The organism is Acinetobacter sp. ANC_7504 (assembly GCF_056779995.1).
In genome coordinates, this window is record NZ_JBWYIZ010000003.1 from 1 (window position 1) to 115,343 (window position 115,343).

At 38.3% G+C, this 115,343-nt stretch carries 104 protein-coding genes, 8 tRNA genes and 2 other RNA genes (1 of these 114 running past the window's edge); 52 read left to right on the forward strand and 62 right to left on the reverse strand.

Annotated elements, in window-relative coordinates:
• Positions 1 to 237: 237 nt before the first annotated feature.
• The 7 genes from AC1M9F_RS05140 to cxpE all read right to left on the reverse strand — a co-directional run bounded on the left by AC1M9F_RS05140 (position 238) and on the right by cxpE (position 9,566).
• Entirely contained in the window at positions 238 to 1,158 is a 921-nt protein-coding gene (locus AC1M9F_RS05140) for a hypothetical protein (RefSeq protein ID WP_481588962.1), read from the reverse strand.
• Positions 1,159 to 1,175: 17 nt separating this feature from the next.
• On the reverse strand, positions 1,176 to 2,306 hold the full coding sequence (locus AC1M9F_RS05145) for a toxic anion resistance protein (RefSeq protein WP_092766783.1): 1,131 nt from the start codon (positions 2,304 to 2,306) through the stop codon (positions 1,176 to 1,178).
• Between the two features lie 8 nt (positions 2,307 to 2,314).
• Positions 2,315 to 3,097, reverse strand: coding sequence for a tellurium resistance protein (locus AC1M9F_RS05150; protein ID WP_180027900.1), 783 nt, complete (start codon positions 3,095 to 3,097; stop codon positions 2,315 to 2,317).
• Between the two features lie 128 nt (positions 3,098 to 3,225).
• Entirely contained in the window at positions 3,226 to 5,637 is a 2,412-nt protein-coding gene (locus tag AC1M9F_RS05155; RefSeq protein ID WP_481597224.1) for a CSLREA domain-containing protein, read from the reverse strand.
• A 12-nt stretch (positions 5,638 to 5,649) separates the two neighbouring features.
• Positions 5,650 to 7,440 (reverse strand): rhombotarget A, encoded by a 1,791-nt coding sequence (rbtA, locus tag AC1M9F_RS05160; protein WP_481597225.1) that lies wholly within the window; start codon positions 7,438 to 7,440, stop codon positions 5,650 to 5,652.
• Positions 7,441 to 7,619: 179 nt separating this feature from the next.
• Entirely contained in the window at positions 7,620 to 8,327 is a 708-nt protein-coding gene (gene hda / locus AC1M9F_RS05165; protein WP_035266869.1) for a DnaA regulatory inactivator Hda, read from the reverse strand.
• A gap of 15 nt (positions 8,328 to 8,342) precedes the next feature.
• The gene (gene cxpE / locus AC1M9F_RS05170) at positions 8,343 to 9,566 is read right to left on the reverse strand and encodes a chloramphenicol efflux transporter CxpE (protein ID WP_092766788.1); all 1,224 of its coding nucleotides are present in this window, start codon (positions 9,564 to 9,566) and stop codon (positions 8,343 to 8,345) included.
• A gap of 135 nt (positions 9,567 to 9,701) precedes the next feature.
• Here cxpE and purM point away from each other — a divergent pair, with 135 nt between their 5' ends.
• Positions 9,702 to 10,772, forward strand: coding sequence for a phosphoribosylformylglycinamidine cyclo-ligase (gene purM, locus AC1M9F_RS05175; RefSeq protein ID WP_035266866.1), 1,071 nt, complete (start codon positions 9,702 to 9,704; stop codon positions 10,770 to 10,772).
• 18 nt (positions 10,773 to 10,790) lie between these two features.
• On the forward strand, positions 10,791 to 11,420 hold the full coding sequence (gene purN / locus AC1M9F_RS05180; protein WP_481597226.1) for a phosphoribosylglycinamide formyltransferase: 630 nt from the start codon (positions 10,791 to 10,793) through the stop codon (positions 11,418 to 11,420).
• Positions 11,421 to 11,435: 15 nt separating this feature from the next.
• Here the strand turns inward: purN and AC1M9F_RS05185 are convergent, their stop codons facing one another.
• Both AC1M9F_RS05185 and sppA read right to left on the reverse strand, forming a co-directional pair.
• Complete coding sequence (locus tag AC1M9F_RS05185; RefSeq protein ID WP_481591826.1) at positions 11,436 to 12,245, reverse strand: alpha/beta fold hydrolase; 810 nt, start codon at positions 12,243 to 12,245, stop codon at positions 11,436 to 11,438.
• The gene (sppA, locus tag AC1M9F_RS05190) at positions 12,242 to 13,255 is read right to left on the reverse strand and encodes a signal peptide peptidase SppA (protein WP_481597227.1); all 1,014 of its coding nucleotides are present in this window, start codon (positions 13,253 to 13,255) and stop codon (positions 12,242 to 12,244) included. Before sppA ends, AC1M9F_RS05185 begins: the two co-directional genes overlap by 4 nt.
• Before the next feature lie 131 nt (positions 13,256 to 13,386).
• On the opposite strand from sppA, the gene AC1M9F_RS05195 reads away from it, so the two are divergent.
• A complete protein-coding gene (locus AC1M9F_RS05195; RefSeq protein ID WP_035266859.1) occupies positions 13,387 to 14,322 on the forward strand; it encodes a lysophospholipid acyltransferase family protein in 936 nt (311 codons plus the stop codon).
• On the opposite strand, the gene AC1M9F_RS05200 is transcribed toward AC1M9F_RS05195, so the two are convergent.
• The 3 genes from AC1M9F_RS05200 to AC1M9F_RS05210 all read right to left on the reverse strand — a co-directional run bounded on the left by AC1M9F_RS05200 (position 14,319) and on the right by AC1M9F_RS05210 (position 18,796).
• On the reverse strand, positions 14,319 to 16,808 hold the full coding sequence (locus AC1M9F_RS05200; protein ID WP_481597228.1) for a DNA internalization-related competence protein ComEC/Rec2: 2,490 nt from the start codon (positions 16,806 to 16,808) through the stop codon (positions 14,319 to 14,321). The two genes, AC1M9F_RS05195 and AC1M9F_RS05200, sit on opposite strands and share 4 nt — an antisense overlap.
• An 82-nt stretch (positions 16,809 to 16,890) precedes the next feature.
• On the reverse strand, positions 16,891 to 17,568 hold the full coding sequence (lolD, locus tag AC1M9F_RS05205) for a lipoprotein-releasing ABC transporter ATP-binding protein LolD (RefSeq protein ID WP_035266856.1): 678 nt from the start codon (positions 17,566 to 17,568) through the stop codon (positions 16,891 to 16,893).
• Positions 17,561 to 18,796, reverse strand: coding sequence for a lipoprotein-releasing ABC transporter permease subunit (locus AC1M9F_RS05210; protein WP_035266853.1), 1,236 nt, complete (start codon positions 18,794 to 18,796; stop codon positions 17,561 to 17,563). Before AC1M9F_RS05210 ends, lolD begins: the two co-directional genes overlap by 8 nt.
• Before the next feature lie 23 nt (positions 18,797 to 18,819).
• On the opposite strand from AC1M9F_RS05210, the gene AC1M9F_RS05215 reads away from it, so the two are divergent.
• Positions 18,820 to 19,395, forward strand: a complete 576-nt coding sequence (locus AC1M9F_RS05215; protein ID WP_092766795.1) for a PilZ domain-containing protein — start codon at positions 18,820 to 18,822, stop codon at positions 19,393 to 19,395.
• 9 nt (positions 19,396 to 19,404) lie between these two features.
• Here the strand turns inward: AC1M9F_RS05215 and AC1M9F_RS05220 are convergent, their stop codons facing one another.
• Together AC1M9F_RS05220 and AC1M9F_RS05225 are read right to left on the reverse strand one after the other, a co-directional pair.
• A complete protein-coding gene (locus tag AC1M9F_RS05220; RefSeq protein WP_481597229.1) occupies positions 19,405 to 20,313 on the reverse strand; it encodes a DMT family transporter in 909 nt (302 codons plus the stop codon).
• Positions 20,314 to 20,336: 23 nt separating this feature from the next.
• Positions 20,337 to 20,804, reverse strand: a complete 468-nt coding sequence (locus AC1M9F_RS05225; RefSeq protein ID WP_035266848.1) for a YaiI/YqxD family protein — start codon at positions 20,802 to 20,804, stop codon at positions 20,337 to 20,339.
• Positions 20,805 to 21,073: 269 nt separating this feature from the next.
• Between AC1M9F_RS05225 and AC1M9F_RS05230 the strand changes: the two genes are divergently transcribed.
• The 6 genes from AC1M9F_RS05230 to AC1M9F_RS05255 all read left to right on the forward strand — a co-directional run bounded on the left by AC1M9F_RS05230 (position 21,074) and on the right by AC1M9F_RS05255 (position 24,743).
• Positions 21,074 to 21,149 (forward strand) — tRNA-Glu (locus AC1M9F_RS05230).
• Between the two features lie 108 nt (positions 21,150 to 21,257).
• Positions 21,258 to 22,670, forward strand: a complete 1,413-nt coding sequence (locus tag AC1M9F_RS05235) for an amino acid permease (protein ID WP_481591822.1) — start codon at positions 21,258 to 21,260, stop codon at positions 22,668 to 22,670.
• A gap of 214 nt (positions 22,671 to 22,884) precedes the next feature.
• Positions 22,885 to 22,960, forward strand: a tRNA-Glu gene (locus AC1M9F_RS05240).
• Positions 22,961 to 22,985: 25 nt separating this feature from the next.
• Positions 22,986 to 23,061: transfer RNA gene (locus AC1M9F_RS05245), tRNA-Glu, on the forward strand.
• 45 nt (positions 23,062 to 23,106) lie between these two features.
• Positions 23,107 to 23,182: transfer RNA gene (locus AC1M9F_RS05250), tRNA-Glu, on the forward strand.
• A gap of 157 nt (positions 23,183 to 23,339) precedes the next feature.
• Positions 23,340 to 24,743: an iron-containing redox enzyme family protein gene (locus AC1M9F_RS05255; RefSeq protein ID WP_481591821.1), complete on the forward strand. Its 1,404-nt coding sequence runs from the start codon at positions 23,340 to 23,342 to the stop codon at positions 24,741 to 24,743.
• Positions 24,744 to 24,800: 57 nt separating this feature from the next.
• Here AC1M9F_RS05255 and AC1M9F_RS05260 read toward each other — a convergent pair whose 3' ends face one another.
• The 6 genes from AC1M9F_RS05260 to AC1M9F_RS05285 all read right to left on the reverse strand — a co-directional run bounded on the left by AC1M9F_RS05260 (position 24,801) and on the right by AC1M9F_RS05285 (position 34,897).
• A complete protein-coding gene (locus AC1M9F_RS05260) occupies positions 24,801 to 26,045 on the reverse strand; it encodes an NADH:flavin oxidoreductase/NADH oxidase family protein (RefSeq protein ID WP_481591820.1) in 1,245 nt (414 codons plus the stop codon).
• Positions 26,046 to 26,147: 102 nt separating this feature from the next.
• Entirely contained in the window at positions 26,148 to 27,725 is a 1,578-nt protein-coding gene (locus AC1M9F_RS05265) for a dipeptide ABC transporter ATP-binding protein (RefSeq protein ID WP_481591819.1), read from the reverse strand.
• The gene (locus AC1M9F_RS05270) at positions 27,703 to 28,713 is read right to left on the reverse strand and encodes an ABC transporter permease (protein ID WP_481597230.1); all 1,011 of its coding nucleotides are present in this window, start codon (positions 28,711 to 28,713) and stop codon (positions 27,703 to 27,705) included. The genes AC1M9F_RS05265 and AC1M9F_RS05270 overlap by 23 nt, the downstream gene beginning before the upstream one ends.
• 2 nt (positions 28,714 to 28,715) lie before the next feature.
• A complete protein-coding gene (locus tag AC1M9F_RS05275) occupies positions 28,716 to 29,786 on the reverse strand; it encodes a microcin C ABC transporter permease YejB (protein ID WP_481597231.1) in 1,071 nt (356 codons plus the stop codon).
• Between the two features lie 11 nt (positions 29,787 to 29,797).
• The gene (locus tag AC1M9F_RS05280) at positions 29,798 to 31,651 is read right to left on the reverse strand and encodes an extracellular solute-binding protein (protein WP_481597232.1); all 1,854 of its coding nucleotides are present in this window, start codon (positions 31,649 to 31,651) and stop codon (positions 29,798 to 29,800) included.
• A gap of 33 nt (positions 31,652 to 31,684) precedes the next feature.
• Positions 31,685 to 34,897 (reverse strand): lytic transglycosylase, encoded by a 3,213-nt coding sequence (locus AC1M9F_RS05285; RefSeq protein ID WP_481597233.1) that lies wholly within the window; start codon positions 34,895 to 34,897, stop codon positions 31,685 to 31,687.
• Between the two features lie 215 nt (positions 34,898 to 35,112).
• Here AC1M9F_RS05285 and dnaQ point away from each other — a divergent pair, with 215 nt between their 5' ends.
• The 3 genes from dnaQ (at position 35,113) to nudC (ending at position 39,058) form a co-directional block, all read left to right on the forward strand.
• Positions 35,113 to 36,540 carry a DNA polymerase III subunit epsilon gene (gene dnaQ, locus AC1M9F_RS05290; protein WP_481593053.1) on the forward strand — a complete coding sequence of 476 codons (1,428 nt, stop codon included), beginning with the start codon at positions 35,113 to 35,115 and terminating at the stop codon, positions 36,538 to 36,540.
• 119 nt (positions 36,541 to 36,659) lie between these two features.
• Positions 36,660 to 38,300 carry a chemotaxis protein gene (locus tag AC1M9F_RS05295; protein WP_481597234.1) on the forward strand — a complete coding sequence of 547 codons (1,641 nt, stop codon included), beginning with the start codon at positions 36,660 to 36,662 and terminating at the stop codon, positions 38,298 to 38,300.
• Entirely contained in the window at positions 38,300 to 39,058 is a 759-nt protein-coding gene (gene nudC, locus AC1M9F_RS05300) for an NAD(+) diphosphatase (RefSeq protein ID WP_481597235.1), read from the forward strand. The genes AC1M9F_RS05295 and nudC overlap by 1 nt, the downstream gene beginning before the upstream one ends.
• Positions 39,059 to 39,081: 23 nt before the next feature.
• Here the strand turns inward: nudC and AC1M9F_RS05305 are convergent, their stop codons facing one another.
• The 4 genes from AC1M9F_RS05305 to AC1M9F_RS05320 form a co-directional block, all read right to left on the reverse strand.
• On the reverse strand, positions 39,082 to 39,963 hold the full coding sequence (locus tag AC1M9F_RS05305) for an alpha/beta hydrolase (protein ID WP_481593055.1): 882 nt from the start codon (positions 39,961 to 39,963) through the stop codon (positions 39,082 to 39,084).
• On the reverse strand, positions 39,963 to 40,655 hold the full coding sequence (locus AC1M9F_RS05310; RefSeq protein ID WP_481597236.1) for a BON domain-containing protein: 693 nt from the start codon (positions 40,653 to 40,655) through the stop codon (positions 39,963 to 39,965). The genes AC1M9F_RS05305 and AC1M9F_RS05310 overlap by 1 nt, the downstream gene beginning before the upstream one ends.
• A gap of 64 nt (positions 40,656 to 40,719) precedes the next feature.
• Positions 40,720 to 41,136, reverse strand: a complete 417-nt coding sequence (locus AC1M9F_RS05315; RefSeq protein WP_481597237.1) for a YraN family protein — start codon at positions 41,134 to 41,136, stop codon at positions 40,720 to 40,722.
• Positions 41,137 to 41,150: 14 nt separating this feature from the next.
• The gene (locus tag AC1M9F_RS05320) at positions 41,151 to 42,080 is read right to left on the reverse strand and encodes a penicillin-binding protein activator (RefSeq protein ID WP_481597238.1); all 930 of its coding nucleotides are present in this window, start codon (positions 42,078 to 42,080) and stop codon (positions 41,151 to 41,153) included.
• Between the two features lie 11 nt (positions 42,081 to 42,091).
• Between AC1M9F_RS05320 and rsmI the strand changes: the two genes are divergently transcribed.
• The gene (gene rsmI / locus AC1M9F_RS05325) at positions 42,092 to 42,934 is read left to right on the forward strand and encodes a 16S rRNA (cytidine(1402)-2'-O)-methyltransferase (protein WP_481588939.1); all 843 of its coding nucleotides are present in this window, start codon (positions 42,092 to 42,094) and stop codon (positions 42,932 to 42,934) included.
• A gap of 40 nt (positions 42,935 to 42,974) precedes the next feature.
• Here the strand turns inward: rsmI and AC1M9F_RS05330 are convergent, their stop codons facing one another.
• From AC1M9F_RS05330 to AC1M9F_RS05350, 5 genes are all read right to left on the reverse strand, one after another.
• On the reverse strand, positions 42,975 to 43,223 hold the full coding sequence (locus AC1M9F_RS05330; protein ID WP_481597239.1) for a hypothetical protein: 249 nt from the start codon (positions 43,221 to 43,223) through the stop codon (positions 42,975 to 42,977).
• A 170-nt stretch (positions 43,224 to 43,393) separates the two neighbouring features.
• Positions 43,394 to 44,632, reverse strand: a complete 1,239-nt coding sequence (locus AC1M9F_RS05335) for an FAD-dependent monooxygenase (RefSeq protein ID WP_180027927.1) — start codon at positions 44,630 to 44,632, stop codon at positions 43,394 to 43,396.
• Complete coding sequence (locus tag AC1M9F_RS05340; RefSeq protein WP_481597240.1) at positions 44,629 to 45,837, reverse strand: FAD-dependent monooxygenase; 1,209 nt, start codon at positions 45,835 to 45,837, stop codon at positions 44,629 to 44,631. Before AC1M9F_RS05340 ends, AC1M9F_RS05335 begins: the two co-directional genes overlap by 4 nt.
• Before the next feature lie 195 nt (positions 45,838 to 46,032).
• Positions 46,033 to 47,352 (reverse strand): Xaa-Pro aminopeptidase, encoded by a 1,320-nt coding sequence (pepP, locus tag AC1M9F_RS05345; protein WP_481597241.1) that lies wholly within the window; start codon positions 47,350 to 47,352, stop codon positions 46,033 to 46,035.
• A gap of 82 nt (positions 47,353 to 47,434) precedes the next feature.
• A complete protein-coding gene (locus AC1M9F_RS05350) occupies positions 47,435 to 48,055 on the reverse strand; it encodes a UPF0149 family protein (RefSeq protein ID WP_481597242.1) in 621 nt (206 codons plus the stop codon).
• 65 nt (positions 48,056 to 48,120) lie between these two features.
• On the opposite strand from AC1M9F_RS05350, the gene AC1M9F_RS05355 reads away from it, so the two are divergent.
• The 4 genes from AC1M9F_RS05355 to AC1M9F_RS05370 all read left to right on the forward strand — a co-directional run bounded on the left by AC1M9F_RS05355 (position 48,121) and on the right by AC1M9F_RS05370 (position 50,629).
• Positions 48,121 to 48,672, forward strand: coding sequence for a hypothetical protein (locus AC1M9F_RS05355; RefSeq protein WP_481588935.1), 552 nt, complete (start codon positions 48,121 to 48,123; stop codon positions 48,670 to 48,672).
• A 2-nt stretch (positions 48,673 to 48,674) separates the two neighbouring features.
• Positions 48,675 to 48,959 (forward strand): cell division protein ZapA, encoded by a 285-nt coding sequence (locus AC1M9F_RS05360; RefSeq protein ID WP_481597243.1) that lies wholly within the window; start codon positions 48,675 to 48,677, stop codon positions 48,957 to 48,959.
• A gap of 101 nt (positions 48,960 to 49,060) precedes the next feature.
• A non-coding RNA gene (gene ssrS, locus AC1M9F_RS05365) (6S RNA) lies at positions 49,061 to 49,244 on the forward strand.
• Between the two features lie 401 nt (positions 49,245 to 49,645).
• Positions 49,646 to 50,629, forward strand: a complete 984-nt coding sequence (locus AC1M9F_RS05370; RefSeq protein ID WP_481597244.1) for a hypothetical protein — start codon at positions 49,646 to 49,648, stop codon at positions 50,627 to 50,629.
• Positions 50,630 to 50,655: 26 nt separating this feature from the next.
• Here AC1M9F_RS05370 and AC1M9F_RS05375 read toward each other — a convergent pair whose 3' ends face one another.
• A complete protein-coding gene (locus AC1M9F_RS05375) occupies positions 50,656 to 50,778 on the reverse strand; it encodes a hypothetical protein (protein ID WP_481597245.1) in 123 nt (40 codons plus the stop codon).
• Between the two features lie 104 nt (positions 50,779 to 50,882).
• Positions 50,883 to 52,139: a putative solute-binding protein gene (locus AC1M9F_RS05380; protein ID WP_481597246.1), complete on the reverse strand. Its 1,257-nt coding sequence runs from the start codon at positions 52,137 to 52,139 to the stop codon at positions 50,883 to 50,885.
• A 224-nt stretch (positions 52,140 to 52,363) separates the two neighbouring features.
• On the opposite strand from AC1M9F_RS05380, the gene AC1M9F_RS05385 reads away from it, so the two are divergent.
• From AC1M9F_RS05385 to AC1M9F_RS05405, 5 genes are all read left to right on the forward strand, one after another.
• The gene (locus AC1M9F_RS05385; RefSeq protein WP_481597247.1) at positions 52,364 to 52,978 is read left to right on the forward strand and encodes a 5-formyltetrahydrofolate cyclo-ligase; all 615 of its coding nucleotides are present in this window, start codon (positions 52,364 to 52,366) and stop codon (positions 52,976 to 52,978) included.
• A 116-nt stretch (positions 52,979 to 53,094) separates the two neighbouring features.
• The gene (gene lon, locus AC1M9F_RS05390) at positions 53,095 to 55,521 is read left to right on the forward strand and encodes an endopeptidase La (RefSeq protein WP_481597248.1); all 2,427 of its coding nucleotides are present in this window, start codon (positions 53,095 to 53,097) and stop codon (positions 55,519 to 55,521) included.
• 155 nt (positions 55,522 to 55,676) lie between these two features.
• Positions 55,677 to 56,159 carry a 23S rRNA (pseudouridine(1915)-N(3))-methyltransferase RlmH gene (gene rlmH, locus AC1M9F_RS05395; RefSeq protein ID WP_035268469.1) on the forward strand — a complete coding sequence of 161 codons (483 nt, stop codon included), beginning with the start codon at positions 55,677 to 55,679 and terminating at the stop codon, positions 56,157 to 56,159.
• 100 nt (positions 56,160 to 56,259) lie between these two features.
• Entirely contained in the window at positions 56,260 to 57,036 is a 777-nt protein-coding gene (locus tag AC1M9F_RS05400) for a DODA-type extradiol aromatic ring-opening family dioxygenase (protein WP_180027936.1), read from the forward strand.
• Between the two features lie 153 nt (positions 57,037 to 57,189).
• The gene (locus tag AC1M9F_RS05405) at positions 57,190 to 57,966 is read left to right on the forward strand and encodes a DUF4377 domain-containing protein (protein ID WP_481597249.1); all 777 of its coding nucleotides are present in this window, start codon (positions 57,190 to 57,192) and stop codon (positions 57,964 to 57,966) included.
• 51 nt (positions 57,967 to 58,017) lie between these two features.
• On the opposite strand, the gene gdhA is transcribed toward AC1M9F_RS05405, so the two are convergent.
• The gene (gene gdhA, locus AC1M9F_RS05410) at positions 58,018 to 59,361 is read right to left on the reverse strand and encodes an NADP-specific glutamate dehydrogenase (RefSeq protein ID WP_035268479.1); all 1,344 of its coding nucleotides are present in this window, start codon (positions 59,359 to 59,361) and stop codon (positions 58,018 to 58,020) included.
• A gap of 336 nt (positions 59,362 to 59,697) precedes the next feature.
• Here gdhA and AC1M9F_RS05415 point away from each other — a divergent pair, with 336 nt between their 5' ends.
• Both AC1M9F_RS05415 and nth read left to right on the forward strand, forming a co-directional pair.
• Positions 59,698 to 60,489, forward strand: coding sequence for an RnfABCDGE type electron transport complex subunit B (locus tag AC1M9F_RS05415; protein WP_481597250.1), 792 nt, complete (start codon positions 59,698 to 59,700; stop codon positions 60,487 to 60,489).
• Positions 60,490 to 61,191, forward strand: coding sequence for an endonuclease III (gene nth / locus AC1M9F_RS05420; protein ID WP_481597251.1), 702 nt, complete (start codon positions 60,490 to 60,492; stop codon positions 61,189 to 61,191).
• Here nth and AC1M9F_RS05425 read toward each other — a convergent pair.
• The 4 genes from AC1M9F_RS05425 to AC1M9F_RS05440 form a co-directional block, all read right to left on the reverse strand.
• Positions 61,188 to 61,340 carry a hypothetical protein gene (locus tag AC1M9F_RS05425; protein ID WP_171076785.1) on the reverse strand — a complete coding sequence of 51 codons (153 nt, stop codon included), beginning with the start codon at positions 61,338 to 61,340 and terminating at the stop codon, positions 61,188 to 61,190. The two genes, nth and AC1M9F_RS05425, sit on opposite strands and share 4 nt — an antisense overlap.
• Positions 61,341 to 61,415: 75 nt before the next feature.
• Positions 61,416 to 62,075 (reverse strand): adenylate kinase, encoded by a 660-nt coding sequence (gene adk / locus AC1M9F_RS05430; protein WP_035268488.1) that lies wholly within the window; start codon positions 62,073 to 62,075, stop codon positions 61,416 to 61,418.
• Between the two features lie 75 nt (positions 62,076 to 62,150).
• On the reverse strand, positions 62,151 to 63,467 hold the full coding sequence (locus AC1M9F_RS05435) for a DUF445 domain-containing protein (RefSeq protein WP_035268489.1): 1,317 nt from the start codon (positions 63,465 to 63,467) through the stop codon (positions 62,151 to 62,153).
• Positions 63,468 to 63,531: 64 nt separating this feature from the next.
• Entirely contained in the window at positions 63,532 to 64,047 is a 516-nt protein-coding gene (locus AC1M9F_RS05440) for a hypothetical protein (RefSeq protein WP_035268492.1), read from the reverse strand.
• A 236-nt stretch (positions 64,048 to 64,283) separates the two neighbouring features.
• Here AC1M9F_RS05440 and mrdA point away from each other — a divergent pair, with 236 nt between their 5' ends.
• Positions 64,284 to 66,392: a penicillin-binding protein 2 gene (gene mrdA / locus AC1M9F_RS05445; RefSeq protein WP_481597252.1), complete on the forward strand. Its 2,109-nt coding sequence runs from the start codon at positions 64,284 to 64,286 to the stop codon at positions 66,390 to 66,392.
• On the forward strand, positions 66,393 to 66,944 hold the full coding sequence (gene rsmD, locus AC1M9F_RS05450; protein WP_481597253.1) for a 16S rRNA (guanine(966)-N(2))-methyltransferase RsmD: 552 nt from the start codon (positions 66,393 to 66,395) through the stop codon (positions 66,942 to 66,944).
• Between the two features lie 4 nt (positions 66,945 to 66,948).
• Here the strand turns inward: rsmD and AC1M9F_RS05455 are convergent, their stop codons facing one another.
• The 10 genes from AC1M9F_RS05455 to sdhC form a co-directional block, all read right to left on the reverse strand.
• Positions 66,949 to 67,428 carry a hypothetical protein gene (locus AC1M9F_RS05455; protein ID WP_481597254.1) on the reverse strand — a complete coding sequence of 160 codons (480 nt, stop codon included), beginning with the start codon at positions 67,426 to 67,428 and terminating at the stop codon, positions 66,949 to 66,951.
• Positions 67,429 to 67,505: 77 nt separating this feature from the next.
• Positions 67,506 to 68,396: a succinate--CoA ligase subunit alpha gene (gene sucD, locus AC1M9F_RS05460; protein ID WP_035268498.1), complete on the reverse strand. Its 891-nt coding sequence runs from the start codon at positions 68,394 to 68,396 to the stop codon at positions 67,506 to 67,508.
• Positions 68,397 to 68,408: 12 nt separating this feature from the next.
• Positions 68,409 to 69,575, reverse strand: coding sequence for an ADP-forming succinate--CoA ligase subunit beta (gene sucC / locus AC1M9F_RS05465; RefSeq protein ID WP_035268500.1), 1,167 nt, complete (start codon positions 69,573 to 69,575; stop codon positions 68,409 to 68,411).
• Between the two features lie 167 nt (positions 69,576 to 69,742).
• Positions 69,743 to 71,176, reverse strand: coding sequence for a dihydrolipoyl dehydrogenase (gene lpdA / locus AC1M9F_RS05470; RefSeq protein WP_035268502.1), 1,434 nt, complete (start codon positions 71,174 to 71,176; stop codon positions 69,743 to 69,745).
• Positions 71,177 to 71,236: 60 nt separating this feature from the next.
• The gene (odhB, locus tag AC1M9F_RS05475) at positions 71,237 to 72,457 is read right to left on the reverse strand and encodes a 2-oxoglutarate dehydrogenase complex dihydrolipoyllysine-residue succinyltransferase (RefSeq protein ID WP_035268505.1); all 1,221 of its coding nucleotides are present in this window, start codon (positions 72,455 to 72,457) and stop codon (positions 71,237 to 71,239) included.
• Between the two features lie 17 nt (positions 72,458 to 72,474).
• Positions 72,475 to 75,297 carry a 2-oxoglutarate dehydrogenase E1 component gene (locus AC1M9F_RS05480; RefSeq protein ID WP_035268518.1) on the reverse strand — a complete coding sequence of 941 codons (2,823 nt, stop codon included), beginning with the start codon at positions 75,295 to 75,297 and terminating at the stop codon, positions 72,475 to 72,477.
• A 738-nt stretch (positions 75,298 to 76,035) separates the two neighbouring features.
• The gene (locus AC1M9F_RS05485; protein WP_035268507.1) at positions 76,036 to 76,746 is read right to left on the reverse strand and encodes a succinate dehydrogenase iron-sulfur subunit; all 711 of its coding nucleotides are present in this window, start codon (positions 76,744 to 76,746) and stop codon (positions 76,036 to 76,038) included.
• A 14-nt stretch (positions 76,747 to 76,760) separates the two neighbouring features.
• Positions 76,761 to 78,659 (reverse strand): succinate dehydrogenase flavoprotein subunit, encoded by a 1,899-nt coding sequence (gene sdhA, locus AC1M9F_RS05490; RefSeq protein WP_035268510.1) that lies wholly within the window; start codon positions 78,657 to 78,659, stop codon positions 76,761 to 76,763.
• Positions 78,660 to 78,671: 12 nt separating this feature from the next.
• On the reverse strand, positions 78,672 to 79,037 hold the full coding sequence (gene sdhD / locus AC1M9F_RS05495) for a succinate dehydrogenase, hydrophobic membrane anchor protein (protein WP_035268511.1): 366 nt from the start codon (positions 79,035 to 79,037) through the stop codon (positions 78,672 to 78,674).
• Complete coding sequence (gene sdhC / locus AC1M9F_RS05500) at positions 79,037 to 79,435, reverse strand: succinate dehydrogenase, cytochrome b556 subunit (RefSeq protein ID WP_179997761.1); 399 nt, start codon at positions 79,433 to 79,435, stop codon at positions 79,037 to 79,039. Before sdhC ends, sdhD begins: the two co-directional genes overlap by 1 nt.
• A 1,041-nt stretch (positions 79,436 to 80,476) precedes the next feature.
• Here sdhC and gltA point away from each other — a divergent pair.
• Positions 80,477 to 81,751 (forward strand): citrate synthase, encoded by a 1,275-nt coding sequence (gltA, locus tag AC1M9F_RS05505; RefSeq protein ID WP_035269948.1) that lies wholly within the window; start codon positions 80,477 to 80,479, stop codon positions 81,749 to 81,751.
• 158 nt (positions 81,752 to 81,909) lie between these two features.
• On the opposite strand, the gene AC1M9F_RS05510 is transcribed toward gltA, so the two are convergent.
• The 3 genes from AC1M9F_RS05510 to AC1M9F_RS05520 are packed head-to-tail and all read right to left on the reverse strand — an operon-like array spanning position 81,910 to position 85,317.
• Positions 81,910 to 83,487, reverse strand: coding sequence for a flavin-containing monooxygenase (locus AC1M9F_RS05510; protein ID WP_481594374.1), 1,578 nt, complete (start codon positions 83,485 to 83,487; stop codon positions 81,910 to 81,912).
• A gap of 15 nt (positions 83,488 to 83,502) precedes the next feature.
• The gene (locus AC1M9F_RS05515; RefSeq protein ID WP_180027941.1) at positions 83,503 to 84,348 is read right to left on the reverse strand and encodes an SDR family NAD(P)-dependent oxidoreductase; all 846 of its coding nucleotides are present in this window, start codon (positions 84,346 to 84,348) and stop codon (positions 83,503 to 83,505) included.
• Between the two features lie 15 nt (positions 84,349 to 84,363).
• Positions 84,364 to 85,317 (reverse strand): metal-dependent hydrolase, encoded by a 954-nt coding sequence (locus AC1M9F_RS05520; protein WP_481590217.1) that lies wholly within the window; start codon positions 85,315 to 85,317, stop codon positions 84,364 to 84,366.
• 282 nt (positions 85,318 to 85,599) lie between these two features.
• On the opposite strand from AC1M9F_RS05520, the gene AC1M9F_RS05525 reads away from it, so the two are divergent.
• From AC1M9F_RS05525 to AC1M9F_RS05535, 3 genes are all read left to right on the forward strand, one after another.
• Positions 85,600 to 86,088 (forward strand): hypothetical protein, encoded by a 489-nt coding sequence (locus tag AC1M9F_RS05525; RefSeq protein ID WP_092766833.1) that lies wholly within the window; start codon positions 85,600 to 85,602, stop codon positions 86,086 to 86,088.
• Between the two features lie 341 nt (positions 86,089 to 86,429).
• A complete protein-coding gene (locus AC1M9F_RS05530) occupies positions 86,430 to 88,055 on the forward strand; it encodes an NAD+ synthase (RefSeq protein ID WP_481597255.1) in 1,626 nt (541 codons plus the stop codon).
• Positions 88,048 to 89,067 (forward strand): hypothetical protein, encoded by a 1,020-nt coding sequence (locus AC1M9F_RS05535; protein WP_481597256.1) that lies wholly within the window; start codon positions 88,048 to 88,050, stop codon positions 89,065 to 89,067. Before AC1M9F_RS05530 ends, AC1M9F_RS05535 begins: the two co-directional genes overlap by 8 nt.
• Before the next feature lie 35 nt (positions 89,068 to 89,102).
• Here AC1M9F_RS05535 and AC1M9F_RS05540 read toward each other — a convergent pair.
• Positions 89,103 to 89,179: transfer RNA gene (locus AC1M9F_RS05540), tRNA-Met, on the reverse strand.
• 256 nt (positions 89,180 to 89,435) lie between these two features.
• Here AC1M9F_RS05540 and AC1M9F_RS05545 point away from each other — a divergent pair.
• Positions 89,436 to 89,744 carry a hypothetical protein gene (locus tag AC1M9F_RS05545; protein ID WP_481597257.1) on the forward strand — a complete coding sequence of 103 codons (309 nt, stop codon included), beginning with the start codon at positions 89,436 to 89,438 and terminating at the stop codon, positions 89,742 to 89,744.
• Positions 89,745 to 89,801: 57 nt separating this feature from the next.
• Here AC1M9F_RS05545 and AC1M9F_RS05550 read toward each other — a convergent pair.
• The 4 genes from AC1M9F_RS05550 to coaD form a co-directional block, all read right to left on the reverse strand.
• Positions 89,802 to 89,878: transfer RNA gene (locus AC1M9F_RS05550), tRNA-Met, on the reverse strand.
• 72 nt (positions 89,879 to 89,950) lie between these two features.
• Positions 89,951 to 90,332, reverse strand: an RNA gene (gene rnpB, locus AC1M9F_RS05555) — RNase P RNA component class A.
• A gap of 28 nt (positions 90,333 to 90,360) precedes the next feature.
• The gene (locus AC1M9F_RS05560; protein WP_180027945.1) at positions 90,361 to 90,624 is read right to left on the reverse strand and encodes a YfhL family 4Fe-4S dicluster ferredoxin; all 264 of its coding nucleotides are present in this window, start codon (positions 90,622 to 90,624) and stop codon (positions 90,361 to 90,363) included.
• A 1-nt stretch (position 90,625) separates the two neighbouring features.
• Positions 90,626 to 91,117, reverse strand: a complete 492-nt coding sequence (coaD, locus tag AC1M9F_RS05565) for a pantetheine-phosphate adenylyltransferase (RefSeq protein ID WP_035269911.1) — start codon at positions 91,115 to 91,117, stop codon at positions 90,626 to 90,628.
• A 139-nt stretch (positions 91,118 to 91,256) separates the two neighbouring features.
• On the opposite strand from coaD, the gene smpB reads away from it, so the two are divergent.
• Positions 91,257 to 91,733: an SsrA-binding protein SmpB gene (smpB, locus tag AC1M9F_RS05570; protein WP_035269908.1), complete on the forward strand. Its 477-nt coding sequence runs from the start codon at positions 91,257 to 91,259 to the stop codon at positions 91,731 to 91,733.
• Between the two features lie 29 nt (positions 91,734 to 91,762).
• On the opposite strand, the gene AC1M9F_RS05575 is transcribed toward smpB, so the two are convergent.
• From AC1M9F_RS05575 to rluD, 4 genes are all read right to left on the reverse strand, one after another.
• Positions 91,763 to 93,082 carry a hypothetical protein gene (locus AC1M9F_RS05575; protein ID WP_481597258.1) on the reverse strand — a complete coding sequence of 440 codons (1,320 nt, stop codon included), beginning with the start codon at positions 93,080 to 93,082 and terminating at the stop codon, positions 91,763 to 91,765.
• A 236-nt stretch (positions 93,083 to 93,318) separates the two neighbouring features.
• A complete protein-coding gene (locus tag AC1M9F_RS05580; protein WP_481597259.1) occupies positions 93,319 to 94,614 on the reverse strand; it encodes a hypothetical protein in 1,296 nt (431 codons plus the stop codon).
• A 332-nt stretch (positions 94,615 to 94,946) separates the two neighbouring features.
• On the reverse strand, positions 94,947 to 95,687 hold the full coding sequence (pgeF, locus tag AC1M9F_RS05585; RefSeq protein WP_481597260.1) for a peptidoglycan editing factor PgeF: 741 nt from the start codon (positions 95,685 to 95,687) through the stop codon (positions 94,947 to 94,949).
• 17 nt (positions 95,688 to 95,704) lie between these two features.
• Positions 95,705 to 96,757: a 23S rRNA pseudouridine(1911/1915/1917) synthase RluD gene (gene rluD, locus AC1M9F_RS05590; RefSeq protein WP_035269298.1), complete on the reverse strand. Its 1,053-nt coding sequence runs from the start codon at positions 96,755 to 96,757 to the stop codon at positions 95,705 to 95,707.
• Positions 96,758 to 96,828: 71 nt separating this feature from the next.
• Between rluD and AC1M9F_RS05595 the strand changes: the two genes are divergently transcribed.
• Both AC1M9F_RS05595 and AC1M9F_RS05600 read left to right on the forward strand, forming a co-directional pair.
• Positions 96,829 to 97,845, forward strand: coding sequence for an outer membrane protein assembly factor BamD (locus AC1M9F_RS05595; protein ID WP_180027950.1), 1,017 nt, complete (start codon positions 96,829 to 96,831; stop codon positions 97,843 to 97,845).
• A 129-nt stretch (positions 97,846 to 97,974) separates the two neighbouring features.
• Complete coding sequence (locus tag AC1M9F_RS05600; protein WP_481597261.1) at positions 97,975 to 99,870, forward strand: DNA primase; 1,896 nt, start codon at positions 97,975 to 97,977, stop codon at positions 99,868 to 99,870.
• A gap of 23 nt (positions 99,871 to 99,893) precedes the next feature.
• Here AC1M9F_RS05600 and hemA read toward each other — a convergent pair whose 3' ends face one another.
• On the reverse strand, positions 99,894 to 101,177 hold the full coding sequence (gene hemA, locus AC1M9F_RS05605; protein ID WP_481597262.1) for a glutamyl-tRNA reductase: 1,284 nt from the start codon (positions 101,175 to 101,177) through the stop codon (positions 99,894 to 99,896).
• Between the two features lie 76 nt (positions 101,178 to 101,253).
• Here hemA and AC1M9F_RS05610 point away from each other — a divergent pair, with 76 nt between their 5' ends.
• From AC1M9F_RS05610 to panD, 9 genes are all read left to right on the forward strand, one after another.
• Entirely contained in the window at positions 101,254 to 102,966 is a 1,713-nt protein-coding gene (locus AC1M9F_RS05610) for a tetratricopeptide repeat protein (protein ID WP_481597263.1), read from the forward strand.
• A gap of 6 nt (positions 102,967 to 102,972) precedes the next feature.
• Positions 102,973 to 103,557, forward strand: a complete 585-nt coding sequence (gene lolB, locus AC1M9F_RS05615; RefSeq protein ID WP_481597264.1) for a lipoprotein insertase outer membrane protein LolB — start codon at positions 102,973 to 102,975, stop codon at positions 103,555 to 103,557.
• 12 nt (positions 103,558 to 103,569) lie between these two features.
• Positions 103,570 to 104,400 (forward strand): 4-(cytidine 5'-diphospho)-2-C-methyl-D-erythritol kinase, encoded by an 831-nt coding sequence (gene ispE, locus AC1M9F_RS05620; protein WP_035269285.1) that lies wholly within the window; start codon positions 103,570 to 103,572, stop codon positions 104,398 to 104,400.
• A gap of 5 nt (positions 104,401 to 104,405) precedes the next feature.
• Positions 104,406 to 104,480, forward strand: a tRNA-Gln gene (locus tag AC1M9F_RS05625).
• Positions 104,481 to 104,571: 91 nt separating this feature from the next.
• Positions 104,572 to 104,646: transfer RNA gene (locus AC1M9F_RS05630), tRNA-Gln, on the forward strand.
• 36 nt (positions 104,647 to 104,682) lie between these two features.
• Positions 104,683 to 105,636: a ribose-phosphate pyrophosphokinase gene (locus AC1M9F_RS05635; RefSeq protein ID WP_035269283.1), complete on the forward strand. Its 954-nt coding sequence runs from the start codon at positions 104,683 to 104,685 to the stop codon at positions 105,634 to 105,636.
• Positions 105,637 to 105,734: 98 nt separating this feature from the next.
• Complete coding sequence (rplY, locus tag AC1M9F_RS05640; RefSeq protein WP_035269282.1) at positions 105,735 to 106,031, forward strand: 50S ribosomal protein L25; 297 nt, start codon at positions 105,735 to 105,737, stop codon at positions 106,029 to 106,031.
• A 19-nt stretch (positions 106,032 to 106,050) separates the two neighbouring features.
• Positions 106,051 to 106,629 (forward strand): aminoacyl-tRNA hydrolase, encoded by a 579-nt coding sequence (gene pth, locus AC1M9F_RS05645; RefSeq protein WP_481597265.1) that lies wholly within the window; start codon positions 106,051 to 106,053, stop codon positions 106,627 to 106,629.
• Between the two features lie 147 nt (positions 106,630 to 106,776).
• Positions 106,777 to 107,157, forward strand: coding sequence for an aspartate 1-decarboxylase (gene panD / locus AC1M9F_RS05650; protein WP_035269276.1), 381 nt, complete (start codon positions 106,777 to 106,779; stop codon positions 107,155 to 107,157).
• Positions 107,158 to 107,215: 58 nt separating this feature from the next.
• Here the strand turns inward: panD and AC1M9F_RS05655 are convergent, their stop codons facing one another.
• The gene (locus tag AC1M9F_RS05655; protein ID WP_481597266.1) at positions 107,216 to 107,722 is read right to left on the reverse strand and encodes a DUF1289 domain-containing protein; all 507 of its coding nucleotides are present in this window, start codon (positions 107,720 to 107,722) and stop codon (positions 107,216 to 107,218) included.
• 91 nt (positions 107,723 to 107,813) lie between these two features.
• Here AC1M9F_RS05655 and trhO point away from each other — a divergent pair, with 91 nt between their 5' ends.
• From trhO to AC1M9F_RS05670, 3 genes are all read left to right on the forward strand, one after another.
• Positions 107,814 to 108,746, forward strand: a complete 933-nt coding sequence (trhO, locus tag AC1M9F_RS05660; protein ID WP_035270894.1) for an oxygen-dependent tRNA uridine(34) hydroxylase TrhO — start codon at positions 107,814 to 107,816, stop codon at positions 108,744 to 108,746.
• Between the two features lie 195 nt (positions 108,747 to 108,941).
• Positions 108,942 to 109,283 (forward strand): hypothetical protein, encoded by a 342-nt coding sequence (locus AC1M9F_RS05665; RefSeq protein ID WP_481597267.1) that lies wholly within the window; start codon positions 108,942 to 108,944, stop codon positions 109,281 to 109,283.
• 67 nt (positions 109,284 to 109,350) lie between these two features.
• A complete protein-coding gene (locus AC1M9F_RS05670; RefSeq protein ID WP_481597268.1) occupies positions 109,351 to 109,959 on the forward strand; it encodes a DedA family protein in 609 nt (202 codons plus the stop codon).
• Positions 109,960 to 109,985: 26 nt separating this feature from the next.
• On the opposite strand, the gene AC1M9F_RS05675 is transcribed toward AC1M9F_RS05670, so the two are convergent.
• Positions 109,986 to 110,510 carry a YecA/YgfB family protein gene (locus AC1M9F_RS05675; protein ID WP_179997742.1) on the reverse strand — a complete coding sequence of 175 codons (525 nt, stop codon included), beginning with the start codon at positions 110,508 to 110,510 and terminating at the stop codon, positions 109,986 to 109,988.
• A 66-nt stretch (positions 110,511 to 110,576) separates the two neighbouring features.
• Positions 110,577 to 110,783 carry a PA3496 family putative envelope integrity protein gene (locus AC1M9F_RS05680; RefSeq protein WP_092766845.1) on the reverse strand — a complete coding sequence of 69 codons (207 nt, stop codon included), beginning with the start codon at positions 110,781 to 110,783 and terminating at the stop codon, positions 110,577 to 110,579.
• 297 nt (positions 110,784 to 111,080) lie between these two features.
• On the opposite strand from AC1M9F_RS05680, the gene rpoD reads away from it, so the two are divergent.
• From rpoD to AC1M9F_RS05705, 5 genes are all read left to right on the forward strand, one after another.
• Positions 111,081 to 113,018, forward strand: coding sequence for an RNA polymerase sigma factor RpoD (rpoD, locus tag AC1M9F_RS05685; protein ID WP_481597269.1), 1,938 nt, complete (start codon positions 111,081 to 111,083; stop codon positions 113,016 to 113,018).
• 127 nt (positions 113,019 to 113,145) lie between these two features.
• Complete coding sequence (locus AC1M9F_RS05690; RefSeq protein ID WP_481597326.1) at positions 113,146 to 113,433, forward strand: YbeD family protein; 288 nt, start codon at positions 113,146 to 113,148, stop codon at positions 113,431 to 113,433.
• Between the two features lie 129 nt (positions 113,434 to 113,562).
• Positions 113,563 to 114,219 (forward strand): lipoyl(octanoyl) transferase LipB, encoded by a 657-nt coding sequence (gene lipB, locus AC1M9F_RS05695; protein WP_481597270.1) that lies wholly within the window; start codon positions 113,563 to 113,565, stop codon positions 114,217 to 114,219.
• A gap of 77 nt (positions 114,220 to 114,296) precedes the next feature.
• On the forward strand, positions 114,297 to 114,830 hold the full coding sequence (locus AC1M9F_RS05700) for a hypothetical protein (RefSeq protein ID WP_035267888.1): 534 nt from the start codon (positions 114,297 to 114,299) through the stop codon (positions 114,828 to 114,830).
• Positions 114,831 to 114,832: 2 nt separating this feature from the next.
• Positions 114,833 to 115,343, forward strand: the beginning of a protein-coding gene (locus AC1M9F_RS05705; protein ID WP_180027957.1) for an iron-containing alcohol dehydrogenase. It continues 674 nt past the right edge of the window; only the first 511 of its 1,185 coding nucleotides appear in the window; the start codon lies at positions 114,833 to 114,835; its stop codon lies off the right edge, out of view.

Here is a 115,343-nt window from a genome sequence, read left to right on the forward strand (position 1 = left end):
TTCGATTGGACCTTCAAGGCGTTCTAAAAGCGTTTTTAATTGAGCTGAAGTATTTTGATCTAACATTGCTAACGTCTCCAAAGGAGTAATATTTATTTGATAAAGCTATATTAGAAGAAATACAAAAATAGGTAAAACAGTTAATTTACATAAAGACTATCGAAAAATTGAATTAAAAAATCATCCAATTAAGAATGAATGATTCTTTTATGATGATCTTAACAGTACAAACTTTAACTATATCTCCAAACGTTGAGTGATCGTTTGAATTCTGCTTTTAAAACTACGAGCTAATCCAAAGAAAATAAGCATTAACAATAACATGATGGCTGAGAACACCATTAATATCATCTTGACGACTTCTGAAATTTGTCGTGCCTGATTTGCCCGATGATCTATCGCTTTTGCCCAAGGAGTAATAGATTGACCATAAACTTGTTGCTGCATTGACCATAACTGCTCTGCATTAAAACCATATTCGACAAACTGTTTTTCATTTCTTTCAGCTTGCGCAAGTCGAGCTAAATATGCAGTTGCTAGCTTGGTATCTTCAGGTTTGTGAATCAAAGCCACTTGCGCAAGGACGTAGGCTTGTATAATTGGATTGACCTGTTGTTCAGTCATGATGACAGCAATCTGACTTTCGTGAATCGATTTATCATAATGACTTAATTGATATTGTTGTTCCAACGACTCATCATTCAAGTCATATTGAACATAGGTCAAACCTGACCAAATTAAGATGACAGCAATGAACCAACCAACAAACTTAAGTACAAATGATTGAAAGCGCACATAGAAAAAACGTATTTTCTTTAAAAAATGAACGATAAAAAAAGCACCAATGACTGAGCTAAATACTTTTAGAATGAACCAACCTAACCAAGATATCAAATTAAAAAAATAGTCAGGCTGATGTTGGTACACGTTTACGACTTCATCTAAACTATGTGGCAAATGAAGCTGCTGAACAGTTTCACTCATACCCATAAAACCATAAATCATGTCCTGATGAATAAAAAGCGACACAACTGAAATAATGAGTACACTGGTACTCAAAAATCCCCATAAATTAAGTATGCGATTTCGTTTGTACAATTCAGGCAATCTTTTCTGAATCTCAGTCTGCGCCACAAGATATTCATTGGTTTTATTCAAATTTAAACCTCAAGAAATTAGTGTTTTGGCTGATTTTGACTCGAATCCAAAACAAGTTGTTGAAGATTTCCTTGCAAAGCCTTAATACGGATTGATGCCTCTTCACGTTTTTGCATCCCTTCTTTCTGAATACTAATAACATCATTCACTGTTTTAATGAGGGTATTTTGAACATGTTCAAGTGTTTCAATGTCAATCACTGAGCGTTGATTTGCTCGAGCAGTATCGACTGAATTCTGGTGTAATAAATCTGCATTTCGTTTAAGTAACTCATTCGTCGCATCATCAATAGTATTAGCCAATTGGACGCTATTTTTTTGTTCCTGTAATGAAATCGCTAAACTAATTTGATTTTTCCAGGCAGGAAGCGTGATATTTTTTATCGCATAAAACTTATCAACCAACATTGAATTATTTGATTGAATAATTCGAATCATCGGTAATGTCTGCATCGCAGATTGTTGCAATACCTGTAAATCACTCACTCTTTTTTCCAAGTTGTTTGCTAAGTGATTTAAGTCGTAGATTTTTTGATTAGTTTGCGCATCTTGTTCTAGCGTACTTAATTCAGCTATTTGCTCCTGAACTTCTTGTTGTTTAATTTTCCCTGCAGCAATATAAACCCCTAATTGTTTATATTCGTCCTGCACACCATCAAACATACGATCCAATGTATTTACACGGTCTTTTAACCCTTGTTGAGAGGTTTCAATTTCTTTAACTAAAGCATCTATTTGTTCTTTAGTGGTATTGAACTTTTGATCAAAACTCTGTTTAGCACCCTTAAATCGATTTAAGATACTACCCAAGAAGCCTGAACTTTTAGCAGGACTTAAAATACTGTTTGTATTGAGCTGTTGAGCCACTGTAACGACTTCATTTAACTTTTGACCTGTTGCATCCAAATCTTTATTTTTAACTAGATCCAGTAATTCATCCGTATAAGTCGCTGTTTTAGTCGCGATATTTTTCCCATATTCAGCAACCGTAGCATGATTCATATCAGCTAGTTCTTGGTGAACTGATTCGACTGCTGCAAGGTCTGACGTCGTCAACCCAATTTCTTTTAAATCTAACTTGGAAAACTTTTCCTCCGTAGAGATTAAGCTTAAGGATTCATTTTTCTTTTGAATTGGAAAATCAGACATAACACACCTTATTCTTTAATTAGTGATTTTTTTAGAGATCGAATCAGTTGTTCGCGACTTTGATCTAACTTTTCAATATCGACTGCGCCATTTTTAATTTGAGTTTGCTCAAGATGATATTGCCAAGCTGGGATTAATACTTGCTGCGCTTCACGAAAACGATCCGTCAGAGTTAATGAAAGTTGTTGAGTCAATTGCATTTGCATGAGAGAAATATCATTGTTTGCTTGTACCGACTCTAATGTTTGTATTTTTTTAGCCAATCGCTCCTCAAAGTTATCGAGTGGATGGCGATGATGAGAAAAATCTGTGTATTCTGTTAAAAATTGTCTTGCTGCTTGAATGTAGCGCGCCATTTGCTCTCTTAAACCAACTGCTTGCTGAAATCGAGAACTAGACTTTTGGATTTCAATGTGAATACGTTGGGACAGCTGATCAGCATCTAGAATGAGTCTATCTAAATCACGAATATAAGAAATTTGACCCGCACCGAACTCCAAATCCAGACCTAACCACTTTTGGAGAGCATTAAATTTTTTTTGTTTTAATTTCTTTTTGGATTGATTCAATTTTTGAATAATATCTGAAATTGTTTCGCTTAATTTTTTATTTAAAGTGGGGTCTATACCTACCAATAGAGCATTTTGTGCCTGCACAATATGTTCAGCATATAAATTAAGTTTAGACGAATCAGTCAATAAAGGAACAAGATCATGCCTCTTAATTGAGAGCAAATCCGAAGGATTAACTTCAATTTGATTTAAGGGTATAAGCTCATTAAAAGATGACATTGGTGTAATTTAAGAAAGTAATCAGCAATCTTCAAATGTAGCAATAAACTGTTCAAAATATACTAATTTTTTGCAAAATATTACACAAAATCAAACACAAAAAAAGCCAGCAAATGCTGGCTTTTTTATTAATGAGGTTTAGATTTTCTCATTCTAAGCCAACTTAAACCAATGAGTCCTAAAAGCCCAAACCCACCTAGGCTACCCCCTCCACTCGTACGAGAACTTCCAGGCCCTGTTTCCGTATTTAGAACAGCTAATGTTCCCTCACCTGATGAAGCGCCGTCTGCGTCCAATACTGAGTACTTAAGATCATAGGAAAAGACATCCAAATTATTGTTCAACTGAACTCGAATGTTTCCACCATAGCACTTTTTAAAACGGTCATTAGCACATGGCTCTACCCGATCTGCGATAATTGAAACGGGATTCGGTACTCTTGCAAAATAAATTGATACCTCATCCCCATTAGCATTATGGTAAAACTCCTTTTTATTTGGAGGATTGATTGCATTTCTGTTGCCATCACCAGCATCACTCGCTTCAGCCAGTAAATTTACACTGATTTGAGTCGATTTTTTTGGATTGATTGTATATTCCACACGTTCAGGAACAGTTGGCACGATATTGATAAAATTACCAATTAAATATGCACTTGATGTTTTTTTACTGTCGCTTTTTGAAGTAAGCGTATATGTACAGAATTCAGAGTCTCCACTCGGTGTTATGCGACCATCTGTTCTATACATGACTATTTGCTTAAGCTGCGGTTTCCACTCACATTTCAACCGCTCATCAAACTTACCTAAGAACGTTTTATCGATATCTAATTTCCCAACTCCCACAACCTCAACTTTGACATCATAATTATCAACATTAAGATGCTCAATTTTTCGCACCGTACCATCAGGAGAAACAATTTCATCCGGTAAATTCAATTTAAATGGATCGAACAAAATTGGACGATATTGATTAAGATTATTTAACTCATTCAAAAATGCTTTTTGATCGGTGAGCTCCTTATTATAATAATCAATCACTTCTTCTTTGGTTTCAGGATCGGCAATAGCATCTTCGAATGCTTTAATTCTATTCTCAGTTGATTTCTTTATCTGAACCAGTGATTCATTTGCTTTACTTAAATTGGAAACAGTCAACTTTAAGGTTTCTATTGCACCAATATCGCAAGTATTGGGAGTCGCATCTAAACTGTTGAGCGAGTCTAATCCAATCCGATTAATACCTCGTTGATCAAGCAGCGAACAACCATCAGTACCAAAATCAACTAAATCTGTACCACTCGAATTAATCTTCGGAAAAAAGACAGGATGAAAGTTAGTATTCTCATCATTAACTGGTAACGATGTTGAAAACAGATCATTGATACTCAATTGACTAACATCAAGACTATTTTTTTGTGCATTTTCTGACGCTTTTGCTGGTAGATCACAGTCTATAGATGGATTACTCAGTGGAATAGCATTTGCCAATAATTCAATACCTGCTGACTCAACTTGGCTCACATCACCGTGACTATATATACAGGCTTTAGCCTGATTAAAACCTATCACATTATGATTTAAGGCTTTTGCACCTGTATTTCCATACCAAAGCACAGATCGCGCGGTATTCGCGATAATCGTATTACTATCGAGCTTCAAAATAGAATTGGGACTCAAATTTATTTGACCCCCATCTATTAAACGATCACTAAATTGAAAAATTTGACCTTGTGTAGTATTTAATACATTGGAAGATATTGTATTTGCTTGCAATTGAGTTGTAGGTTCACCACAAAATGAGAATAAACTGTTTGAAGCTGTATTTCCATTTTCGGTAATAGACATACGGGATAAATCAATCTTACGACGTGTGAACACAAGATTATCCAAACAAGACATCGCTATAACAGCGCCTTGCTGAGCTGTATTACCACTCACCCACCCGACCGAATAACTTAAAGAGCTATCACTGTCATTCAAAAATATCGCTCCACCTCTTAATGCAGAAGAGCTAGTGATATTTACATTATATAAATCAGTCTCGCCTCCCAATAGCAAAGCGCCACCGTTGGTAGATGATTTACCATTTCTCAGCTCTATATTTCTTAAACTCAAACTCGGTCGATTTAGATTGGTCGTATTAAAAATGCGATATGTATTTTGACCATTAATTATAGTTTGAATTTTAGTTTGCGCAGGATAACTATTTGAAATGACATTCGGTTTGGAATAATCGACAGGCTCTTTACCCCTAATAATCACTGAAGAAGTTGGCTGAAGCTCTGCATTCAAGCTATAGGTACCAGCTTCAAGCTGAATAATGTCAGTTTGTACTCGATCCGTATTACCTTTAGCACAACCTCCATAAGCTCGATTAGTCGAAGCAGCCGTCAACGCTTCTCTGAGTGAACACTTTGCATCATTAGTACCGTCTTCATCATCAAAGGTAGTGACATAAATTATTGTATCTTCAGCAGCCATCAATGACATTGCAGAAAGGACTGCTAAGGTCAAAAAAGCTTTTCTACTTTTCAACATACGGTTACCTTATTATTTTTTTCTACGTATCGCGATTAAAGTCATCAGACCTAATACGGAGATTAGACCTAGCCCCCCACCAGAAGTTTTTACTTTATCGCTTGTATAAGTATCTCTGGGGTCTTGTTTAATGACAGTTGGAATTTCGATATAAGGATTCATTGACTCATTTAACTGACGTGTAGATACAACGACCAAAACTTTAAAATCATCAGTTCCGTGCCAATTCCCTTGAGGTGTATACGTAAACTCTCCATTTTGGAGTAGTTCAGCTTTACCTTTACTAGGAGAGTTATTTTGTTGGATGATCATACAGCCCGCTTGCCATTCTTCTTTTTTCGGATGAGGTCCGACTAAGGCATCACATTGACTAGCAGGTATTAGCTCACCATCTCCTAGAAAATCATTAATATTTAACTTAACAATCTCTCCGTAAAAGATATCCTTGCCAAATCTGCCTGAAGACGTACTTGACTGAATAAGTTCGATTGCGCCTCGATCACACAAAATACGATCCTTACGTGCGTTGCCACGCTGATCAACTGTTTCACATGATGTACCATTTGAATCTGGTCCACGATTAATGATCGGAGAATCTGTCAATTGTCGATAACTAGGCAACACTCTTGGACGGAAATATCCTAAAGCATAGCCAGAATAGACTTTGAACGGACATAAAATGCCAGATGAATTAACATCACATTCACCTTCTACATCAGTCCCAGCTAATAATGTGCGCTCGCCCAGTTTTTCTGAAGCTGTGCCCTCACAACCAAAACCATATAAATTATTGTTTAAATTTGATTGATCGATTGCAGTCTCTACACGGCAGTCTCGATTGCCATTTTTTGCAATTATATTGTTAGTAAGCGATGCCTTCTTAAACGGTGCATTAAAAACCAAGCCAAAATCATTAAAGACCAGCGTATTGTTATTAAGCGCAATACCATCCTTCACATTGATAATATAGCCCTTATTATTAAAAATTGTTGAATTAGTCACTTTGGCATAATTGAGATTGGTCACCTTAGTTTCGTCTTCACTCAACACTTTATGGCTATAGATTGCGAAACCTTCTGAATCTGTTGTTTTATTACCTTTAATAACAGAAGCACTAATGTCAAAATCAGGATATTCACTATACAAAACAGCACCTTGTTGTGCTTGATTGTTTTCCAATAACGAATTAACTAAATTCACTCGCGCGGAACGAATTTTGCTGGTTTCGGATTCAATAAATGATTCAACATTATAAATCGCACCGCCAAAATTCGCTTTGCCATTGATAAGATGGCTTTTATCAAATTTTAGCCGTTCATAATTGAGAATTAACCCACCTTTGTCTTTGCATACTGTTGCGGCACAACCTTGCAAGGTAATTTCGTAAAATTCCACACCAATTGCAGCATCTCTAATTTCATCATCAGCTTTAGGACGAATTCGCTCAATATGGAAAATTCTATCAGTACCCTTCATTGTTATGACGGCATTTTTTGTACCAGGAATATCGTCGACAATGGTAGTTTCATACTGCGTTCTAAAAACCATCGGTTTAGAGATGCGAACTTGCTCGTTTAGGAGATATTCTTTCGTAGATAAGATAATATTATCTGTGGCATCTTTACCACCACAGCCATTGAGACCTGCTTCAGGTTTACCCTGATTAATATATTCAATTGCTTCACGCAACGAACATTGATCATCATTTTTGGTGATATCTTCAGTGGTCGTAACCACAATATCTGCACTGAATACATGCCCTGTTGCACACAACAATACAAGACCTAAGCCCCGTCTGAGCATTACCATCTCCTTAATTTTTCTTTATTTTTTTAAGTAGCGAACTTTAATTATGTAGCGCTATTTGTCCATTTTGACTAATCTGTCACAAATTTTTAGAATTCTCAATTATTTTTAAGTAAAAAATTGCCGAGTTCAGATAAAGTCTACATTTTGAGTTTTGAATAACATTTAAAAAGCATTTAAGCACTATACTGATCGATGAGCGCGTAGATTTGCTTAAGGGTTGCGTTGGATAGCTTAACTTTTTCACCCTGTAGTAACTTTGATAATTGATCAACCGTTTGTAATAAGGTACTGGTCTGTATCGGGCCATTGGTCAGCAGATAATCAATAATTAAAGGATCAAAATGCACACCTTTACGATCTAACACAGAATGTAATAAGGCATAGCGGTCAGCATAGGATTGACCTGTTGGCACTTTAACACTCACCGCTTGAGTTAATCTCGACTGAAGATCTGGTAATTCAAGTTTCAGTTCAATTGGCGCAGATCTAGATGAAAAGACTAGTTGTCCTCCACCATCATTATTATTATTTATTAAGTGAAATACCGCTTTTTGCCAATGCGGTACACCACTGATCGCTTCAATATCATCTAGTGCGACCAAATCATAACGATCCAATGAAGTAATCGCCTCAATTGGAGCATCGAGCAATTCTAGCAATGACACTTTAATTGCAGATTTCCCCACATCTAGATATGAGTCACATATTGCAGTTAATAAGTGACTCTTACCTGTGCCCGCCCCGCCATAAAGATAAAATCGATTCATTAATCCAGCATGAAGTTGGCGAACTGCATCAATGACGGGTCCCCAACCTGGGCCGGAAAAATCACTGATCCGTGCATCAAGTTGAGGTTCTATATCAAGTTGCAGTTGCCGCATAAATGCTTGGTCACCTTAAGGTTCTTTATTTTGTTTCTGCACATCGATTTTTTCAGATGTTGCAATATCTTGTTGATTATTGATTGATTGTGGTTTGAGATCAAGCTCAATATCAACCTGATCGGTTTGGATTGTAATTTCACCACCACCATGATCAGCTACGGCAACAGGTGGCGTACCATAAATTGTACTCCTTTCATAAGTGTCACGTGCATGTCGGAGCAGTACCACGATTACAGCTGCAACAGGTAATGCAATCAACATACCCAAGAAACCAGCCAATTGTGCACCAGCCAATACAGCGAATACGACCGCTACTGGAGAAAGACCAATTTTATCTCCCAATAAGAATGGCTGAAGCACATAACCTTCAACAGCTTGCCCTACCATGAACACCACTGCAACTAAAAGGAGTTGAGTCCAATCCATACCAAATTGGAAGAAAGTTGCTATCACAGCAGCAATAATTCCTACTGCAAATCCTAAATATGGGATGATACTTGCCAAGCCTGCAATCATGCCAATAATCAAACCAACTTCCAGACCAATCAGTTGTAAACCAACGGCATAAACAATCCCCAAAAGGATCATCACGAGGAATTGTCCTTTTACAAATGCGCCTAGTACGCTATGGCATTCACCTACGATTTCAAGCGTTGAAGCTTCATAAGGACGTGGAATGAGTCGACGCAAACTATTGAGCATTCGATCCCAATCTAAGAGGAAATAAAATGCAATAATTGGAATCAGTACAATTGTCCCACCAATCTGAATAAAATTCAGACCAGATTGTGCCAATTTGAGTGCCATCGCTTGGATACTGTCAGCACTATAATTGGTTTGAACATACTCCATTACAGCTGCTGAAATCTGATCTACATCTAATTCTAGTGGCACTATATTGAAAGTATCTGATAACCACGGTAAGAAGCTAAAATTTACCCAATGAACTACTTTCGGGATACTGGATTTAGCATACATCAGCTGTTCCCAAATTAATGGAACCAAATACCACATTGCCCATGTGATCACGACACCAATACCAATAAACACCAAACTGATAGACAACCAACGAGGTAAACCTATCTTATGCAATCGATCAACCAATGGACTGAAAAGATAAGCTATTAAAAATGCACCAATAAATGGGATTACGACCGGTTTTAATAAGTATAAAATCCAGAGAAATAAAGCTATCCCTGCAAGGATAAAAACACGGCGTAGGGTACGATCTACCATAGAAACTCGCCTTTTTTAAGATTATTCGTTATGTAAAGGAAAATATTTTAGTAAAGATAACATTTTAGTGCATAAATAACATAAGAGTTTCGTATATTCGGGTTATAATCCCCGCGCGAATGCGGAGACTTCAATATGAGCAACTCAACTTCTACCCCAAACACTGGTTTAAGCTACAAAGATGCAGGTGTCGACATTGAGGCGGGCGACGCGTTAGTCGATCGTATCAAATCTGTCGCTAAACGCACGACTCGTCCTGAAGTAATGGGCGGTCTTGGTGGCTTCGGTGCACTTTGTAAAATTCCTAAAGGTTATGAAGAACCTGTTCTCGTATCTGGCACAGACGGTGTTGGTACAAAATTACGTTTAGCATTGAATTTAAACCGTCATGACACAATTGGTCAGGATTTGGTTGCAATGTGTGTGAACGATTTACTTGTCTGTGGTGCTGAACCACTCTTCTTCCTTGATTACTACGCAACTGGTCACCTCAATGTTGATGTCGCAGCAAATGTAGTGACAGGTATCGGTCAAGGTTGTGAGCTTGCTGGATGTGCATTGGTCGGTGGTGAAACTGCTGAAATGCCAGGCATGTATGAAGGTGAAGATTACGATTTAGCTGGTTTCTGTGTAGGTGTTGTAGAACAAAGTAAAATTATTGATGGCTCTAAAGTTAAAGCTGGTGATGTATTAGTTGGTGTTGCTTCAAGCGGCGCACACTCTAATGGCTACTCTCTTCTTCGTAAAATTTTAGATGTAAAAAATGTTGATTTAACTCAAATTGTTGATGGTCGTCCACTTGCTGATGTCGCAATGGAGCCAACTCGTATCTACGTTAAACCAATTCTAGAGCTTCTCAAACAGGTTGATGTTCACGCGATGGCACACATCACAGGTGGCGGTTTACCAGGTAACTTACCTCGCGTATTACCAAATGGTGCTCAAGCTGTAGTAAACGAATCTTCTTGGGAATGGCCTGAACTGTTCAAACTTCTTCAACGTGAAGGTGGTGTAGAACAATTTGAAATGTACCGTACATTCAACTGTGGCGTAGGTATGGTTCTAGTTGTTGATGCTGCTGAAGCTGATAAAACAGTTGAAATCTTAAATCAACTCGGCGAAAAAGCATGGACAATGGGCCACATTGTTGACAATGCTGAATCTGTCGAAGGTGCAGACGAAAAAATTCGTGTGATCTTCGCTTAATCAGTTTATTGTTAAAACATGATTAAAATTGCTGTTTTAGTATCAGGTAACGGATCAAACCTACAAGCATTAATCGATGCAAACCTTTCAGGTCAAATTGTCGGTGTGATCTCGAATAAACCTGCTGCTTACGCACTTGAGCGTGCTGCTCATGCCAACATTGCAACTGCAGTGATTGAACATAAAAACTTCCCAGATCGTGAAGCGTTTGATGATATTCTGCACCAGCAACTGCTCGACTGGGAAGCTGATCTTGTGGTTTTAGCGGGCTTTATGCGCATTTTAAGTGCTAAGTTCGTTAAAGCATGGGAGGGTAAAATGATCAATATCCATCCCTCTCTGCTGCCCAATTACAAAGGAATGCATACACATCAACGTGTATTGAATACTGGTGATCTATGGCATGGTTGTACAGTACATTATGTCACTGCAGAACTAGATGCAGGTCAAGCACTAGCTCAAGGCGTACTCAAAGTTTCTCACCATGATAATGTTGAATCTTTAGCAGATCGTGTACATCAACTTGAACATTTAATTTATCCTCAAGTTGTAGAATGGATTTGTAATCAAACCATTCAAGTCACATCCGAAGGCGTGCACTATAAAAATCAAATTTTGAAAGGTCCAATACAGTTCTGTCATATTTGATTTAAAAAACGCAGCTTAGGCTGCGTTTTTTTGTGGCGTCAAAATAGTTTTTAAATGCGCAGCCAATTGCTCAGGATGTTCAAGTGGGAACATGTGTCCACCTTCAAAAATACTAAAAGGCACACCAAACTTTTTCCTCACTTTATGAGGGAATTTACGTGCTAAGAATGGACCTTGAGAAGCAACAATTAATTGACTTGGAACTTTGAGCTTAGGTTGAGGCAGCCACCATAATGAAGGATTGGTTCTAAAAATATCCACTTCAATAGATTTTGGAATCGCCAACTCAACGCCGCCACGCGTTGGATCTTCAACTAATGCAAATTGAATATAGTCATTAAAACATTGCTCATCAAATGCTGCATATAGGGCTTTTGGTCGAAGTAATGTTGCAGCTTGCTCTCGACTATCCCAATGATCACGTCGACGTTTAGACAATGCCGCTGGCGACATTTGATCCACTGCTTTTAACTTCAAAGACTTTGCAATATGCATAGCAAATGATTCTAGCCCCATAATAAGAGGTGGATCGAGAAGAATAGTTTGACTAAAAAGTTCTGGGCATTTCAAAGCAGCTTTGAACGTCAAAACTCCTCCTAAGGAGTGCCCGATACCAATCACTTTACGACCATGGGATTTCTGAACAATATTATCAATCACTTGCTGTGTCATACTTTCCCAGTGTTGATCTACAGGATAACGTTGATCAACACCAAGATTGGTCGTATAAATCACATCGAATTGATCAGACAAAGCATCAAAAAATTTTTGATAAACTTTCGATGGAACCCCGTTGGCATGAGCAAAATGGATCAATGGTTTCATTGGATTCGATTCACCTGCTCAGATTGAATCTGCTTGGAAATTGAAGAAGCAAAACCTTGACCAAATTCACTTCCAAGTCGTCCAATCACAGAATCAAAGGGGCTATGTTGAATAGTATAATCTACCGTTTTTTCGACTTTTAATTCGCGTTTCAGTGTGTGAATACTGCCAATCCGATCTGCGATACCGAGCTTCACAGCCTGCTCACCAGTCCAAAACAAACCTGAAAATATAGCAGGATCTTGCGATTTCAATTTATTGCCACGACCTTTTTTAACTGCATCAATAAAATGTTGATGAACATTATCCAATACACCTTGTACGTGTGCACGTTGTGCAGGATCAACTGGTTGTGTCATCGACAATAATGCTTTGTTCTCACCTGAAGTCATGGTGCGATCTTCAACGCCAAGTTTTTGCATCAAACCACTCACTCCATAGTTTGGCATAATGACGCCAATTGAGCCGACTAAACTTGATGGATTAACAATAATTTCATCCGCTGCAGAAGCTATGTAATAAGCACCTGAAGCACCTGTGTCACCAATTAATGCATAAAGTTTTTTATCTTTATAAACCGACTTTAAATATTGGATCTCTTGCCAAATTTCATCAGACTGAACTGGAGATCCACCCGGAGAGTTAATATTTAAAACAACAGCTTGCGATTGCTTGCTTTCAAATGCTTTTTTCAAACCTTTGATCGTATCTGCACTATTCACACTTTGCTGGTCTGCAGCAATCGTTCCTACAATATCGACTGTAGCAATATGCTGTGATGACACCGCACTATCAGTGGAAGTCGTTGAACAACTTTTCCCCATGACCAAAACTATAAACAACAGATATGCGAAAGTAAGAAATTTAAAAAAGATTCCCCAACGTCTTGCACGTCTCTGTTCTTCTACAGATGCGAGAACAGCTTTTTCTAAAATTTGCCATTCTTTTCCGTTCGGTTGGTTATTTGGTTTTTGATTTTCATTTTGTGGTTCAGGCGGCCAAGCGGACATACATACCATCCAAATTAAATTTAAGCTGACATTATATACAAGGAATGAGGTCAAACTATTTATAAGTCAAGATTTAACATATAATAAACCCAAATCACAATATTCTATGAACTTACCAAATTTTGAATCTAATGCCTGAAACCAAAACATCGACCACAACCCGCCTGTTAAATTTCTTCAGTCGCCGTCCGATTCGTTTTTCTCGTTTTTTTGCAAAAATGCTTGCAGGGCTGATTAATACGCTAAAAATTACAAAAACTACGAATACCATCCGCCTCAATATCGACATTTGCTTACCGCATCTTTCTGATGAAGAAAAACATTTAGTGACTCGTGCAGCGGTAAGAAACGAACTTCAATCTTATATGGAATTTTTTAGTATTTGGGGAAGCTCAAACGAAACCAATATTTCACGAATACGCAATGTCACTGGTGCTGAATATTTTCATGAAGCAATGGCTGAAAAGAAAGGTATTATTTTACTCGCACCACATTTTGGTACATGGGAAGTCATGAATGCGTGGTTCGCACAATATACTAAGATGACCATCATGTATAAACCCATCAAGAATGAAGAAGCAGATCAATTTGTGCGCCAGGCTCGTAGTCGAGAACAAGCAACTTTAGTCCCTACAGATGAGAGTGGTATAAGACAAATTTTTAAAGCCCTTAAATTAGGGGGGACAACTGTGATTCTTCCAGATCACAATCCTAAACACGGTGGTGAAATGATCGATTATTTCGGCATACCACTCGAGTCCAGTAATTTAAGTGCCAAACTCATCCAAAAAACTAAAGCCAAAGGCCTTTTGGTCTATGCAATTCGCAATGAAACTGAAGATTTTGATGTATTTATTGAACCAATGGATGCTTCGATTTATGAAGGCACTCCCGCTGATGGAACGTTAGTAATTCACCGTGCAATAGAAAGCCTGATTCATCGTTATCCTGAACATGCTCATTGGAGCTACAAACGTTTCCGTGCAAATCCTGATCTACATAACATTTATCGTATCCCTGCAGAACAAGCCAGAGCAAAAATAGAACAAGTCAGAAAAGCAAGTTAATCTATGGGGATATTCCGAGTTAACCACGCTTTTTGATCTCGATGATATCGAAATTGTACATCTCCGTTTTTATCGAAGGTCATTCGAATGCTGCCCTTCGATTGGGTATCGAGTAGCGGAATATTAAGCGCTTTTAAACGCTCTTTGACAACAGGATGTGGATGATTATAGCGGTTATCAAAACCAGCCGATGCAATGGCAATTTTAGGTTTGGTATTTTTTAAAAAGTCGTAAGATGAACTATGTCGACTGCCATGGTGTCCTAAGATTAAAATATCTACTCTAAGTTCAGGATACTGCTTTAAAATACGATACTCTGTCTCCCACCCTGCATCCCCCATAATCAGAATATGCTTAAAATCGTTAGCATAGGGTAATGTCAGATATATTACGCAAGAGAGCTCATTACGATTTTGACTGACAAAATTTAATTGTGATTCAACTGGTGAAAGAAATTGTATATTGATCTTACCCAATTGTACCTGTTGATGCTGTCGACAATAATCAAATTCAACATACTGAAACCTATCATCTTTTTCATTTGAGATAACTTGATCAATTTGTATATGTTTTCCAATAGTGCGGTATGCTCCAGCATGATCTTGATCAAGATGACTGATAAAAACTTGATCTAATTTTGATATGCCACGTTGAATTAAGAAAGGGACAACTACATTTTCTCCGATACTAAATGTATTCTCATCAAAGCTCCCGCCTGTATCAACTAAAGCAGTTTTCCCTGATGACTGTAAGAGTATGGACTGCCCCTGCCCTATGTCCAAAATTTCAATGATATCGTATCCATCATCACGTTTAGGCATCAGCAATGCCACACCTAATACGGGTATCCATAATCGAGGGATTACATTCTTTGGCATAAAGAACATGAATACTGCCAAAACGAGCAATAACATTTGTGCTTTCGTTAACGCTACCCATTTCAATGGATTGTCTAATATTGCTCCCAGCTTAGTCAGTAGCACCAAAAGAACCGATATCAATACATCAGCCAGATGAAATAAAAATTGACCAACAAAAGGAATATAGCTAAGACAATAGCCCAGTACTTCCAATGGCACGATCAAGGTCCCAATCATTGGAACAGCAACTAAATTAGCAAATGGCGCAAGTAAAGAAATCTGTTGAAATATCAGTAAAGTGAGTGGTATCAGTGCAATAAATATTTTCCATTGGGATTGCAAAAGTATTTTAAGATACATTTTTGCTTTATCTAGAAAATGATATTTGTTGATTAAAGCAGTGTTTTGCTGTTCATTAGCGATCGTTTGATATACACGAATCAAAATCAAACATGCGCCGTAAGAAAGCCAAAATGCAGCAGATAAAATACTAAAAGGGTCTAAATAGAGCATTAAGCTCGCACTTATAAGTAATAGCACAAAAGGCTTAATCTTAAATTTGAATAAAATAGCGATACTAATTAGACAAACTGACAATGTAGTTCTTAGTGCAGGAATTTCGAGCCCTGAAAAAAAACTATAAATAATTACCCCACATACGAAAGGGATTAAAAGTAAATATGTTTTGGGAACTTTTAGAAAAATATGAGGACGAAAAATTGATACAAGATACCCCATGAACCACGATAATAAGCCAGCAAAAATTAGAACATGTGGACCTGAAATAGCCAATAAATGCGTAATGCCTAGTTTTTTAAATAATTCTTCTTGTTGCTCCGTCAGTAGACTCTTATCACCTGTGAGTAACGCGACTAGCAAACCCTTATTCCTGAATACTCCCTGTTCGATATCATCCCTAAAAGCTAAACGTGCTTTTTCAATGCTCAGGCTCAATCGTGCGATAAGGCTCCGATGCACATCGGTTGAAGATAAATAACCTTCAGAATATAACACCGCTTCACTTACAGGTACGATCCAATCTACACGCATTGTTCCAGCTATATTTTGCTGCAACAACCATTTCTCTTGATCAAAGACCCCATCTACTGCATAACTATGTGCGGGTCTTAATTTTCCCGTAACTTTATAATAGCGCCCAAGTTCTAATGTCGTATCAAGTTTTGACTCTCGCAAATATAATAATAGCGTTTGAGATTGTCCTTGCTTCTTGTCGATCACCTGCGCACGCTGCTGTATTGATCGACCTTCCTGATCCATTTTCAGCTGATTAATTTTATTGATATAAACAACTATTTCTTTTTCTTCAATATATTGAACACGTTTATCTAAACAATCGTGTAAGGCTGTTTTTGCATGTTGATGCCCCAAAACAAATGTGATCAGACAAATTCCCGTTAGCACAAGCATTCTTGATGATGACTGGACAATACTTGAGGTGTGAGGATAAATGAATCGATCAGGTTGCCTTATTAATCGTAAAAAGTAACCCATGATCAAAATGATACTTGCCATACCCAGCAAGAGAGTTGAATATTCAGCTTCACCCTGAAAGCTGATCGTAGCAACACCAATGATCCAAAAGATGAGAATAAATATTAAAAACATCTAACTTTTATGTTTATTTTTCTTAAATAGATTAAAGCCCACCTAAGTGGGCTTTAACAAGACTGTTAATCGGATTTTGAGCCTATACCCACAATCCATCTTGCATATGCAAAATCTTATCAGCAGTTTGTGCGAGCTGTTCATCATGGGTCACGATGAGCATTGCCATATTAAATTCTTTACGCAGATCGGAAAGCAATTCAAAAATTGTGACGGCAGTTTTACGATCTAAATTTCCAGTAGGCTCATCTGCCATCATCAATTTAGGTTGAGCCACTAAAGCTCGTGCAAGCGCAACGCGTTGTCGCTCACCGCCAGATAACTCACCTGGTTTATGCGTTAAACGATGTGATAAACCCACTTTATTCAACAAATATTCTGCACGTTCTTTTACTTCTTTAAAATTTGCATCTTTACGTAACATCAGCGGCATTGATACATTTTCTAAAGCCGTAAACTCAGGAAGTAAATGGTGAAATTGATACACAAATCCGAGGTGTTCATTACGTAGGAAACCGCGTTCAGCTTCGCCTAAAGTGTCAAAACGCTGCCCATTAAGCATCACTACACCTTCGGACGGACGATCAAGCCCCCCTAATACATGTAACAGCGTACTCTTACCCGAACCACTTGATCCAACAATTGAAACAAATTGTCCTTGCTCAACAACTAAATCCAATCCCTTAATCACTTCAACAGTTGATTTACCATCTGTAAAATGTTTATGAATATTTTTGGCTTCTAAGACAATATTACTCATAGCGTAAAGCCTCTGCTGGTTGAACTTTAGCAGCACGCAGCGCTGGATAAATTGTTGCAAGGAAACTTAGCGCTAGTGATAAGCTAACAATCACCACCACATCTTGCCAACGTAGATACGATGGTAAATAGTTAATGAAATATGCATCGAATAAATTTAGTCCAAAAGCGGTGTTCAGCCAGCCAATAAATCCACTGATGCTCGTTGCAAAGATGATACCTAGTGCTGCTCCTGCCAGTGTTCCTACAACACCAATCACCGTACCCTGTACCATAAAAATCTTAGTGATCGTTGCTGGTGAAGCACCTAAGGTTCTTAAAATAGCAATGTCGGATTTTTTATCAGTAACCACCATCACCAATGAAGATACAATATTAAATGCTGCAACCAAGACAATCAGGAAAAGTAAAAGGCTGACCATTGCTTTTTCCATCTGAATGGCACTAAAGAGATTGCCGTGCGTATAAGTCCAATTTGATGGATAGAAATTGCCTGGTAAATCCATAACAACTTCTTCAGCGACTTGTGGTGCTTTGAAGATATCATCTAGCTTCATACGGATACCTTGTGCACCATCCGGCAGTCTCAACAGTGTCGAAGCATCATTTAGCGCGATGTAACCCATCATCGAGTCCACTTCCGCACCAATACTAAAAATACCGACAATTTTAAAACGTTTAAATCGTGGAACAACGCCAGCGGGTGATGGTGTCGCTTCAGGTAATACCAATGTTACATTGTCATTGAGACTTAAACCTAAAGCATCCGTCATCTGCTTGCCCAAAACAATCCCGAACTCACCTTTCTTTAATGAGTTGATGTCGCCTTGAACCATATGATTTTGAATAATAGATACATTTTTTTCATAGTCAGGCTCAATACCCGTGACCATTATCCCTGCAACCTGTCCTTGGGCTGTTAACATCCCCTGCAACTGTGTAAAAGGTGCAACACCCGTCACATGTTCATGTTGGTCTATTTTCTTTGCAAGCTCAGGCCAGTCTGTTAGAATTTGTGTAGAGGAAACAGTCGCTTGAGGTACCATTCCCAAGACACGGTTTTTTAATTCACGATCGAAACCGTTCATTACAGATAACACAGTAATGAGAACAGCGACGCCCAAAGTCAGACCGATCATGGAAACTAAAGCAATAAAAGAAATAAAGTGATTACTTCGCCGTGCGCGAGTGTATCTCAACCCTATATACAGCGAGATCGGTTTAAACATACCATCTAGTCCGAGGTGTTTTAATGGAAAATCTTCAGCATCAAAGTGGCAATATTGAAAGACGCGTCATGTCACGTATTGATGCTGCCTTAAGAATAAATTATCAGATCATCACTAAAGATGTCGCTTTGAATGATCCCTATGATTCAAATTTTGTACTACCGCGCTATTTTCTCTTACTTGCAGAATTAGATCAATTTGATCATGCGCTTATGTACGAATTAGAACAATTAAATCAAAAAGATCAACAAATTGCTCGGATATTATCCTTATTTAATCAAAAATTAAACCTCATTACGGGCTCACTTTACGACTCTATTGTACAAACCATGTTACCAGTACCTACTCAAGTCAATTTGTCTGAAACGGGTTTTAGTTTTTATGCTGAGCAACATATCCCTGAACAAACCTATATACACATCACATTGAGTCACCCTGAAAATGATTTTCATATCGCTGCAACTGCACAAGTTGTCTACAGCAATCAAGAAGAAAATGGGCTGTTTAGAACCGGTGCATATTTTCTAACGTTACATCCCCAAGACAAAGTAAAGTTAACAGAAGCCTTGAAGCATTTAAAAAACTCACAGAATCACTGAGCATTAAACTTAAGGTTTTAATACTTTTTGTTTAAATTTCCGATTGGCTTCTATATCCCGATAAAAATACATAAACAAACCCAGAAGTAGGATCATTGCTCCCATTATCATACCTAGCGTTAATTTCTCATGATTAAACGCGGCACCTATACCAAGCGCTAGAACTGGAGTCATTACATTTGTCAGTGATAATGTCGTGGGTTGGATTTTTTTGACCAAGTAAAAATAGCAAAACATAGCGACTAATGAAGCCATAACAATAGAATATATGATGGCAAGTAATGACTTCATTGAAGGTAATTCAGTAGGTAAATATTTCCATATAAATGGCACAATTAAACATGCAACAAAGGTAGAAACCAGTATTGAACCTGTCGCCTGTGCCATCGGTGCTACATCAGCATTTATTTTTTTTACCCAAAAAATTGACATTGCGTATGAAAAAACGCTAAGCAACATTAAACCAATTCCAATGGGATGGATATGTTGTGATGATCCAGTAAAACTGATCACTACGAGCCCAGTAATCGCGACGATCATTCCTAACCATTGCAGCTTATGCAAATCTTGTTGAAAGATAAATTTTCCAATAAGCCCCGCCATAATTGGTGCTAATCCAAACATCAGTGCAATCATGCCAGAACTTAGATAATCAGTAGCTACATAAGTAAAAAATTGTGAACCAATTAAGCTAAATGAACCAGCAAAATAACTATGCAATGCAATTGAATTTAAAGGAAATTTTACCTTTAAAACAATGAGAAGCAATGCCGCGATAGGCAGTGCCAAGCCTAATCGAATCACCAATGCCCACATTAAATAAATATCTTCTACACTCCACACAATCGCAAGTGGAGTTGTTGCCCAGATGATGACCAATAAGGCATAAATGAGCATAAGTTTAGATTTTTCTGGCATGTGAACTCGATTGATAAGATAAATCAGGCAGTTTTTCTTTTTTGTTTTTGAATCGTTTGATCCAAAGCACTTGAAAATTCACGCTTATCTCTTTCTGAAATTGGCGGTGGTCCACCGGTTTGAACGCCAGCCCCTCTCAAAGTTTCCATGAAATCACGCAAATGTAATCGTGCCTTAATATTAGCTTCTGTCCAAATTTCACCACGTGGATGAATTGCAACGCCACCCTTTTCGATGACTTGAGCTGCTAGAGGAATATCTTGCGTCATGACAATATCATGCTCTTTCATACGTTCGATAATTTCTTTATCAGCTTGATCTGCTCCACTCATCACTTGTATTGAATTAATACGAACGGAAGGAGTTATTCCTACATTTTGATTGGCGACAAAAGTTACTTCGAGTTGATAACGATCAGAAGCTCTTAAGATGACTTCACGCAAAATTTTAGGTAATGCATCAGCATCGACCCAGAGTTTAAATGGCAACACGCCTCGTTCCTTCGTTGTCTTACCACGTCATCTTATCAAATTTTACAGATGACTGGTTTGATATGATGAATATATAGCGGATCGTTTTTTATAGTGAGGACCTTCTCTCCATGTTATTTAAATACATGAAAAATCTTATTGTTGTCAATTTAATCAAAATTAAAACTAATTGATTGTTTTTGCTTAATGTATGAACGATTAAAACTTTTTTTGATACGAAGCTTTTGACAATCGAAATGTCTATCCTTAATATACAAGCACCTCGCAACGTCCCTATCGTCTAGAGGCCTAGGACATCGCCCTTTCACGGCGGTAACCGGGGTTCGAATCCCCGTAGGGACGCCATTATCGTTTAATACGATCACTCAATATTCAAAATTACTATTATTTCATTGAAGAATTGTAGTTTTTCACTACAATAACTCGCTTCATTTGTTTCGAATTTTCAATCCTATGCACTCATCTCCGAATGATGCTTCGCATCAGGGCAATTCTGCGCCTTTACAACGCGCTATGAGTACTCGACATCTGGTTATGATTTCGCTTGGCGGCGCAATCGGTACTGGACTTTTCTTAGGTTCGGGTGAAGTCATTGCACAAACGGGGCCTGTAGGTGCCATTATTTCTTATATCCTTGGCGGGATTATCGCCTACATGGTTATGCTGTGTTTAGGTGAGCTTGCCGTTCATATGCCTGAGTCTGGTTCGTTTGGTGCTTATGCCAAAAGATATATTGGACCAGGAACAGGCTATACCATCACTTGGTTATATTGGTTAACTTGGTCGGTTACTTTAGGAACTGAGTTTACAGCCGCCGCCCTCCTCATGCAGGAATGGTTCCCAGATAGTTCCATGTGGATGTGGACTATAATCTTTGGTGTATTCGTATTTGTTTTAAATATGATTTCCACAAAATGGTTCGCAGAATCTGAATTTTGGCTGGCATTAGTTAAAGTTATTACTGTTGTTGCATTTATTCTATTAGGTCTACTCGCAATTTTTGGTGTAATTGGCTATCAAGGTTACGAAACGGCGCCTTTATTTAGCAATTTAACTGCTCAAGGCTGGTTCCCTGAAGGTCTATTCCCAATTTTTGCTACGATGCTTATCGTAAACTTCGCATTCTCTGGAACAGAATTAATTGGGGTTGCTGCTGGTGAAACTAAAGACCCAGCTAAAAATGTTCCTAAAGCAATTAATACAGCGATTTTTCGTCTGTTGATTTTCTTCGTAGGTACGATCATTGTAGTGACGTCACTTCTTCCACACCAAGAAGCTGGCTTAGCTGCTGAAGGTGTGAGTAGCTCTCCATTTGTGACTGTTTTCCAGCATATTGGTATTCCTTATGCAGAAGATATTATCCGTTTTGTAATTATTACTGCTTTATTGTCAGCTGCTAACTCTGGTTTGTTTGCTGCGTCACGCATGATGTGGTCTTTATCTTACAAAAAGCAGCTCCCTGCAGTATTTTCTAGAGTGAATGCACGTGGTATCCCCTATGTTGCAGTGATCGTGACAATGATCGGTGGGTTACCAGGCTTATTGTCAGAACAATTCGCACCTGAGACTATTTTTACCAATTTATTAGGTATTGCTGCTTTTACAATGGTCGTTGTGTGGATGAGTATTTGTTTAAGCCAATTTAATTTCAGACGCGATTGGTATAAGCAAGGGCGCAAAAAAGAAGAGCTGGGCTTTGCTGCTCCATTATTTCCAATTGTCCCAATCTTAGGTTTTGTGTTCTGTTTTATCACATGCTTAAGTATGGTATTTGATCCAAGTATGCGTATTAGCTTTTTCGGGTGTTTAGCGTTCATTGCTGTATGCTATGCCAGTTATTACCTGTTTTATCACGATAAATCTTGATTTTGAAATAGCGACTTCGGTCGCTATTTTTTTGCTTAGACAGTTCCTATTTTCCAAATGCTTTTCTAATATTTCTTGGAGATTTGATCTAAATTTAGCCTTTAAATTCAATATTGTTTTATTTTCATACGAACACACCATTTTTTTAATTTTTTTGCTGAAATGCGTTTGACACCCCCCTATTTTCACCCTATTATACGCCCACCTCTGAAACGTCCCTATCGTCTAGAGGCCTAGGACATCGCCCTTTCACGGCGGTAACCGGGGTTCGAATCCCCGTAGGGACGCCAATTTTTCAGAAGTAGATTTTATTAAGTCCCTATCGTCTAGAGGCCTAGGACATCGCCCTTTCACGGCGGTAACCGGGGTTCGAATCCCCGTAGGGACGCCATTAATTTCAATTGAAATAACATGGTTTAAAATATATTTCTGCACTGTCCCTATCGTCTAGAGGCCTAGGACATCGCCCTTTCACGGCGGTAACCGGGGTTCGAATCCCCGTAGGGACGCCATATTCGAGATGATACATCTCATAAAAAAGCCCAAGCATTTAAGACTTGGGTTTTTTTTTATAACTTAGTCACCCTAAAAATCGAACACAAAATAAACAACATTATCATCTTTGCAGGTTATGGTGGTTTAAACCCTTAATAACGCTTGGAGAAGATGATGTTGGACAACACCGTACTTAATCCCCTAGCATCCCCATCACAATTAAATACAATTAGTCCTAAAACAAATAAAGACTGGGTTGAGTTTTTTTTAGACCCTAAAGTGAATCGTGAATGTAAAACAGAATATGCTGAAACCTATGTTCTTTCACTATTCGATCAACTCAATACGACTCATTTATCGTGGATTGATCAGGTAGACCAAGTTAGGCAACATATACAACACGAACATGATCAAACTTGTTCTAAATTTCAAAGTTATCTAGATCAACGAAAATCAGGACTTGGGCGTGACTACTTTCCAACCATCTCTCATGCTTTAGAATTTTTATATAAAGTTGCTCCAGTTAAATATGTAGATGGCTCCTGGCTATATTCATCTCTTACGCACCCCTCTCTGTTTGAAAGCAAAGATCTAAGCTATATCTACTTAGAAGAACTTGGCTTGGGAGATGCTAAAGCAAATCATGTTTGCATGTATCAAAGCTTACTGCGACATTTCGAGCTTGAACCGTACATTAATTATTTAGATGATATTTATTTCGAACAAGCCGCTGTTCAACTTGCTCTCGCATATGTACCACATGATTTATTTCCAATAGTAATTGGATTTAACTTGGGTTATGAACAATTACCACTACACCTGTTAATTACCAATTATGAATTAGCAGAACTTGGAATTGATCCTCATTATTTTAATGTTCATATTACGATTGATAATACACACAATGGACATGCTGAAAAATCAATACAGGCATTTATTGATCATTATCATCAAGCTCAAGATAAATCAAAATATCTTGAACTGGTGAAAATGGGCTTCCAAATGAATGATCTTGGCTTGAGCTCGACGAATATCATTCAAGAAATTGATCTGACTAAAAGCGTTTATCAACTTCTGCAAAGAAAAGCAGTTGTCGGTCAACATATCCATAACCAAAAATGTCAATTCAGTGGCAAGTCTATTAATGAGTGGCTCGCTCAACCTCAATTAATATCTGAATTTGTTCAAATCTTAATTGATAAACAATGGATTATTAAAAACAGGCCTGTCGAAGAAAGTCGTTTTTGGAAACTTATTCACGATAGTGATGGCAAAATGTTTGGTGTGTTTAATGCAACTGAGAAAATCCTGATCAAAGACTGGATTCAAGGGGAATCATTAACTGTTCGTTTAAAAAGAATGCCTGTAACAGGAGATCAAAACTGGCTATCAAAATACAATAATCAACAGGAACTTGAACAGATCAAACATCAATGTCATTCATTAGATGATACAAACGATAAACTAGCATTGTTAATTCCATATCTATCACCTTACTATCATCCACGAGCGATCGGATTATGGGCAACCCAAGAAGTCTCTAAGTTACTTTTCCCTTTTCAAACACTTGCGCTTTAGTTTTAACTCGCCGCATAAAATAAGGAGCCATAAAGGCTCCTTATATATAGATTCACACTATGCAGATTTTCTTGAATTAACTTTACCTTGAATGATAGCCTTCACATTTCCTTTTGCATAATTCAGAAAAACTTTTGAAGGTGAAAGTTTTGGATTAGGTTGATTACCCTCACCAATCGCTTTGAATTGTGCCGCATACCAAATAATTTCCATAATTGCCATTTTATCAATAAATGGAATCCCTGTTTTAATTGGTTTTACTGCATATCTAACATCGTGTCCTGCAATCAAACGATCAGTTAAATCCGTTTCTACAGCGAGCGGGCGTGCAATTCCAATAAAGTCACATGCACCACTTTCTAAAGCATCATTCATCCCTTTAACGGTTCTGAATCCACCTGTAACCATCAGTCTGCATTTTACTTCTTTACGTATTTTCTCTGCGAAATCTAAAAAGTAAGCCTCACGTGCAATGGTACTTGCTTTACGCTGTTCAGCTTTAGCACCTGCCATTGCGGGCGCTTCATACGTACCACCTGAAATTTCAATTAAATCGATACCTGCATCATCAATAGCTTTAAATACTTGAATCACTTCTTCTTCAGTAATTCCACCACGTTGAAAATCTGCGGAATTCAATTTCACTGAAACGATAAAATTCTCGGATGTTGCAGCTCGAACAGCTTTATAAATTTCTAATAAGAAACGCATACGATTTTCAATGCTTCCACCCCATTGATCATTACGCTTATTGGTCAGTGGCGATAGAAATTCACTTATTAAATATCCATGAGCACCGTGTAATTGAACACCTTCAAAGCCCGCTTTTTCGCAAATCGCTGCAGAGGTTGCAAACCTTTGGATTAGATCTAGGATTTCCTCATGCTCGAGAGCCCGTGGAGTAGCAAAGGTAGTTGCCAACATAGCACTAAATGGCACAGCAGACGGTGCAACAGTTTCTTTATTTAAGCCTTTAGGACACTGTCTGCCCGGATGAGACAATTGAACAAGCTGGACCATACCATAACGTTTACCTAGGTCAGCCCATGCCTTTAATTTAGGTAAATCTCGCTCATTTTCGACCACGACGACACCAGGCTCATTCTTCGCACGTAGATCAACCATCACATTTCCTGTGATTGAACCTCCTAAACCTCCTCTTGCCCAAGCTTCATACAAGCCTGTGTGCAAATGATTTGGTTCACCAGCAGCATTCGCTAGAGCTTCACTCATTGCGCCTTTAATAATGCGATTTTTGAAAGTTGTATTGCGAATTTGAATCGGCTCAGCAATTTTACTCATCTTGAAGTTCTCAATTTTGTGCTTATCTAAACCTAAAACCAATTAGGCGTGACTTCCCTGAATTTCAGTCTAGAATTGACAATCCTTCTTGTCAAATAACTTTTATAAACTACTTTGTATAAGATGTTGCGTATAAGCATGAATCGGTGCACGGAATAAACGTTCTGTCTCTTGAATTTCTAAAACTTTTGCATCTTTCATCACCATAACTCGATGGCATAACGCTTTCACAATTTTCAGATCATGACTAATAAAGATGTAACTGATCCCTGTTCTCTGCTGTATATCTTGAAGTAATTTCACCAATTTTATTTGTGTATTGCGATCTAATGCAGATGTTGGCTCATCCAGAATGAGTAATTGAGGTTTCAGAATAAGTGCTCTGGCCAGCGATACTCTTTGTCGCTGTCCACCCGACATTTGATGAGGATAACGATCAAGAAATTCTTTTGTGAGATTAACCTCTTCAAGGGCTTGAATCGCGAGATTTAATTTTTCACTCTTTCTCAATTTTTTTAATCTTAACCCTTCAGTTAATAACGACAAAACATCCATTCTTGGATTGAGACTCGAAAAAGGATCTTGAAAAACGATTTGAAAATCTTTTCGATGCGCTCTAAGTTGCTTGTCAGACAACTGATTGAGATTGATACGATTTAATTCAATGGTACCTGTTGACTCTATGAGTCGTGCAAGCGCGAGTGCAGCACTGGTTTTTCCAGACCCACTTTCACCTACAATACCAAGCGACTCTCCTTGTTTAAGCTGGAAACTTAAATCTTCCACCGCTATAAATTGAGTTTTAAATACATTCAGAAAATTCAGCTTAGGTGGATACCGCACTCGAAGATGTTCAGTATTTAAAAGTTCTTTGGCCTGTTCACTGATAGGTGAAATCGAATCAAACTGCTGATTAAGGAGCAGTCGAGTATATTCATGGCGAGGCTGCAGGAATATTTGAGAGACATCACCCTGTTCAACTGTGACACCTTTAGACAAAACCAATACCTGATCAGCATATTGTTGCACCAACCTTAAATCATGACTAACCAAAACTAAGGCCATATTTTTTTGATGCGCTTGGTCTTTAATTAAATTTAAAATTTGTTTCTGTAGTGATACATCAAGGGCTGTTGTTGGTTCATCTGCAATTAAAATTTCAGGTTCCGAAATCAGAGCTGTTGCGATCATCACCCTTTGACGCTGTCCACCAGACAACTGATGTGGATATCGCTTGAGGATGTCTAATGAATTACCCAACCCTACATCACAAAGCACTTCTTCTATTTTTTTTTGAATGTCTTTTCTCTTAAGCCCCATCAGCCATAAAGGTTCTGAAATAATTTTTTCAACTGTATGTAATGGATTAAGTGCCGTCATTGGCTCTTGAAATATCATCGCGATCTTATTGCCACGTATTAAGCGCAACTGATCTTCGTGTTTTAGACACAGATCTTCATTTTGAAATATGATTTCACCACTTAAGTCTAGAGCGCGATCTTGAAGACCTAGAAGACTTAGACAAGCTAAAGATTTTCCTGAACCACTTTCACCAACAATCGCTACTGTCTCACCCGCATTTAGCTTAAAAGACAAATCAGTTAAGATTTTTTGTTCATTCAACTGAATATTGAGCTTGTTGACTTCAAGTATTGGTTTAGCCTCTTGGATCAAATGCATCTCGAGCTGCCTCTCCGATATAAATAAGAATAGATAACACAACTGCTAGACTAAAAAATCCAGATAAAACCAACCACGGTGCTGATAGATTATTCTTACCCTGTAATAAAATTTCACCAATTGAAGCTGTATCAGGTGGCAAACCATAGCCCAGAAAATCCAAGGCTGTAAGTGCGGTAATATTAGCGGTAAGAATGAAAGGAAGCTGTGAGAGTGACGAACTTATAGCATTGGGTAAAATATGTTTGATAATAATTTGACTATCTGTAGCACCGAGTGATCTCGCAGCTCGCACATAGTCCAAATTTCTGGCTTTCAGAAACTCTGCACGAACAAGACCAACTAACGCAGTCCAACCAAACATCAGCATAATTAAAAACAGCCAATATACGCTTGGTGTAAACATGCTCACTAAGATCATCACAATAAATAACATTGGTAGACCACCCCACACCTCTAACAGCCTTTGACCGATCAGATCCAACCAACCGCCAAAGTAGCCTTGGATAGCACCAATGGTAATTCCTATGAATGCAGATCCAATAGTAAGTGCAATGCCGAACAGCAAAGAGATACGAATACCATATATTAATCTTGCCAAGACATCACGACCTTGATCATCTGTGCCTAACCAATTCACGGAGGTCGGTGGAGATGGTACAGCTTCTGCCAATTCATAATTAGGTGTTTGATATGAAAATGGGATGATAGGCCAAATCTGCCATCCATGCTCATTAATCAATTCTTGAACAGCTGGATCTTTATAATCAGCCTCAGTCTCAAAGACACCACCGAATGTTGTTTCAGGATAAGGCTTAAAAATTGGGAAATAAATTTCTTCTTTATAATAAATAAGTATTGGTTTTTCGTTGGCAATAAACTCTGCTCCCAAGGATAAAATAAAGATCGCGATAAATAAAATGAAGCTTAAGAATCCGAGTCGATGTGACTTAAATTTTGAAATTCGTTGATCGAAAAGTGGAGACATTATTATGCTCCTCGACGATCAAAATTGATTCTTGGATCAATCAATTGGTATAGAACATCACTGAGTAATCTCAAAATTAGACCGACCAACGTAAAGATAAACAATGTTCCAAAAATCACGGGATAATCACGCTGCTGAATTGCCTCAAATCCAAGCAAACCCAAACCATCAAGATTAAATATAATTTCTACAAATAGATTGCCAACAAAAAAAATTCCGATCAGTGCTTCAGGTAATCCTGCTATAACGATCAACATCGCGTTACGGAAAACATGATTGTATAAAACGCGTTGCTCGGTCAAACCTTTAGCACGAGCTGCCGTCACATATTGTTTATTTAATTCTTCCATAAAAGAGTATTTTGTTAGATATGTGAGGGTCGCAAATCCACCTAAAATAATAGTAAGGACAGGCAATGTAAGATGCCAAAAATAATCTTTAACTTTATCAATGAAACTGAGTTCAGCAAAATTCTCAGAGACCAATCCTTGTAATGGGAACCATTGTAAATAGGATCCCCCCGAAAAAATCATAATAAGTAGAATACCAAATACAAAAGTTGGCACTGCATAACCAACCGCCAATATTAATGAGGTCGTTTGATCAAACAGACCGCCATGTTTATTCGCTTTGCTGATCCCTAGAGGAATGGCTATACTGTAGATCAGTAAGGTACTCCATAATCCAAGGGAGATCGTGACTGGCATTTTTTCCAAAATTAATGTTGTTACTGATTTATTTTTAAAAAAGCTCGTTCCAAAATCGAGTTGAAAATATCCTTTTAGCATTAGAAAAAAGCGCTCATGCACAGGGCGGTCAAATCCATATTGCGCTTTGATCTGCTCGACCATTTCAGGACTGAGTCCTCGTGTACCCTGATAATGACTCTGGACTTCATTGATATGAGATGTCGAACCAGACACAACACCAATGCCTTGAAACTTTTCAGCTCTCTGTATTGCCTGTTCTACAGGTCCACCAGGAGCAATTTGAGCGACGGCGAAATTGATGAGTAATATCAAAAATAAGGTGGGAATGATTAGCAAAAGTCGTTTAAGTATATAAAGACCCATAAATTTAACCTTTAACGTGAGCCTTTACTTTGACCAAGATAAGCAGCCACTTTGCGAGCTTGATTTTGATCTACCCACCAATAATCTTCACCAACAGCAAGTTTTGGTTTAATCTGTGGCTGTTTATACATATTCCAATACGCATACCATTCACGATCATTTCCATAAGTAAGTATCTGATAATATCCTGCACGTAATAAACGATCCAAGACACGTGTATTTAATATTAATTTTTCTCGATCAGGTGCATGGATAATACGCTTTATAATTTCATCTATAACGCTATTTTTCACACCAGAAAAATTATAATTTCCCTCTTCATTTGCAGCATGACTGCTCCAAAATTGCGCTTGCTCATTCCCAGGATTTAGTGACTGAGGCATCACCATCGTGGTTAAATCAAAATCATATTGACGCATCCGCTGTAAATATTGAGGCATATCGACTTGGCGAATCGAAACCTGAATACCCAATTTTTTTAAATTTCGAATATAAGGCATGAGCGTCCGTTGTAAGCCCTCTTGATGAAGAAGCAACTCTAATTGAATTGGTTTTCCATCACGCGCATGCAAATTACCATTTTTAAATGAATACCCCTGGTCAATTAAAATTTTCCGAGCAGTGAGTAAGCCTTTACGATTGTAGCCTGTACCATCAGTGACGGGATATTTCCACGCTTTTAATACCCCTTCTCGTTGTAAAGGATGTAACCGAGATAAATAAGGTTTTAATATTGTTAATTCTTTTTGACTTGGTACTGACTTTGCTTCGAGCTCACTAAACTGAAAATGACTTTGTAAACGTTGATATTGTTGATAAAACAATGCTTTATTTTGCCATTCAAAGTCATAAGCATAGGTCATTGCTTGTCTAAAATAGATATCGTTTAGGGGTTTTTTTCGTGTGTTAAAAACGATACTTTGTGTCGGAGCAGGGTTTTGTAAAGCTACACTATATTTTTTAACCAATCCTGAGTTAAATGCTGGAAAGTTGTATTCCGTCTTCCATTTACGAGCAAATTTCTCTTGGTGAAATGTATATTGTCCAGCTTTAAATCCTTCAAATGCAATGTCCGAACTACGGTAATAAACATATTTAATTTGATCAAAATTATAACGACCGCGATTTACAAGTAAATCCTTGGCCCAATAATGAGGATTACGCTGATAGGTAATACAACGACCAGCATCAAGATTTTTAATTGTATATGGCCCTGATCCTAAAATGGGTTTCAGTGTTGCTCGACTAAAATCTTTAGATTGCCAATCTTTTTTAGAAAAAATGGGCATCTGTGAAAGTATTGCTGGCATTTCAGTATTTCTTTCTGATTTAAATACCATTTTTACGGCATGTTTAGACAGAACCTGAATTTTATCTAAATCAGACAAATACATCTGTAAACCGGGATTGGTTTTGGTTAAATACATTTCAAACGTGAATTTAACATCCTCAGCCAGTACAGGTGATCCATCACTAAATCGAGCACGTGGATTTAAATGAAAAATCACAAATTTTGTTCGGGTTGGATCAAACTGAATTTTCTCAGCCAAAAGTGGATAAAACACATTTGGTTCATCTAATGACTTGGAAAATAGCGTATCGAACAAGTAATTTGTACCTTCAACCCAACTTCCTTGCCCATTCATACCGTTTAGATTATCAAATGTCCCATCAGCCGCTTTCACCAACTTTCCACCCTTTGGTGCGTCTGGGTTGGCATATGGCATCGCATCTAAATTCAGATATTTCGGTTTTGACTGTAAAGCAATATAAGGCGTCGTTTGAAGATTTGCCCATGCACTGATATGAATGGGCAAGAAGAGGAAAATAAACTTTGCTTTTGACAAAGTTGATGAAATGCGCATCTCGATATGAAATTCCTGATTGCTTAAGCAGACTTAAGAATGTGGAACTTTAATCGTAGCACCAATCTGTAAAGGTGTGTTTGGTTTCAAACCATTCATTTCTGCAAGCTGATCAATGTCTATACCAAATCGATTCGCAATTCTGTACAGGGAATCACCACTACGGACTTTATAATCTGTGACCACTTTAGGAACTTGAATAATTTGGCCTCTTTGCAATCCAGCACGTAGGTTTAACTTATTGAGGTCTGCAAGTTCTTTTGCAGTCATGTCAAATCGTGTAGCAATAACATGAAGAGACTCGCCTGATTTGACAGCATAATCCTCTGTATCACGCGATTTTGATTGACGGACTGGTGTTTTTTCTGTACTTGCAGCCGTCTTTTCAACATCGCCACTTACTTTTAATTTTTGACCAATTTGAAGGACTGATCTCGCATTTAGATCATTCTGCGTAAGTAATGATTGAAGCGGCATATCATATTGTCGCGCAATACTTGCTAAGGTCTCTCCACTCTTCACAGTGTGAAATTCCACTTTCTCAGCAACCGAATTAATTCGTGTCGAACTCTGCTTAGTGGAAGCTTTATTTTCATCTTCTTTCAAATTCAGCTTTTGCCCAACTTGTAATCCAGCATTCGTTCGCAAGCCATTCATTTCTGCTAACTGTGCAACAGAAAGATTATATTTGCTTGCAATGGCATTCAGGCTATCGCCTGATTGAACAACATATTGCTCTGGTACTTTAGATCCCGCTGGTACTTTAATGGTTTGACCAACCATCAATCCTTTTTCAATATCCAAATTATTCAGTGTCGCCAACTCAACAACGGTTAACTTATGCGCATTTGCAATGTTGTACAACGTATCTCCTCGTTGTACGCGGTAAGTTTCAGTCTGAATTTCAGGTACAGTTTTAGCATTACTCGCGCGAGTTGTTGATGAAGCTGTATTAGATTGCACTTCTTCTAAAGGAACATTAATTTTTTGACCCGCGTACAGGCTACTATCAGCTTTCAGTCCTGAGCTTAATGACGCTAACTCTTGAGTCGAAAGTCCATATCGATCAGCGATTAACTTTAAGTATTCGCCACGTTTAACCGTATAAGATTTCGTTTGAACCTTTGTTACCGCTTGTTCAGTTTTGCTTGATTTAGATGCTTGAGACTGGATTAGATTTAACTTCTGCCCAACCAGTAAATTACTATTGATAGTTAGACCATTCAATTCAGCCAATTGTTGGACACTCAAATCAAACTGGTTTGCAACACTAGTCAGACTATCATTTGCTTTTACAATATAACTTGCTGGCTTTATATCCGTTTTCTGAGCAGATGTCACTGGCTTAGCATCGTAGAGATATAGGGTCGCACCTACATATAAGGTTGCATTTGGATCTACTTGGTTCCATTTTGCAATATCTCTCCAACTTACGCCGTTTTTCATTGCAATAATTGCTAGCGTGTCACCAGGGAGTACCGTATACGTACTACGCTTACCCTTAGGTGGTTCTACAACCACTTCACTTTCAGTTTTCTTAAATGCCTTACCTTGATTAAGCTGGGCTTCCTCAGAAGTAGGCAATGTACTTTCTGCCACAGATTTAGGATAAGCAAAGCCAACTTTAACTTCTGAACCTTGTCCTGCTGCCACAGATTGACTTGTTTGAATCGCAGTTAATTTAATCTTGCCATCCAACGGATCGACAATCTCAGTACCTTGAGGTGCAATGGCACTAATCTCTCTAACGACTTCCGCTTTTTCTGCTTCAGTGGCCTGTGGTTCAATGACCGAGGCAATAATTTGATCAGAACTCGTAGTTGTTGTGGTTTTTTCAGGTGCAATTGAAGCTAAGATTTTGGCTTTTTCTTCAGCAGTGATTTCTGGTTCTACACGTACAGGTTTAACATTTTGCGCCGGTGTAACAGCAACAGGTATACGAGGTGCACTTGGCACCACTGCCGAAGCAGCAAAAGCTGCCAATGCATCAGAACCAGAAGGAGTACTACCCTTCGATGTTGAAATTGTTGTAGATACTGAAGATGTTTGAGTATTATTAACTGGCTTCGCTGTTTGAGTTGCCATTACGGAAGCATTTGAAGCTTTTGGTGTATTTACTGTCGTTGTAATTGTGGTTGCTGGCGTAGATGTAGAAGCAGGGCTTGAAGCGCTCGCCCATAGACCTGTACTGCTTGGTTTAAGTGCTTTCAGTTTACGATCAATATTTGGATTTAAATCTGCTGGAATTAAAATTCGCTGTGGACTTTGAGGATCAATGATATCACCACGATGCCCTGGATTCAGTTGATAAAGTTCTGCACGACTTAAGCCTGTCAGAGAAGCAATTTCGTTTAAACTCGCACCTGCTGGAACTGGAACTTCTCTAAAGTGAGGACGATTCGCAATTGGTGGTAATCTTACGCCATACTTTTCAGGGGATTTGATAATCTGTGCAACCGCAAGGAAACGAGGTACATAGTTCATTGTTTCTTGAGGTAAACGTAATGACCAATAATCTGTAGGCAAGCCAGCAGCCTTATTACGGTTAATCGCTTGTTGAATACGTCCAGGACCAGCGTTATAAGCCGCTAAAGCTAATTCCCATGAACCGAATTGGTTATATAAACTTCCTAAAAACTCGTAGGCTGCACGTGTAGACTCAACTACATCACGGCGTCCATCATACAAATTGGTCTGTCTTAATCCATAAATACGACCTGTACTTGGGATGAATTGCCACATCCCTGCAGCTGCCGCTGAACTCGTTGCAGCAGGATCATAGGAACTCTCAATAACGGGAAGTAAAGCAAGTTCAGTAGGTAATCCACGGCGCTCTGCTTCCTTTACAGTATGATAAAGATAACGAGAAGCTCGAGCGGATAAACGATCCAGATAAGGCTGACGCGTAATAAACCAACTTCTTTGAGCATCAATCCGTGGATCCCACTTTGTTTCATCCATTTTAAAACCAACGGTCATACGTTTCCAAACATCGCCGTGTTTTAAAATAAGTAAACGATCACCTTCAACTGCACGCATATCAGTTGCAGATAAAAGATCTTCAAGTGAATCTAAGCTACTGGCATCTAACATGCCGAGTTGATTCGACTTTTGCGTCTTTGCGGAAGTGGGACTCGCTGTACAGCCAGTCATTACGCCTAATCCGGTTACTGCGGAAGTAATTACTGAAATTTTAAATAAAAAAGTTGCAGATGGCTGCCACACTGCGGTGGTTGTTTTAGACATACAAATTCCGAAAGACGCATAGTAAATTTATTGTATATAAGCCATTTTAGAGGAGCTCGTTGTTCAGGCAAGTCTCTTCTTGATGAGTAATTGCTTATAAATGTTACAAGACATTAAAAAATATCCAGTTATCGCACTGATGTTTCGCATTTACGTATACAATAAAATTTCCGAACTTGATGTTCAACACTTTATTCGATTGATTGGTTCAAACTATGTCTGAAATAACACTTTATGTTGATGGCGCATGTCGTGGTAATCCTGGGCTAGGTGGCTGGGGTGCTTACATCATCACTAAGGATACAGAACATAAAATATGTGGTGGTGAACCAGACACGACCAATAATCGTATGGAGTTAACCGCTGCAATCGAAGGAATCAAATTTTGTCCTGTTGATGCAAAGCTGATCATTTGGACAGACTCAAACTATGTAAAACGTGGAATTACTGAATGGATCAGTGGTTGGAAAAAGAAAAATTGGAAAGACGTAAAAAATCCTGATTTATGGCAAACTTTGGATCAAGTTTGTCAAGGTCGAGACATTGAATGGAACTGGATTAAAGGTCATGCAGGACATCCAGGCAATGAAATGGCAGATCAGTTAGCTAATCAAGGCGCTGACCAAACGGCTGAACAATTTAAAAATTCCCTGCAAGCGAATGATAAAAAAAAACAGTCTGAAGATTGGTTGCTCAATGATCCGTTTGGTTTAGATCTCAATGATCAAGATGAAGAAGTTGAAATTGATTTAGCAGAAAATGATGATCAAGCTGAATACAGCACGGACGAAGTCACCTCAAACTCCTCAGATATTATTAAGGATATTATTAAGACAGTTGATGCACAGGACTTAAATTCTGAATCTGTAGATCAAAGCGTTCCTCAGTTAGCTGAAAAATCGCATCCACATATTGTGGTCACACCTGCTCGTTTAAATTTACAGGGACCACGCCAACTGATTTTAGATACGGAAACTACAGGTTTTTATTATCAAGATACAGACCGTATTATCGAGGTAGGTGCGATTGAAATGATCAATCGTAAACTGACAGGAAGTTCAATTCACATTTATATCAATCCCAAAAAACCAGTCGGTGAATCTGAAGCAATTCACGGTATTTCTGATGATTTTTTGAAAGATAAACCTATATTTGAAGAAATCGCTGCTGAACTGTACAAGTACTTAAAAGGTGCAGAAATTATCGCACACAACGCAACTTTCGATATGAACTTCTTAGATATGGAGTTCAAACGTGCTGGCTTTGGTACGCTTTCAGAAGTCTGCGCAGTCACCGATACACTTGCAATGGCAAAAGCGAAACATCCAGGTCAAAAGAACTCATTGGATGCATTAGTGAAGCGCTACGAAGTTCCACAGCGTGATCGTACCTTCCACGGTGCTTTACTGGATGCAGAAATTCTGTCAGATGTCTATTTAGCCATGACAGGTGGTCAAGTTTCATTTGATATCGATGCACTCTCAGCGCATGATCATCATTCTGAAACTGGACAAAATCAGTACCAAAAAATTGAGGTAGATTTACCAATCATTTATGCTTCTGATGAGGAATTAGCAGCACACCAAAAATGGATCGAAGATTACCAAGAAAAAAATGGCGAGCCGTGCTTATTTGCTAAATAATCTTCCATCTGCTTGATTCATTTTGTAAAGTACGATCAGTTCGGCTATATTCATTTAGAGCAAAAATTCCCCTTATCTGGGCTCTGAGCAAAATTAACGGCCAACATAGGTTTCGATCGATGTCTTATCAAAGTTCAATTTATTTTGACCCTACAGCATTACTTATTGTTAAAAAAGAAATTGATCAAATCATCGATCAGGTCGAAAATACAGTATCAGAGCTTATTGAGGATCAAACACTTCCTTTTGGGATAGATGACGCATTCATTCGACTTGAGCAATCCAATCAAGTTTTTGCCATGATCGAGCTTCCTCATCTCGCACAACTTGCACACTACTGTGCGCAAGTCATGTCAAAGATGATGCAAAATCCAACTGCAAAAAACCTGAAATACGCTGCTGCATTAAGTGATGGTACAACGATGCTAAAGCGATATATCGAATTTATTTGCTTACGTGAAGTCGATGTCCCCCAATTTCTCTTAGATACACTTAACCATCTAGAGCGAGTATTGAACATCCCTTGTACAGCATTGGGTAATGGAATTCAGACCACTCAGAAACAATTAACTTTAACACCGCAAGCATCATCGAATCAGATTTATTCATCTGATTATTGGAGTACACTATATAAAGATTGTTTAATAAAATTAGTGACGCAAAATGAAACTGAAGACGATTTTGATCGTTTTAAACTCATTGTAGATCATATAGCACTGCTCTCTCTTGAAACACCGAGTCAACAATATTGGCTTCTGATGCAAATCGCATTTAATCAACTTGACCAACTCATTCTCAGTGATGCACGCCTAAAATGGTTGGCTAAAGTTGGCAGTCAAATTCGGGAGTTTTTAAATGCACCCCAGCATTTTCAGGTCGATGAAACTGACTTTGCTAATGCTTTAGCGATTTGTATTAGCCAAGAAAACTACGATTCACAAATGCTTCGTGAGTATTTTCAAATCTCGGACAACATTTTGACTGATGTTCAACTACAAATTTTTAGTCGCCATCTGTTTGGACCTGATCAAAGAACAATGGATACCGTTGCTCACTTGATTACAGAAGAATTAAATCAATTAAGATTAGATATTGAAAGTCACTATCAAAGTTTTACCGATGATCAAATTTTAGATATTCGCTTAAAGCTCTATCGTATGGCAAATATCTTTTTAGTGATGAATCTTAATGAAGCTTATGCAGAAATGAAACTGCAAGCAGAGCATTTTCATCGAACCTATATTCAACAAAATGCCGATTTTGCTCAACGATTAATGAACAGCATGCTGTCGGCTATGAACTCTATCGGGATTTTGAAGCGAAATTTTGCACCAACTCGCATTCAACTTGATGTGAATAATATGAATATATCACTGGATCGGTTAGATGATGCGCATGAAACGCTGCAAAAAGAAGCTCGAATTCTCTTGCAAGAACTAGGCGATAAACTTTTTCAAAACAATGATGCTCAAGACACAAATGATTTATTAAACATCACAACCAATTTAAGACAATTAAGCGGTGCTGCTCTATTTCTTGATGCTCAAATATTAAGTAATGCGCTAAAAAATAGTGCTGAGGCGGTTGAACACTATTACGATATTCAGAAATCACTCACCCACCAGCAACTTCAGCACATTCTAGATGTGCTTGCCAGTCTAGAACTTCATCTTGATGGCTTGAAGTATGATTATCCTATTCATAAATCAGTATCTGAGACTGCACTCATCAGCAGTCAAAAAATTAAAGCGGTTGCCTAATGTCTGAACTCTCTGTTGCTTATATTTTTAAACAACATCAACTTCTCGTCGATGAAAACTTCCAATTACCACGTGTTGAACGTTTAGAGAGTGATCTGATTTTCCAATCTGGTGATCAAGTAATTGCACGAGATCTACATATTGAAGAAGCGATTCCTGAAGGTTATCAACTTGTGCCAATCCGACAGTTGATCAGTCAATGGTCTAAGCAACAATTTGAACAAGCGAGTCGAGCAGTTCAATTATTAGAATGGCGTCGTAATCATAAATTTTGCAGTCATTGCGGTACAGAAACAGATGTGCACCGTTCAGAATATGCCATGATCTGCCCAGCATGTAATTATCACCAATACCCTCGTGTTCAACCTTGTGTCATTACGGTAATTACACGAGGTGACAATGAAATTTTGCTCGCGAAAAATGCAAATAATAAATCCAATATGTATGGTTTGATTGCAGGTTTTGTCGAAGTTGGTGAAACTTTAGAAGAGGCTGTGCAACGCGAAACCATGGAAGAAATTGGTCTAAACGTTAAAAATATTCAATATCTTGCCAGCCAACCTTGGCCATTCCCAAGTAATTTAATGATTGCTTTTCGAGCCGAGTATGATTCAGGTGAAATTGTGCTTCAAGAAGATGAAATTAGTGATGCCCAATTCTTTAAATTTGATGACTTACCAGAAATTCCATTTGCAGGAAGTATTGCGCATGCCATGATTCAACATGTCATTCACAATACTCCTTTCAAATCTGAATAAATCAAATCCGAATCGTTATAGATTTATTTGAAGGACTCTTCTAAAACTTTCAGGATGAGAGATCGAGTTTTGAAGAGTCGATCAAATAATGTGGCAGTTGTTGCCATGATTGATACATGTCCAGTACGAGGCACCCGAATGAGCTGGCTATGATTCTCTACAGCTAACAGTGCTTGATGCATCTCTTCAGAATTATGATCTTTTACCAACGTATCTTGATCTGCTAGAAAAATATAGTGCTGAATATTATTTTTCTCTACAAAATAGTATGGCATCACCGCTTTGAAATTTACTGCTTTATCGAATGCATGTTCAGATAAATGATCACCTAGATAGTTAAAGTGATAGGGTCCAGCCAAACCAATCAACGCTTTAATTCGATCTCGACCTTCAAAGTCAATGAATGAAGGATGGTAAATCAGTGACATCACATTAAAAGCACCAGCAGAATGTCCGATAAGCGCTATTTGATCTGCACAAATACCATATTTATCAGCACTTTTGATTAAATATTGAATTGAATCTGCAAGGTCAGTTACGTAACGAGGAAAAATATGTTCTGGCGCCAGATGATAGTTTATTACGGCGAGGTTATATCCAGCACGTGTCAAACTTTCTCCAAGAAACTTGTAATCGTCCTTACTTCCTCTACTCCATGCACCACCATGCACGAATATAACTAAAGGTTTATTCGCTGGCGCTTGGCAAACATAAAGATCCAGTCGTTGCCGAGCTTTAAGACCATAAGCAATATTTCTTTTTACAGAATAGCCTTTATTTGAGGTCAATTGATTTAATGCCAAACCACCCAAATTATATGGGCGAAAAGCATTCAGTTTTTGATTCAATTCGGTCAGTTTTAACTGAACTGATTTCGGAAAAAATTGCGCAATCTTATTCGACATTATTGGTAAGTGACACCAGCGTCAGGATCAATTGCAACGGGTGTTTCAACATAAGGTTGAGTACTCACCGCTGAAGGGTTCATAAGTGATGATGATTGAACACCTGCGCCTACTTGAGCAGATTCCACGTTATCAATCAAAGTAACAATTTTCGTGACATTCCCTACTCGTTGTAAAACTTCAATGAGATCTTGCTCTTCAGCTGTATTTAAGCGTCCCATCACATATAACACGCCATCTTCAGTATGAACCAAGACTTTACTGTCTGAAACAACTGGCGCACGCATAATTAAGCCACGTGTGTTCGCTGTCGCAGTCGCATCTTGCATGATGGTAGAGTAACCAATTTGAGGACCAACTGTGATGTAGTTATGAATAGATTTCACATCACTCATCGCTCGAACGTTATCTTCTGCTAACTGTTTCAAATGCGCATCAGGCACTTGACCTGTTAACAAGACATTACTGTGAAAGCTATTCACATTGACTCGAGATTGTTTAAAACGAGCATCCAATTTGTATAAATTGATCTTTGCTGTACGTTCAATTGAAGAGTCAATAAATACCTGACCTAAAGAACGAGCTCCACTCACCACCCCAACTGGTTCTGCGCCAGTTCCACCTGAAATAAAACTTGCACAGCCTGAAAGACTAGCAACACACGCCATCGAAATTACAATACGCTTCAACACTCAATCCGTCTCCTCGTGAAACTTGAATTTTTTCTATTGTTGGAAATGGCTTAGCTCATTCGGTTCATAGATTAATCAAGTCTGCATTTATTGTAAATGCATTTTCAATCCACTCGATATCATAATCTATATCAGAAATTTCATGCTGTAACGGTTTTGCAATTTTTTTATGAAAATCAAAACAAAACACATCAAAACGATAATAAAACTCTGTATAGCTTGGAAATTTTTGAACAAATGACATTGCTGTTTTCGCAATTTTAATTTGCTTGCTCGATGATATTGATTCTAGTGCTGAAGCATAGGTTGTTTTTGATCTGGCTTTGACCTCAACAAATATAAGCTCAAGATCACGTTGAGCAATCAGGTCTATCTCACCATAACGAGAATGAAAATTTCGAGCCAGCACAATATAACCCTGTGAGATCAAGACTTTTTCAGTTTGGTCTTCAGCCCATATACCTAATTGTTGAGAACTCATCCATTTAAGTCCTCTTAAATATTTTTTAATCTAAACCATGTTTTCTCGAAGCACGCAGGTTTTCTTTCGATACGATGCTCTTTAAAACTCAAGTGCCCAGTCTGACCTTGAATTGATATTTGATCAGGATTCTTCGTTTTCAACATCAAATCCGCCAAACGCCAAACATCTTGACCGAAGGCATTGAGACGTTGGAATGCAGCAGTATTTTCTGTTGTTTGATTAGGTTTTTTTAAAAATTGAACCATGACTGGAACATCACAGAATTTAGTTCCCTTCGGAATATCCATATTATGATCAATAGCAAAAGCCTGAACATACAAACGTTTTGAAGGTTTATTCTTCAATGAGTTGATCCACGCCATACTGCCCAAAAGCAACACCCCTTCATTTGACTTTATATCAGGCAATTGTTGGACTAGAGAAAATTTACCATGAAAATTTTTAAACACGGCATTTACAAAGCTTAAGCTCTCAGACTCAGTACCAGACTCACGCAATATATAGAGATGTTGAACTCGATCCTTTTCAATCTGTTTAATTAAAACTTGAGCATCATCAGTTTTCGATAAACTAAACTGCCACACTTTTGCATGCTTAGAAGGAACTTCATTCAGTGCTAAAACAGGAATTTTAAGCGGTTCTTTCATTATTGCTTCGACATCCTGTCTGGCTAATGGACCAATAATAAGTTTGGTGTTTTGACTGACTTGCATCTTTAGGATCTCTTTTAATCGTTTTTGATCCGAATTGACATATTTGATTGGCATTTCACTTTTAGACTTTTGATAAGCCTCATCAATACCATTTTTAATACTATTACTTGCTCGCGCCATAGGGCCTGAATCAGGTAAAATAACCAATACTTCCGCTTGGGCTTGGAAAATCATTCCACATAAGCCAATACCAATGAATTCTTTTTTTATTCTTAATAGATCCAACATGGAGAAACCTTATGAGTGCTCAGTTATTTGTTGTAGCGACGCCAATTGGGCACTTAGATGACATGACTTATAGAGCAATTGATGTTTTAAAGTCTGTCTCTCTTATCGCGGCAGAAGACACACGTCAGTCCGCTCTTTTAATGAAACACTATAATATCTCAACTCCGCTTACAGCGTGCCATGATCACAATGAAAGTAACAAAATTGATATAATTATCGATAAGTTAAAAAATGGTGAAAATGTTGCACTCGTCAGTGATGCAGGTACACCATTGATTAGTGATCCTGGTTTTAAATTGGTTCGTGCAGCTCAGGAGCATGGTATTCGTGTCGTTCCTGTTCCAGGTGCATGTGCAGCTATTGCAGCATTAAGCGCTGTAGGTCTACCCAGTGATCACTTTAGTTTTGAAGGATTTCTATCTTCGAAACAATCACAACGTCTTATTCAATTAAATAAACTGAAAGACAACACGCATACCATGATCATCTATGAGGCACCACATCGAATCCTAGACTCTGTAACGGATATGGTCTCTGTGTTCGGGGCTGACCGTGAAGTCGGGTTTGCACGTGAAATTACCAAAACCTTCGAAACAATCAAAAAAATGACCCTTGGAGATTTACAATCATTTATTGCAAATGATCATCACCAGCAAAAAGGTGAAATTGTACTGGTCATTGCTGGAGCAGCCACTGAAAAAGACATGCAGCAAGAAGAATTAGATAAATTACTCAATCGCTTATTGCAAGATTTATCTGTAAAAGCAGCATCTCAACTTGCAGCTGATCTCACCGGAATCAAAAAGAAAGTCGCATATCAACGCGCGCTAGAGCTCAGTGGTGCGAATGATTAAGCAAAATAAAAAAAGCACCATATTGATGGTGCTTTTTTTATTAATTTTTTATTGATTCATCAGGTGGAACTTCAGTAATACGACCACCACGTGCTAGAAAAGCAGCAACTTCATCTTCCAGTGCCTGACGTTGTTTGAGTTTAGCTGTCACTGTTAATGTTTCAGCTTCCGCGACATCGGCATCAGATACAGTAACGTCACTTACGGCCGCACCTTTTTCTGCTGCTTGTGATTCATTTTCGTCTACAACACTGTCTTCGTTGTCATCAAAATCATTTGCGTCTGTCATTTCAAACTCCCCATCAATGTTTTCACGCACCTGATTGGAACGTGCTTTGATTTTTAGAGAAATGTATCAAGCTCTTTATCGTTCGCATAGTATCTAAAGCACCTCATTTGTATATTTTTTAATCATATTGGTAAAAAAATATATACTGATGATTCTTTTTAGATCAGATTTCAATTCACTTGATATCTTGTATTACTGAGCTGACTCAAACCATTCGCTTGCGACATAAACGCCGATTTTAACGCACTGATATTTTCAACTTGTTTCAAACCAAAGTTTCTCGCCCAAACAATAGGAAAAACAGGAGCAGATTCCATCCACCCAATCATAGACATACTATGCATCATGGCATCGTTTTGAAATTTACGGCGATGCTCATATTTCAATAAAGTTTGCTCATGAGCCCAAACGCCACGGGCGTAGTCAGAAAGTAGCACATCGCATAGAATTGCTGCATCAAGGCAACCAATATTCACCCCCTGACCAGCAAGTGGATGAATAACATGGGCTGCATCACCAATTAGCGCTAAGCCATCTTTAATATAACGTTGAGCAGCTCGTGCTTTCAGTGGGAATTTTGCTCGAGGCGTTGCGGCTAATACTTTGCCCAACATATGATGACTCTCTCGTGTCAGTAATTGTACGAAATCTTCATCTGAGAGTGACGCAAATTCGTCTGCATAATCATCTGGTAAAGTCCATACAATAGATTGCCAATGACCATATTCTTGATCTTCTAAACTTGCCATTGGGAGAAAAGCCAGTGGCCCTGTTTCTAAGAAAATTTGTCTCGCAACATGTTGATGAGCTTGTTCTGTCTTGATCGCACAACTAATACCAGCCTGATGATAATCCAAAACATCCAAATCAATCATGGCTTGTTCACGTACGAATGAGTTTGCACCATCGGCACCAATCAAAAGTTTCGTTTTCAATTGAGTTTGATCAGCGAGATGAAGAATCCAACAACCATTTCCTTGCTCAATACGTTTCACTTGGATTTGAGTACGGTAATCATCAATCTGGTCGATCATCATGCTCTGAATCGCAAGGTTCAAGATACTTGGTTCGACCATTGAACCTAATATTTGTGCTTGATCAGGTTTAGAATGCGCTGATGTTCCAAAATTGATTTCACCAAAGCCATTTTTGTTCCACACCTGCATTCCCGTGTAGGGTTGTTGACGAGCCAACTTATCCCATACATCAACATGCTTAAGCAAATGAATAGTGGCTTGACTCAATGCAAGTACACGAGGATTCAATGATTTTAAGGTCTTCTCGTGATCCAATATCGGTGCTGCATCAAGTACAGTCGCTTGAACTCCACCTTTAGCCAACAATAAAGCCGTTAATCCACCAACTAAACCACCACCCACAATCACGACATCTAAAATAGCATCATTCATGCTTTTAACCCCATTGCATAATTGGCAACGAGTGGCTTAATACCTGGAATATTTTCAAAGCACATTAGACCTGTATTTCGCACAAATTTTAGGATTGGATTTTGATTACTAAAGCCTCGCACCACAGAATCACAAAACTTGATCACACGTTGCTGATCTTTGAGTCGAGATTTTTCATAATCTTTCAGTACAGCAGCTTCACCTAAATCGGCATTTTTGATGACTTGTTGTTTTAAATATCGGGTCAATACATATGCATCACGCATACACAAATTAAAACCCTGACCTGCGACTGGATGAATCGTATGAGCAGCATTACCCATAAGTACAACACGTCCTACTGCTTGTTTTTCAGACAAAACTTGAGATAAAGGAAAACTAAATCTATGTCCAGTTTTCTCAAATTTTCCAGCTCGATCGCCATACGTTTTTTGAAGAGCATCTAAAAAATGCTGATCATTTTCATCACCTAACCACTCTCCCTCAGTGCCTTTAGGCACTGGCCAAACAACAGAGCGACGGTATTCACCAGGTAAAGGCAACAATGCTAAAGGACCAAGTGGGCTGAAACGCTCAAAACCGACATGGGAGTGAGGTTTGGATGTCTGCACTGTAGTGACAATCGCCACTTGATCATAATCATGCACTGATGCACCAACACCGAGTGCTTGTCGACAGAAAGAATCACGTCCATCTGCTGCTATAACCAACTTGGATTGAAACTGCAAATGTTCATTCGCTTTTGATGCTTCGAGATAAGCTAAATTCTCATCCTGTTTAAGCGACGTCACTTGAACACCATCAATTAACTCAATGAGTGGATTTTTTTTGACTTCTGATAATAATACTCGTCCAAGCCATGCATTCTCAATCACTTGACCAAAGCTTTCTACTTTCTCTTGAGCCGCGATTAAACGTGCCTTACCGAAACTTCCTTCTTCTGTGATATTTACTTCTAAAATAGGCGTTGCATATTGTTGCAGTGAATCCCAAATTCCCAATTCTTGATAAATTTGCACGCTTCGACGTGACAGCGCACTATTACGGGCATCAAAACTTGAATGATATGGTGCAAGGTTAGCATCATCATAGTTAGGATAGCTGATCGCCTCTAACAATTTCACTGCAATGTTAGTTTTAGCCAGCATAAGAGCAAGGCTTAATCCGACCATTCCACCACCGACAATGATGACTTCTTGTTGCATGTTTTGATCCTTATAAAAGCAAGCAATAGCTGCATACACATAAATTTTTAATCAAATTCATCTTACAATAAAGTTTTTACTTTTTATAATGAATTAGCGTTATTGAAGGTGAAGCCATAATTCATTTTTCAATATTGAATATGACATTGAAAAAAAGCCGATGTTTCCATCGACTTTTGAGATTTGTGAAAATGGTTAACTCGCCATCAAGGCTTCGATATCTTCAATGGTTTTCACTACTTTAGCAGTCAGGTTTCTCGGTCCATCTTGAGTGACAACAATATCATCTTCAATGCGAATACCAATCCCTCTCCATTTTGGATCGACAGTTTCATCATCAGGGGCAATATATAAACCTGGTTCAATGGTCACCACCATACCTTCTTGATATGTTCGCCATTCTCCATCGACTTTATATGCCCCTACGTCATGAACATCCATGCCTAACCAGTGACCAGTTCCATGCATATAAAATTGACGATAGGCTTCTGTCTCAATGATTTCATCGAGATCACCCTGCATGATTCCAAGATTAAGCAAGCCTTGCACTAAAATACGAACAGCAACGTAGTGTGGCTCTTTGTAAGAGTTACCAATTCTAACCGCATCTATTGCAGCGATTTGAGCATCAAGCACTATATTATAAAGCGCCTTTTGTTCAGGTTTAAATTTACCATTTACTGGAAATGTCCGAGTGATATCTGACGCGTAAAATTCATATTCACAAGCTGCATCTATTAAAACTAAATCGCCGTCATTAAGCTGTTTGTTATTTTCAACATAGTGCAATATACAAGCATTTTCACCACCACCCACAATACTGTTATACGATGGTACACAACCATTTTTACCAAAAATATAATTCAGCTCCGCTTCTAAAGCATATTCCATCATTCCTGGTCGTACAGATTTCATCGCTTGCATATGTGCTTGAGCAGAAATATCAGATGCGATTTGCATTAACTCTATTTCTTTTGGCTCTTTGTGTAGACGCATCTCATCTAAAATTGTATCTAACTGAATCAATTGTGTCGGTGCAGTGGTACCACGTCGGCTTTCACCACTTGCTTCTGCAATCCATTTTGTAATTTTTGCATCAAAACTGGCTTGTTGACCAATTCTATAAAATAATCTTTCTTTTCCTTGAAGCTTTGCGATGATTTCTTCGTCTAGTAGATCAATCGCATAAGCTTCATCCGCATCATAATCATCGACTGCACCATCAATCCCTGCACGGTAACCTGTCCAGATTTCCATCTCTCGATTGCGTTCACGACAAAATAAACTGTAGGTATAACCTTCTTCTTCAGTATCAAATGTTTCAATTACAGCAACTGCTTCAGGCTCTGCAAATCCCGTTAGATAAAAAAAGCTACTATCAGCGCGATATTTATAATCAGCATCACGATTTCTAAACATTTCTTCACGTGTTGCAATAATTGCAATGCTTCTTAGGCCTATTTCAGCGGCTAATTGATCACGTCGTTTTTGAAAATCTGATTGAGTAAGTTTCATATCTTTTCTGCAGCTTAGGCTATTTAATTTAAGAAAATACAGTACTACTTATATGTTAAGTAGTACTCTTGATTAAATGTAATCAACTTGGTCGATGAGGTGTAAACATCTCAACGACACTTTGCTCATTTTTTCTCGAAATTGTTGGTTTTACATGTTTCAGTAATGAGCTTTCTTCAACAGCAATCTTGGTTCGTCCAACAGATAAACTCACTGGAATTAATCGAACAAATTCATAAAGTTCTTGATAGCTAATTTCACCTTCTTCATCATTATCAGAATCTTCAAACTCGACTGCTGCAATATCTTGCAAGTGTTCAATCAACTCAGCTTCATCAGCACGAATATGCCCAGACGCTAATCCAAACCCCAATACTATTCCAGCACACCAATCTGCTAAAGCTTGAACACGCTCAGACAATACATGTTCATCATCAGGCAAAATGGGTAAATAATCTAATTCATCTTCTGACAAAGCATGCGAAACATCTTCAGATTCCTCAGCAAGTAAATTAAGTGCAGCAGGTTCTAATTGAGGCACATTCAATGTAGACAAAATTCGTAACCACTCCTCATGAGATGGCGGTTGGGTTACACAAACAATACCTGTAAGTAAACCATGTAACTCACTTGGACTAGTAATTTCCTCAATTGAACCGAAATGTTGGTTCCAATCTGTCCAACCTGAAATATCGTCTTGCATTCGTTTTTCCAATCTCTATACTTCTGTATATATTACCTTTGATTGCGAAACTACGCGACCTCGTTATGTTAGAACAATTACAGCGTTTACAAACGCATTTAGGCACGCTTAAACATCGTTTGTCCGAAACCGAACAAATGAATAGTTCTCTTGAAGCTAAACAGAAAGAACTTCAGGAAACTCATCAAACTCAAACCGCTCAAAAAAATAGCATCATCACTCAAAAGCAAGAACAGATTGAAAGTCTAAATGACAAATACAATCAATTAGATAGTATTTATAAAACCTTAAATCAAGATGCTACTGCTTTAGCAGAACGTTATAGTCGTTTAGAAAAGAGTTGTACTGATTTAAAAAATAGATTTCAGGAAATCTTGGCTGAAAGAAATGAGCTGAGAGTCATTAAAGAAAAAATGTTGGCTGAGCAACGTCAAGCTCAAAAAGAAATTGATGAATTGAAGGCTGAAAATCAACGTTTAATCAAAAAAAATGAACTCGCTAAAACTAAGGTTGAGCAAATCATTCAACGATTGGCCATTTTAGGTACTGATCAAGATCATCATGCCCAAGAAATCCAACAATTAGAAAATCCGGCTGAACAAAATGAGGAAGCATAATTATGTCTGAAGTCGTTACAGTCGAGTTAAGACTAATTGAACAAACATTTAGACTTTCAACCACTCAAGATCGGAAAGATGATTTACAACGTGCTGGTGATTTGCTGAATGAGAAATTTCAAGAATTTCGTAGAAAAGCACCTAACGTAGAACACAATAAGCTCGTTATTATGGTGGCTTTAGAGCTTATGCAAGAAGTTTTAACAATGAACAAATCCTTACAAGAATATTCTCATTGTGAACGCTTACTTGCAGCAATCTTGGAAGACGTTGAAAAAACTGTATAAATTTGATCTAAGTTTGCACAGTCAGTTTTACTGAGTGAATTATCACGCAAATAATGGGTACACCGAGGTTTGCCAATCTCACTCATTTCGTTATACTTAATTTAACTCTGGGATGTTTGCCAGCGGGTCTATTCCCCTGCCGATACTTAAACTTATGGATTGTGTTCTGTATATTTAGAGCGTATGCCCACCTCGAGTGGGAAACCCAGCAAGTATACGTCGCGTCCACCTTGAACTCGTCGGGTTCAGGGTAACGACACATGCAGCGGCATCTCCGGAGTCTTTATTTTATTTTCTCTTTTTTCTTATTTTTTAATAAACATCCTTGTGCTTTATCCCAAATTAATAATCAATATTAATAATTTTTGATTTTTATCACATTATCATCACCATAAACAAATTATTACACACTTTTCTAAAATAAATATATTTAATCCTCAATATTATTTAATTATTCAACCCTATTGCTTTATATATATTTAACAATATAAAAAAATTGACATATTATTTGTAAATTTGGTAAATAATGACCTAGTAACTTTTCTAAAATTTAAATTATTATTCCCCATAATAGAAATTACACAAAAAGTATTTCATTTTAATGTCTTCTTATTGTTTAAAGACTTCATATTATTAGTCAAACATTATAAACAATGAGAATAGATTTATATTTAAAGGAAGAGAATATGTCTAAATTAGCAAAATTGGCTGGGGTTGCGAGTATTGCTGCACTATTAAGTGCATGTGGTGGTGATGGTGGTTCTGTTGATGTTCCAAATAATGTTCCAAAAAACACAATTAAGCCAAACCAACTTTCTGCTTCTTATGTTCCACTAACAAATGACTCAATAAAATCAGCAATTGAAAAAGAATATGATCGGACGATTAGTCATGCTATTGGTGAGGCTTTAGGTGAAGCACCTATTGGAAGAACTGCTAAAGCTGTAGAACTATTTGAAGATGGTGAAAATTATTTTAATTTATTTAGAAACAGAATTTGTACAAATGTTGTCGAGCAAGGTAATACTAAAAAATTGACATTAAAAGGCGATTACAAGAGTTGTGCTACGACTGGCGATTTAGTAGTGAATTTTAAGGGCGGATCTGTAACGTTAACTGAAGGCTCATCGTCTACTATCATTGACTTCAAGAATGCGCTTTATACTCCGTGGATTGACTTAGAAGCTGATTACCTTGTTAATGGTAAAATTGAAAAAATCACTTCAGAAAATCCTAAAAGTGTAACTTATAAAGTGGCGTCTCCATTAAGTTTTCAAATTGTTGAAACAGATAATCCTTCGAAGAGCTTAGAATATTTTAATTTAAGCCAATTTACTCATACAGTAACTGATGGTGACGTTAAAACAATGTCCAGTGAAGGTATTATAGTCGGGCAAGCTCCGAATTCAGAATATGTTTATGATTTCATTATTAGTACACCTGTGAAATTTAACTTCGCTAAACGACCTTCAAGTTCAAGTTATTATCACTTTCCTCAGGCTGGAGGTTACATCAGCCTCAAAGATGCCTATTTACAAGAAACTAAAGTCCAACAAATCGTGGATGGTTCAGATTTATTGGATTTAGACCGAGACAGTGCAGAAATAAGTTTCAATGGTAAGAACAATACTAAATTAGATTGGTCCGACATTGTAAAGGCTCCAAAATAGAACAAGCCCCCATCTGGGGGCTTTTTTTAACCATTCAATTTCATGTGTTGCGCGTTTTCTGACATTCTAAGCTGCTCATAATGCACTGGATCATATGCGCATGCACTTACAATCAAAGTAGAAGTAACCACTGCGATAAAAGTTTTCATCTCACATTTACTCATTAACTTAGATGTGAGTAATTTAAAGCATGGCTAAAAACAAATAAAACCGATTAAAATTATAAAAAACCATCTATTTTTTAGATTATTAATTACTCATCTTTAAGCGCACACTCATAATTCTTAGGATCATCACTACATCGTATCTTTTTAAGGATAGACATCATTTCAGGATGATAATGCCCTTCTTTCGTCATTTGAATTCTAGCTTCACGCATAATTTTCAAATATCCAGGTTTCTCAGCATCTCGTATGTTCATCCAAAATTTAGGATCAATTTTAGATTCAGTTTGATCAATAAATTTATAAGCTGGTGTTAATTGCTTGGAAATAATCTCCCTTGCTATGGGCCCCATTCCAGCAGGAAATTTATTTCGATGCATAATCAATGTACCCGTCACTTGAACGAGTGGAAAACGAATAATTGCCCCTCTTACCTCGCCCTTGTTCATCATTCCACGATAGAGTTCTAAAGGTTCAAATAAGATTGCAGGCGCTGCGATAATATCAACTTCCTTATTGTTGAATTTTCCGCCTACAGAAGTTAAATCCACTGTAACTGGTTGAGCACCAACATTTTGGACTAATTTTTTTTGGGTTGCGTCAAAACTCATTACAGCAACTTTTTTCCCAGCTGCTTTAGATAAAGTATCAATTTTACGATCATTTACCATAATATAAGCAGCACCTAAAGGCACAATACCGACAACCTCATAATCCTTATTGACCATTTTCGAGTCAAATTCACGTCTTGCTAACAGCTGAATCACTTTAGTCAGTTGTTTATAGTTTTGAACTGCACCTATTGCATCAATACTTCCAACAAAAGAGTTGAATTGCTTGGCACGTAAATTACTTATTCCAGCACCATCACAACGTTTACTTCTAAAGTCTTCAGTTAAAACCCGTTCATCTGTATAGACTTTTAAATTAACTTCAGTGGATGTTTTTTGCTTTAATTTTGGATAATTCAAATCTATCTGCATTTGTAGCTTAGCCGTACGATTGACAGTCATTTGCACGCCGAAATCTTGAGCAACTTTAGCAATTCGTGGTAATTCACTCATATAGCTCGTCGCCTGCTCAAATGCTTCACCATGAGCACCGCTCGGTGAATACACACATAAGGTGACTTGTTTCGGAATCTGTTGCCAAACTTTTGGATCATTCAGTAGTTTTTTTATTTTATTCACAGAATGGCTGGACAGTGATAAATCCAACTTAGAGCTAGTTTGAGCATTTACATGATTTGTGATTAGACCAGAAAGACTAATTACTGTCGTGAGCATAACCATACGATAAGCATGCTTGCTCTTTTTAAATAGAATACCGTATTTTTTATTTTTCATTATCGTTCCCTTTTCTATTTTTTATGATCAGACCTTAATTGATCCGATAGAGTTCAGCTTATCGGCTTCAATTTAAAATTAAATTGACCCTAATCTTTTATTTGTTACACCTAGAGTAAATGAAAAAAATACTATCGAAAATATTCAAATCAGGTTGATTAAACCTGAGTAAAAATCGATAAACTACTTACCTTACACATGCACTTAGATTGGTATAGTTTGAAATGCAGTTGCAAACACAACTTTTAAGAAAAACTCTACGCTCTCGTAGAAGACACCTCTCAATTTTTACGCAACGACGTTCTGCTTTTCAGGTTTTGTCAAAAATCAAATCTCACTCTAAATTTAAATCTGCACAAAAAATTGGGATTTATTTAGATGCATTCGGTGAAATACAAACACATATCCTAATCATGCATTGCTTTTCAAAGCATAAAGTCGTTTATCTCCCAAAAGTCTCCAGACTTGATTCAACTTTAAAATGGGTTCCAATTTCAAAGCATCAATATCTAAATAAACGTTTTACTAAACATAAATTGGGAATGTATGAGCCTATGCATAGATTGGGGCAAAATGTAAAACAAATTGATGTACTGTTGATGCCCCTAGTAGCCTGTGATTATCATGGAACACGTATGGGTATGGGAGGTGGCTTTTATGATAGAACGTTAAAGCATGCGAGCAATCACCCCTATCGCATCGGTTTAGCGCATGACTTTCAATTAATCTTAGATCCTTTAAAGCGCCAACCTTGGGATCAGCCATTAGATGAGTTAATCACCCCTAGAAAACGATTAAAATTCAAACGAAGAATATTAATTCACCCTAAATCCAACTGAATTTATCAAGATTAGTAGAAATAAATCGAATTTTATCGATTTTCACCCTTGTATTTTTTAAATTACACATCACTATAAAAATATGGCAACACCGTTGTCACTCATTAGGAGTGCTCATGACTGATATTATTATGAATGAAGAAAACTTAGAACTTCAGACCCCTAGCGTGTTACCGCTATTAGCTTTGCGTGATGTTGTGGTTTATCCCCACATGCAAATTGCGCTTTTTGTCGGCCGTGAAAAATCGATTAAAGCAGTTGATGTAGCTCGTAACAGTGACAATTTAGTTTTTGTAGTAGCTCAACAAGATTCTCTTACAGAAGAAATTGATCACGACAATTTATATCAATACGGTACTGTCGCGAAGATTGTACAAGTCGTAAATCATGAAAACGATGAAAACTGCATTAAGGTTTTAATCGAGGGTATTTATCGCTCTAAATTGATTAATATTTACGATCAAAACGATTATTTAGAAGCTGAACACAGCCTTAGCCCAATGACGATCCGTATGGAGTCGGCAACTCAACAAACTCGCCTCGAAGAATTGCGTGGTCTTTTCAGCCAATACGCTGAAGCGAAACTACGTAATGCGCGTGAGTTAATTAATGCTGCAAATAAAATCGATGATTTATTGCAACTCATGTTCTTTGTCGCTACACGCGTGCCGTTAAACATTGAAGTGAAACAAAAATTCCTCGAACACGATGAATTTGAAGCTCATTTACAAGAGTTAATGACTTATTTGCTTCAACAGTCTGAAGAACAACAGATTGAGCAAAATTTACATGACAATGTAAAACGTCAAATGGAAAAGAATCAGCGCGAATATTTTCTAAATGAAAAAATGAAAGTTATTCAGCGTGAACTTTCTGACATGAATGGCGGTGCTGAAGATGACATTGCTGAGATAGAAAAACGCTTAGCTGAAGCGGATCTTCCTGAGCATGTTCGTAAAAAAGCAGAAGGTGAATTCCGTAAGCTCAAAGCAATGCAGCCTGCATCGAGTGAAGCAGCCGTAGTTCGTAATTACATCGAAACTATATTAGATACACCATGGAATAAGGCGAGCAAAGTAAGTATCAATCTTGCTAAAGCTCAAGATATTCTTGATGCTGATCATTATGGTTTGGATGAAGTTAAAGAACGTATCGTTGAATATCTTGCTGTTCAGTCACGTGTAAAAAAACTACGTGGACCAGTATTGTGTCTCGTAGGTCCTCCTGGTGTAGGTAAAACCTCATTAGGTGAGTCTGTAGCTAAAGCAACAGGTCGCGAATTCGTTCGAATGGCACTTGGTGGTGTTCGTGATGAGGCTGAGATTCGTGGACATCGCAGAACTTATATTGGTGCGATGCCAGGTAAGATTGTGCAATCACTTTCTAAAGTCGGTGTAAAAAACCCTTTATTCCTACTCGATGAAATTGACAAAATGGCTCAAGATCATCGTGGTGATCCTGCATCTGCCTTGTTAGAAGTGCTTGATCCTTCACAGAATCACAAATTCAACGATCACTATCTCGATCTTGATCTTGATTTATCTGAAGTCATGTTTATTTGTACTGCAAACAGTATGAATATACCTGAAGCTTTGTTAGATCGTATGGAGGTCATTCGCCTTCCTGGTTATACAGAGGAAGAGAAAATCAATATTGCTGAGCGTTACTTAGTACCTAAAGCAATCAAGAATAATGGCTTACGTGCTAAGGAATTGAGTGTACATGAAGAAGCAATTCGAGATATCGTACAACGCTATACACGTGAAGCTGGTGTTCGAAGTTTAGAGCGTGAAGTTTCTAAAATCGCACGTAAAGTAGTTAAAGAAGCGGTTAGTAAAAAAGCGAAAAACCTTCAAATTGAAGTTAATTCTGCAAATCTACCTGACTACTTAGGGCCACATAAATTCGATTTTGGTATGGCTGAAGAAGAAGCTCAAGTCGGTCGTGTTAATGGTCTAGCTTGGACTTCAGTTGGTGGTGAACTACTGACAATTGAAGTTGCATCAATGAAAGGTAAAGGCAAATTCGTAACCACTGGTTCTTTAGGTGATGTTATGAAGGAGTCTATTACTGCAGCGATGACCGTAGTGCGTACACGAGCTGATGCTTTGGGTATCGATTCTACTCGCTTTGAAGAAACCGATATTCACGTGCACTTACCTGAAGGCGCTACGCCTAAAGATGGTCCTTCAGCTGGTCTTGCTTTAACGACAGCATTAGTTTCTGCGTTTACTGGCATTGCGATTCGACCTGACATTGCAATGACTGGTGAAACCAGCTTGAGTGGTCGTGCAATGCGTATTGGTGGTTTAAAGGAAAAATTACTGGCTGCACATCGTGGCGGTGTAAAAATGGTCTTTATTCCACAGGAAAATGCACGTGATTTAGTCGAAATTCCTGATAATGTGAAAGAAGGTTTAGATATCAAAGTTGTAAAATCAATTGATGAAATTTTACCACTAGCATTAACCTCTATGCCCAAGCCATTAGTCAAAACACCCATTGTGAAAGCAGTTGACGAATCAAAATCTGCTCGACACTAATCGGTCTTTTAAGTGAAGAAAGAGAGCTTAGGCTCTCTTTTTTATAAGATGCCAATGGATGCAAAATTAACAACCCATTATGTTTTAACTTTTGATTTTATAAATTCATCACTTTGAAATGTATAATATCGTGAAACTTCTAGTGACACATTTTCATGAAAATTCGTATCTTGACCATTGGTCAAAAAATGCCAGCATGGGTTCTTACTGGTTTTGAAGATTATTTCAAAAGAATTCAACCTTTTGTACAAACTCAAATTGTTGAGCTTCCTATGGCGAAACGCGGAAAGAATGACTCTGAAGCTGATATTTTAAAATATCGTAATATCGAAGGCGATAGCATTTTAAATGCACTGAAAGGAAATGAACTTTTAATTGCACTTGAAGTGGGAGGAAAAGAGTTTAGTACAGAAAAATTAGCTGAAACCATGAAAGGTTGGATGCTTGAAGGGAATGATGTTGTGCTCGCGATTGGTGGACCTGATGGACATTCTGATGCAGTTCGTAAAGCTGCTGCTTGGCACTGGTCTTTATCTAAATTAACGCTACCCCACCCTATGGTTCGCATTCTGTTGATTGAACAACTTTACCGTGCCATGAGCATTAATCATAACCATCCGTACCATCGTGCTGGATAATCGTTCCGAATTTGCAACATGATGTTCAAATTTAAATGGTTACTCTGACTTCTAAAATTTGCGATGATCACCTCATACATCTAAGAATGGAACCACCCTCATGACTATTCAAACGCTACCTGGTTTATTCATATCACATGGCTCTCCAATGCTGGCTTTGAATCCTGAACAGGTTGGTCCAGCTTTACATCGCTTGAGTCTCAATTTGCCCAAACCTAGAGCGATAATCGTCATGTCTGCGCATTGGGAAAGCAATGCACTCGAAGTAAGTACGGGGACTAGACCTGAAACATGGCACGATTTTCGAGGTTTCCCAGATGCACTCTATGAAATTCGCTATCCTGCCCCTGGTGCTCCAGATGTTGCTGAACAAGTTTTAAATTTATTCGCTGAGGCACAAATTACTGCACATGCCAATAGTACACGACCTCGTGATCATGGCGTATGGATGCCTTTATTGCATATGTATCCAGAAGCTGATATCCCCGTAGTCGAAATCTCTTTACCCATGACGATGTCTGCTGAAGCGATATTTAAAATTGGTCAAGCTCTCGCTCCATTAAGAGATCAGCAAATATTATTAATTGGCTCGGGAAGCATTACCCATAATTTAAGAGAGCTTGCTTGGCATGGTGAAACGAGTGAAGTTCCAGAATGGGCATCAACTTTTAGAAACTACGTGGTGCAGCAGCTCACTCATTCGGATTATCCTGCTATTTTAGCGTGGAATACGATTCCTTATGTTCATCGTAACCACCCTACGATAGAACACTTTGCACCTTTATTTTTCTCTATGGGCACTGGTGATCGTTTTAGCATTGTACATAGTAGTTTTACCATGGGTGCTTTAGGAATGGATATTTATCGCTTTGATTGAGAGAAAATAAAATATCATTTTTTAAATGACCATCACGAATTAATCATCGATCAATGGATACATTTTGATACTGAAAAGTGCAGAATGTATCCATATTTTTTTAAATGCCGTGCGTTATCCTTCTTCTGATCAATACAATTTAGAAAACTTGTTATGAAATTAAAATTAATTGCCTTGGCTATTTTGCCTATCACACTTGCTGCGTGTCAGACTTCCGATCTACAAAAAGCTGGGGATTTAGCTGTGTCTGTGCTTCAACAACAAAATGCTGATCAAACTCTCTCTGCATACCAATGGCAAGCCAATCCACAAAATGCGCCTCAACCAATCACTTTAAACTTCACCGCTGATAAAAAACTTTCAATTCATACGAGCTGCAATACTTTATTTGGCGGGTTTGAGCTAAAAAACAATACTATCGTAGCTGCTCAACTTGCATCTACCATGAAGGGATGTAATGGTTTGGCTGCCGAACAAGAACGCTTTGCTGGAAATCTATTTTCCCAAGCTGCTGTTCCTTTCGTGCTTAATTTAAATGATCGTGATAATCCAACGTTGACTTTGGTACAGCCGAATGGTGAAAAGATTATCTTCACGGGTAAAATGACACCTGAAACCAAATACAAAACTCAAGGTGAAACCATATTTCTTGAAATTTCGCCAGAAACTAAACAATGTACTGGTGTAGCTCCCCAAACTTGTCTACAAGTCAGAGAAATAAAATACAACGATAGTGGTATTAAAACGCAAGTCGATAAAGACTGGACTTTATTCTACGATCAAATTGATGGTTTTTCACATAGTCCGAATGAACGTCAAATCATTCGTGTAAAACGTTATGAAATTAAAAATCCTGCTGCAGATCAATCAAAGTATGCTTATATTTTTGATATGGCTGTAGAGCGTGAAGCTGTAAAAGGTTCTTTATAAAGAATAAAAAACCGAGGCTAAGCCTCGGTTTTTTTATTTTTGAATATATTCTTAGAATACACCCTGAGCTAACATCGCATCAGCAACTTTTACGAAACCAGCAATGTTCGCACCATCTACATAATTCACAGTACCATCTTCTTGAGTACCGAATTTTACGCAGTTACGGTGAATTTCTTTCATGATTGCATGTAAACGCTCATCTACTTCTTCGAAAGACCAACCTAAACGAAGCGCATTTTGAGACATTTCAAGACCAGAAGTTGCAACACCACCTGCATTAGATGCCTTACCTGGAGCATACAGAATTTTTGCATCAACGAATTTTTCAACTGCAGCAAGTGTAGAAGGCATATTTGCGCCTTCAGCTACGCAGATCACACCATTTGCAAGCAATTTATCCGCATCATCAGCATCTAATTCATTTTGTGTTGCACATGGAAGTGCGATATCACACTTAATACCCCAAGGACGTTGCCCTTCAAGATATTCAAAACCATGCTTCGCTGCAAACTCAGAGATACGACCACGTTGAACGTTTTTAAGCTCCATTACTTCAGCTAAAAGCTCTGGAGTTAAACCGTCTTTAATGTATACAGTACCAGCTGAATCTGAAAGTGAAACAACTTTTGCGCCCAAATACATTGCTTTGTCAGCAGCAAACTGTGCAACGTTACCCGAACCAGAGATTGTAACTACCTTGTCTTTGAAACTGTCGTTACGAGTCTTAAGCATTTCCTCAGCGAAATACACTGTACCGTAACCAGTTGCTTCAGGGCGCGCTAGTGAACCACCAAAAGTTAAACCCTTACCTGTAAATACGCATGAAGTGTCATTGCTGAGCTTCTTCATCATACCCGCCATGTAACCAACTTCGCGGCCACCAACACCAATATCACCCGCAGGAATATCTGTGTCAGATCCTAAGTGACGGTATAACTCGATCATGAGTGCTTGGCAGAAACGCATGATTTCGCCTTCTGATTTACCTTTAGGGTCAAAATCAGAACCACCTTTACCACCACCCATTGGTAGTGTAGTTAACGCATTTTTGAAAGTCTGTTCAAAACCTAAGAATTTTAGGATTGAAAGGTTCACTGAAGGGTGGAAACGCATACCACCTTTGAATGGACCAATTGCTGAGTTGTACTGAACACGGAACGCACGGTTAACGTGTGTTTGACCTTGATCATCAACCCAAGAAACGCGGAATTGAATCGCACGTTCAGGTTCAACTAAACGTTCTAATAAACCATGAGCTGCATACTTAGGGTTCTTTTCAATAAAAGGCCATAAGCTTGTCATCACCTCTTCAACAGCTTGAAGAAATTCTGGTTGATGTGCATCACGTGTTTTAACGTAGTCTAGGAAGTCGTTAAGGCTGTTGTATTTCAACGCTTAATCCTCAGCAGAAAATGGATCAAAATTGGTCAAAATTTCAATATATTGATAAGTTTTGGCGCAAAGTATTAAATATCTTTTACAGGCACTGTACAATAGTTTTCATAATTTTTTTTAATATTTTTTTAATTTCAATTACTTAATTATAGTATTTAATAATTTTAAATTATCAAATTCATTACTTTTAATTATGGATTAATGCTTATTCGGCGCTTTTATTGCGCGATAAATGACCCATAACAGCGCACCCCAAACTAACACTAATCATGTTAAAATCATTCATATTTCGCACCTATGATCTCCTTTTCGCTTGATTAAGTTTTAACGTACATGCACGCACAAATCTCATTGATACAACAAGTTGATGCTTTCCTACCTCAAACCCAATGTGGTCTATGTGGCCACCGTGATGGTTGTTTACCTTATGCTAAAGCTATTGTAGAAGGAGAAGACGCGAATAAATGTGTCCCTGGCGGTCAACCTGTTGCTGACGCAATTGCTCACTTACTGAATCGCCCTAAGCTTAAAGCTGAAGAAAGCGTTTGGCCAATTCAATCTGATGGTCGCCCACAGCGTATGAAAGCGATCATACGTGAAGACGAGTGTATTGGTTGCACTAAATGCATCAGTGCTTGCCCTGTAGATGCCATCATTGGATCAGGAAAGTTAATGCATATTGTGTTAACTGATCTTTGTACTGGATGCGAATTATGTATACCACCTTGTCCAGTTGACTGTATCGATCTTGTTGAAGATTTACAGCCCATACCAAATGAGCAAGCCCGCATCCTAGAACAAAATGATCTTAGAAATCGTTATTATGCTCATATTCAACGTGAGGAAAATCGCAGTCTTCATCGCAAAGGTCCTGTCGTTAAAGCTGAAATTGATACTGCGCTTTTTGCTCAATTTTCAAAACAATTACAATCAGTACCTACTATTCAAACGATAAAAAAAACAGCGCTTCATAAGACATTAGATGCAAAATCTACAATCGAACTTGCCAAATTACGTACACAAATTAAAAAGCTTGAAAAACAACTTGCTGTACGTGAGAGTGTCGATAAGCAAGAGCAACTCAATACTTTATATGAAAAACTCAATTCAATTGAGGGTGTTTAAATGAACGTTAAAACACCTAAAACTGTAAAAAACATGACAAAAAACCAAATTCAAATTTTTTTTGAAAGATTAAGAGCTCAACGCCCAAACCCTAAAACAGAGCTGAATTATTCTTCACCCTTTGAGTTGTTAGTTGCTGTGACCTTATCAGCACAAGCCACTGATGTAAGCGTAAATAAGGCCACAGATAAGCTTTTCCCTGTAGCAAACACACCTGAAGCAATCTATGCCTTAGGTGTAGAAGGATTAAAATCTTATATTAAAACAATAGGTCTCTATAACTCTAAAGCTGAAAATGTCATCAAAGCTTGTGAAATATTGATTAAACAACACAACAGTACTGTTCCTAACAACCGTGCTGATTTAGAAGCACTTCCGGGCGTAGGTCGAAAAACTGCAAATGTGGTATTAAATACCGCTTTTGGTCAACCAACCATGGCCGTTGATACCCACATCTTTCGATTAGGTAATCGTACTGGACTTGCGGTAGGAAAAAATGTACTCGAAGTTGAACACCGTCTAGTTAAAGTGATTCCAAAAGAGTTTATTGTAGACGCTCATCATTGGTTAATTTTACATGGACGTTATTGCTGTATTGCACGGAAGCCAAAGTGCAATGAATGTGTTGTGAGTGATGTGTGCAACTGGCCTGAACGTTTCGAATATGGAGCGACAAGACAGATCGATTTAAAACAGGTTTAACGATCAAGAGATTTTTTTTGATCTTTTTTCTCTTTATCTAATTTCATCTGTTTTTGACTATCGCGAAGTAATTTAAAACTTATAAATACCAAAAAAGACAATACTGCCAAGCATGCAAGCATCAATAAAATAATGGCAATATTTTGCACTTGTTTACCTTAACATCATAAAAAAGAAGCCCTAATATGACTTAGGGCTTCTTTTTTGTCAAAGCTGAATAATGGTTATTTAGTTTGATCTAAAATTGCAAAAAGTTCTTTTTGAACTTCTTCAATAGGACGAAGTCCATTCAACTTATCATACGTTGGCGCATTTTCACCTGAAGCTGCACGCCCTTGGTAAAAGCCAACCAACTGTTCAGTTTCAGTATGATACGAACCTAAGCGCTTACGAATTGTTTCTTCTTGGTCATCTGGACGCTGAACTAAATCTTCACCAGTTTCATCATCTTTGCCTTCCACTTTTGGTGGGTTGTAGACGATATGATAAACACGACCTGATGCTGGATGTTGGCGACGACCCGATAAGCGTTTAACGATTTCTTCATCAGGCACATCAATTTCGATCACGTGATCAATATCAATGCCTTCTTTTTCCAAAGCTTCAGCTTGAGGAATCGTACGAGGGAAACCATCAAAGATACAACCATTTGCACAATCTGGTTGTGCAATACGCTCTTTAACCAGACCAATAATCAGTTCGTCAGAAACTAGACCACCATTGTCCATTACAGATTTTGCCTGTAGACCGAGTTCAGTTCCTTCACGAATTGCAGCACGGAGCATATCACCGGTTGAAATTTGTGGGACATTGTAGCGCTTGCAGATCAACTGAGCTTGAGTACCTTTACCTGCTCCAGGTGGTCCGAGTAATATAATGCGCATAAATAAACATCCTCATTTTAACTATATCGACGATACTTGGTTAATGTCTTTGGTAGGCACCAATCCAGCATCTATTTATAAGAAAGCCACAAATAAATGAATCAGACCCGCGAAGAAACCTGTTACCCCACCTAGCACAATTAAGATCCATTCGTCTTCCTGGAATGCAGGACGTAATAGATTTTGAAACTCGCGCGGCGTTAATTCACGGATACGTTCTTTAAACATTTGATAGATTTTCTGTGCGCGGCTCGCATTAAAAGCTGGGTCGCATACAGGCACCATCGTAATTTCAATTGAGCGATCGATCAAGTCTGTCTTGAGTTTTGCATACTCTTTTGGACCTAAAGATAGCTGTAATGATGTACGAACCAATGGTGTTTCCATGATTTCATTGATATGACGTTTAACAATACGGCGTGTTTTGTCTTTTTTTCCACCATACATCATTTCCATCATAATAGATTTCAATGTAATCAAATCTTCAGTCACTACACGTGCAAATACATCAGATACTTCTTCTTGGCGCTTCATAAACGCACCTTGAATATTATAAGAACCAATGCGTGGAATGACAGGTTTTATCCAAGGGAATTTACGATCTTTCGTTAATTCAAAGAATTGTGGATAACGTATATAGTGTGGTTCAACTGGATTAAATACCATCCAAATTGCAATCCAATTTGTTAAAAAGCCCCAAATTGCTGCCCAGAATGGTACAGTCCAATGCCAAGGCACCACAAACCAAACGATCATTTGGAAGATACCGAAGAACATACCGATTAATGCACTGATATGCCAAATGAAGTTAATTTCTTTTTGACCCACTTTTAGGAACATATTGACCATCAATTGACGGTCGCCTTCCATTTGACTCACTACCATCGCACGCATATCCACGAGCGACTCAACATTTAAAGTTAATTCGGTTACGAGCTCTTTCAAAACATTTGGAAGTTGCTTATGTGCTTGCGCATAAATACGTCTCTTGATTGAGTAAGGTAAGTTTTCCCATAGAACCGCATTGCGATCCATCATCACTTCATCAATTAAGTGCTCTAACTCAAAGCCAACCTGTTCACCAATGATACGAGCAGTATCCTCGGGATCCATCGCATCTAAGAACTCTCGTAAGGAGCCAAGTTTTGATAGTGTATTGTCGGTAATAATACCCGATATACGTCCTGCCTTACGTGGAACAATTCCTTGCCATCCCACCGGAAGCGGACCTAAGTGAAAACCCCAAAACTTAATTGGATAAAACACCATCTTGAGTGCCATCCAGACGTGAGCCCAAGTCACAAATGCGGTTACTGGGATAATACTCAGTACTGCATAAAAATCAGGTCGATTGACGAAGGCTTGCCACAAATCACTCACATATCCAAACATTCATGACTCTCATATTCATATATCTAATTGCAGTCGAACTTGAGGTATAAAACCATAAAGCTTTCTAAAATCCTACACTTAAGGTGTAAGCAAACTGTAGTTCTGGTTTAGTTTCAAAAATCACTTGGTTTCCTTGCGTGATTTCCTCTCCTGCTTTTATCCCTACACTAAATGTACTAATTCTTTCTTTATTCAGCATGACATAAGATAAATCTATACCACCACCGAGTTGAGATTCCTTTTCACCATTGACTGTTTTTGATTTTAGATGACCAGCAAATGCACCTAAATAAAATCCATTTAAGTCCTTAGTTCCGAGAATTATTGGGTAACGAAAACCGACTTGAGCACCCACATCGTGGTCGTCATTTAAGAAAGCGCCAAGCTTTCCGTATCCAATACCGTATGGAGTGACGTATTCTAAATTCCCATGCGCTAACCGTTGTGTAACACCAGCACCCACATTTATTTTAGAAAATTGTTCTGGTTTCAATTTTGCTTCAGGATAAAACGATGAAAAATCTGCGTATGCTAAATTCCCTACCCACATCATGACAGCAAAGGAAACGATTTTTCTCATTATTTTCTCCATTTTCTCAAACTGAGAACAATATTATTATTCATCCATAGTGATTCGACTTTAACAGAATAATTTTCGTTCTTATATACAACAAGCTTTAAAATTAGTGTCTATTTGGTCAAATTTTAATTTTTATAACATACGAACTATTTATTAATTTTACAAATTTTATAGTCAATCTGAGTTAAAATACTTTGATATAAAGTCAGCTTTTACCCGCAAAAAAGTAAAGATCTATGAAGCAGCAGTTCCCACTGAAGAATGTACAACAAGAAAAGCGAATTTTTCGTAGTCGAGTGGTGTTTGCTATTTGCGTGGTAATCTTTTTTTTACTTGTTCTATTGTCTCGATATGCTTATTTGCAAATTGTGCATTACGACCAGTTTAAAGATGCATCGGACAAAAACCGAATTCGTTTACAACCGATTTCCCCTGCCCGCGGTTATATTTTTGATCGTAACGGCATTCTACTGGCTGACAATTATCCAGTTTTTACGGCTACATTAAGTAAAGCGGATGTGCCTGATATTGAAGACACGGTAGAACGCCTTAGAAAGATTATTGACTTGAGCGAAGAAGACATTGAACGCTTCATGAGTCGTGTAAAAACCGCAAAAAAGACTGAACGTGTAACGCTTAAACTAAACTTAACTGAAACAGATATCGCTAAATTTAGCGAAGTAAAGTTTAAATTTCCTGGTGTTTCCATTGAAACCCAAATGACGCGTTATTACCCACACGGTGAATTATTTGCCCATGTTATTGGGTATGTCGGTCGTATTAATGATAAAGAACTTAAAAGCATTGATAAAGATGCTTACGCAGGCACCAACCTGATCGGTAAAATTGGCGTAGAAAAATTTTACGAAGACCTGTTGCATGGTTCACCTGGCTTTGAATCTATTGAGACAGATGCATTTGGTAATGTCTTACGGAAGTTAGGGCGTAAAGATTCTGTACGCGGTAATGACCTCTATTTATCACTTGATTATGGTCTCCAAACAGTAGCTGCTGAGCAACTTGCGGGGCGTCGTGGTGCAATTGTTGCAATGGATCCACGTACAGGTGAAATTTTGGCACTAGTTTCGAGTCCGAGTTTCAACCCCAATTTATTCGTGACTGGTATCAGTCATACAGACTATAGTGCACTGCGTGACAATTTAGATCAGCCGTTGTATAACCGCGCAGTTCAAGGGACCTATCCACCAGGTTCTACCATTAAGCCTATGGCTGCATTAGGGGGTATTCACTACGGTATTGTCGATTGGTCAACTGCTATTTCAGATCCAGGTTATTTCCACTTACCAGGAGACTCTCACAAATTCCGCGACTGGAAAAAAACGGGGCATGGTGTAGTCAATATGCATAAATCCATTGTTGTCTCTTGTGATACTTACTATTACGTTCTTTCTTACCAGATGGGGATTGATCGTATGAACACATGGATGCGTCAGTTTGGATTTGGTGAGAAAACGGGTGTAGACCTTCCTAGCGAAAGCACAGGCTTGTATCCTTCGCCAGAATGGAAAATGCGTACTCGCAATTCTAAATGGCTCAAAGGTGAAACAATCTCAGTCAGTATTGGGCAAGGTGCATTCACTTCTACCCCTTTACAACTCGCGATGGCAACTGCAATTACCGCAAATCATGGCGCCCATGTTACACCGCATGTATTGCGTGAAACCAAAGGAACAAAGCAATTCAAAGTCCACAATGCACCAGATTATAAAATTGCCTTCAATGGTACTGATGAAGATTGGATTAAGATGCGTGATGCCATGGTGGATGTGATCCAATCTGGAACAGGTAAAGGGATTCGTGGTGGACTGCAATATCAAATTGCGGGTAAAACAGGTACCGCTCAGGTCAAGAGTATTGCGCAAGGTAAAAAGTATAACGAAGCTTTATTAACTGAACGTCAACTCGATCACGGCTTATTTGTAGGATTCGCCCCTGCCGACAACCCAGAAATAGCGATTGCAGTGATATGGGAAAATGGTCGTGGAGGTTCAGGAGCAACCGCGCTCGCACGTCCTGTATTAGATTATTGGTTACTCCATCGTGATCATAAGCCAATAAAGCCGATGAATCATGTTGTCAGCGGCGGCTTAATGACAGCAGGCATTAAGCCTGGTGAATTACCTAGCGGATCTACTAATTTGTCAGCCGATCCAAATGCACTTCCTCGTGAACTCCAAACATCACGTAACAGCAACAGTGCAACGAATGCAACGAATGCAACGAATGCAACGAATGCAACGAATGCAACGAATGCAACGAATGCAACGAATGCAACGAATGCAACGAATGCAAACACTGACACTCAACGTAACACGAGTCAATAAATGAAAAATCAACTCCGCATCATTGGTGGTGAATGGAAACGCCGTGCATTACCTTTTGCCACTATTGAGGGTTTAAGACCAACACCAGATCGTGTACGCGAAACTTTATTTAATTGGTTAATGTGGGATATTCAACAAGCGCAGGTGCTAGATGTTTGCGCTGGATCTGGTGCATTAGGTTTTGAAGCGCTATCTCGAGGGGCAGCTCATGTCACGATGATCGAACCTAATTTAGAGCAAAATAAATTTTTAAAATCAAACTTAGCGCTTTTAAATGTGAATAATGCAAAACTGATTCAAAGCACTGCCCAAATCGCGCTAAAACAACTCTCAAACAATCAATTCGATGTAGTTTTTTTAGATCCTCCCTATAGTTTAAATCTTTGGGAGGAGTTGGCTTCATTGATTGACCCAAAACTCAAAGCAGATGCATTTATTTATGTCGAAGCCGATCAACCATTGTCATCACTTAATCTACCTTCTTCATGGCACCTCATAAAAGAAACCAAAGCTGGAACAGTTAAATCAGGCCTTTATCGAAAAATAGATTAGACATTTAAAATGTCTGATTCCAAAAAATCCGAATCAATCTGCCTCGATCGTAGGGAAACGAGGATAAAAACTCGTACCCTATCGTTTGATTCTGTTTCAGCAAATACTCAACACCATATCCAAACGTAATGCTTAATTGTTCCACATTTGATAAGTCAAAATGACCTGTATCAAGTTTATTCTTCAATTCATTCCGATCAAAAGCCGTGAAATTAAAAAATTGAATACGTTCGGATTGAAAAATTGAATGCGTCAATACATTAAATCTCGAATATTCTTTCTCATTTAATTCTGCAATCTTGGTCTGTTCACTATTTAAATCTTCTATGGCAGGCTCATAGTGAAGTTCTTGCTGAGCTTCAAAAAAATTAAAAATGAGATTTTGATCATTCGTATTTTCATCATGATCCAAGGAATTCGCGTGAACAGCAGAAATTGAAAAAAACATCAAAGCTTGTAAATAAAGTTTTAAATTTTGAATCATATTAATTTTACGTTTCTATATCTTATTATTATGCATGAAAAAAAGCCTCCACTCAGGAGGCTTTTTTACTTAAAGCATTAAGCTAGACCTTTTTCTTTAAGTACTTCTAGCATCGTTGAACCAAGTTCAGCTGGGCTACGTGTATATGCCATTCCAGCACGTTCAAACGCAGCGAATTTTTCTTCTGCCGTGCCTTTACCACCTGAAATAATAGCACCAGCATGACCCATTCGCTTACCTTTCGGTGCAGTCACACCAGCAATATAACCAACAACGGGTTTGGTCACATTTGATTGGATATATTCTGCCGCTTCTTCTTCAGCTGTACCACCAATCTCACCAATCATAATAATTGCATCTGTGTCTGGATCATCTTGGAACAGTTTCAAAGCATCAATCTGATTCATACCAGGGATTGGATCTCCACCAATACCAATACACGTTGATTGACCTAATCCTAACTTCGTAGTTTGTGCAACAGCTTCATAGGTCAACGTACCAGAACGCGAAATAATACCGATTCGTCCTGGCTGATGAATATGTCCTGGCATAATACCAATCTTACATTCACCCGGCGTGATAACACCTGGACAGTTTGGACCCACTAAGCGAGTGCCATTTCCATTGGTTTCTAGATAGCGTTTCGCTTTCAGCATATCAATGGTTGGTACACCTTCAGTGATAACAACAATCAGTCCAACGCCAGAGTCAACTGCTTCAACGATAGAATCCAATACAAATGGTGCAGGAACGTAAATGACCGATGCATCAGCACCAGTCTCTTTCACTGCATCTTTCATTGTATTGAATACAGGTAGATTTAAATGAGTTTGACCGCCTTTACCTGGAGTCACACCACCCACAACCTTAGTACCATAAGCCAAAGCTTGTTCTGAGTGGAATGTACCATTTTTACCCGTAAAGCCCTGTACCAATACTTTAGTGTCTTTATTAATTAATACGCTCATGATTGATACTCCTTATGCTTTTACTGCAGCAACAATTTTTTCTGCGGCATCAGATAAGCCGTTTGCAGAAATTAGTTTAAGACCAGATTCATCAAGTAATTTTGCACCTAGTTCTGCATTATTCCCTTCTAAGCGAACAACAACAGGCACTGTTACATTTACTTCTTGAACCGCTGCAATAATTGCTTCAGCAATCATGTCACAACGCACAATACCACCGAAGATATTGATCAGCACACCTTGTACTGACTGATCCGCTAAAATGATCTTGAATGCTTCAATTACACGCTCTTTGGTTGCGCCACCACCTACATCCAAGAAGTTTGCTGGTTGACCACCATAGAGTTTAATGATGTCCATGGTTGCCATTGCAAGACCTGCTCCATTCACCATACAACCAATATTACCTTCTAAAGCAACATAGTTAAGGTCAAACTCAGATGCCTTGAGCTCACGCTCATTTTCTTGCGATTTATCTCTTAAAGCAGAAACTTCTGGCAAACGATATAAAGCATTCGAATCAATACCGACCTTGGCATCAACACACAAAATTTCACCATTTTCACGGACTGACAATGGATTAATTTCAAACAATGCGAAATCATTTTCTACGAACGCTTGATAAGCTGCAGACATAATTTTAACAAATTGATTAATCTGTTTATCTTTCAGCTCTAAAGCAAAAGCGACTTCACGAGCTTGGAAAGGAAGTAAGCCAACCAATGGATCTACTTCAACTTTAATAATTTTTTCTGGAGTTTCTTCAGCGACTTTTTCAATTTCGACACCACCTTCAGTAGAAGCCATGAAAGTAATACGACGTGATGAACGATCAACAACTGCGCCTAAATACAATTCACGCTCAACTGGATAGACATCTTCTGCAACGAGTACACTGTTAACTGGTTGCCCATTTGCATCCGTTTGATATGTAACTAAACGAGTACCAATAATTTGCGAAGCATATTCTTTTGCTTCATCAGCTGACTTAACGACTTTAACGCCGCCAGCTTTTCCACGCCCACCGGCATGTACTTGTGCTTTCATAACAGCGAATTTGCCGCCTAGCTGTTCAAATGCTTTTACTGCTTCCTCTGCATTTGTAGCGATGATGCCTTCCTGAACTGGCATACCATATTTTTTTAACAGCGATTTCGCCTGATACTCGTGTAAATTCATTGTTTTACCTTTTACTACTTTTCACTTTTTATGACACACCAATATTTAAACTTCCTTCGCAATAAATATTGGCATTTATTAAATTTAGTATTCTAGTTTTAGATGATTATTCAAACAAAAACAACCACCAAATGCAAAAAGAGCGGCCTCAGCCGCTCTTTTTTGTGTTATTTACGTTTACGCTGAATCGCGTGAATCGCTCGCCCATCTACTGCTAACGCAGCTTCATGAACTACTTCAGAGAATGTTGGGTGACCAAATGTCATTAATTGAAGATCTTCAACGCTTGATACAAATTCAAGTGCGATCATACCTTGGTGAACGATATCAGACGCAGCAGGTCCAATCACGTGCATACCAAGCAAACGATCCGTTTTAGCGTCAGCAACAAATTTCACGAAACCAGCGTTTTCTCCTGCTGCCATCGCACGACCATTCGCTGCGAAACCAAATTGACCTGTTTTAACTTCGTGACCTTTTTCTTTCGCTTGTTCTTCTGTTAAACCAACCCACGCCGCTTCAGGGTGTGTATAGATCACAGAAATAATCGTGTCATAGTTCACTTGAGCTGCGTGACCATGAATACGTTCAACAGCCATTACGCCTTCTTCCATTGCTTTATGTGCAAGCATTGGACCACGTACTAAGTCACCAATTGCATATACACCTTCAACAGAAGTTGCACACCAATCATTTACTTCAACCAAACCACGTTCAGTAAGTTTAATGCCAGAATCTTCTGCTAATAAACCTTCTGCATACGCTTTACGACCCACGCAAACGATCAATTTGTCGAAAGTCTGAGTTTTGTCTTCGCCACCTTGAGTGTACTTAACTGTCACTTCACGACCATTGATTTCTGTACCAGCTACTTTTGCGCCAACACGAATATCAAGACCTTGCTTCGTTAATACTTTTTGGTAATCTTTAGCCAAAGCTTTATCAGCCATTGGTAAAAATGCATCCATTGCTTCAAAAACAACAACCTCTGCACCCAAACGACGCCATACTGATCCTAGTTCAAGACCAATTACACCTGCACCAATTACACCTAAACGTTTAGGTACTTCTTGGAATTCAAGCGCACCGGTAGAATCAACGATAAGATCTTGATCTACAGGAGCAACAGGAATATTTACAGGAACAGAACCAGAGGCAAGAATGACATATTTAGGTTCTAAAATTTGAGTTTCACCTTCATGTGGAACAAACTCAACTTTTTTACCAGCTAATAATTTACCTGTACCCTGCAACCATTCAATACCGTTACCTTTCAATAGGCCATCGATACCCATTGTAAGTTGGTTGACGATTTTATCTTTACGAGCAAGTAACTTTTGAAGATCGAATTTCACTTCGCCCGTCGTAATACCATGATCATCTAAATGATGAACAGTATCTTCATAACGATGTGAAGAGTCTAAAAGTGCTTTAGATGGGATACAACCCACGTTCAAGCAAGTACCACCTAAAGATGGTTTTCCTTTATGAATACGCTTTTCAATACATGCAACTTTGAAACCCAGTTGTGCTGCACGAATAGCAGCTTCATAACCACCTGGACCACCGCCGATTACTACTAAATCAAATTGTTGAGACATTCTTCTCTCCAAAAATGGGCCTAGAGGATCGCTCTAAGCCCATGGATTTATTCTTTAGAATTAAAGATCAAGGATAAGTTTAGCTGGTTCTTCTAACAATTCTTTGATTGTTACAAGGAAACCTACTGCTTCTTTACCATCAATTAAACGGTGGTCATAAGAAAGCGCTAAATACATCATTGGTAAGATTTCAACTTGACCATTTACCGCCATTGGACGCTCTTGGATTTTATGCATACCCAAAATTGCAGTTTGTGGCGTATTTAAAATTGGTGTTGAAAGCAATGAACCGAAAGTACCACCATTAGTGATCGTGAATGTACCACCTGTCATATCTTCAATGCCGAGCTTACCATCACGTGCTTTGAATGCGTAATCACGAATACCATTTTCTACTTCAGCATAGTTCATGCGATCAGTATCACGTAATACTGGAACTACTAAACCACGGTCAGAAGATACCGCTACACCGATGTCATAGTAACCGTGATAAACGATATCATCACCATCAATTGAAGCATTTACAGCTGGGTAGCGTTTAAGTGCTTCAGTTGCAGCTTTAACAAAGAATGACATAAAGCCTAAACGAGCACCATGACGCTTTTCAAAAGCATCTTTGTACTGAGCGCGCATGTCCATGATTGGCTTCATGTTGACTTCGTTGAACGTCGTTAACATTGCTGTTTCTTGCGTTGCAGCAAGTAAACGCTCAGCCACACGCTTACGAAGACGTGTCATAGGAACACGTTTTTCAATACGCTCACCTACAGCTACGCTTAATGGTGCAGCAGCAGGAGCAGCAGGTTTAGATTGGTGATTCGCAACATCTTCTTTAGTGATACGGCCACCACGACCTGTACCTGAAACTTCTGATGCATTGATACCAGTTTCAGTTAATGCCTTACGAACAGCTGGAGCTTGGTCTTGAACAGGAGCTTGAGCACGTTCAACAACCGGAGCAGCACCCGCTTCTGTAGCAGCCGCAGCTTGTTCAACTTTCTCTTCAGATTGAACAGCTTGAGTTTGAGAAGCACCAGAAACAGCACCTGCTTCAAATGTAGCAATTACTTCATCAGAAAGAACTGTGTCGCCTTCGCCTTTAATGATATTTGCAATCGTACCATCTGCAGGAGCAACAACTTCAAGTACAACTTTATCCGTTTCGATATCACAGATCACTTCATCACGTGATACCGCTTCACCTGGTTGTTTGTGCCAAGTTGCAATTGTTCCGTCTGCAACTGACTCTGGGAATACCGGTGCTTTAATTTCGGTTGCCATTCTTAAGATTCTCCTGATTATTCTGCTACGATCGCAAGCGCTTCGTTAACGAGTTGTGCTTGTTGTTTTGCATGTAAATATGGTGAGCCACAAGCCGGTGCAGCAGATGCTTCACGTCCTGCATAGCTGATTTGAATTTGTTGACCTGACTTCATAACACCTTCGTATAAACGTGGTGCGATGAATAACCATGCGCCTTGGTTCTTCGGTTCTTCTTGCGCCCAAACAAGCTCTTTCATATTTGGATATTGTGCAAGTACTTCCGCTAAACGTGCTTCTGGATATGGGTACAATTGTTCAACACGAACAATAGCAGTGTTGTTCAATTCATTTTCACGACGTTTTTCAAGTAAATCGTAATAAACCTTACCACCGCAAAGCACTACACGAGTCACATCCAACTTATTAATGTTATCAACTTCATCAATCACAGTTTGGAAAGTTCCGTTCGCCAATTCATCAAGATTAGATACCGCTAATTTGTGACGTAATAATGACTTTGGAGACATGATAATCATTGGTTTACGAATTGGGCGAATCGCCTGACGACGTAAAGCATGGAAAATCTGTGCAGGAGTTGTAGGCGTCATCACTTGCATGTTTTCTTCAGCACATAGCTGTAAGAAACGCTCTAAACGTGCAGATGAGTGTTCTGGGCCTTGACCTTCAAAACCATGTGGAAGAAGCATCGTTAAACCACAAACGCGCTCCCACTTTGTCTCACCAGAAGCAATGAATTGGTCAATAACAACTTGAGCACAGTTCGCGAAGTCACCAAATTGTGCTTCCCAAATAATTAAGCTCTTAGGTAGAGTTGTTGCATAACCATATTCGAATGCCAATACTGCCATTTCAGACAATAATGAGTCATAAATCGCTGTACGCGGTTGATTTTCTTTAATATGGCAAAGTGGAATATACGTCGAACCGTCTACTTGGTTATGAAGCTTCGCATGACGATGCGAGAATGTACCACGACCAACATCTTCACCAGTTAAACGAACAAGATAACCCTCGTCCAATAACGAAGCATAAGCTAGAGTCTCAGCTGCACCCCAGTTCAATGGCATTTCACCAGTTTGCATTTTAAGACGATCATCGATCACCTTAGAAACTTGACGCTGCATCACGAAGCCTTCAGGAAGCTCACGCATTTTGCGACCAAGTTCTTTTAAACGCTCTTCAGGGAAAGTAGTATCCCAAACGTCAGTGTATTCGTGACCTAAGTATGGCGTCCAGTCAACGAACATTTTTTTATTCGGTTCAAGTACAAGTGCATTAGCAACATGTTTACCTGCTTCTAAATCAGCACGGTAATCTTCGATCATCTGATCTGCAGTCGCACGATCAATTACACCTTCTTGTACTAATTTGTCAGCATATAATGCACGAGTCGTCGTTTTCTTATTAATGACTTGATACATCATTGGCTGAGTTGCTGCTGGCTCATCTGCTTCATTGTGACCGCGACGACGGTAACAGAACATATCGATAACAACGTCTTTACGGAAAGTATGACGGAAATCATGTGCAAGTTGAGCAACAAACAATACAGCTTCAGGATCATCACCATTCACATGGAAGATTGGTGCCTGAATCATTTTCGCGATATCAGTACAGTATTCAGTAGAACGTGCATCACGTGGATCTGATGTTGTAAAACCAACTTGGTTATTGACAACAATATGAACTGTACCACCTACCGTATAACCACGTGTTTGTGACATTTGGAAGGTTTCTTGGTTCACACCTTGACCAGCAAATGCAGCATCACCATGTACGATTACTGGTAATACGTCATCACCACCAATGTCTTTACGACGAACTTGACGAGCACGTACTGAACCTTCAACTACAGGCCCTACGATTTCTAAGTGTGATGGGTTAAATGCCAATGCCAAATGAACTTCGCCACCTGGAGTCATTACGTTTGACGAGAAACCTTGGTGATACTTAACGTCACCAGAACCTTTCTTGTGAAGTGATTTACCTTCAAATTCACCGAAAAGATCTGCTGGGTTTTTACCCATGATATTGACAAGCAAGTTGAGACGACCACGGTGTGGCATACCGATCACAACTTCTTTACATCCCACAGAACCTGCGCGTTGAATAACAGCATCAACCATCGGAATGAAAGATTCACCGCCTTCCACACCAAAGCGCTTAGCACCAACATACTTATTGCCTAAGTATTTCTCTAAGCCTTCAGCTGCAGTTAAACGTTCAAGAACATGTTTCTTTTGTTCTGCTGAAAAACCAAATTGACCTTTCACACCTTCAAGACGTTGTTGAATCCAACGTTTCTCTTTAGTGTCAACAATGTGCATATATTCAACACCAATAGAAGCGCAATACGTCGCCTCCATCGCATTGACCATTTCACCTAAAGTTGCTTCAGTTTTGCCAATTGCAAGATTACCTGTATTGAATACAGTATCTAAGTCAGATTTGGTTAAACCATGAGCCGCTAGATCAAGATCAGGCACTTCTTCTCGTTTTGCCAAACCTAATGGATCTAATTTTGCTTTTTGATGACCGCGGTTACGGTATGCAGCGATTAATTGTAATACGCCAATCTGACGACGCTCGTGCTCAGAACTAACTGAACTTTGAACGACAGGCTGAATACGGTTTGAGTTACGACCCAATAAAAGGAATTGCTCACGTACATTGCTGTGTGGTTGATCCCCTTTTGGGAACTTACCAAAGTATTCTTGCCAATCAGCACCGACTGATTCTGGAGCAACTAAATACTGCTCATAAAGTTCTTCAATATACGCTGCACTGTCAGCGGAAAGTTCAGTGTCAAGACGCAATGCGTCAGCAACTTCTTGCATTTGTGGACCCATTTCCTATTGCAAAACATTACAGGGAGCTTTCTAAGCTCGCCCATGATTGATAATGCCAAATCGGTAAATTGACATTCACCCATCTGGTACAAAAGACCATGGGGCGTATAGCATTAGAGAGTTTCTAATACCAATGACGAATCATAACGCCCTCATTGGCATCATCACTCATCTTTATACTCGATAAAATTACCGAGCAATTTTTGCAAATTGACTTAGAAAAAAATAAAAATATTAGTCTTTTCTAAAGCAACTTTTCAATTTGATTATCCCTGCTTTCAGCTTAACACCAAACCACCAAAATGTTGATTTAATGTACAGATTGAATAATATTCATGCTAAAAATTTTGTTCAAATCCTACCATGAACTTCACTTCAAACTGATTTTATTGACACATACCATTCATAAATTAGCTAAATACAAGTATAAACCATTGAGATAATATAAGGTGCATTTAGATAAATTCTATTAAAATTCATAATTATTAGACTAAAGCCTAAAATTATAGATTTAAATACATGCAACTTGGATCATAAAACCGATATCTTAACATTTTAAAAAGATATTTGCAGATGCAAAACGTTTTCATTTATCCCTAAAGTGCATATTTTTTTATGATTGGGGCAAATCTAACCACTTCAACCAAAATATCTCGAAAACTAAATTTAACATCAAGTTTTGATTAAAAAAAAAGCACACCTAAGTGTGCTTTTTTTGGAACAGCATTATCCAGCTTGATCTAACAACATGCTACGAATGTGACCAATCGCTTTTGTTGGATTTAGACCTTTAGGGCATACTGATACACAGTTCATGATACCTTTACAACGGAATAAACTGAAAGGATCGTCTAAACGAGCCAAACGGTCTTGAGTAGCAGTATCACGCGAATCAATAATGAAACGATATGCATTCAACAATGCTGAAGGACCCAAGAATTTATCAGGGTTCCACCAGAATGATGGGCAAGACGTTGAACAACATGCACAAAGAATACATTCATACAAACCATCAAGATGCTCACGCTCTTCTGGAGATTGTAAACGCTCTTTAGGTGGTGCAGGTTGATTATTAATCAAGAACGGTTGAATTTTGTCGTACTGATCATAGAACTGATTCATGTCTACAACCAAGTCTTTGATTACTGGAAGACCTGGTAATGGACGAATAGTAATTACTTCTGGCAAATCGTTTAGGTTCCAAAGACACGCTAAACCATTTTTACCATTGATGTTTACACCATCTGAACCACAAATACCTTCACGACATGAACGACGGAACGTTAAAGTTTCGTCTTGAACTTTCAATGCAAGTAGCGCATCAAGCAACATACGGTGCTTATCAGTCAACTCAAGCTTGAATGTTTGCATGTACGGTGCTTTATCCTTATCAGGATCGTAGCGGTAGATATTAAATGTACGAGTACCTCTACTCATCTTACTTCTCCCAATTAGAATGTACGTGGTTTAGGTGGAATAGCATCAACTGATAAAGGCTTGTAACGTACTGGCTTGTACTCAAGACGGTTATCAGCAGAGAACCATAAAGTATGCTTCATCCACTCATCATCACGACGGCCGTAAGGATATGCTGGATGATCTGGAGATTCTTCAAAATCTACAACAGTATGCGCACCACGACATTCTTTACGTGCAGCAGCAGAGATTAAGGTTGCTTTTGCAACTTCGTATAAGTTTTCCACTTCAAGCGCTTCAATACGCGCAGTATTAAATACTTTTGATTTGTCTTTTAAGTGGATATTACGGATACGAGGCTCAAGTGCAAGAATCTCTTTCACACCTTTTTCAAGAAGTTCAGTTGTACGGAATACACCTGCATGATCTTGAACGATATCGCGAATTGCATCAGCAACTTCTTGCGCATTCTCACCAGAAGTTGACTCATCTAAGCGACGGATACGCTCGACAGTTTGCTGAAGCACAGTTGTTGGAAGCGGCGCATATTCATCACCGTGATGCTTAGTCACATAGTCAATGATATGTTCGCCAGCAGCTTTACCAAATACAACTAAGTCAAGCAATGAGTTTGTACCTAAACGGTTAGCACCATGTACAGACACACATGAACATTCGCCAATCGCATAGAAACCTTTCACTGGTTTAGTGAAATTGCGATCCGCAGCATTGGTAGAATAAGTATCGCTGTCTTTGTCGTAATGTGCTTCTAGCGGAGTAGTTTCACGCGATTCAGGAACAACAACTTGACCATGAATGTTAGTTGGAATACCACCCATTTGGTAATGGATTGTTGGTACAACAGGAATTGGCTCTTTTGTGATGTCAACGTTCGCGAACTTCTTACCAATCTCAAATACAGATGGAAGACGTTTCATGATCGTATCAGCACCCAAGTGCGTCATATCAAGAAGGATATAATCACCTTTAGGACCACAACCACGGCCTTCTTTGATCTCTTGGTCCATAGAACGTGATACGAAGTCACGTGGTGCCAAGTCTTTCAAAGTTGGAGCATAACGCTCCATGAACGGTTCGCCGTCTTTGTTACGAAGGATTGCACCTTCACCACGACAACCTTCAGTTAACAATACGCCTGCGCCTGCAACGCCCGTTGGGTGGAATTGCCAGAATTCCATATCTTGTAATGGAATACCTGCACGAGCAGCCATACCAAGACCGTCACCAGTGTTGATATATGCGTTTGTAGATGCGCGGTAAACACGACCAGCACCACCCGTTGCGAACAATGTTGCTTTCGCTTGGAATACTGCAATTTTACCTGTTTCTTGATCAATTGCTGTAACACCAAGTACATCACCTGCTTCATTACGGATCAAATCAAGCGCGATCCATTCTACGAAGAATTGTGTACCCATTTTCACGTTGCTTTGATAAAGCGTGTGAAGAAGTGCGTGACCTGTACGGTCGGCAGCAGCACAAGCACGAGGAACAGCTTTTTCACCATAGTTCGCAGAGTGACCACCGAATGGACGTTGGTAAATTGTGCCGTCAGCGTTACGATCAAATGGCATACCTAGATGTTCAAGTTCATATACAACTTGTGGCGCTTCACGAGTCATAAACTCAATTGCGTCTTGGTCACCTAACCAGTCAGAACCTTTTACTGTGTCATAGAAATGGTAGTGCCAGTTATCTTCTTGCATGTTACCAAGAGAAGCACCAATACCACCCTGTGCAGCTACAGTGTGAGAACGCGTTGGGAATACTTTAGTCAATACCGCAACTTTCAAACCAGCTTGAGCAAGTTGGTAAGAAGCACGCATACCAGAACCACCACCACCAACGATGACAGCATCGAAAGTTTCGTGTGGAATATTTGTATAATCTTCTTTAGGGTTTATAGCGCCCATGATTGTTTCCTATCAATTCGCCCAAAAAATCTGGATTGCCCAGATCGCATATGCAAATACAGCAATAATAACTGCTGAAGTCAGTACAAGGCGTAAACCTGATGCTGATGGACCCATTTGACGAGTCGTCACATAGTCAGTGAATACTTGCCACATACCAATCCATGCGTGTGCAACAAGAGATAAGACTGCCAATAAAGATAAAATCTTCATCGGTAATGTCATCATAAAGCCGTACCACTGTTCGAAGTTGAAACCACCATTACAAAGGATCCAACCAAACACCACAACAGTATAAACAGCTAAAACTACAGCACTTACACGCTGGATAAACCAATCGCGAGAACCTGAACCCGTTAAACCAGTAGCACTTTTCATTAGAGTACGATCCATACAAATGATGCAACGATACCAATTGCAGATAAAATTAATGCGATTGTTGCTGCTACACGACCACTTTGTAACTCTTCAGCGATACCCATATCAGCAAGCAAATGCTTGATACCTGCGATGAAGTGGTAGATTAAGCCAGCGACAAATACCCATACGATAAAGCGCACGATAAAGCTATCAAAAATAGCTTGAACTTGTGCAAAGCCCTCAGGAGAAGACAATGATTTGTCTAAGATCCATAAAAGAACTGGTACGAGTAAAAATACGATGACACCTGAAAGACGGTGTAAAATAGATGCAATAGCCACAGGGGATTTTAAGTTTACGTCTAAAACTTGACCCATGGACAAATTGACAGGTCTGTTGCTTTTCACAGCGGGCATCCTGTAGTTAAAAACTCCATCCGGAGTTTGTTGGAATTAATTCGAAGGAAAGCTGGCATTTGTTAGACAAATAAATTGTCTAAACCTTTATACGACACGGAATTATAAAACGTGCAATTTCAAATTACAAACCTACGAAGCAGGCGTCAACCATAAAATATTTTTAAATAAGAATCATTTACATCTACTTTCTTACAGTTAAGTCATCTCTCTATTTAAATACAAACACTAAGCCATTAATATTTATATCAATTTATTTTAATTTAGTGTTACTGAACTCAAATGTTCGATTTGTCTTAATTAGACTAAAGCACAACTCACTACAAAAATATATTTTTTTAAGAAATATAATATTTATTTTATTTTTCAAAAACTTAAAGAAAATTAATTCTCAAATAATTTGTACTTTTAAAACTAATTAGAAAAATGAATATTGCTCACATGGTCATTGTTTTTTTATCTAATTGAATTGAGTAATTTCAAATGTAAAAAAGGATAAAAATCATATGCACTTATAAATTAATTACAAAATGAACTTCATTTTTTAATGTTGAGCTCATCACTTAAAATGTAATGAAACATCATAAATTAGACACTTTTTAATCAATTAGTAAATAAAGTGAAAAAAAATATTTCATTGTCATTATTGGTCTATTTATTCAGTCTATCATCTTAAAAAAACAGACAAATTCTATAAACAATCGCTTTTCACAACCTTTAACATATTGATAAAAGGTATTAATAATCAAGCATTACATGGTTTAAATCATCAAAATATGCACGTTTTTGTCTTTTTTTTTATGCCACTACCGTTGAAATTGTCTTATTATACGGCGGCGCTAGTGAAAAGCAGATAAATTCCTACTGATTAACTGAGTTTAGAACCAGTCACTTTAGGTCGTCATTTTTATCCATAAGTATAATTGACAATTTTTGACTACTCACTAAGCTTAGAGCAAATTTTGAAACCGTCTAACTCACGGATTACAACAGATTATTTCGGGTTAGATAAAACATTCACCAGGACAGGAGATCTATTGAATGTCTGAAGCAACTGGCAAAAAAGCCGTATTACAGCTTGATGGCAAAGAAATTGAATTACCAATTTACAGCGGCACATTGGGCCCAGATGTAATCGACGTTAAAGATGTATTGGCCGCAGGTCACTTCACTTTTGATCCTGGTTTTATGGCTACAGCGTCTTGCGAGTCTAAAATCACATTTATCGATGGTAATAAAGGTGTTCTATTACACCGTGGTTATCCAATCGACCAACTAGCTACTAAAGCTGATTATTTAGAAACTTGCTACTTATTATTAAATGGTGAGCTTCCTACAGCTGAGCAAAAAGAAGAGTTTGACGCTAAAGTTCGTAACCACACCATGGTTCACGATCAAGTTAGCCGCTTCTATAACGGTTTCCGCCGTGATGCACACCCTATGGCGATTATGGTTGGTGTTGTTGGTGCGTTATCAGCGTTCTATCACAACAACCTTGATATCGAAAATGTTGATCACCGTGAAATTACTGCGATCCGTTTGATTGCTAAAATTCCTACCCTTGCTGCGTGGAGCTACAAGTATACTGTTGGTCAACCATTCGTTTACCCACGTAATGACTTAAGCTATGCAGAAAACTTCTTGTACATGATGTTTGCTACTCCAGCAGATCGTGATTACAAAGTTAACCCTATTCTTGCAAAAGCAATGGATCGTATCTTCACGCTTCATGCTGACCATGAACAAAATGCTTCTACGTCTACAGTACGTTTAGCTGGTTCTACTGGTGCTAATCCGTATGCATGTATCGCTGCTGGTATCTCTGCACTTTGGGGCCCTGCTCACGGTGGTGCAAACGAAGCTGTTCTTAAGATGCTTGATGAAATCGGCTCTGTAGAAAACGTTGCTGGCTTCATGGAAAAAGTGAAGACTAAAGAAGTTAAACTTATGGGCTTCGGTCACCGTGTTTATAAAAACTTCGATCCACGTGCTAAAGTAATGAAAGAAACTTGTGATGAAGTTCTTGGTGCTTTAGGTATCAATGATCCACAGTTAGCTTTAGCAATGGAATTGGAGCGTATCGCACTTTCTGATGAATACTTCATCAAGCGTAACCTTTATCCAAACGTTGACTTCTATTCAGGTATCATCCTTAAAGCGATTGGTATCCCAACAGAAATGTTCACTGTAATCTTCGCACTTGCACGTACTGTTGGTTGGATCAGCCACTGGTTAGAAATGCACAGCGGCCCATACAAGATTGGACGTCCTCGTCAACTTTACACTGGCGAAGTTCAACGCGATATCGTTCGTTAATTCGAACTGCGTCGACAGTCAAAAAACCACCCTTTGGGTGGTTTTTTATTATCTGATTAACAACAAACTATTGTTTTCAGCCCTGATGAAATAGAAACCTCGTATATCTAGAATATCTACAAACAAAAAAAAAGCCTGATTAAATCAGGCTTTTTTGATCAGTGTTGTGAATAATGATCCAAATTTAATGAGCTTAACTGCTGTTTTAATTTTGCAAGAGACCATGGCCATGCTGCAAAGTTACGACCATTTTCATCCAAATAGTAACTCTTACAGCCACCTGCATTAAATACAGTGGTTTTAAGATGTTTTTGAACCAATTGATTATGTCGCTTAACAACGTCGTCTTTAATCACAAGCTTGTTAATATTTTGCTTTTTGATCTTTAGTAGGCCATCAAGAATATAATCTAATTGAGCTTCAGCAATACCAATAAATGAGTCATAAACCAGAATATTTGGTCCTAACACCAAAAATGCATTTGGTACATTGGTAATACTTGCACCTAAATAAGCTTCCGGTGAACTATTTTTCCAGCGATCTGCTAAGAGCTTCCCATCCATATCGTAAATGCGTTTACCAATTGGCGGATGCGATACCTCAAAACCCGTACCCCAAATGATGACATCTACTTCATGACGCTCACCATTGGCTGCAACGACCGTATTCCCATCAATCTCAACCAACCCCTCATTGATTAATTTCACATTATCTTGTTGCAATGCTGGATAGTAATTGTTGGCAAATAAAAGACGTTTACAGCCAATATCAAAATTTGGTGTGACTTTTTTTCTTAATTCATCATCTTGAATTTGCAACTTCAATAATTGTTTGCTTAAGAAATTCACAGGCTTCAGCACTTTCGGATTACGCAAACCAAAGTTAATGCCATTTAAAATTTGGGCAATACTGCTCCGCCAAGTGGATTGAATAACGGGAAATTTCTGGATCAGTGATTTCGCTTGATCATTCAAATTCATATCAGCTTTTGGCAACACCCAAGGTGCTGTACGCTGAAACACAAAGAGTTCTTTCGCTAATGGCTGAACCTGAGGAATAAATTGAATCGCTGAAGCACCTGTACCAATAACAGCAATACGTTTACCTTTCAGATCGTACTCATGATTCCATCTTGCAGAGTGAAACATTTCCCCCTTGAAACTTTCTATGCCCTTAATTTTTGGAAATGATGGCTCAGTAATCGGTCCCGTTGTAAAGATTACCGTTTTTGCTAGATACTTTCCTTGAGAAGTTTCTAACGACCACTGCGCCTTCTCGTTATCCCAACGTGCTGTTTTTAATTCATGATTAAATTGGATTTTTTCAGTCAATTGATGCTTCTCAACCACTTCCTCAAGATAACTTAAGATTTCTGGCTGCTTGGCAAACAAATGACTCCATTTGTGACTTGGCGAAAAGGAAAAAGAATATAAGGCTGAAGGAACATCACATCCACATCCTGGATAATTATTATCGCGCCATGTACCACCAACTCGGTTCGCTTTTTCCAGCACAATGTAGTCGCGATATCCTGCCTGATTCATTTTATATGCCGCAGCGATACCGGAAATACCTGCACCAACAACAATCGTGTCATACACCTTTTGTGATTGTTCGACTTTAAGTTCTTTATCTGCGTTATTTTTTTTCTTTACTTTTACTTCTGCTTTTTCAGATTGATCAGCAGTTTGAATTTTTAAATCTGCATTGCTCTCTAATTCGTTATCGAGTGTCATTCTTTTATCTCTCTATTATTTTACAAAACGCTTAAACCATGGATAACCTACACCTAACATTTTGGTATATAAGGTCGGTGAAGCACGCTTCATCAACCAAAATAATTTCGCGTCTGGTTGTGGAATCGTATAAAGAATGCCTTTATCTAAATTGTTTAAGGTTTTTTGTGCAACTTGATCGCTTGTGACAAATGCATGATTCTGCAATAAATCATCCGCTAAACCCGAGTAATTGGAAGGTAATCGCCCATTCTTCATAATATTAGTAGGTACTAAAGTTGGGCAAAGCACATTCACACGGATATTATCTTGATGTAGTTCTGCAGATAACGTTTCAGATAATGCAAGTACACTAGATTTCGTCACGTTATAAGCTGTCATTTCAGGTGCAGCTGTAAATCCTGCTGCTGAAGCAACATTAATAATTGCCCCATAACCTTGTTGTTTAAACTTCGGTACAAAAAAGTGGCAACCATGAATCACGCCCCATAAGTTGACATGCATACACCATTGCCAATCTTCTAGTGTCATCTCATCAAACTTACCACCTAACCCCACGCCAGCATTATTAATAACAAGTGTCACAGGATGATTAAAAAGGTTTTCTGCTTGATTCGCCACTCGCTCAACATCTTCCTTTTTTCCCACATCGCAGGATTCAGCAAATGCTTTTTGCCCTGTGGTCTGAGAAATCAGCTGAACAGTTTCTTCAGCTGCAGCTAAATTAATATCAGCACACACCACTTGACCACCACGTTTTGCAATTTCCAATGCAAAACTGCGTCCAATACCACTTCCCGCACCCGTTACCACAGCATAAGCCTGATGGCTCGGTTTAATTTTCTTCTTAAAAAAAAGCATGAACTATCCTTATTCTTATACCTTTAAAGCAGGCATGAATTCCTTCGTAAAGTATGGTGTTAAAATACCATCCACTGGATTTAATAAACGTTCTTTGTAGTACTCTAAAAACGCTGATGTATCATGATCATTCGGATGGAAGTCTGGTTTGAGATATTCGAAAATATGTTTGATCGAACTGCCATAAACACCATCTTTTAGACCAAAAATCAAACCTACACTTCGGTACATATCTTTGTAGTAACTTAAACTGATTAGATTTGATGGCTTACGATAAAATGGCACAACTAGTGATGCAGCAGAAATCAGCACTAAAATCGTAATAAGCGCTGGGAAAAAGCCTGCTATTCTTAAAGCATAGTTACTCGAAAGAAGTTGGAACACATCATATGCAATATCTTTATGCTCTGATTCCTCAAGCATATGCCACATCCAAATTGCGCGTTGTTTCTCATCTTGAGATTCGAAGAAAATATGCTCATGATTCATCATGTATTCAGCAAGCACTGCGGTAAAATGCTCAATCCCAGCCATAAGCGATAATTTCATTGGCTGAGGCAACCGATTAAAACCATATTCAAAAACGTGATGCGCCAGAAATCTAAACAATTTGACAGGCAAATCTGCCTTTAAAAAAGCGTCATTTAATTCTTCATGAAGTTTAGAATGTAAAGCTTCTTGCCCAATCAGCGCTGTCACTCTTTGCTTCAGTAATGGATCTTGAATAAAGTCACGATGATAACGTGCTGTATCAATAACGAGATCCTCACCATAGGTTAAAAAAATTGAAAGTGAGGCAAAGTAAGCACTTGCTAATTCCGCATTCAAATAAAATTTTGGATCAATCTTTTGATGATCAAAATCAAATTTCATATGACGAATTGGAATAGCTTTTGATTGATTCTCAGGATCAAATTTAGAACCGTTTAGAAATTTAGAAATTTTTTTTAGTGGCTGAGTTAATAACATGGCGAACCTTCTCTTTTATCTCAGTGAATAAATTCAAATAATGTGAATTCTTCGACGTTTCTAAAAAATTAAGATAAAAAGACGAAATAGCCATTTGCATAATAAATCTTTAGAGATGGCATAATTGCTCATTCATCAAGATTGTCTAACAAAATTATTAAGTTTTAATCAGTAAATACCATTTCATTATCATTAAAGGTCAACACCATTTTTAACAAGTAATGATTCCAAATAGTGATATTTTGAATGTCACATAAACTTTAAGTAGATTAAGAAATAAGTATGATGTTGTGGATGCCACTTATTTTAAAATGGATAAAATTTGACGCTTTTAGATGTAGATCACTCACCCAAGGTGAAATCACGTTGAGCCAAAGTGTCTTTGGTGATCTTATAGATTATGACAGGGTGAAAATCATGAATCATCCGTTTCTACCGTGGCAACCCTCAGCGGTATTTATGGCGCCAAAGGGCTATTTGCATATTCGCAACAAACATTTCAAAACTGACTATTCGAAAGAAAATAAAATCTATCAAGGAATTTTCATTCACGAGATGACTCATATTTTACAACACCAACAAGGACAAAATGTTTTGCTCAAAGGCGCTTTTCTTCAAAGTGCGTATTTTATTTCCTTCAAAAAGTATAATCCTTATGCCTATAAATTTGACCCTAAAAAAAATTTCAATGACTACAACATTGAACAACAAGGCGATATAGCTAGAGATATATTTTTGAAAAAGATTCCAAATATTATTTTGAATCAATAAAAATTGTAAAATTAAAAGAATATTTTTTATTCAAGCTATTGATTTGTGAATCAGAAACACCATATCAGCTTTGACATCTGATTTACTGTGTCGCAAATCCATTACGATTTAATTTTTTATGTACAAACAATGGCAAAAGCTAGTATCTACTTTTATTTTAGATAGAATACATATGAATCGTAGTTTTTGCTGTGCAAGAAATAAGATCTTTTATCATGTTTTAATGATGTAAATTTGAGCCATTTGGCAGTTATGTAATATCACATACACACAGCTGAATAATTACTCCAATAAAATCAGCACGTGCTGTATATAAACCTATAGGATAGGACTTGGTTTAAATGAATAGTTTTAAAGTTTCTCTTGCTCAATTCTCTCCATTTGTCGGCAATTTAGAAGCCAATGTTCAACGAATGATTGAACTCGCTAACGAAGCCAAACAGCAAAATGCCAATATCATTGTGTTTCCTGAACTTTCGACCATTGGCTATCCTGCAGAGGATCTCCTACTTCGTCCAAGCCTAAGCAAACGTACAGCATCAGCTTTCGAAAAACTGGCTGAAGTGAAAGACATTGTGATGGTATTTGGTTTTGTTAATCAAGCTGATTCGGGTGCACGCTATAACTCTGCAGCCGTTATGAAAGATGGGCAAGTATTAGGTATTTATAACAAGCAAAATTTACCAAATTATAGTGTTTTTGATGAAAAGAGATATTTCGCTGAGGGTCATCAACACCTTGTATTTGAATATTTAGGACATAAATTCGGTGTATTAATTTGCGAAGATGTCTGGACGCTAGAGAGTGTACAACAACTTGCCAAACTAAATGTTGAAACTGTTCTTGTGCTAAATGCCTCACCATACGAAGTTGGAAAGCCTCAACACCGTGTTGTTACGCTTAAAGAGTTAGCTAAACAATTGAATCTCAATCTTGTTTATGTCAACCAAGTGGGTGGGCAAGATGATCTCATTTTCGACGGAACAAGTTTCGTTGTAAATGCAAATGGTGAAGTTGTACTTGAAGCACCAAGCTTTAAAGAAGACCTTTTTCATGTTGAATATGAAGCAGAGCTTAAATCTTTTAAAGCCGCTACCAAAGCACCTGCATTAGATACGATTGCAGAAATTTACCAAGCTTTGGTTTTAGCAACACGAGATTATGTACAACGCTCAGGTTTCCCTGGTGTCATTCTTGGTCTCTCTGGTGGTATTGACTCAGCGCTTACTCTTGCAATCGCTGTCGATGCTATTGGAGCAGATAAAGTTCAAGCGGTTATGATGCCTTACACATATACCTCTCAAATCAGTGTTGAAGACGCGACTGAGCAGGCAAAACGCATGGGAGTCACTTTTGGTATTGCGGAAATTCACCCAATCGTCAACAGCTTTATGCAGACATTACACCCATTCTTCGGCAATTCTCCTGCTGATGCAACTGAGGAAAATTTACAAGCTCGCGCACGCGGCACCTTATTAATGGGCCTGTCGAATAAATTTGGTAATCTTGTTTTATCTACAGGTAACAAATCTGAATTATCTGTTGGTTACTGCACACTGTACGGTGATATGGTCGGTGGTTTTGCTGTACTTAAAGATGTTTATAAAACGATTGTATTTGAGTTAGCAAAATACCGTAATAGTTTGGAAGATACGCCTGTAATCCCTGAACGTGTGATTACTCGCCCACCTTCTGCTGAATTGCGCCCTGATCAAAAAGATCAAGACTCTTTACCACCTTACGATGTTCTTGATGCAATTTTATATGCATATATTGAAGAAGATCAGAGTCTTGAAGATATTATTTCTAAAGGTTTTGATCGAGATATCGTGACTAAAGTCATTGGATTGGTTGATCGCAACGAATATAAGCGCCGTCAGGGTGCAATTGGTCCACGTATATCCTCTCGTGCATTTAGCCGCGAACGCCGCTATCCAATCGTAAATGGATGGAAAGCAGGTGTCTAACTCGACACAACTCAATCAATTTGCTCAAGCACTTATGCTTGAGCAAATTCGGTTTACGCAACAGTATTTATTAAATGCTGAATCTAATGCTGTACTAGACACGTTTGTTTCAGAGGCTTATGCTCAGTTCAATCGAATCAAACTAAAAGACATTGTAAATCTTGAACAACTTCATGCTGTTGTTTCAAAATATGCTTTTGAATTAAATCTTGGACCTGATTTACTAGAGTTTATTGGCGCAGTTGCACAACGTATTTACCTTCATTTAAAGGATTCAAATGCTTTAATCGGAGATTTAATTTCTGACCATGATTTTGGGCTTTGGCTAAATAAAATTCTTGAATTAGATCAAGTACGTTATGGTTTAAAACAACAAATTTTAAGTAATGAGAAGGCGCATGCAGTAAGTCTTCAATTAGCAAATCAAATTTTAGAAAAATATACACCTTGGCTGGATAGGCTTCGAAAAAATAAAGTTCAAAATAATACGGTCAAATCAAAGATTTTTAATTTTCTCCAAGATCAGCAACACACATTAGAGTTAAAACTAGAATCCCAACTTGCAAATGCAATATTGGTTCAATTAGGCGAAATTATCACACTGCCTCAAAATGAACTTTATGAAATCATTCAACATATTTGGTCAGATCTCCAATTTCAAAAAATTTCAGCTCAGCTTGAGCAGATTGAGGCCATTGATGTCGAAGATTTTTTTATTCTGGTCTATGAAACCTGGAGAAATTTACGCCAGTCCTCTGAGATTCAGTCCATCATTTTAGAAGTGGTTGATGAGTTCTATGAATATTTTGGTGATTACAGTTTACAAGCTTTACTCACGGCTGTTGGACTAACTCAAGAAGATTTAGTGATCGAAGCCCATCGTTTTGCACCTCAGCTTATCAGCATGTTAAATGATTTTGGCGTTCTAGAACAATTAATTCAAAGTTTGATTCAGCCTTTTTATCAAGCACAATCTACACTTGATATTATCTCAAAACATTTTGAGAAATAAAAAAAAGACCATGCGGTGAGCATGGTCTATAAAAATGGTGGCTATGACGGGACTTGAACCTGTGACCCCCGCATTATGAGTGCGGTGCTCTAACCAACTGAGCTACATAGCCGTAAACTGTGGGCGCATTATCTTAAGTTATCGTTGTATCGTCAAGCATACGAAAGCACTAATGATCACCCTTTATACAAATAAACCTTATTTGAACAAAATTAATCCATAATTATATGATTTTATTGTAATAGTAAGGTTTCAATGACATCAAAATCATGCTCAATCCTCAATATTTTATTCTCATATGCTGTTTAAGCCTTGTGAGCGGATGCCAAACGACTCACCCCATATTTGTGAATTATCACGGTGTACGCATGGATGTCGCTCAATGGATCAATGCTCAAAACTTTATAACCATGCAACAAAAACGAACTCTAGTTCAATTAAGCCGTGCTCAACAAAAGCTCGTGCATATTGATGTCATTCCTGAACATCATAAACTTGCCGTGAGTAAAGAGAATGCGGTTGCTCTTCATTGTGCACAGCTTTATTTGTCTGAGCAAAAAATTGAAAGCTTGCAAAATATTGTGTTTTCAAATGTAAATCAGACAGCCGTTTTAGCACAATTTGAACAAGAGTTTCCAAAAATTAAGCTAGATTCTCAGCTTATTCAGTGCCAATGAAAACTCAAGATTTCACACATAAAAAAAGACCACACTAGTGAGTGTGGTCTATAAAAATGGTGGCTATGACGGGACTTGAACCTGTGACCCCCGCATTATGAGTGCGGTGCTCTAACCAACTGAGCTACATAGCCGTAAACTGTGGGCGCATTATCTACTTGATTGATGTATCCGTCAAGTAATATCGGCACTGTTTGATCAAAATTTGTTGAAGTGAGCCGATAAGCCGGGTTCTGTCTAGAACGATCATTCCTCTAGGCATACAATCACTCATATGCTCAAGCGACCTACCCGAATCCAGTATGGGCCATACCTTAAGGATTCCTATTTGGTCTTGCTTCAGGTGGGGTTTACCATGCCATGAACTGTTACCAGTCATGCGGTGCGCTCTTACCGCACCCTTTCACCCTTACCATATTCTAGGCTAAACCGAAGTTCAGTTGCAAAATGGCGGTCTACTCTCTGCTGCACTTTCCGTAGGCTTACGCCTCCCAGGCGTTACCTGGCACCTTGCCCGATGAAGCCCGGACTTTCCTCCCCTGCTTTAGTCACGAAGACCTTCACAGCAGCGATCGTCTGGCTCACTTCAAGTGGCGCATCTTAACAAACTTTGAGATCAATTGCTCGTGCTTTTTTGAGCAATTAGTTTTTTATACTTTTCCAGCAATTCATCCTCAGATTCCACATGATTAGGATCTTTAGGAATACAGTCTACTGGGCAGAATAATGAACACTGGGGTTGGTCATAATGACCAATACATTCAGTACATAGATTCGGATCAATTTCATAGATCAGTTCACCCATATAAATCGCTTCATTTGGGCATACAGGCTCACAAACGTCACAATTGATGCACTCATCCGTAATAATTAAAGACACTCTACCAACCTTGCTGATGCTTACGTTCAAATGCCTCAACAACTGCTTTTGGCACAAATTTCGTCACATCACCTTTCAAACGTGCAATTTCACGAACTAATGTGGATGAAATAAACGAGTATTGCTCTGACGGCGTTAAAAATACAGCTTCAAAATTTGAATCTAATTGACGATTCATATTTGCAAGTTGAAACTCATATTCAAAGTCAGATACTGCTCTTAAACCTCTGAGTACAGCTGTTGCCTTTTGCTCTTGAAAAAAATTCACCAACAAACCATCAAAACCAACAAATTCTACGTTATCTAAATGGCTTAATGATGATTTTGCAAGCGCAACTCGCTCATCTAAACTAAACACTGGATTTTTGTGATGACCAATTGCAATCGCAACTACAACTTCATCAAACATTTTTGCAGCACGAGAGACAAGATCAATATGACCATTGGTAATAGGATCGAATGTTCCCGGATAGATGACACGAGTTTTAGACATCCATTTATACTCTAAGATTATTATGTAGGCGCATAGTTTAACAAAAACTCAATTCACACGCACACTTGTTGACAGTGAAATGACTTCACCTCAAGCCAAGTTTGAGGCAAAATAGGCCTAATCTTGGAATATTTGTATTATGTCGAAATCGATTGTAGTTAAAAAAAATAATAGTGGCACTATTGCGCTAAATAAACGTGCACGTCACGATTATTTTATTGAGGAAAAATTTGAAGCTGGTTTAGCGTTACAAGGTTGGGAAGTAAAATCTCTTCGCGCTGGACGCATGAGTATCACGGAAAGCTATATTATTTTCAAAAATAATGAAGCTTATTTATTTGGTGCTCAAATTCAACCTCTTCTTTCTGCTTCAACTCATATCGTTCCCGAAGCAACACGTACTCGTAAGCTACTTCTTTCACGTCGTGAACTCGAGAAACTCCAAGGGGCGATCAATCAAAAAGGTTACACATGTGTACCTTTGGCGTGCTATTGGAAAGGTCGTTTAGTCAAACTCGAAATTGCACTTGTTAAAGGTAAACAATTACACGACAAACGTGCCACTGAAAAAGACCGCGATTGGCAGCGCGATAAAGCAAGAATTTTTCATAAATAAAAAAACCGCTCATTTGAGCGGTTTTTTTATTAACAAAACCTTAAATTTCCATAACAGTTTGGAGCAAAGGTTTGATTTTTAAGTTGTAAATCTTTTAATGGAAAATTTACATTGGTATTCGGGAAATGAACATTCCCAACACCAAGTTTGTCACCAAACAGACAATCAAGTGCATTACAAGATGGAGGATTTCGACTGATATAATCACTGATTGGTCCAACCACTTGTTTTAACACATCATTCGTAATATCGATACGCTTCTCAGGTGTTACATCCCCAATATTGATCGAATCATTAAATGCCATCCACCAACCCTGCTGTGCAGCAACGTCAGCATTTGGCCACCAGATTTCACTGTTTTGAACAGAGAGTGAGAATGGATTGTTTACAGGGATTTTATGAATTAAACCTAAGTTTTGATCTACCGTAATGTTGGCTTTTAAACCTGTAATGTTACCACTGACCTCTTTTTGCAAATTCAGTAATCCTACCCCTAGCACTTGGATATTAGCCGTGAGATTACCACCAAAATTCAATTGATTAATATTGGCAACACCTGTCAATTGTGCAGAACTCATTCGAGTACCAGAGACCGTAGTTCCATTAATCTGAATTGGTGCCGTCGTTTCTTGTAATGCTAAATTGTAATTATTCGATTTAAAATCGAGTGTCAAAGTAGGTGCGATAATACAAATTAAACAAATTCTTGCATTCACTTTTCCATCGATAGTTTGACCAGTATCAGCATAAGTCATACTTCGAGCATTAGTATAGCCCATACCCTGAGTGGGATTAATTTTTAAATAACCACTGAGTGAGTTAATACCATTCGGTTTGTCAGAGTTTTCATCACCAAGCGTCAGTAAACCTAATACTTTTTCAGCACTGAGACGCAAACCCACAACTTCTCGAGTTGATGCAGATGTTGGATTTTTTACCGCGAACTCTAAAAATGGATTGGTTAGCTTGGCTGAAGAACCAGCACGACCTTCTCTAGTGTCTGACATACCACTCAAACTCAGATTTTCGATATCAATGTCACATCCACCTGCTCCATTAATACCACCACAGCCAAGTTGTAAATGCTTAATATTTGCATTGAGTTCTATATCTGCTTCCATTCCAAGCTTATAAAAGCCAACACCTTTACCTCGCATATTGTTTGCCCCATCATTGGGATCAATATAACTCATACTTAACAAAGCTTGGCCATTTGTCGCTGATAACTCTTCATCACTCATCATTTTTAAATCATTATGAATGTTATTAGCCGTTGCATACAAAGGAATCAACACTAAGCATGATGTTGAGAAAATCAATTTGATAGAACCAAGTAAACTCTTCAACATTAGAGTCTCCATATTATTTTTATTCAGGCTTAATCCATAAGCAACATCATTACTATCTATAAATTAATGAAAAAAATAAAGAGGCTTAAAACTTGCTAAATGAATTAAAATATAGAAATTAAAATAAAATTTAATATTTTCTAGAGACTTACATCACATTATTGATTTTTAAAATGTGATGTATATTCCAATTTATCCGATGAAATGCAAACTTAAAACTCAAGTATATCTATTATTTAGCAGAATTTTAAACTTCCATAACAGTTTGGGGCAAAGGATTGATTTTTTAACTGTAAGTTTACCAAATCCATATTCACTCTTGAATTTGTTAATGGAACCTCACCTAATCTAAAATTACCTGCTAAACAACTTGTTGCTAAAAAACCACATTCGATTGGATTAGCCTGTAAATAATTACTAATTAGCGGTACAACTTGTTTAATCACTGCATCTGTCACAACCACTTTTTGACTCGGAGTAACATTACCTATATCAATTGGGTCCTCGATTGAAAGCCACCAACCTGTCTGAGCAGCAACACTCGCTCCAGTCCAATGTATATCTTGTTTTTGCATCGATAGAGAAAATGGATTACTCAAAGGTAAGCGGTGAATATATCCAAGGTTCTCTGAAACTTTAACATCTACATTTAGGTTTGAAACATTACCCGTAATGTCACCAGATAGTGGTATAGGCACAAGCCCCCAGAGTTTAGCATTTGCAGAAATTTTACCTGACAATGCAATGTTATCTATTCGAGCAACACCTGTTAAATAGACATTTGACATTCTGTTACCACTAATAGTTTGGCCATTAATTTTTAAAGAGCCGCTTCCCTCAGCTAAATTTAAAGCATAATCATTAGACGTAAAGTCTGCACTTACGAAACCTGTTGTACTCTTTGCTTTTCCGTAAACTAATTCTCCAAGATTGTTAAAATTTACACCAGAACGAGCTGCTGTTGTCGCAGTTCCAACAGCGTCCCTAATCTTCAGATAGCCACTTAAACTATTGATACCATTTGGTTTTTCAGAGTTCTCACTACCAAGCGTTAATAATCCTAGTACTTTTTCTGCACTTAAACGAACACCAACCATTTCACGTGTGGAAGCTGAATCTGGGTTTTTTATAGCAAACTCTAAAAATGGATTGGTTAGTTGGGCACTTGATTGGACTCGTCCTTCACGAGTTTCTGCAACCCCTGACAAACTTAAGTTATCGATATCAATATCACAACCGTTTGCACCATTTACTCCACCGCATCCAAGTTGCAATCTTTTGATGTTAGCATTTAAATCTAATTGGGCTTCCATTCCCATTTTATAAAATCCAATATTTTGACCAGAATTCTTATTGACGGAATCTGCAGGTGAAATATAGCTTAAGCTCATGAGTGCTTTACCTTCAACATGTGAAAGTTCAGCGTCAGTCAGTTCTTGCATTGGAGCAGCATACGCTAATGTTATTGAAGTCAATCCATAGATGACAGGAATACAAAAATTTCTTGATTTCGCGAATCCTATTAAGATCATCATTGTCTCCACAATTTTTTATTTTTATGTCTTGTCTAACAAAAAGACAATGTAATATTCACTATTATATAAATTTTTACTATCAAATTGTGATTGATCTAACATTTTTGTATTTAAATAATTCATATTTCAAAAAAAATGGTCTAGTAATGAATCACTTATATCAACTTAGCAACTTGTAAATTAATGTATTTTTATTTAAATCTTTCATTTAAATAAACAACAGATCGAAGTGATTAAATAAAATCTCAAACATAAGTAAAGATGATGAGCTTTAAGAAAGTCATCATTTAAATACCCAAACGATCTGATTGAAACTAAATAAATTCTTTTCACTCCATGAAGACAAATGTCGCCATGCGGCCGGTTTTTGAATTACGGCGATGAGAATAATATGTTTGATCCTCCGTGTAGCTACATCGCTCACCTCCAAGAACCTGTTCCACCCCTAAACTTTTCAATATATGGCGAGCAATCGCATAGAGATCTCCGTAATACTTACCCTCTAGATCTCCCTTTTGAAATGCTGAACTTAATTCTGGAATCCTATCGCAGAATGTGTGCATTACTTCTTCACCCACTTCAAAGCATGGCTGACTAATTGCCGCACCTAACCACGCCCAAGAGGGTTGAGTGCTCATGGCATTGACTGTATTTTCAATAATGCCATTTGCCAATCCTCGCCAACCTGCATGCAAATTAGCGACTTCAGTACCATCTTTGTTACCGAGAACCACCGGTAAACAATCTGCCGTCATCATCATTAATGCATGTTGTTTTTGCTGTGTCACTAAACCATCGCCATTTAGGGCGTGTAAGCTCATGTCATCATTTACAACGTGACAGATTGTACTGTGCGTTTGGTTCATCCAAGTTAATCGATTCACCCCATAGACTGAAAAGTCATTTAACAAGCTCATTCTATGCCGATGAACACGTTCTGGTTGATCATTTACATGCAACGCCAAGTTAAAACCTTCTAAATCAGTCTGTGGTGTTTTCAGTGCGTGAGGGTGACTCAATTCTGTTTGTCCTACCACGACACCTTTGGGCAAACCTTGCACAATTTGCATGTAAACTTTCCTTTAATTTAGTAAGCCTTATTTTCCGTACGAAGAGTCTCAAGTAATGCTGTGAAATCTTCAGGCCATGGTGCTTCAAACATCATTTCTTCACCTGTCCGTGGATGTACTAACCCCAATTTTGATGCATGAAGTGCTTGACGTCTAAACTCTCGTAAATGAGTAGCAAGTTTTTCCGAAGCACCTGCAGGTACTTTGACACGACTGACATAAACTGGATCACCGACCAAAGGGAAACCAATATAAGTGAAATGCACACGAATCTGATGAGTACGTCCAGTTTCTAATTGTGCTTGAACACGTGTGAAATTTTGGAATCTTTCTTTCACATTATAGTGAGTCACGGCATCACGACCACCTGGTAAGATCGCCATTTTTACACGATCTACAGGATGACGTTTAATCGGCTCATCAATTTTACCGCCTGCAATAATATTGCCATAACAAATTAAATCATAAATTCGATAAACTGATTTTTTCGCTAACTGTTTACTTAAGGAAAATTGAGCTTCTAAATTTTTAGCTACAACCAAGAGACCACTAGTATCTTTATCGATACGGTGTACTAGACCAGCTCGAGATAATTCTGCTGATTTAGGAAAATGATATAAAAGTGCATTAACCAAAGTACCATTCGGGTTTCCTGCGCCAGGATGTACAACCATCCCCACTGGCTTGTTAATGACTAAGATGTCATCATCTTCATAAATAATATCTAAAGGGATATTTTCAGGTTGACTGGTGACTTGGGCTTCAAGCTCTACATCAAGCGTGAGTAGCTCATTCCCTTCACTTTTATATTTTGGTTTCACAACTTGACCATTTACCAACAAATGACCATCCTTCAACCATTGTTTCAATTTTTCACGCGAAAATTCGTTCCAAGCGAGTGCTGCAACTTGATCTATTCGCTGACCAAGAGAACTCTCATCCACTTGAAATTGCAACGATAAACGTGTTGCAGTTGGGGCTGAAGTATGGTTATCTGCATCCTCAGAATCTTCAAGTAAATTGATGTCGATTTCTGGGAAATTAGAATTAGAAGTTTGTGCTGAAGTCATTTGCTCATTCGGACAAAAGTGGTTTAATAGTGCAATTGTAGCCTATTGCCCGTATAAACAGAGGAATTTTTATGTCGCTACCACGTTATAAAGTTACAATGCTTGCTTTATCGCTAGGCTTAGCAGCAACATTTGTGGGCTGTAGCAGTAATCCCAAGAAGGATGTTGTGGATACTGGACCTAAATCAACCGAACAATCTTATTTCGATAAAGCACAAAAAGCATTAGATCGTGGTCAATATAGCGATGCAGCACAATCATTAGAAGCAATTGAAACTTATTACCCTACAGGTCAATATACTCAACAAGCTCAACTCGATCTTTTATATGCTCGTTTTCAACAAAAAGACTATGAAGCTGTTATTGCTCTAGCAGACCGTTTTATTCGGTTAAACCCTCAACATCCTAATGTTGATTATGCTTACTATGTTCGTGGTGTGGCGAATATGGAGCAAAACTATGATGGTCTCATCCGCTACACATCACTCCAACAGGCTCATCGTGATGTCAGCTATTTGAAAGTTGCATATCAAAATTTTGTTGATTTCATTCGTCGTTTCCCAAGTAGTCAGTATGCTGTAGATGCTGCTCAGCGCATGAAGTTTATTGGTCAAGAACTTGCTGAAAGTGAAATGAATGCGGCTCGCTTTAACTTAAAGCGTAAAGCTTGGCTTGCAGCAGTTGAGCGTGGACAATGGGTTGTGGAACATTTCCCTCAAACACCTCAAGTACCAGAAGCGCTTGCAACGATTGCTTACGGATACGATAAACTCGGTGACAAGGCAACATCTCAACAATACGTTGAAGTGCTAAAGCTAAACTACCCTCATCTTGTGAAGTCTAATGGTGAGGTCGATTTACGCGCAGCACGTAAAGATGGAAGTTGGTTAAATCGTGCAACCTTAGGTATTTTAGGTCGTGAAGCACGCAGTCAAACAACAGCAGAAGTATCAGCAGAGCAATCTGACAACACCAATACACAACCCAGTTTATTGAATCGCTTAAGCTTTGGCTTGCTTGGTAATAAAGATCACAATGTGGAAAGTGCGCCAGCAAATGAAAGTATGTACGACCCACAGCGTCAATAATCCATTCTTATGAATCAAAAAAGGTGGGATTACCCACCTTTTTTATTGCATGGCTTTATTTATCGTCTTAAGTGTTTAGGATAGACTTAATTCAATCACTTTATTCCTCATTCTTTTGGCTTTTTAATTATGGCAATTCCACAACATACGATTGATCAAATTTTAGATCGAACTGACATCGTCGATCTTATTGGCCAACGTGTGAAATTAAAAAAGTCAGGTCGTACCTATTCAGGCTGTTGTCCTTTTCATCAAGAGAAAACACCTTCTTTTCACGTCTACCGTGATAAGCAATATTTCCACTGTTTCGGTTGCCAAGCCAATGGAAATGCAATTCGCTTTATGATGGATATTGATAATCGCAATTTCATCGAGGTGATTAAAGACCTGGCAAGCCAAACCGGTATCGAATTACCTAAAGACAATCAAGACAATAAAAAACTCTCATACAAGAGAGAACCTATTAAACCTTACCAAGAAAAGCAACCGCAGGCACCCATTGAAGCAAATGCAGCAGAAATCATTTCTCCGCCTACTTCAGCTTTTGATGTAGATCCTTTTGAAGCATTTCAAAACTATGAATTCGATGAGTATCAATTTAATACAGATAACTTGAATTCAGTTGAGGTCGCACCTGAAGGTAATTTATACGATCTTCTTGAAAATGTTGCTTTATTTTATGAAAAACAACTTCCAAATAGCCAAATTGCGCAACAGTATTTTCAGCGACGCGGACTAAGTGATACCACGATTAAGTATTGGCGATTAGGTTATGCCCCAGAAGATTGGCAACATCTTGAAAAAGCATTTCCGCAAGATATTGAAGGATTAAAACTACTCGGTTTGATCAGAACCAGTGATTCTGGTCGTGATTTTGATCTACTACGAGAACGTGTCATTTTTCCTATACGTGATGCAAAAGGTCGCGTTGTCGGATTTGGTGGACGAGCATTGAATGACGAGATCAAACCCAAATACATCAACTCTCCAGACTCTGAAGTTTTCCATAAAAACCAACTACTCTATGGCTTATATGAAGGTCGTAAGCTCAAAGCCAATCATTGGTTAATGGTTGAAGGTTACATGGATGTCATCGCATTACAGCAAGCTGGCATTCCTGGCGCAGTTGCCACCTTGGGGACGGCGAGCAATGCTGATCACTTGAATCTATTATTTAAACAAAACAATCAGTTAACTATTGCTTTTGATGGTGATTCGGCTGGTCAAAAAGCTGCTCGACGCACTTTAGAAATTGCACTTCCCCTCTTAAATGATGGTCGTGAACTGAAATTTTTTATTCTACCTGCGGAGCATGATCCTGACTCATTAGTTCGTAAGGACGGTGTTGAAACTTTCAATCGACTTTGGCAACAATCACCACTCTTATCAGAGTTTGCTTTTTCACTTCTCAGTCAACAATATCAAATCAATACACCTGAAGGTAAAAGTCAGGTCATGGCTGAGCTAAATCAACTCACCAATCTGATGCCTAAGCAAGGTTCGTATCGCTATTTGATTCGTCAATATTTCAAAGAAAAATTAGGATTCAATAAAAAGTGGCAGCCTCAAGTGAGTCTTGACGCTTCATTATCATTTAATATTCGCACACGAGATGAAGATTTCGCAGTGGCAATGTTAATGTACCATCCTTTTCTTTATATTCATTTTGAAGTATTACGCGCAGTGATTCCTGAAGATGAATTGCTTGCAAAAGTATTAAAAATTTTTAATGTCATTTTTGATGATCTGCCAGATGACCAAGAGTTGGCGAGTTATTATATTTTGGGTGCATGTAGCCCATTTCATCATGAACTCTCTGAGATTTTAAAACGTACTAATATTCAAACACTCACTGAAGCCCCTGAAATGGCTGATAAACTTGCCTCAGAATACTCACTTTCACTCCAAGAAAAATATCTGAGAATCAAATTTAAAGCAGCAAAATCATTAAATGAGTCTAAAAACTTAAGACAACAACTGAATGAGCTAACCAAAAAAATTGGACTACGCTTACTACATGAATAAATAAAAGCGGTCAGTGACCGCTTTTATTTTTTTAGTTTTCGCTGAGCACTAAAAATATCTTCTAAATGTTCTTTAATCGTTTCATAGACATCAGGATTTTCATCTTTAGCGACTTCTCTGAGTAAGATGGATGTAGGATGTAATAGCTTTTGCGTCAAACGATGCGCCATTTCCTGCATGACAATGGCTGCATCATCGCCAGAGGCTAAACGATCTAATGCATGCTCTAATTCAAATGCTTTAACTTTATCTCCATGAGCACGATACTCACTAATTGTCGCTCCAGCTTGTGAAACTTTCTGCTGAGTCACCAATTGTGTTGCTAGTTGATTGACCATCACTTCAGCTTCAACAGCGGCTTGGCGTCGCTGCGCTAAGTTTTCATCAATAACACCTTGAAGATCGTCCACCCCATAAAGGTAAACACCATCCAAACTTTCAGCCTTAGATTCAATATCGCGAGGAACAGCCAAATCCACCATCAACATTTGACGGTAACGACGTTTTTTTAGTGCTGACTTAACATCTTGATAGGAAATGACCTGATGTAAACTTCCTGTACAACTTGAAATCACATCAGCGCGATGTAAATTTTGAGCTAAATCAACAAAAGGAATAATTTCTACCGCAACACGATGTGATATTTCTTGCGCTAAAAGTTCCGCCCGTTCCTGACCACGGTTACAAATTAAAATTTTAGCAACGCCCATTTCAGCTAAGTGCTTTGCAACCAAGCTATTCATTTCACCTGCTGCAACCACCATAACGGTTAATTGTTCAGGCTTACTAAAAACTTGTAGTGCTAACTGTGCTACCGCATACCCCATGGATACAGCATGACTACCGACCGCTGTTTCTGAACGCACTTTCTTAGCAGCATAAAATGCATATTCAAAAATACGATTTAAATTTTGTGAAACAACTTCAGACTCTTTTGCTAAATTAAGTGCAGACTTAACTTGCCCCATAATCTGAGGCTCTCCAAGCATGAGTGAATCTAATCCTGATGCAACACGCATCAAATGTGTCACAGCATCTGTATTTTCATAACGGTAAATATGATTTTGTAATTGTTTTACATCAATGCCATTTTTTTGAGCGAGCCAATCTAATACCATCTCCGCATTATCAGCGATGGCGTAGACTTCAGTACGATTACAGGTTGACACCACAACCATATCGTTCAGCTGGTCATGGTGACTTTGTTCAGCCAACAATAGTTTTAACTTTTCAGGGTTAAAAGCAACTTGCTCTCGTAATTCAACTGAGGCTGTTTGATGGTTGACACCCAATGCAAAGAAAGACATATCAGATCATCAATTGGCTAAATTTATGCTATTGTGCAATAACGGTGTCATAAAAAGCAGTACTTGGATAAAAAAATTGCGTCAAACAATGAGCCGCACAACCGGCATGACAATTCGACAGTATTCTACCACACTCTTGTTAGTGAGTAGCATGACTTACAGTGCTCATATTAGAGCATCTGGAGAATTTTACCATGCCAATTTAAATCATAAAGTTTTACAACAGGCTATGGTTGCAGAATTTGCTTTAGCTGCACATGACACACCGACTGCTTTACACAACTATACCGTACTTGCAATCCAAACCAGTTCAACAGCTTTAAAACAACGTGCACTTAACGTCGCACTCGAACAAAACGACTTACAAGCCGCTTTAGATATTGCAACCCATTGGGTGGTGCAAGAACCCAAAGATGTACCTGCAAAATTCTATCTTGCGCATATCGCATTAAAGTCACACGAATATGAACTTGCTGCTGATGTGCTCGATGATATTTTAAATTTAGATCCTGAATCAGATTTAGAACAAATTCTTGAAGGAATTTCTCCGGAATCCCCTGAGGATCGAGCATATTTATTAAACACTTTGCGTAATAGTAAAACGCGTAACAATCCTTCAATTCTTGTTTTGATTGCGAGTTTACAAGCACAAAATAATGAAATCGAAAATGCCTTAATTACTTTAAATAAAGCATTAAAAAAACGCCCCAAATCAACAGGGTTTATCTTACTGAAAGCAAACTTACTCATGGCTTTAGGCGACGAAGAAGAGACGCTAAAATGGTTTGAAAAAAGTGCTCGTAAAAATCGTAATAATTTAGAGCTCAGTCTGGCTGAAATCCGCTACTTAATTAAACTGAATAAAAATGAACAGGCGTTAAGCAAATTAAAACGCATCATAAAAAAATGGCCTGATTCGGAAGAAGCTCTTTTTATCGCTGGTCTAACCTCAATTGATCTCAAAGAATATGAGCTTGCTGAACAGTATTTGGTCGAACTACGTGCATCTGGACAGTATCAAAATGATGCTTATTTTTATTTGGCATTAAATGCTGAACGAAAACAACATTTTGAAACAGCTAAAGCTTATTATCGACTTGTAGATGGTAATTTATATATGGTTTCTAGACGAAATCTAATTTCAATCTATGACAAACAAAATCGCTTAAGTGATGCGCTGCGCTTTCTGACTCAGGAACGGGTGAATTACCCCCAACATGCGAGTTTCTTATATCAAGCACAAGCTGAAATACTCAAAAAAATGGGCAATAACAAAGCTGCTTTGGGCTTACTCAAAGAAGCGGCTAAAAACTTAACTGATGACCCTGAAATTTTATATTCTCAAGTCTTATTACTTGATCCATTTACGGATCGCGATCAATTAGATGAATTGCTTAAAAAATTACTCACGATCGAACCCAATAGTCCAACATATCTGAATGCGTATGCATATACTCTGGCGTTGCAAAATCGTCGTTTAGATGAGGCGAGACAATATGCCGAACAAGCTTTAGACAATGCCCCAGAACAAGCATCTATCTTAGATACCTTAGGCTATATCTGCTTTCTTCAAAACGATTTTGACACTTCCACCCGTGTACTTGCGAAAGCATATCAACTCAGCCAAAGTCCAAATATTGGCATTCGATATGCTAAATCGCTTTATATGCTGGGTTCACTGGAAGAATTTAGCCAAGTGTTACATCAACTCCATCAAAATCATCCAAATCATCCTCAATTGGATCAACTCGATAGTTTATTGTTGCCACAAAATATCAAAAAGAGTTAATACTGTATGATCTTAAATTTAAAATCATTATTGCTGATTGCCACAAGTAGTGCGCTTCTTGGGTTAACTGGCTGTCAATCAATTCAAACTCAACCATCACCGCCAACAATGCAAAACCTTGAACAATCAAATCAATTTAATCTTCAGGGTAAAATTGGCGTTAAGACCCCCAAGCAATCAGGCAGTGCTTTTTTTACTTGGCAACAGCAAGATGAACAGTTTGATATCGAGTTAAGCGGAATTCTTGGAGTCGGTAAAACTCAAATCTCAGGTCAACCTGGTCAAGTGACACTGAACAGTGCCAAAACTGGTGAAATTACAGCCAACTCACCTGAAGAGTTATTGTTTCGTGCAACAGGTTGGGAAGCACCAATTACTTATTTAGTCGATTGGGTACAAGCTAAGCAAGCGACTGAAGAAGCTGAAATTCAAAAAGACGAATCGATGCGAATCAGTGAAATTAAAGAACAAGGTTGGCATATTCAATTATCTTACAACGGTCAATCTACACAACCAAACCGTTTGATTTTAAAGCAACAACTTGAAGATGGAACTGAAAATCGTATTACAATGGTAATTCAAAATCGTTAAGTTTGATTATTTATGATTCGTGTACCCTCCCCTGCAAAACTGAATTTGTTTTTACACATTACGGGGCGCCGTGAAAATGGTTACCATGAGTTGCAAACTATTTTTCAGTTGATAGATCTTTGTGATTGGATGGAATTTACTCCAATCTCTAACCAATCTATCTCCATTTCAGGCCTATCAGAAGTAAGTCTTGAACAAAATTTGATTTATCGTGCAATGATGATGCTGAAACCCTATGCCAAAAGTGAAAAATTAGGCATTCATGTCAACATCGAAAAAAATATACCGATGGGTGCAGGACTCGGTGGTGGCTCTTCAAATGCGGCTACCGCGTTATTAATCATGAATCAACTTTGGCAATGTGGCTTAAATCGTGATCAATTAGCAGAAATTGGTGTACAACTGGGTGCGGATGTTCCCATCTTTATCCATGGTCGTAATGCATGGGCAGAAGGTATTGGTGAACACTTAACATTCATAGACTTAGATCAAAAACAATACATTGTGTTAAAACCTGACTGTTTTATCAGCACTCAACTGCTTTTTTCACAAAAATCGTTGACAAGAGACACGAAGACCTCTAAATTTTGCGCCTATCAGATAAAGCCATCTGATTTCAGAAATAACTTTGAACCTCTGGCAAGAAGTCTATATGCTGAAGTCGATGAAGCAATGCAATATTTAGATCAGTTCGGTGTTGCAAAACTTACAGGTACAGGTGCTTGTGTTTTTACTGAAGTAACGACTGAAATGAACATTGATGACATTCTTGCTCATTCACCTTGTAAAGCTTACTTAGTGAATAGTTTAGAACAATCACCATTGAATCAAATCATCGTTTAAATGATAGGGGCGTCGCCAAGTGGTAAGGCAGCGGGTTTTGATCTCGCCATCCGTTGGTTCGAATCCAGCCGCCCCTGCCAATTTAGTTCAAAAAGACAGAACATTGGTATCATGAGTTGAGTCAAACAATCTTGACAAACCCATATAAAACCATTAAAGTTCTGCCGCATTAGGGGCGTCGCCAAGTGGTAAGGCAGCGGGTTTTGATCTCGCCATCCGTTGGTTCGAATCCAGCCGCCCCTGCCATCTCATTCTATACATTTCAACCGCCAAGGGTGCTTCATGCCCAATCTTGTCGTTTTTAGTGGAACTGCGCATCCACAATTCGCCCAAAAAGTCGTTAGCCACTTGCATATCCCTCTAGGTGCTGCATCTGTAGGTCAATTCTCTGATGGTGAAATCGCTGTCGAAATCACTGAGAATGTCCGTGGTAAAGACGTATTCATCGTTCAGCCTACTTGTGCTCCAACTAATGATAACCTTATGGAAATCTTAGTAATGGCAGATGCATTGCGTCGTGCAAGTGCTGGTCGTATCACTGCTGTAATTCCTTATTTCGGTTATGCTCGCCAAGACCGTCGTCCTCGTTCTTCACGTGTTCCAATTACTGCAAAAGTAGTAGCAGATATGCTAACAACTGTAGGTATTGACCGTGTTGTGATGATCGATCTTCATGCTGACCAAATTCAAGGTTTCTTCGACATCCCTGTAGACAACATTTACGGTACGCCAGCGCTTTTAGCTGACTTACGTCAACAGTCTCATGACAACCTTATGGTTGTTTCGCCAGACGTTGGTGGTGTTGTTCGTGCTCGTGCTGTTGCGAAACAAATGGGCGATATCGATTTAGCTATCATCGACAAACGTCGTCAAAAAGCAAATGAATCACAAGTGATGCATTTGATTGGTGATGTTAAAGATCGCGACTGTGTGATCGTTGATGACATGGTTGATACAGCTGGTACTTTATGTAAAGCCGCTGATGCATTGAAGACTTTTGGTGCGCGTCGTGTCGTAGCATATGCTACTCACCCTGTTTTATCTGGTAAAGCGATCGAGAATTTGAAAAACTCTGTTATCGACGAACTTGTTGTGACAGATACAATTCCGCTTTCAGAAGAAGCTTTAGCTCTTGGTAAGATTCGCCAAGTTTCAGTTGCGAGTATGGTTGCTGAAACAATTCGTCGTATTAACAACGAAGAATCTATTAGCGCAATGTTTGATTCTTATCTATAATAGAGCGCTAAAATTTTAAAGCCCTGCCTTTTGGTAGGGCTTTCTATCACTAGATCGGTCGCAGATCTAGTTCACTTAACTTAAATAGGATGTCTCTCATGGCAAACTTCGTATTAAATGCAGTAGCACGTGAAGAAGCAGTACAAGGGAAAGGTGCGAGCCGCCGCCTTCGTCTTCAATCTAAAGTTCCTGCTATCATCTATGGTGGTGATGCTGCACCTGTAGCAATTACACTTGAGCTTCGTCAGCTTGTTAAATACTTAGAAGACAACGCTTTCTTTGAAGAAGTAATTGAAATTGATGTTGATGGTAAAGTTGAAAGCGTTAAAATCCAAGCTTTACAACGTCACCCAGCTAAAAACACTCCAATGCACGCTGACTTCAAACGCGCATAAGTGTTGATGGTGTAAATTAGTGTCTCATATTTCACTGATTGTTGGTTTGGGCAACCCTGGTAAAGAGTATGCTCAAACCCGCCATAATGCAGGCTTCTGGTATGTAGAACGTCTTGCAGAACAATATGGCATAACACTTAAAAATGACCCTAAGTTTAATGGATTAAGTGGTCGCGGTAATGTAGAAGAACAAGATGTTCGACTTTTATTACCTTCAACCTTTATGAACCGTTCTGGTCAAAGTGTTGTACCCTTCGCAAAATTCTACCAAATCTCTCCAGAAGCAATGCTTATTGCTCACGATGAACTTGATATGGATCCAGGTATCATTCGCCTCAAAACGGGTGGTGGTCATGGTGGTCATAACGGTTTACGTGACATTGTTCCTCATACTGGCCCTAACTTCCATCGTTTACGTATTGGAATTGGACACCCTGGATCAAAAGACCGTGTATCAGGTCATGTTCTAGGTAAAGCACCCTCAAGTGAACAAACGCTCATTGACGATGCAATTCATCATGCACTAAGTCGTACAAAATTATTAGTGAATGGTGAAATTCAGCAGGCAATGAATCAAATAAATGCCTACAAGCCGTAGTTGATAAATTTAATTTTTGTTCAACAATTTTTCTTGCCACGATGAAAATTTGAGGGCAAAATGCGCTTTCAAATGCTTCACCCAAATTAAAAAACTGTTGTTTCTAGATAATAAAACAATCTTAGAACAACTCAGGAGACGCTTCCCATGCTATCTCGTTTATTAAAAGCTAAAATCCACCGTGCAGTTGTAACACAAGCTGAACTTCATTATGAAGGTTCATGTGCAATTGATGGTGTATTACTAGATTTAGCTGGTATTCGTGAATATGAAGAAATTCATATTTGGAATGTAACTAATGGCAAGCGTTTTACAACTTACGCAATCCGTGGTGAAGAAAACTCAGGCATTATTTCTGTAAATGGTGGTGCTGCTCACCAAGCAGATTTAGGTGACATTATTATTATCGCGACTTTCGGTGATTTTACTGTTGCAGAAGCTGATGCACATAAACCACGTTTGGTTTATGCAAATCCAGATAACACTGTGAATCACACAGCAAATTGTATTCCTGTCCAAGTTGCTTAATGATTGACTAAAAACTCGCTTACTTGAGCGAGTTTTTTTATAACAAATTATCATAGAATTACTCTTCATCCACCAACTGCAAGCTCTGGCTAATCCCATCTGCTCTTAGCCAAGCTAATTCATAACTGGCATTCGCCAAAGCCAATACCCGACGTTCAAACTCAGTCCAGATCGGTTTAACATGTGGAGCTGAAATACCTAAACCACTCTGCTCTGCTAAATGCTTGTTTTTTTCGCAAATTTTAAGCGCATGATATAATTTTCGGCCTTTTGAAGCATTCTCCAATATTCGGATTCTTTTTGATTCAATGAATTTTTCCACCTCAGAAAGTTGAGCATGAGGAAGCATTGGAACCAAAATTTGATCCAGTTGTTGATCTAAACGCTTCCAAATACTCAGTCGTTGTTCTTCATTATAAGTATTCCATTGAATCACTTCATGATTAAAACGTCGACAACCACGACATACCGCATCACCAAACACTGTTGAACAACGTCCCGCACATGGTGTTAATGAAGGGATTCGACGCGCTGTATTCAAAATATTTTCCTCATATAAAACCATAAATTTTCTATGGCTTTCTCGCATATTTTCAAAAATCGCGTTAGAATACGCGCCTGATTTTATCCCTATATTAATACATTTGGAGTACTCCATGAACGCTACTGTAGAACAGCTTGCACCTGTAGAACAGCAAGCGACCACTGGTTGGGTTGTTGCGGCACTTTATCAATTTAAAGAAGTTGAAGATTCTCTAGCACTTCAACAAAAATTACTTGAGTTGGTAAAAACCATCAACCTATGCGGTACTCTGATTGTTGCCCATGAAGGGATTAACGGAACAGTTGCAGGTGACCGCCATGCAATTGATGTCATTCATCAATTCCTTTTAAATGAAGGATTTAATGACATGGAATATAAAGAGTCACACAGTGACGAAAAACCATTCCGTAAAATGAAAATCAAACATAAAAAAGAAATCGTGACTTTAGGTGTTCCAGTGAAGCCACGCGACTTAGTTGGTCACTATCTAGACCCTAAAGAATGGAATGAACTCATTGCACGTGATGACGTGATCTTAGTCGATACAAGAAATGATTACGAATACAAAGCAGGCACATTCAAAGGGGCAATTGATCCAAAAACTGAAACGTTCCGCGAATTCCCTGAATATGTAAAAAACAATCTTGAACAGCATAAAGATAAAAAGATTGCCATGTTTTGTACAGGCGGGATTCGTTGTGAAAAATCAACTTCACTACTTCTTCAAGAAGGCTTTAAAGAGGTATATCACCTCAAAGGTGGTATTCTTAAATATTTAGAAGAAACCCCTCCTGAAGAAAGTTTATGGGAAGGTGAATGCTTTGTTTTTGATGGTCGTACTGCGGTTACACACGGAGTGGAAGAAGGTCAAAATGTGAAGTGCCATGCTTGTGGTTGGCCATTAACCCCTGAAGAAGTAGCATTACCAAGTTACGAACATGGCGTATCATGTGTTTATTGTATCGATAAAACAACAGAAAAGCAGAAAGAAGGTTTCCGTATGCGCCAGTCTCAGATTATTGCTGCAAAACGTAAACGCCTATAAATAAAAAATATTTTATTTAACTTACAAAAGCGTTGTCTACATTACAGTGTAGATGACGCTTTTTACATTGAACAAACAAAATTTCAATTCTGCTATATCACCATTACAAAGTTATTTTAGAACAACACAAAACACATGAAGTCATTCAGATAAATTTAATACGAAGGAAATAAATTTAGCTCAAGGATGAAAGTCATGAATCGAGTGCCATTCAAATATCTTCCTGTTCAACGGAATTTTGCTCACCATAATCATTTAGATCGTGTATCAGCTGTACCGACACATTTAAAATTTACATATATCGATTCACATAATTCTGATGTTAAATTGTATATACGTAACCAATCCCATTATTTTATCGTAACGTTAGGTGCTTGTATCGGCGCAATTATTGCTTTAGCAATCGGTTTTCAGATGAGAAATTCAATGAGTCTTATCTTCATCATCAGCATAGCTCCCCTTCTCGTCAGCTATATCCTACGAGAAGTCTATGTTCATACACTTATACAAATTCAACATCCTAAATTAATGCATTAACTTAATTTCACTGTATTTTTTCTTAAAAACATCTAGCATAGGTTTAACTTTAAAATACAAATCACTTATGAAAGATTGGATCATTTCAGTGATGGAGCAATTGGGCTATTTCGGCATTGCTCTATTGATGTTTCTCGATAATGTTTTTCCACCTATACCCTCAGAGATTATTATGCCTTCAGCTGGCTATACCGCTTCTCAGGGTCAATTACTTTTGATCGGTGTCATTATTTCAGGAAGTATAGGTTCGCTCTTAGCTGCCGCTACGCTGTATTGGTTAGGACGTAAGATCTCTGATCAAAAGCTCTATGCGTTCGTTGAGAAATATGGCAAGTATTTATTTATTAAAGTAGCTGATGTTGATAAATCATTAGAATGGTTTGAAAGATATGGACATCGAATCGTTTTTTTTGGACGTATGGTTCCAGCAGTACGATCTCTTATTAGCATACCTGCAGGCATGAGCAAAATGCCTTTTGCGAAGTTTATGTTTTATAGTGGTTTAGGCACGGTTATATGGACCACATTTTTAGCATATGTGGGTTATTATTTTGGAAATAATTCTGAAATGATGCACAAAATATTTAGCCAAGTAAGCTATCTCATTCTCGCTATTGTCATCGGTATAATCATTTGGATTGTGTACCGCAGACAAAAAAGAAAGCACTCAAAATAAAAAAAGCACCTTACGGTGCTTTTTAATTAGTTCGGCGTATGATACATCAAATACAATTCATTCAAGTTATCTGGAATTTCTTCTGCAAGCTCATCCATCAATTGACCGTTACGGCGGAAAGATTCCATTTGAGGATCTTCTTCGTCAACACCACTAAACACCATAATTGGCAGAGTAAGATCAACCAATTGCTCTTCAAACTCAGGTGTGAACCATGCATCTTCATTTAAGAACATTGCATCGACAAAGCCTACACTCCAATCCCCAAGGCTTGACTCTACATCTGCTTCTTCAATTTCAAAAGGAAATTCAATACCTTCTTCATTGGCAAGTTTTTGACGTAAATCTTCTAACCAAAGTTTAATTTGAGCTACGATCTCTGCAGGCACTTTCTTTTGATTATTGTCAAATAATTCATCCAACCAACGATCAAATTGAGGACCTACAGCTGTCGCACACAAAAAACCATGAGTTGCAGCAAAATCTAGACCATGCTCATTTTGGTCGCCATCTAAGTAGTCACTTAACAAGTCTAAATCTAATGCACTCATTATATTTCCAAAGGTTGTATCTTAATTTCGTAGAATAACATTTTAGATCAGGATACCCAATCTAATTTAGTCTTCATCATCGTCGAAATCATCATCGTCAAAATCATATTCAAGATCTTTCAATTCACGATCTAAACGACGCTGTGCAAGTAAGTCATCAATCAAGCGACGCTTTTCTAATGATTCTTTGGCGCTAATTTTGCTCGTAGTTTCATCAAAACTAACATCATCATCACCGTAGTTATCATCTAGTTCAAAATCTGTAGAAGACACTAAAACTACCTCATGTGTGAAAAAATGAATGGGGCTAGGCGCTATTTATCTTTGTTCAGAATACTTGTCAAGTTTTATTTTATTTTTCGCTGATATTTATACAAATTTTAGTTTTTTTTGGACAAAAAAATATGTCATTATTTAATCAAGGATCAAATCCTTATTGCTGGTTTAAAATAAAAAGCATGATGTGCTTGAAATGAACAATTTTGACCCAATATTGACTTAAACAACTTAATTCATTGGTTTTCAAAACCAATTATACTGAGTTAATACGATACTAAAGATAAGTTAATTGTGCTAGAATGCACGGTTTTTCCCCGCCACAGATTCAACGAGAAGAGAGCAAAGATGAGCGATATGCATTCCCCTACTTCACAAGTAGCGGCTCTGATTAGCCGAGGCAAAGAACAAGGTTACTTAACCTACGCTGAGGTTAACGATCATCTCCCAGACTCGATCACTGAAAGCGAACAGATTGAAGATATCATTCAGATGCTTCAAGACGTCGGTATTCCTGTACACGAACGTGCGCCAGAATCTGACGATGCAATGTTTGATGGTAGTAGCGCAGAAACGACTGACGAAGTTGCTGAAGAAGAAGCAGCTGCAGTTTTAGCATCTGTAGAAAATGAGCCTGGTCGTACAACTGACCCTGTTCGTATGTATATGCGAGAAATGGGAACAGTTGAACTGTTGACTCGTGAAGGCGAAATTCAGATTGCAAAACGTATCGAAGAAGGTATTCGTGACGTTTTAAACTCAATTGCTTATTGGCCAAATGCGGTTGAAGTTGTATTACAAGAATATAAAGATTACGAAACTGGCGAGCGTCGTTTAGCCGATATCCTTTCAGGCTATTTAGATCCAGAGTCTGATGAAGAAATTCCAGAAGTTTTAGAAGAAGTTGATGCTGATCTTGAAGAAGAAACAGAGACTAAACCAACTAAAGATGTAAAACTTGATGACGATGATGAAGAAGAATCTGAAAGTGATGATGATTCTGAGGGTGATTCAGGTCCAGACCCTGAAATCGCAAAAGTGCGTTTTGCAGAGTTAGAAGCTGCGTGGAATGCGACTAAAGATGCGATCGCAAAACATGGTCGTAACAGTAAAGAAGGTAAAGCAGCTCTTGAGTCGCTCGCAACCGTCTTTATGATGTTTAAGTTCACACCACGTTTGTTTGACATCATTTCTGAAATGATTCGTGGCACGCATGAACAAATTCGTACAGCAGAACGTGAAGTAATGCGCTACGCAGTTCGTCGTGGTCGTATGGATCGTACTCAATTCCGTACAACGTTCCCTGGTCAAGAATCAAACCCATCTTGGTTAGATGAGCAAATTGCTAAAGCCACTGCTGACCAAAAACCATACTTAGAGAAAGTACGCCCTGACGTTCTTGCTTTCCAACAAAAAATCGCTGATATCGAAAAAGATCTAGACCTTACTGTACTTGAAATTAAAGATATTTCTAAACGTATGGCGATTGGTGAAGCAAAAGCACGTCGTGCTAAAAAAGAAATGGTTGAGGCGAACTTACGTTTGGTCATCTCCATCGCGAAAAAATATACCAACCGTGGTTTACAGTTCCTCGATCTGATTCAGGAAGGTAACATTGGCTTGATGAAAGCCGTAGATAAGTTTGAATACCGTCGTGGTTATAAGTTCTCGACTTATGCAACTTGGTGGATTCGTCAGGCGATTACACGTTCAATTGCTGACCAAGCACGTACGATTCGTATCCCTGTACATATGATTGAAACCATTAACAAGATCAACCGCGTATCTCGTCAATTGCTTCAAGAAATGGGACGTGAACCTACGCCTGAAGAGTTAGGTGAACGCCTTGAAATGGATGAAGTCAAAGTTCGTAAAGTGCTTAAGATCGCTAAAGAACCAATTTCGATGGAGACACCGATCGGTGATGATGAAGACTCACATCTTGGTGACTTCATTGAAGATGGTAACATCACTTCACCAGTTGATGCTGCAACTTCAGAAGGCTTGAAAGAAGCAACACGTGAGGTACTTGAAAACCTCACTGAACGTGAAGCTAAAGTCTTGAAGATGCGTTTTGGTATTGATATGCCGACGGACCACACCTTGGAAGAAGTTGGTAAACAGTTTGATGTAACACGCGAACGTATTCGACAGATCGAAGCAAAAGCGTTACGTAAATTACGTCATCCATCGCGTTCTGAACATTTACGCTCGTTCCTTGAGAATGACTAATCTATCCATAGGATAATACAGGCTTGAATATGGGGGACACTCCCCCATAATATAAAGCATGTAGCAAATAATTCTAAATACCTGCGCCTAGCAGGTATTTTTACTAATGAGGTGTCCTATGACTGACATGATCAATCGCACTCCATCACGCGAACTACAAGAACATCTTTGGGTGTTTCCGATGGATTATCCAATTAAATTGATTGGTCTTGCAGGTGAGGATTTACGCAAAGCCGTGAATGACATTTTTGTTAAACATTTCCCTGATTTTGATGGGAATGCAATGACAGTGACACCATCGCGTACAGGCAAGTATCATTCAATTACTGCGCAACTTCGTTTTGAAGAGCTTGAGCAAGTACATCAAGTATATGCAGACTTGGCTGCTTGCCCTTTAATTAAAACTGCACTTTAATAAAAAAACACGCTTCATGCGTGTTTTTTTATGTTTGTTAATTATTCATCAAGTATGTGCCTAGGTCACACTTAATTCAACAATATTGTCTATAATAAAACTCATTTTTGAATGTGAGCCTTAACCTCCGTGGATGTCAAAACCAAACCTCAAGTGATTATTCGTCACTATACCCAAACCACTTCTTATGAAGATCGCTTCCAAGAAATGAAGCTGATGACAGAACAGCGTGACGAACAAACAGCAGATGAATTTTGGATTTTGCAGCACAATTCTGTGCTTACCCAAGGACAAGCTGGCAAACCAGAACATATATTAGTACCTAGCCATATCCCAGTTGTTCAAACTGATCGTGGTGGACAAGTCACTTGGCATGGTCCAGGACAATTAGTTGCATATTTTATGTTTGATTTAAATCGATTAGGCTGGAATGTCCGTACTTTAGTCAGCTATGCAGAAAATGTCATGATCGATTTATTAAAAAAATACGGTATCGAAGCTTATGCTAAACCAGATGCACCTGGTGTTTATGTTGATGGTAGAAAAATTGGATCTCTGGGCTTTAAAATCCGAAAAGGTCGCAGTTATCACGGACTCTCACTTAATATAGATTGTGACCTGGAAGGCTTCCAAACTATTAATCCATGTGGTTATGCAGGTCTTGAAATGGTCAGAATCTCTGATTTGATAAATCCCTACCCAAGTTTTGATATGTTAGTTCAAGACCTCATTGCCTATCTAAAAAAAAGTGACCTGTTCAGTCAAATTATCGTGAATGATCATTAAAACTCCTTTACTTTGTCATTAGATAATTTTAGAGTATTTACTCTAAATTATAAAACTATGTGATAAGGGACAAGTGAGTGATTTCTATTAACTCTGTAAAGCCCGCGCTAGAACAAGCTTATGTCAAACTCATGCTTGACGTGATTGGCAGAGGCTTAGCGATGGCAAGTCAAGTCGATGAAGAAATAAAACAGGAAATTGCTAAATTTCCTGTCGGCTTCACGATTTCAATGGACGTTTTCAACAGTGATGCAGCATTTATTGCACAAGTGAATCCACAACATCAACTTGTCTTAATCGACCATGCATCAAAAAAACCAGATTTAACGATTACCTTTAAACATATGCATCATGCTTTTTTGGTATTTTCTTTCCAAGAAAGTACTGCACAAGCATTTGCAAATGACCGTATGATTGCTGATGGCGATTTAGGTCATGCAATACGTTTAGTGCGTTGTCTGAATAAAATGGAAGCCCTTATTCTTCCAAAATTAGTCGCTGAACTTGCAGTCAAAGAATATCCAGTCAATCTGTCATTAAAAGAAAAATTGACAGGTGCAGCAAATATTTATCTCAAAGTTGCTCAGTCATATATTAAAGGGAGTGCTTAAGCATGGCTAAACCATATTACGAATTTTTCTGTCCAGTTAAAGTGATTGCTGGTAATGCTGCGCTTGAACACATTCCATTTGAGCTAGATTCAATGGGTTCAAAAAAACCACTCATCATCACAGACAAAGGCGTACGTGCCAATGGTCTACTTGAACCAGTGGAAGCTGCTTTTGCAGCGACAGAAGTAAGAATTGGCTCAATTTTTGATGAAGTTCCGCCGGACTCAAGTTTAGAAACAGTAAAAGCCGTGACTGAGATGTATCGTAACAATCAATGCGATGCAATTATTGCAATTGGTGGTGGTTCAGTCATCGATACAGCAAAAGCTGCCAATATTCTCGTCTCCGAAGGAGGCGATGATCTGCTGAAATATTCAGGAGCTCACAACCTACCTCGCCCATTAAAGCCTTTTTTTGTTATCCCAACAACCTCAGGTACAGGCTCTGAAGTCACGATGGTTGCTGTGGTTTCAGATACAGCGAATAATCAAAAAATGGCATTTGCTTCAAAAT

Bases quoted from the DNA above. Each gene is read 5' to 3' on its own strand.
- sppA (WP_481597227.1), bottom strand. From the start codon at position 13,255: ATGTCCGCTTGGCCGCCTGAACCACAAAATGAAAATCAAAAACCAAAT.
- AC1M9F_RS05435 (WP_035268489.1), bottom strand. From the start codon at position 63,467: ATGTTTGGATATGTGAGTGATTTGTGGCAAGCCTTCGTCAATCGACCT.
- AC1M9F_RS05255 (WP_481591821.1), top strand. From the start codon at position 23,340: ATGTTGGACAACACCGTACTTAATCCCCTAGCATCCCCATCACAATTA.
- AC1M9F_RS05210 (WP_035266853.1), bottom strand. From the start codon at position 18,796: ATGTTTAAACCGATCTCGCTGTATATAGGGTTGAGATACACTCGCGCA.
- AC1M9F_RS05340 (WP_481597240.1), bottom strand. From the start codon at position 45,837: ATGCAACAAGAAGTCATCATTGTCGGTGGTGGAATGGTCGGATTAAGC.
- AC1M9F_RS05145 (WP_092766783.1), bottom strand. From the start codon at position 2,306: ATGTCTGATTTTCCAATTCAAAAGAAAAATGAATCCTTAAGCTTAATC.
- AC1M9F_RS05690 (WP_481597326.1), top strand. From the start codon at position 113,146: ATGATCAATCGCACTCCATCACGCGAACTACAAGAACATCTTTGGGTG.
- sdhA (WP_035268510.1), bottom strand. From the start codon at position 78,659: ATGGGCGCTATAAACCCTAAAGAAGATTATACAAATATTCCACACGAA.
- AC1M9F_RS05440 (WP_035268492.1), bottom strand. From the start codon at position 64,047: ATGAGAAAAATCGTTTCCTTTGCTGTCATGATGTGGGTAGGGAATTTA.
- pgeF (WP_481597260.1), bottom strand. From the start codon at position 95,687: ATGCAAATTGTGCAAGGTTTGCCCAAAGGTGTCGTGGTAGGACAAACA.
- AC1M9F_RS05400 (WP_180027936.1), top strand. From the start codon at position 56,260: ATGACTATTCAAACGCTACCTGGTTTATTCATATCACATGGCTCTCCA.
- panD (WP_035269276.1), top strand. From the start codon at position 106,777: ATGCTATCTCGTTTATTAAAAGCTAAAATCCACCGTGCAGTTGTAACA.
- odhB (WP_035268505.1), bottom strand. From the start codon at position 72,457: ATGGCAACCGAAATTAAAGCACCGGTATTCCCAGAGTCAGTTGCAGAC.
- AC1M9F_RS05350 (WP_481597242.1), bottom strand. From the start codon at position 48,055: ATGCAAGACGATATTTCAGGTTGGACAGATTGGAACCAACATTTCGGT.
- trhO (WP_035270894.1), top strand. From the start codon at position 107,814: ATGAACGCTACTGTAGAACAGCTTGCACCTGTAGAACAGCAAGCGACC.
- AC1M9F_RS05335 (WP_180027927.1), bottom strand. From the start codon at position 44,632: ATGAATGATGCTATTTTAGATGTCGTGATTGTGGGTGGTGGTTTAGTT.
- AC1M9F_RS05370 (WP_481597244.1), top strand. From the start codon at position 49,646: ATGTCTAAATTAGCAAAATTGGCTGGGGTTGCGAGTATTGCTGCACTA.
- AC1M9F_RS05305 (WP_481593055.1), bottom strand. From the start codon at position 39,963: ATGTCGAATAAGATTGCGCAATTTTTTCCGAAATCAGTTCAGTTAAAA.
- sucD (WP_035268498.1), bottom strand. From the start codon at position 68,396: ATGAGCGTATTAATTAATAAAGACACTAAAGTATTGGTACAGGGCTTT.
- AC1M9F_RS05580 (WP_481597259.1), bottom strand. From the start codon at position 94,614: ATGATCTTAATAGGATTCGCGAAATCAAGAAATTTTTGTATTCCTGTC.
- AC1M9F_RS05485 (WP_035268507.1), bottom strand. From the start codon at position 76,746: ATGAGTAGAGGTACTCGTACATTTAATATCTACCGCTACGATCCTGAT.
- AC1M9F_RS05220 (WP_481597229.1), bottom strand. From the start codon at position 20,313: ATGCCAGAAAAATCTAAACTTATGCTCATTTATGCCTTATTGGTCATC.
- AC1M9F_RS05595 (WP_180027950.1), top strand. From the start codon at position 96,829: ATGTCGCTACCACGTTATAAAGTTACAATGCTTGCTTTATCGCTAGGC.
- lon (WP_481597248.1), top strand. From the start codon at position 53,095: ATGACTGATATTATTATGAATGAAGAAAACTTAGAACTTCAGACCCCT.
- purN (WP_481597226.1), top strand. From the start codon at position 10,791: ATGATTAAAATTGCTGTTTTAGTATCAGGTAACGGATCAAACCTACAA.
- coaD (WP_035269911.1), bottom strand. From the start codon at position 91,117: ATGTCTAAAACTCGTGTCATCTATCCGGGAACATTCGATCCTATTACC.
- AC1M9F_RS05315 (WP_481597237.1), bottom strand. From the start codon at position 41,136: ATGAGTTCTCAACAATTAGGTATATGGGCTGAAGACCAAACTGAAAAA.
- AC1M9F_RS05235 (WP_481591822.1), top strand. From the start codon at position 21,258: ATGCACTCATCTCCGAATGATGCTTCGCATCAGGGCAATTCTGCGCCT.
- AC1M9F_RS05330 (WP_481597239.1), bottom strand. From the start codon at position 43,223: ATGACAGACGCAAATGATTTTGATGACAACGAAGACAGTGTTGTAGAC.
- AC1M9F_RS05295 (WP_481597234.1), top strand. From the start codon at position 36,660: ATGTCTTATCAAAGTTCAATTTATTTTGACCCTACAGCATTACTTATT.
- sdhC (WP_179997761.1), bottom strand. From the start codon at position 79,435: ATGCCCGCTGTGAAAAGCAACAGACCTGTCAATTTGTCCATGGGTCAA.
- mrdA (WP_481597252.1), top strand. From the start codon at position 64,284: ATGAAGCAGCAGTTCCCACTGAAGAATGTACAACAAGAAAAGCGAATT.
- AC1M9F_RS05320 (WP_481597238.1), bottom strand. From the start codon at position 42,080: ATGTTGGATCTATTAAGAATAAAAAAAGAATTCATTGGTATTGGCTTA.
- AC1M9F_RS05275 (WP_481597231.1), bottom strand. From the start codon at position 29,786: ATGGGTCTTTATATACTTAAACGACTTTTGCTAATCATTCCCACCTTA.
- pepP (WP_481597241.1), bottom strand. From the start codon at position 47,352: ATGAAACTTACTCAATCAGATTTTCAAAAACGACGTGATCAATTAGCC.
- AC1M9F_RS05375 (WP_481597245.1), bottom strand. From the start codon at position 50,778: ATGAAAACTTTTATCGCAGTGGTTACTTCTACTTTGATTGTAAGTGCA.
- AC1M9F_RS05260 (WP_481591820.1), bottom strand. From the start codon at position 26,045: ATGAGTAAAATTGCTGAGCCGATTCAAATTCGCAATACAACTTTCAAA.
- nth (WP_481597251.1), top strand. From the start codon at position 60,490: ATGAACGTTAAAACACCTAAAACTGTAAAAAACATGACAAAAAACCAA.
- sdhD (WP_035268511.1), bottom strand. From the start codon at position 79,037: ATGAAAAGTGCTACTGGTTTAACGGGTTCAGGTTCTCGCGATTGGTTT.
- rbtA (WP_481597225.1), bottom strand. From the start codon at position 7,440: ATGCTCAGACGGGGCTTAGGTCTTGTATTGTTGTGTGCAACAGGGCAT.
- AC1M9F_RS05675 (WP_179997742.1), bottom strand. From the start codon at position 110,510: ATGAGTGCATTAGATTTAGACTTGTTAAGTGACTACTTAGATGGCGAC.
- rsmI (WP_481588939.1), top strand. From the start codon at position 42,092: ATGAGTGCTCAGTTATTTGTTGTAGCGACGCCAATTGGGCACTTAGAT.
- AC1M9F_RS05530 (WP_481597255.1), top strand. From the start codon at position 86,430: ATGAATAGTTTTAAAGTTTCTCTTGCTCAATTCTCTCCATTTGTCGGC.
- AC1M9F_RS05415 (WP_481597250.1), top strand. From the start codon at position 59,698: ATGCACGCACAAATCTCATTGATACAACAAGTTGATGCTTTCCTACCT.
- AC1M9F_RS05185 (WP_481591826.1), bottom strand. From the start codon at position 12,245: ATGAAACCATTGATCCATTTTGCTCATGCCAACGGGGTTCCATCGAAA.
- AC1M9F_RS05385 (WP_481597247.1), top strand. From the start codon at position 52,364: ATGCAGTTGCAAACACAACTTTTAAGAAAAACTCTACGCTCTCGTAGA.
- AC1M9F_RS05200 (WP_481597228.1), bottom strand. From the start codon at position 16,808: ATGTTTTTAATATTTATTCTCATCTTTTGGATCATTGGTGTTGCTACG.
- AC1M9F_RS05515 (WP_180027941.1), bottom strand. From the start codon at position 84,348: ATGCTTTTTTTTAAGAAGAAAATTAAACCGAGCCATCAGGCTTATGCT.
- AC1M9F_RS05195 (WP_035266859.1), top strand. From the start codon at position 13,387: ATGCCTGAAACCAAAACATCGACCACAACCCGCCTGTTAAATTTCTTC.
- AC1M9F_RS05480 (WP_035268518.1), bottom strand. From the start codon at position 75,297: ATGCAAGAAGTTGCTGACGCATTGCGTCTTGACACTGAACTTTCCGCT.
- AC1M9F_RS05285 (WP_481597233.1), bottom strand. From the start codon at position 34,897: ATGTCTAAAACAACCACCGCAGTGTGGCAGCCATCTGCAACTTTTTTA.
- lolB (WP_481597264.1), top strand. From the start codon at position 102,973: ATGATCTTAAATTTAAAATCATTATTGCTGATTGCCACAAGTAGTGCG.
- AC1M9F_RS05670 (WP_481597268.1), top strand. From the start codon at position 109,351: ATGAAAGATTGGATCATTTCAGTGATGGAGCAATTGGGCTATTTCGGC.
- rsmD (WP_481597253.1), top strand. From the start codon at position 66,393: ATGAAAAATCAACTCCGCATCATTGGTGGTGAATGGAAACGCCGTGCA.
- AC1M9F_RS05525 (WP_092766833.1), top strand. From the start codon at position 85,600: ATGATGTTGTGGATGCCACTTATTTTAAAATGGATAAAATTTGACGCT.
- hda (WP_035266869.1), bottom strand. From the start codon at position 8,327: ATGCGGCAACTGCAACTTGATATAGAACCTCAACTTGATGCACGGATC.
- AC1M9F_RS05405 (WP_481597249.1), top strand. From the start codon at position 57,190: ATGAAATTAAAATTAATTGCCTTGGCTATTTTGCCTATCACACTTGCT.
- gltA (WP_035269948.1), top strand. From the start codon at position 80,477: ATGTCTGAAGCAACTGGCAAAAAAGCCGTATTACAGCTTGATGGCAAA.
- AC1M9F_RS05600 (WP_481597261.1), top strand. From the start codon at position 97,975: ATGGCAATTCCACAACATACGATTGATCAAATTTTAGATCGAACTGAC.
- sucC (WP_035268500.1), bottom strand. From the start codon at position 69,575: ATGAATTTACACGAGTATCAGGCGAAATCGCTGTTAAAAAAATATGGT.
- AC1M9F_RS05455 (WP_481597254.1), bottom strand. From the start codon at position 67,428: ATGATTCAAAATTTAAAACTTTATTTACAAGCTTTGATGTTTTTTTCA.
- rlmH (WP_035268469.1), top strand. From the start codon at position 55,677: ATGAAAATTCGTATCTTGACCATTGGTCAAAAAATGCCAGCATGGGTT.
- AC1M9F_RS05270 (WP_481597230.1), bottom strand. From the start codon at position 28,713: ATGTCTCCACTTTTCGATCAACGAATTTCAAAATTTAAGTCACATCGA.
- AC1M9F_RS05155 (WP_481597224.1), bottom strand. From the start codon at position 5,637: ATGTTGAAAAGTAGAAAAGCTTTTTTGACCTTAGCAGTCCTTTCTGCA.
- smpB (WP_035269908.1), top strand. From the start codon at position 91,257: ATGTCGAAATCGATTGTAGTTAAAAAAAATAATAGTGGCACTATTGCG.
- AC1M9F_RS05520 (WP_481590217.1), bottom strand. From the start codon at position 85,317: ATGTTATTAACTCAGCCACTAAAAAAAATTTCTAAATTTCTAAACGGT.
- AC1M9F_RS05265 (WP_481591819.1), bottom strand. From the start codon at position 27,725: ATGCATTTGATCCAAGAGGCTAAACCAATACTTGAAGTCAACAAGCTC.
- rluD (WP_035269298.1), bottom strand. From the start codon at position 96,757: ATGACTTCAGCACAAACTTCTAATTCTAATTTCCCAGAAATCGACATC.
- AC1M9F_RS05655 (WP_481597266.1), bottom strand. From the start codon at position 107,722: ATGGTTTTATATGAGGAAAATATTTTGAATACAGCGCGTCGAATCCCT.
- AC1M9F_RS05575 (WP_481597258.1), bottom strand. From the start codon at position 93,082: ATGTTGAAGAGTTTACTTGGTTCTATCAAATTGATTTTCTCAACATCA.
- AC1M9F_RS05380 (WP_481597246.1), bottom strand. From the start codon at position 52,139: ATGAAAAATAAAAAATACGGTATTCTATTTAAAAAGAGCAAGCATGCT.
- AC1M9F_RS05215 (WP_092766795.1), top strand. From the start codon at position 18,820: ATGGAAAATCTTCAGCATCAAAGTGGCAATATTGAAAGACGCGTCATG.
- AC1M9F_RS05665 (WP_481597267.1), top strand. From the start codon at position 108,942: ATGAATCGAGTGCCATTCAAATATCTTCCTGTTCAACGGAATTTTGCT.
- purM (WP_035266866.1), top strand. From the start codon at position 9,702: ATGAGCAACTCAACTTCTACCCCAAACACTGGTTTAAGCTACAAAGAT.
- lpdA (WP_035268502.1), bottom strand. From the start codon at position 71,176: ATGTCTCAACAATTTGATTTAGTAGTAATCGGCGGTGGTCCAGGTGGT.
- ispE (WP_035269285.1), top strand. From the start codon at position 103,570: ATGATTCGTGTACCCTCCCCTGCAAAACTGAATTTGTTTTTACACATT.
- nudC (WP_481597235.1), top strand. From the start codon at position 38,300: ATGTCTGAACTCTCTGTTGCTTATATTTTTAAACAACATCAACTTCTC.
- adk (WP_035268488.1), bottom strand. From the start codon at position 62,075: ATGCGCATTATATTACTCGGACCACCTGGAGCAGGTAAAGGTACTCAA.
- AC1M9F_RS05510 (WP_481594374.1), bottom strand. From the start codon at position 83,487: ATGACACTCGATAACGAATTAGAGAGCAATGCAGATTTAAAAATTCAA.
- AC1M9F_RS05355 (WP_481588935.1), top strand. From the start codon at position 48,121: ATGTTAGAACAATTACAGCGTTTACAAACGCATTTAGGCACGCTTAAA.
- cxpE (WP_092766788.1), bottom strand. From the start codon at position 9,566: ATGGTAGATCGTACCCTACGCCGTGTTTTTATCCTTGCAGGGATAGCT.
- AC1M9F_RS05280 (WP_481597232.1), bottom strand. From the start codon at position 31,651: ATGCGCATTTCATCAACTTTGTCAAAAGCAAAGTTTATTTTCCTCTTC.
- lolD (WP_035266856.1), bottom strand. From the start codon at position 17,568: ATGAGTAATATTGTCTTAGAAGCCAAAAATATTCATAAACATTTTACA.
- AC1M9F_RS05635 (WP_035269283.1), top strand. From the start codon at position 104,683: ATGCCCAATCTTGTCGTTTTTAGTGGAACTGCGCATCCACAATTCGCC.
- AC1M9F_RS05150 (WP_180027900.1), bottom strand. From the start codon at position 3,097: ATGTCATCTTTTAATGAGCTTATACCCTTAAATCAAATTGAAGTTAAT.
- AC1M9F_RS05545 (WP_481597257.1), top strand. From the start codon at position 89,436: ATGGATGTCGCTCAATGGATCAATGCTCAAAACTTTATAACCATGCAA.
- dnaQ (WP_481593053.1), top strand. From the start codon at position 35,113: ATGTCTGAAATAACACTTTATGTTGATGGCGCATGTCGTGGTAATCCT.
- rplY (WP_035269282.1), top strand. From the start codon at position 105,735: ATGGCAAACTTCGTATTAAATGCAGTAGCACGTGAAGAAGCAGTACAA.
- hemA (WP_481597262.1), bottom strand. From the start codon at position 101,177: ATGTCTTTCTTTGCATTGGGTGTCAACCATCAAACAGCCTCAGTTGAA.
- AC1M9F_RS05360 (WP_481597243.1), top strand. From the start codon at position 48,675: ATGTCTGAAGTCGTTACAGTCGAGTTAAGACTAATTGAACAAACATTT.